This is a genomic window from Flavobacterium hiemivividum (genome assembly GCF_004349145.1).
Classification (GTDB): domain Bacteria; phylum Bacteroidota; class Bacteroidia; order Flavobacteriales; family Flavobacteriaceae; genus Flavobacterium; species Flavobacterium hiemivividum.
The window spans coordinates 346,030-461,372 of the sequence record NZ_SMFO01000001.1 but is presented as its reverse complement, the minus strand read 5'-3'; the positions used below and the strand labels follow the sequence as shown (position 1 = coordinate 461,372).

The following is a 115,343-nucleotide window of genomic DNA, read 5'->3' as shown; positions in this document are numbered from 1 at the left end:
CAGCAACGATGTCTTTTGCTTGTTTTTTGGTAGCAACAAATAATATTTTTCTACCTGATGCTGCAATTTTTTTCAAAGCTTCATTAGCCTCTTCAATTTTTGCTGCAGTTTTATATAGATTGATAATGTGAATACCATTACGTTCCATATAAATGTAAGGAGCCATATTTGGATCCCATTTTCTAGTCATGTGTCCAAAGTGGACACCTGCTTCTAGTAATTCTTTTACTTCTACTTTGTTTGACATTTTTTGTACTAGTTTACGTTCTGTTGATTAGCAATGTATGAATGGCGATTTCTCGGCTAAATACATTTAGATGCTAAACTAATTCCTACCTCGGTAGGCAACAACAACATTGTTTTAAATTCAATAATAAACTCAATAAGTCTTGAATAAAGGTACTCAAGACAGGCAATATTAACGTTTCGAGAATTGAAATTTCTTACGAGCTTTCTTTTGACCGAATTTCTTACGTTCAACCATTCTTGGATCTCTTGTCAATAAACCTTCTGGTTTCAAAACTAATCTGTTTTCAGCGTTAACTTCGCACATTGCGCGCGCTAATGCCATTCTTACAGCTTCTGCTTGTCCAGTTGAACCACCTCCATAAACGTTTACTTTTACATCAAAGTTAGTTGCATTTTCTGTCATAGACATTGGTTGCATTACTTTGTACTGTAAAGTAGCTGTTGGGAAGTAAGTTGCGAATTCTTTTTTGTTTACAGTGATTACTCCTGTTCCTTCCGAAACATAAACACGTGCAACAGCGGTTTTTCTTCTACCGATTTTGTGAATAACTCCCATTACTTAAGATCGTTAAGGTTAACTGTTCTCGGTTTTTGTGCACCTTGTTTGTGCTCTGAACCTACAACAACATTTAAATTTCTAAAAAGTTCAGCACCAATTTTGTTTTTTGGTAACATTCCTTTTACAGCTTTCTCTACTAGTAATGCAGGGTTTTTAGATTGCAATACTTTAGCAGTTAGAGTTCTTTGACCTCCTGGGTAACCTGTGTGACGCATGTAAATTTTCTCGTCCATTTTGTTACCTGTAAGGTTGATTTTTTCTGAGTTGATAACAATTACGTTATCTCCACAGTCAACGTGCGGTGTGTAACTTGGTTTGTACTTACCTCTCAAAATCATAGCGACTTTTGAAGCAAGACGACCTAAGTTGTGCCCATCTGCATCTACAACAATCCACTCCTTAGTAACGGTGGCTTTGCTTGCTGATTGAGTCTTGTAGCTTAATGCGTCCATAATATTTTTTTAATTAAACATTCCATCCCCATTAAAGGGGATGCAAAAGTACAATTATTTATTTTAAAAGCAAATACCTTAAAAGAATAATTTTTACACGTTTTATACCTGATTATCAATTGTATATTTAATGTGCCGTGGTTTGCTTCTCTTTTGTAAATTTACATTATGGCGTGTTTCTATTTTTATATTACTTTTGTTGTCGAAATAAATTTTTATATTGCGAGGTGATAATTAAAAAGCAGGGGCTTAGAAATAGCAATTCGCAAGAAAAAGTAGCTATTATTTATTTAATTAGTAGATTAAATAGGTTTCTCTTATATTATTGATAATGTCAATACATACTTAAATTATGAAAGTCAAAGCAACTCTTAAACAAATAGCAAAAGAACTTAACGTTTCTGTTTCCACAGTGTCGAAGGCACTTAACGATAGTCCTGAAATTAGTGATCAAACAAAAATAAAAATTAAGGAATATGCGAAGCTTAAAAATTATAAGCCCAACGTAATTGGTTTAAATCTTAAGAATCGTAAAACAAAGACCATTGGTGTTATTATACCTAATATTCTTAATTCTTTTTTTGCCAAAGTATTCAGCGGTATCGAAAAAGTAGCTGATGAAAAAGGATATAACGTTATTATGTGCATTTCTAATGAATCGATGGACAAGGAAGCACATACTTTAGAAATGTTGAGTAATGGAACCATCGATGGATTTATTTTGTCTGTTTCTGAAGAGGCGCAAAAACTTCAAGATTATTCTCACTTTAAGGAAATAATTAATGATGGAACTCCTATAGTAATGTTTGATAGAATTGCTGATGGTGTTGAATGTGACAAAGTAATTGTAGACGACTTTGATTCGGCATTAAATTCTACTCAGCGATTAATTGATTTGGGATGTAATAATATTGCCTTATTGTCTTCTGTAGATAACTTGAGTGTTGGAAAATTAAGAGCTGACGGGTACTTGAAAGCTTTAGAAGATAATAATATTCCAATAAATGAAAATATAATTCTTCGCACTGATTCAGAAGAAGATTTAAAAAACAGAATTGAAGCTATATTCAACAATAATGCAATCGATGGTGTTTTAGCTTTAGATGAGAATGATTCTGTTGCAGCTTTAAAAATTGGATTAAAAAAAGGATTTAAAATTCCGGAAGAACTTTCGATAATTGGTTTTGCTGATGGGATTTTAGCTTCGCGCCGATTGACACCAAGTTTAACTACCATAAGTCAACACGGAGTTGAAATAGGTGAAGTAGCTGCTAAATTACTTATTGACCGGTTGGAATCTAAAGAGGTAAATATTCCTTATGAAACAGTTGTCATTAAAACAAAACTGAAAGAAAGAGAGTCTAGTAGAGTAAGATAATTATAAAAAGACGGAATAAAACTAAAAAATCCATCGCCTCGGCAGATGGATTTTTTAGTTTTATACATTGTCAAAGTTTAGAACTTTGACAATGTTATTTATATAACTTACTAATGCGCTTCAAGCCAATCTTTACCCATACCTAAATCAACGTCTAAAGGAACTTCAAGTTTGAATGCATTTTCCATTTCGTGTTTGATCATCGGTTGGATTTTTTCTAGTTCACTATTGTGTACATCAAACACAAGTTCATCATGAACCTGTAGCAACATCTTGCTTTTCCAGTTTTGTGAGGTTAGTTTTTTATGGATGTTGATCATGGCGATTTTAATAATATCAGCTGCGCTTCCTTGTATTGGTGCGTTTACGGCATTCCGTTCTGCGCCGCCACGTACCATTGCGTTTTGGGAATTAATATCTTTTAAATAGCGACGACGTCCAAGTATAGTTTGGACATAACCATTATCGCGTGCAAATTCAATTTGCTCTTGGATGTACGACTTCAATCTTGGATATGTTTTGTAATACGCTTCTATTAACGCTGCACTTTCGCTTCTTGATAATGAAGTTTGATTGCTCAACCCAAAAGCCGAAACCCCGTATATAATTCCGAAGTTTACTGTTTTTGCGTGACTTCTTTGTTCGCGGGTCACTTCTTCTAAAGGAACATCAAATACTTTTGAAGCAGTAGATTTGTGAATGTCTTCGTGATTTAGAAACGCTTTTATCATGTTTTCCTCGCCACTCAAAGCTGCAATAATACGCAGTTCAATTTGAGAGTAATCGGCAGATATTAAAGTGTAATTTTCATCTCTGGCAACAAATGCTTTTCTAATTTGGCGTCCTCTTTCTGTACGAATCGGGATGTTCTGCAAGTTTGGATTATTCGAACTCAAACGCCCCGTTGCGGCTACCGTTTGCATGTAATCAGTGTGGATGCGACCGGTGATTTTATCCACTTGGTTGGGTAATGCATCAACATAAGTATTTTGTAATTTTATCAATTGGCGCCAGTTCAAGATGTCTTGCACGATTGGATTGTCATTAGCTAAATAGCTCAGTACTTCTTCGCCCGTGGCGTATTGACCGGTTTTTGTTTTCTTTTGTTTGGCGCCGCCAATCTTTAATTCGTCAAATAAAACTTCACCTAGTTGTTTTGGCGAAGCCAAATTAAAGGAATGACCTACAGTTTCGTAAATATTTTTTTCTAATAATTTAATATCATTATCTAATTCTTTCGAAAGTGATTGTAGAAAATCGACATCCACGCGGATGCCTTCTTTTTCCATATCAGCTAATACTTTGACTAATGGAATTTCGATTTCGTCAAAAAGCTTTTTGGTTTCTGTTTTGTCTAACTCAGTAGTAAAAATTTCTTTTAATTGAAGTGTTATGTCAGCATCTTCGGCAGCGTATTCTTTGATTTGTTCTAATTCTACCTCGCGCATCGACTTTTGGTTTTTTCCTTTTTTCCCAATTAAGTCTTCAATCGGTTTTGGGGAATATTTCAAATAAGTCTCTGCTAAGATATCCATGTTGTGACGCATGTCTGGATTTATTAGATAATGGGCAATCATGGTGTCAAATAACTTTCCTTCTACAGTGATACTATAGTTAGAAAGTATTTTTAAATCGTATTTTAAATTTTGTCCAATTTTCTCAATAGTTGTATTTTCGAAAAAAGGAATAAATTTTTCAATCAGCGCTTTTGCTTCATCTTGGTTTTCTGGAAATGGCACGTAAAATCCTTTTCCTTTTTCATAAGAGAAAGAAATTCCCACTAGTTCAGCATGCAAGGCATCTAGTCCGGTAGTTTCAGTGTCGAAGCAAACAGAAGTTTGTTTTAGTAAATTTTGTAATAATAATTTAAGACCTAAATCTCCTTGAATAATTTGATAGGAATGTTCAGTGTCTTCTAATGTACTGTAATATTTAAGGTGTGCGTCTTCAGAAGATTCATCTGCAATTGCACTTCCGAAAAGATCAAACTGATCATCGTTTTTTTGTTGTGCTTTTTTAGGGGAGTTATTATCTTCAGCTGGAGTACTAGAAGTTGCGGTTCCGCCTTTTTTAAATATGGCATCAAACTGCTCTGCCATTCGTCTAAATTCTAACTCATTAAATAGCGCATCTGTTTTTTCGACATCTGGAGTTGATAACTCATAATCTTTTTCGTCAAAAACAACTGGGCAATCCAGAAGAATAGTCGCTAAAGTTTTCGATAAAATACCTTTCTCTTTATTAGCTTCAATATTCTCCTTCATTTTTCCTTTTAGCTTGTCAGTGTTTGCTAAAAGATTTTCCATGGACCCGTATTCTTTCAAGAATTTCTTAGCGGTAACTTCGCCTACGCCAGGTAATCCCGGAATATTGTCAGCGGCGTCGCCCATCATTCCTAGGAAATCAATCACTTGTTCCGGTCTTTCAATTTGGAATTTTTCCAATACCTCTGGAACACCCCATATTTCGATTCCATTACCCATTCTGGCGGGTTTGTACATAAATATATTTTCAGAAACCAATTGTGCAAAATCCTTGTCTGGAGTGACCATATAGACTTTATAGTTTTCTTTTTCGGCTTGTTTTGCAATAGTCCCTATCAAATCATCAGCTTCATAGCCTTTAACTTCGATAATAGGAATATGCATGGCTTTCAACAAAGATTGAATGTATGGCACAGCGATTTTTATGGCTTCGGGAGTGGCGTCACGATTTGCTTTGTATTCAGGGAATATCTCATTTCTTAACTGGCTTCCGCCATTATCAAAAGCGACCGCTAAATGGTCTGGTTTCTCTCTTTTGATAACATCCATTAAGGAATTCATAAATCCCATAATCGCCGAAGTATCCATTCCTTTAGAATTGATTCTTGGGTTTTTTATAAAGGCATAGTATCCTCGAAAAATTAAAGCGTAAGCATCGAGTAAAAAGAGACGTTTTTGTTCTGACATGATTGTGATTTTGTAAAGATTTCAAAAGTACAAAACTTAAAAGATAAAGAATACTCAGATTGTATAATTTCTTGATGTTCTAATTTTCGGTGACCATCATTTTAATGGAATAAGGCTTTGGGAATTTTTTTTCGAAAAGGACTATAATTCATTTGATTTATTGGTAGAAGTAGTTTGATTTTTTTAAGGTTGTTTTAGTTAAATTTTGATTAATTACTATACATAGTGTTTCGTTAATTTGTTATTTTGTGACAAAAAAAATTATAATGATTTTTCGTATACTGTTTTTATGTCTTTTCCTTCTAATAATAGAACTTTATGTATTTCAGGCATTAAGAACGTTAATTAAGGAAAAATGGATTTTAATTTCTTATCAGTCTGTTAGTATAATAGTTCTACTATATATTGTTTATTCTTTTACGCAATTTGACCGTTCTGTGGGGCAAACTAGTCAGACGCTCTTTACGATGGGTTTAGTACTGGTCATTTATGTGCCTAAATTAATATTGACTCTAGTATTACTCGGAGAAGATTTATTTAGATTAGGTGCTGGGGTGGTAACTTATTTTATAGATAGCGATCAAAACACGAGTTTTTTGGCATCTCGTAGAAAGTTTGTAAGTCAGCTGGGTTTAGGTTTAGCGGCTATTCCGTTTATGTCTTTGATTTACGGAATAACCGTTGGTAGATACAACTACAAAGTTATAAAACAGCGCATCTTTTTTTCAGATTTGCCAGATGCTTTTGATGGTTTTACCATTACGCAAATATCGGATGTTCATAGCGGTAGTTTTGATAATCCAGAGAAGATTAATTATGCAATTGATTTGATCAACGAACAAAATTCTGACATGATTTTGTTTACTGGTGATATTGTTAATACAGATGCTAAAGAGATGCATCCTTGGATAGAGACCTTTAATAGGATTAAGAAGCACGAGTATGGGAAGTATGCTGTTCTAGGAAATCATGATTATGGAGAATATGTGACATGGCCAACTGCAGCTGCTAAAGAAAATAATTTTCAAGCGATAAAGAATTTGTATGGAGATATTGACTTCAAACTATTGTTAAATGAGCATACTTATATAGAAAACGGTGCGGATAAAATTGCTTTAATAGGAGTAGAAAATTGGGGGCATAATTTTAAGAAGGCTGGGGATATTAACAAAGCTTCGGAAGGAGTGCAGCAGGAGGATTTTAAAATCTTGATGAGTCATGATCCTAGTCATTGGGATTATGAAATTAAAAATCACGAAAAGAACATTCACTTAACATTCTCAGGACATACCCACGGAATGCAATTTGGTATTGAAATCCCTGGTTATTTTAAGTGGAGTTTGGCTCAATATGTTTATGCGCAATGGGCCGGTTTATACGAAAACCTAGGGCGATATGTTTATGTAAATAGAGGTTTTGGGTTTCACGCATACCCTGGCAGGGTTGGAATCATGCCAGAAATTACTGTTATTGAGTTAAAAAAAGGCAAGAATGTAGTGTAATTAGTTAAAAATGCTACATTTGTAGATTAACATCTGTTTTTTTAAGTAGATTTAAAAATTAAATTCATTGGTTTTATGTCAAAATTTGGAGAACTTATAAGTGCACAAGTACCTGTGTTAATCGATTTCTACACAGATTGGAATGAGTCATCTGTTTCTATGCATCCTGTAATTAGAGATGTGGCGGCAGCGCTTGGTGACAAGGCAAAGGTCATTAAGATTGATGTTGATAAAAATCAGGAATTGGCTGCTGCTTTAAGAATTAAAGGACTTCCTACCTTGATGATCTATAAAGACGGACAAATGATTTGGAGGCAATCAGGTGAGCTAGATGCTAATACTCTTATTGGTATAGTTCAAGAGCAGTTGTAATTTTTTATATAACGTCTGTTGTTAAATAGCTTCACATTTGAAGTCGTTTTTATTCAAATAATCCAATACTTTTGGCAGTGTGTATTCTAGATTCTTGAATGCCTTTACACTGTCATGAAATACAATGATACTTCCCGGTTTTATATTTGAAATCACATTTTTCAAACACTTTTCTTTTGTAATTGTTTGGTCAAAATCAGCGCTTAGAATATCCCACATAATAATTTCGTAGCCTTCTTTCTTTAATTTTCTAGCTTGCGTGGATTTAATTTTTCCATAGGGAGGTCGGAAGGTTTTACAAACGGAACTTTTAGATGTAGTTGTGTTGTTTCTAATTGCATTTTCGCACAGTGATATATTAGAAAGATAGTCATCTGTGGTGGTTTTCCAGCCGTTCAAATGATTGAAAGTGTGATTTCCGATGGTATGCTTTTTTTGTAGTATTTTTTCGAAAATGAAGGGGTATTCTTGAATGTTTTTTCCAATACAAAAAAAAGTAGCTTTTGCATTGTGAATGTCTAGTTGTTCCAATACCCATTCTGTGATTTCGGGAGTAGGGCCGTCATCAAATGTCAGGTAAACTTTTTTTGCAGTAGTAGGATAGTCCCATATATATTGGGAGAATAGCTTCTTTATAAAGGAGTGCGTTTTTATCCAATAAAAGCTCATCTTGGTATCTGTTTATCTCAAATTTAAAGAAAAATGCAGCAAAAAATCTAATTTTTGCTGCATTTTTTTGAGGATATTTCTAATATTTAATTTATTCTTTTTCTCTTCCGAAACCTTCAAACATTTCGATATAAGTATTAAATACAGTTTTGTTTTTGTTGTAGAAATTAATATCTCCATTTTCTTTCATTACCTGTAGTAAGCTTCTGTAGCGCTCCAGGTCTGTGATGATATCTATGGCTAAACTTGATTGCTCCGAAGACTTAATCTTACTATAGTAATTTAGATTGTCTTTGTACTTAGCCATCAATTTCTCTAGAAGCCGTTGTGCTTTGGCTTTTTCGCCCACTTGGTAATATCCTTTTGTGAAAGGTTCTACTAAGGAGTAATATTCAAATTTATCTAACGGCATTTTGGTTAAAGCTAGATCGATAATCTTTTTAGCTTTGTCAAACTTTTTCTCAAGAATCAATTGATCCATCAATCGGGCTAGATTTGTTCTATAGGTGATGCTTTCTCTTCTGGTTTCCGGATCGTGGTAGATTTTGTCGCTATCACTATTTCCCCATTCCCATTTCATGACATTGGTATACATTTTTTCTGAATCAATTTGTCCCATATCTAACGGGCTACCATCTTTTTGGATCGCCGTTCGCACAGGAACTAATTTATAAACCATTCCGTCAAGTTGAAGGAAGTCCTTCATCCATAGGTAATCTTCATCGTCAAAAGCGCCGGGGCTAAAGAAAATAGGTCTTTTCCAGTCGTTGTTTGCAACAATATCTAACATCATTAGACGGTTTTTATACAAGGCGTTTCCTTTAATATCGATGTCGATGTAAGGAACAATAGAATCATAGTACTGAGGTGCTACAACTTTGTTTTTTATGATTGCCGCCTTATCAACAGGAACTCTAATCTTATTTGTTGGATAGAAGTGAATCGTCTGCCCGTTCTGCATTTGAACTGTAGATTTTGGATTTTTAATGAAGTCCATGAAATCTTTAATATCCCATCTGCTTTCGGTTTTTGGAATATGAACCACATAATCCAGTTTGTCACCCACGTATTGATCATGAGTAAAAGAAATTGGTAACGGATCAGATTCGTATGTCTTCGTTTTCATCTGGTCGATGTACCAATCTGTCATAAAAAGACTAGTGTTCACGATTTTAACATCGGTCCTTACGTGTTCTATTTCTTGAGCATACCATAATGGGAAGGTGTCGTTATCACCTATTGTGAACAAAATTCCATCAGGGTCACAAGAGTCAAGGTAGGCTTTTGCCATTGCTGTTGCTGTGTACTTTCCAGAACGGTCATGATCATCCCAGTTTTGGGACGCCATAAGTACTGGAGCGGCTAATAAACTTGCTGCAATAAGTATGGGGCCTGCTATTTTTGGAGCTAGATGTTTTTTAAGGCTGTCGTAAAGCGCATATACTCCAAAACCGATCCAAATCGCAAAGACATAAAAAGATCCTACTAAAGCATAATCTCTTTCTCGAGGTTCAAAAGGTCGTTCATTTAGATATATTTTTAAGGCAAAACCGGTGAATAGGAATAGCGTCAATAACACATAAAAACTTTTACGATCTTTAGTTGCGTGAAACATTAGACCGATAAGGCCTAAAATAAAAGGTAGGAAATAGTAAGTGTTACGGCCTTTGTTGTTAAGTGCGTCTTCTGGCAGGTTGTCTTGAGAGCCCACATGCAATTCGTCTAAGATTTTTATTCCACTAATCCAGTTTCCGTTTTGATTGTCGTAGCGTCCTTGTATGTCGTTCTGACGACCTACAAAGTTCCACATCAAATACCTCCAGTACATATAGCCAAACTGGTATTCGAACATATAGCTTAAATTGTCTATAGCTGTAGGTTTGTCTATAATAAGATATTCGCCGTAACTTTTTAGGAATTTTACATAGCCATCATTATCAATCTGTTTTTGAGCGTATGCATTTCTAAATTCTGATACTGTTTTTTGAATCTCATTTTTTAACTGAGCAATAGCTTTGTGATAATCTTCTTCGGACAGAGTGTTTACATCGATTCCGTATTTTGCTAAGTCATCCTCGTAAGGATAATTTGGATTTAGCTCAAAATGAGGTGCATTGGTAAAGTTCATATAATTAGCGATATGATCCGTGCTCCACATTCTCGGTAAAATAGTTTTATGATTATCATCACTATTTTGTAAGGCATTTTTGAAATTATTTACAATTTCGTATTTCCCAGTTATGTAGTTTCTTTCATAGTTGGGAGCTTTGTCAAGGTAAGGTTTGTCTTTGTCTAAACCAGCAAAAACTTCAGTGTATTGAGCGCCATAAAACAAAGCATTAGAGCCATATTGCTCTCTATTGTAGTAGGCTAGAACCTCGCGTGCATCTGAAGGCTTGTTTTCATTTATGATCACATTAGCATTGGCGCGAATAGGAAGCATTGTCCAGGTTGAAAACCCAATTAAAACAAATAAAATACATAAAATTAAGGTGTTGTAGGTTATAAGTCCTTTATTGTTAGTGTATTTTAAACCAAAGTAAAAAGCAGCTGCTAGTAATATTGCAACTAGGATGGTTCCCGAGTTAAAAGGCATTCCAAGGCTATTAACTGTAAAAACCTCTGTTCCTGCAAAGAAAGTCATGGTTAATGGCAGTAATAATTTGAAAATAAACAATAAAATGGAAATTACTACAACATTTGCAATGATGAAGTTCTTTACCGTAACCGTTTTGTAATGTTTGAAAAAGTATAATAATCCAATTGAAGGAATCGTTAAAAGAGCCATAAAGTGAACTCCAAATGACAATCCGATAACTAAGGAAATTAGCAATAACCATCGATTTCCTCGAGGTGTATCCATGTCTTGTTCCCAGCGTAATCCTAACCAGAAAAGTAAGGCAATAAATAAAGAGGCCATTGCATATACTTCGGCTTCTACAGCATTGTACCAAAAACTATCAGAATAAGTATAAGCTAAGGCGCCAACAAAAGAACTTCCTAGAATTACAATAGCATTGCTTTTGTTTATTTGATTAGCGTCGTCCTCTTTTAAATTTGGTTCTGCAATTCTTGAAATTAATTTTTTCAAAATCATCGAAGAGGACCAAAACATCAATAAAATAGTAAAGGAGCTTGAAACGACAGAGGTCATATTTACCATTAAGGCGATATTTTCGTCATTGGAAGCAAACATGGCAAAAAAGGCACCAATCATTTGAAACAATGGCGCTCCTGGCGGGTGGCCTACTTGAAGTTTTGCAGCAGTAGCGATATATTCTCCACAATCCCAAAAACTCATTGTGGGTTCAACTGTAAGTGTATAAGTTATTAATGCGATTAGAAATGTAAACCAACCTATAATCGTATTCCATTTATTGAAATTAAATGCCGCCTTATTCATGTATTGAATTTTAGTTATACTTTAATCTACAAAGAAAATGTTTTTTTAGTTAAGGGAAGAAAGAATATCGAAAATTTCTGTCAAAGTATTCATTTTGGTAATCTATTGATTATAAGTATTTTTCAACGCCTGCTTGAAAAGATTTAATTTAAATCGAAAAATTTTTGAAAAAAAGTTCTAAAAAAGTTTGCGCAAACTGAATTTAATTATAAATTTGCACTCGCTAAGCAACACTGATGGTCTATGGTGTAATGGTAACACAACTGTTTTTGGTGCAGTCGTTCAAGGTTCGAGTCCTTGTAGACCAACAAAAGCCTCTCAATTTGAGAGGCTTTTTTTTTTTTGGAATATATTTAAAAAAAAATGAAATCGTAAAATCCGATTTTTAGACAAGCGTAATTTGAAAATTTCAGAATTGTATAATTATAATTTTATATTTTGAAAGTGATTACCGGTCTTACTGCGTGATTCACTAAATCCTCACTAATACTTCCAGTGAAGAAATGGGCTAAACCGGTTCTTCCGTGGGTGCATAGTCCTATTAAATTAGCATTGACTGAATTAGAGAAATTAATAATTCCTTGTTCGATATTAACATCGTTATAAATATGTGTGGAATAATTGGTGATATTGTATTCAGTTATGAAATCATTCATTATTTTTTCAGAAAGAGCGGTTGGTTTAAAGCTATTGGGAGAGCAAATCATTACTAAGTTTAATTTTGCGTCAAATATTTTGCTGAACTCAATCATTTTTTTAAATGGTTTTTTTATTTCTTTCGAAAAATCAGATGCGAAAACAAAATTTGTACCTTTTAACTCCTTGGTGCCTTTTTTAATTACTAAAACGGGAGCGTCTGATAATCGAACTACTTTTTCGGTATTAGATCCGATTAACACTTCTTCTATTCCAGAGATACCGTGTGATCCCATAACGATTAAATCAATTTCGTTTTCATTACTGCAAGATAAGATACCGTCAAACGCTCTTTCAAACCGCAGTTTTTCAGTTACTTGAATGTCTTTTAGATAGTCTTTTTCTTTTAATTTTCGGAGTGCTTCTTTTGCTTTTTTCATGAATAACATGACTTCAGGAATGCTTGCGGCTCCAGTTATGGCATCGTTCAATTGGGTAGGGATTTCTAATAAATGGAGCAGGAATATTTCGGAATTGTTTTTTATTGCAATTTGTGCGGCGACCTTCAATGCGTTTTCGGCATGCTCTGAAAAATCCGTTGGAACTAAAATTCGTTTCATAATTAGATAGATTAAATTATGGGAAAATTCGTTATTTTCTGCCATGCATAAAGATAAGAATTATTTTTACGGCACGCAATCAATTTAAATTATAAAAAAAACACTATATTTGCACCGTTATTTATTAAAATCTAGATAATGAGGGGACTAAATGTCCCCTCTTTTTATAAAAAATATGACATTTAAAGAAAAAGTAAATTTATTGTTGACTGAAGCTCTTGCAGAAAAGCCGTCGCTTTTCTTGATAGACCTTACCATTACTGATGCTTTTAAAGTTATTATAACTTTAGACGATGATAATGGTGTGGTATTGCAGGACTGTATTGATATCAGTCGTTCAATAGACGCAAGTTTAGATAGGGAAGAGCAAGATTATTCAATGGAAGTGGCCTCAGCAGGGGTTTCTTCGCCGTTGAAGAAAATCAGACAATACAAGAAAAATATAGGTAGAACCTTGATTGTGAAAACTAATACAGAAAATATTGAAGCGGAGTTAGTGGAAGCTAATGATGATTTTGTAATTTTGTCGTGGAAAGCAAGAGAGCCTAAAAAGATAGGTAAGGGGAAAGAGACTGTTGAAAAGACGCTACAGATTCCTTACGCAGATATAAAAGAAGCAATTGTTACAGTAACATTTTAATTAAAGAATTCGCATGGAAAACTTAGCATTAATCGATTCATTCTCAGAGTTTAAAGATGATAAACTTATTGATCGTGTAACGCTTATGGCCATTTTAGAAGATGTATTTAGAAATGCATTGAAGAAAAAATATGGTTCAGACGATAATTTCGATATTATTATAAATCCTGATAAAGGAGATATGGAAATTTGGAGACGAAGAGTTATTGTTGCAGATGAAGATTTAGATTTTGAAAACGAAGAAATTACGTTAACAGAAGCTAGAAGAATCGAAGCTGACTTTGAAATTGGTGAAGAGGTTTCTGAAGAAGTGAAATTGATAGATTTAGGAAGAAGAGCAATTTTGGCTTTACGTCAGAATCTAATTTCGAAAATCCACGAACATGACAATACAAATCTTTACAAGCAATTTAAAGATTTAACGGGAGAGATTTATACTGCCGAAGTGCATCATGTAAGACCTAGAGTTGTTATTTTAGTAGATGACGAAGGGAACGAAATTGTTTTGCCAAAAGAGAAACAAATTCCATCTGATTTTTTCCGTAAAGGAGATAATGTGCGTGGAATCATTGAAAGCGTTGAATTAAAAGGGAATAAGCCTCAAATTATTATGTCTAGAACTTCAGAGAAGTTTTTAGAGAAATTGTTTGAACAAGAAATTCCTGAAGTTTTTGACGGCTTAATTATGGTTAAAAATGTGGTAAGGATTCCAGGCGAAAAAGCAAAAGTAGCTGTAGAAACTTACGACGATAGAATTGATCCAGTTGGTGCCTGTGTAGGTATGAAAGGATCCCGTATTCATGGAATTGTTCGTGAATTAGGAAATGAAAATATAGATGTTATTAATTATACAAGTAACATTCAATTATATATTACAAGAGCTTTAAGCCCTGCAAAAGTATCATCTATTAAGATAAATGAAGAGACTAAAAGAGCAGAGGTTTTCTTGAAACTAGAAGAAGTTTCAAAAGCGATTGGTAGAGGTGGACACAACATTAGATTAGCGGGTCTTTTGACTGGTTATGAGTTAGATGTTATACGTGAAGGCGATGTTGCTGGTGCAACTGCTGATGAAGATGATGTTGAATTAACAGAATTTTCAGATGAAATCGAAAGCTGGGTTATTGAAGAATTTGCAAAAATTGGTTTGGATACAGCAAAAAGTATCTTAAAGCAAGAAGTGGAGGATTTAGTAAGACGAACAGATCTAGAAGAGGAAACAATTCTAGATGTAATGAGAATATTGAAAGAAGAATTTGACAGTTAGTCAATAGATCTTCAACGATAAACATGCCGCTTTACAATTAATTTTTACTCGATAGATAGCGAGTTGAAAGTAAAGCGAGGAATAACAAAAAAGGTAATAATAAAAAGGTTTTATGTCTGAAGAGAGAATTATTAGAATAAACAAAGTTTTAAGGGAATTGAATATTTCTTTGGAAAGAGCTGTGGATTATCTAAAAGATAAAGGAATTGCTATTGAAGCAAATCCAAACACAAAAATTTCTGATGATGTATACAATGTCTTGTGCGGTCAATTTGCGGGTGACAGAGGTAAAAAAGAGGCTTCAAAAGAAGTAGGAGAAGAGAAAAGGAAAGAGAAAGAGGCTTTACGTGTTGAGAGAGAGAAAGAAATCGAAGAGAAACGCAAACACGACGAAGCAATTCTTAAACAACAACAAGAAGTTGTAAAAGCGAGAGCTGTTATAGCGGGACCTGTTCAAGTAGGGAAAATCGATCTAAATCCTAAAAAAGCTGCTGCAGCTGTTCCAGCGCCAGTTACGCCAACTCCTCCGGCTCCTCCTGTTGTTGCCGAAAAATCGGAAGCACCTAAAGCTAAGACTTCGACAGAAAAACCAGTTGAAAAAGAAGTGGTTCAAGAAAAAGTTGTTGCAGACAAAAAAGAGGTAAAACCTGTTGTCGAAACTAAAGAACCAGCAAAAGAAGTGGTGAAGGAACCAGTAAAAGAAGATAAAAAAGTTGTTGTTGCTGAACAAAAAGCGGCTCCTAAAACGGACGAAGCTCCGGTTGAGGAAGCTATTACAACTCAATATCAGAAATTATCAGGGACAAAATTAACAGGACAAACTATCGATTTGTCTCAGTTTAATAAACCGAAAAAGAAGAAAGAAGAGCCAAAAATCACTCCAAATAAGCCTGGCGCTGTTGGAGCTGCTGGAGCGGCTAATAAAAATAAACGCAAAAGAATTGCTCCTAAACCGGGCACGCCTAGACCTCCTGGAGTTCCTGGTGCACCAAATCCTAATAAGATTACGCCAAATGTTGGTGGTGCTGGTTTTAATGCGAACAGAAGTTCAAGACCTGGATTTGTAAGAGGAAACAGGCCTGCGATTGTTGCAAAAGTGGAGCCTACTGAAGAGGAAGTAAAAAACCAAATTCGGGAGACTTTAGAAAAACTTCAAGGTAAAAAAGGAGGGAAATCTAAAGCGGCTAAATACAGAAGAGATAAAAGAGATACGCACCGTCAGAAATCTGATGAAGAGCAAAGAGCAATAGACGAAGGAAGTAAGACTATTAAGGTTACTGAATTTGTTACTGTTGGTGAAATTGCAATCATGATGGATGTGCCTATTACTAAAGTAATTGGTACTTGTATGTCACTTGGAATCATGGTTACCATGAATCAACGTCTTGACGCAGAAACTTTAACAATTGTAGCTGATGAGTTTGGTTATGAAGTTGAATTTATAACTGTTGATATCGAAGACGCGATTACGGTCGTTGAAGATAGAGAAGAAGATTTAGTTTTTAGAGCTCCTATTGTTACCGTAATGGGTCACGTCGATCACGGTAAAACATCTTTACTGGATTACATACGTAAAGAAAATGTTATCGCTGGTGAGTCTGGAGGAATTACACAACATATTGGTGCATACGGAGTAACTTTAGATAATGGTCAAAAAATTGCTTTCTTAGATACACCGGGTCACGAGGCGTTTACCGCGATGCGTGCACGTGGTGCTCAAGTAACAGACATTGCTATTATTGTAATTGCTGCGGATGATGATATCATGCCACAAACAAAAGAAGCAATAAGCCATGCTCAAGCAGCAGGTGTGCCAATTATATTTGCTATCAATAAGGTAGATAAGCCAAATTCAAACCCTGAAAAAATTAAAGAGAAATTAGCAGGTATGAATTTACTTGTGGAAGACTGGGGTGGTAAATTTCAATCTCATGATATCTCTGCAAAAGTAGGTACAGGTGTAAAGGAATTATTGGAAAAAGTTTTACTTGAAGCTGAAGTTTTAGATTTAAAATCTAATCCTAATAAAGAAGCGCAAGGAACAGTAGTTGAAGCCTTCCTTGATAAAGGGAAAGGATATGTTTCTACGATATTAGTACAACATGGTACTCTTAAAGTAGGAGATTATATGTTAGCTGGTAAGCATCATGGTAAAATTAAAGCCATGCATGATGAGAGAGGTAATATTGTTACTTCAGCAGGTCCTTCTACTCCAGTATCAGTTTTAGGTCTTGATGGTGCAGCGACAGCTGGTGATAAGTTTAATATTTTCGAAGAAGAAAAAGAAGCAAAACAAATTGCATCTAAACGTTCTCAGTTGATGCGTGAGCAATCAGTTCGTACACAACGTCATATTACATTAGATGAGATTGGACGTAGAATTGCATTAGGTCAGTTTAAAGAATTGAACGTGATCCTTAAGGGTGATGTTGATGGTTCTGTTGAAGCGCTATCTGATTCGTTCTCTAAATTATCTACTGAAGAAATTCAAATTAACATTATACATAAAGGTGTTGGAGCGATTACTGAAACTGACGTTATGTTGGCTTCTGCTTCTGACGCGATCATTATCGGATTTAACGTTCGTCCTGCAGGAAATGCAAGACAGCTTGCTGATAAAGAAGAAATCGATATCCGTTACTATTCTATTATCTATGCAGCAATCGATGACTTGAAAGATGCAATGGAAGGAATGCTTGCTCCTGAGATGAAAGAGGAAGTACTAGGTACTGCCGAAATTAGAGAGATATTCAAAATTTCTAAAGTAGGATCTATTGCAGGTTGTATGGTTATGGATGGTAAAATAGCTAGAAATGCTAAGATCAGAATTATTCGTGACGGTGTTGTAGTTCACGCTGGTGAGCTTAGTGCTTTGAAACGATTTAAGGATGATGTTAAAGAAGTGGCTAAGGGTTATGATTGTGGTATTCAAATTAAAGGATTCAATGACATTGAAGAAAGAGATGTTATTGAAGCGTACCACGAAGTTGCAATCAAAAAGAAATTGAAATAAAATTTAATTTTCTACATATTAAAAAAATCCCGATTCGTCGGGATTTTTTTTTGTTATATATTTAAAAATATTAAGTATAATGGAAAAGTGATCCAAGAACAGTTGGGACTGAACTGGTATAGCTTTAAGTATAGAAATTATGATTTTGCAATTGGACAATTTATTTCTATTGACCCATTTACAGAAAAATATGCTTATCAATCAGCTTATAATTTTTGAGGAAACAGGGTCGTAGATACAAGAGAATTGGAAGACTTAGAGCTGAGTTCTTATTTAATAAATCGACCGATGGTGTTGTAGAACATGGCTCTCGAGAGATCGCAACAGCAACGTATTCCAAATAAAGCGTATGATATTATCGATAATAATGCTGATAAAAATATAATGGTTGGTTTAGACTTGTTAAGCAAGATTTTGAACCTTATAATAATAAAGCTGACGTTAGCGATAAAGGCGGATTTAGATTTCATTTAGGGACAGAAACTTTACTAGAGAATAGAGGTAGTTAAGTATAGGATCCATTTTATTGGCTAGTAAACTTCGGCATATTAACTATTATAGGTGAAGCTATAGTTAAAGAAAAATAAAAGGATGAATAGTTTAAAATGGTTTTAAGTATCTGGATTATCTGCCTTTGCAGTGTTTAATGCGAAAACAAATGTAACATTAATGGAGTGGAAATAGTTTCATTATTAATGTCTAACGTAGAATAACAAGGAGTTAATTACTGCAAAGTAGGAGACAAAAGTTGTAACAATGACGATATATCTATCAAAAAATTATGTTTACTGCACTTCGAGAACTCGGTTGGTTATGTACATGGAGAGCTATTGGTAAGTTTACTAGTCAAAATTGGGGAACAGCAGTTTGTTAATTCATTTAAAAATATAAATAAAACGACAAGAATAAAGATTGGTCGTATCTGGATGTTGGTTTAGAATGCGGTGCATCACATTTAGTTAAAGATGATTTTCCAAAAGTGTATTGTTTTTTAAAGGAGTAGATGTTGTTTGTACATAATGCTACTGACAGAAATGTTTTATGAACATGTAGCGAATTAGATTTTTTGGTGTCTAGTTATTTTTTATAATATCTACGTATAATCAACTATTTGTAGTATCGTCATAGCGACAATTAGATACAACGAAAAAGCCACTTCAAAACGGAGTGGCTTTTGGATTTTATTACCATACCCAGATGGCTCCAATTTGTTGAAAACGATAGCGCAGATTTGCAATCTGTACCCACAAACAAAGGAATTGCAAACGAATTAAAACAAGAAACCATTCGTCGCGGCGAATGGTTTCTTGTAATTCAGTGCAGTTGAATACTTATTAAAGAAGATAGTCGACTTCAATATTTATTTTTGAGGTTTTATCAGATAAGCATTTTCGTACTTTCTACGAATTTCTATTAAATTGCGTTCCGCTTCAATTCGAGTTCTGAAATTACCAACCCAAACTTTGTAATTTGGAGTATTGAAAACAATAGTGCCATCTAAATCTGAAAAATTCTGTTTGCAATCATTTAAGGTCTTTTTTGCTTTGTCACTATCGCCACTAAAAACTTGAATTTTATAGCGCTCATTTACAGTTAGTGAGGGGTTTATTTTTCTTTTTTCATTTAATAATTGTTCGAATTTTGAATCTTGGGTAACCGTCAGGTTTCGATCCTGCGCTTTCGCATTAGTAGATAAAATGCTGAGTAAAATGGAGTAAAAAAAGATGTTTTTTATTATTGAAATTCTCATAACGTAGTGGTTTTTAAGCAAAAATAGTATTTAATGAATGAATGTAAAACATAATTATTATTTAGAACAGTTATAAATTATGATTAAGACTATTTTAAGGTTTTGAGAATAGTTCATAAGTCGTATTTTTGTCGAAGTTTAAAATAAAGGGACTGTTTTTTTATATAAGTGTTTATAGAGAAAACTGTGCCAATTTTTATTAGATAATCATTATATTTTATGAAAAAGGTGGGTAACCATAATTCGAACTCAAGGAAACTATTTGTAAGCTTAGCTTTAATGCTTACGTTTTCCTTAACTTCATTTGCGCAAGATGCTGCTCCAGCTGACGCAACTGAAGCTCCAGTAGCTACTTTAGGTGGTGACCCGGTAAAGGGTAAAGAACTTTTTAATTCTAATTGTGCTGCGTGTCATAAGCTTGATGCTAAATCAACAGGCCCTGCTCTTAGAGGTATTGCTGAAAAACACGATATGCCTTGGATGTATAAGTGGGTTCAGAATAGTGCTGCACTTATAAAATCTGGAGATAAAGCTGCTGTGAAAGTTTTTGAAGAGAACAATAAAGTTCCTATGACTGCTTTTCCTGCGTTATCTGAATCTAACATAGATGATATCATAGCTTATACTTCTGAAAAGAAAGTAGAGGCTCCAGCTGCCGTTGCAGGTGCTGTTGTTGCAGGCGAATCTAATCAAAGTGGGATATCTGATACTGTGATATTAGGAGCTCTTGCTCTTGTTATGGCAATGTTGGTTGTTATGTTGGTGTTGGTAAATAATGTTTTACGAAAAGTTGCTAAAGCAAATGGTATCGTAATTGAGCCTAAGGCTAAAACTACTCCAATTTGGAAAGCATTTGCTCAGAGTCAATTTTTAGTATTGGTTTCATCTATTCTTTTATTGCTGGTTAGTGCTTATTTTGTTTATGGCTTCTTAATGCAAGTGGGGGTAGATCAAAATTATGAGCCTATTCAGCCAATACATTTTTCTCATAAAATTCACGCTGGTGACAACGAAATCAACTGTAAATACTGTCACTCTGCTGCTAGAGTAAGTAAAAATGCTGGAATTCCTTCTTTGAATGTTTGTATGAACTGTCATAAGAGTATAGCTGAAGTTGCTGAAACTACTGCTACGCCAGAATACAGCAAAGCATTCTATGATGAGGAAATAAATAAGTTGTATGCGGCTGTGGGTTGGGATAAATCATCTCAATCATACACAGGAAAATCACAACCTGTAAAATGGGTTCGTATTCATAATTTACCTGATTTTGTTTATTTTAACCACTCTCAGCACGTTAGTGTTGCTGGAATTGAGTGTCAAACATGTCACGGTCCAGTTGAAACTTATGAGCTTCAAAAACAATTTGCTCCATTAACAATGGGCTGGTGTATCGACTGTCATAGAAAAACGGATGTAAAGATGGAAGGGAATGAATATTATACTAAAATTCATGAAGAACTTTCTAAAAAATACGGTGTTGAAAAATTGACTGCAGCGCAAATGGGTGGATTAGAGTGTGGTAAATGTCACTATTAATCAAATTATTAAGATTTTAATATTTATATACAATGTCATCAAACAAAAAATACTGGAAAAGTGTTGAAGAACTAGAAAACGGTTCTATTGTTGAGGCGCTTAGAAATAACGAATTTGTTGAACCAATTCCTACTGATGAATTTTTAGGAAGTAAAGAGGCAATGTCTTCTTCAACATCACGTCGTGACTTTTTAAAGTACGTTGGATTTAGTACTGCAGCGGCTACGCTTGCTGCATGTGAAGGTCCGGTTAACAAGTCGATTCCTTATGTATTGCAGCCAGAGCAAATCATTCCTGGGGTAGCAGATTATTATGCTACTTCTGTCTTTGATGGTTTTGATTTTGCAAACCTACTTGTTAAAACTCGCGAAGGGCGTCCTATTAAAATAGATAACAATACTATTTCAGGAGCGAAATTTACTGCTAATGCAAGAATTCACGCATCGATTTTGTCGTTGTATGATAATATGCGTTTGAAAGAGCCGAAAATTGGAGGTAAAGATTCAACTTGGTCTGCTGTAGATTCAAAAATCAAATCAAGTATCGTTGAGGCTAATGCTAAAGGTGGACAAGTAGTATTGTTAACTAATACATTAGCAAGTCCATCAACTGAAAAATTAATCGGTCAATTTATAGCTTCAAATCCAGGTGCGAAACATGTTATTTATGATGCGGTTTCTTCTTCTGAGGCTTTAGATGCTTTCGAAACTGTTTACGGTGAAAGAGCGTTAGTTGATTATGATTTTTCAAAAGCTTCACTTATAGTTTCTGTAGGTGCAGATTTTCTCGGTGATTGGCAAGGTGGTGGGTATGACTCAGGTTATGCGCAAGGCAGAGTTCCTAAAAACGGAAAAATGTCGCGTCATTTTCAATTAGAAGCAAATATGACTTTGTCTGGTGCTGCTGCTGATAGACGTTTACCGATGTCAACTGCAAATCAAAAACAAGCATTAGTTCACATATATAATATTGTAACTGGTTCTGCGGTTGCTGTAAGTTTAGACGCGGCTTTCAAAGCTGAAGTTACAAAGGCGGCACAACAATTAAAAGCAGCTGGTTCAAAAGGAGTTTTGGTTTCTGGTATTGAGGATAAAAATGCTCAATTATTAGTTTTGGCTATTAATCAAGTTTTAGCTAGTGAAGCTTTTACTACTACTGGTGCAAGACAAATAAGAAAAGGATCTAACGAAAAAGTTGCTCAGTTAGTTAAGGATATGAAAGCGGGAAGCGTTCATACTTTAATAATGAGTGGTGTTAATCCTGTTTATACATTAGCTGATTCGGCGTCTTTTGTTGAAGGGCTTAAAAAAGTGACTACTTCTGTTTCTTTATCGTTAAAAGAAGATGAAACGGCTTTAGTTAGTACTATTGCTGCTCCGGTTCCTCATTATCTTGAGGCTTGGGGAGATTTAAGTCTTACTAATGGTACTTATAGTTTAACTCAACCTACAATTCGTCCATTGTTTGATACAAAACAATTTCAAGATGTTTTAATGTCTTTAAATGGTTTGTCAGGGACTTATTATGATTATATCAAAGCAAATTCATCTTCGATAGTTTCAGGTTCTTCTTGGAATAAAATATTGCATGATGGAGTTTATGTTGGTGCTCCTCAGTCTATCGCTGGTGGTACTGCTGATTATAGCGGAGCTGCAAGTGTATTAGCTAGTTCAAAAGCTGTTCCAGGTTTTGAATTAGTATTGTATACTAAAACAGGAATGGGTGATGGACAGCAAGCAAATAATCCTTGGTTGCAAGAGTTTCCAGATCCTATCACAAGAGTTTCTTGGGATAATTATGTTACTGTTTCAAGTGCAGATGCTCGAGAGTTAACAATGTCTAATGAAATTGTTGCTAATGGAGGTCTTAACGGAAGTTATGCTACGATCACTACGGTTGATGGTCTAAAATTAGAAAACGTGCCTGTAATTGTTCAGCCAGGTCAAGCTGTAGGGACAATTGGATTGGCTTTAGGATATGGTCGCAAAGCGGCTTTGAAAGAAGAAATGCAAGTAGGTATTAATGCTTACTCTTTATATAAAGGTTTTAATAATGTACAATCTGTTACATTAGAAAAAGCTGGCGGAGATCACGAGTTTGCTTGTGTTCAAGGTCAAAAAACATTAATGGGTAGAGGAGATATTATCAAAGAAACATCTTTGGAAATCTTTAATACTAAAGATGCTAAGTTGTGGAACCCAGTTCCTATGGTATCCTTAGATCATAAAGAAGTAGAAGCTACTACAGTAGATTTATGGGATTCTTTTGATCGTTCGGTTGGACATCACTTTAATCTTTCTATTGATTTGAATGCTTGTACTGGATGTGGTGCTTGTGTTATTGCCTGTCATGCTGAGAACAATGTTCCTGTAGTAGGAAAATCTGAGATAAGAAGAAGTCGTGATATGCACTGGTTGCGTATTGATAGATATTATTCTTCTGAAAGTACATTTGAAGGTGACAACCAAAGAAAAAATAATATTTCTGGTTTGTCAAGTTCATTGTCTACATTCAATGAAATGGAAAAAGCAGGAGATAATCCTCAAGTTTCATTCCAGCCGGTAATGTGTCAGCATTGTAATCATGCGCCATGTGAAACTGTTTGTCCTGTAGCGGCAACATCACATAGCCGTCAAGGTCAAAACCATATGGCATATAACAGATGTGTTGGTACGCGTTATTGTGCTAACAACTGTCCTTATAAAGTACGTCGTTTTAACTGGTTCTTGTATAACAAAAACAGTGAGTTTGATTATCATATGAATGATGATCTAGGACGTATGGTTTTAAATCCTGATGTGAATGTTCGTTCTCGTGGAGTTATGGAAAAATGTTCAATGTGTATTCAAATGACACAAGCGACTATTTTAAATGCTAAAAAAGAAGGAAGAGAAATCGTTGATGGTGAATTCCAAACTGCATGTTCAAATGCTTGTTCTAACGGAGCAATGACTTTTGGAGATGTTAATGATAAAGCAAGTCAAATTACTAAATTAGTAGAAGATGACAGAATGTATCATTTATTAGAGCATGTAGGAACAAAACCAAATGTGATTTATCACGTGAAAGTTAGAAATACTTAGTACAAAAAATTATTAATTAAGAAACAAGATAAAGGATTATGTCGTCTCACTACGAAGCAACCATTAGAAAACCTTTAGTTATAGGTGATAGATCTTATCACGACGTAACAGTTGATGTAGCTGCACCTGTTGAAGGGAAAGCAAACAAACATTGGTGGATTGTATTTTCAATCGCATTAGCAGCTTTCCTTTGGGGAATAGGCTGTATAATTTACACCGTATCTACAGGTATTGGAACATGGGGATTAAATAAAACAGTTGGTTGGGCATGGGATATCACAAACTTCGTTTGGTGGGTTGGTATCGGACATGCAGGAACATTAATTTCCGCGGTATTATTATTATTCCGTCAACGATGGAGAATGGCGATTAACCGCTCTGCAGAAGCAATGACAATTTTCTCCGTTATCCAAGCGGGTTTATTTCCAATTATTCACATGGGTCGTCCATGGTTAGCGTACTGGGTTTTACCAATACCAAATCAGTTTGGATCTCTATGGGTGAACTTCAATTCACCATTACTTTGGGATGTATTTGCAATTTCTACTTACTTGTCAGTGTCATTAGTTTTCTGGTGGACTGGATTGTTACCTGATTTTGCTATGCTAAGAGATAGAGCGATTACTCCTTTTAATAAAAGAGTTTATTCTATTTTAAGTTTTGGATGGAGCGGTAGAGCAAAAGACTGGCAACGTTTTGAAGAAGTATCTTTAGTTCTTGCAGGATTAGCTACTCCACTTGTTCTTTCTGTACACACCATTGTATCGATGGACTTTGCTACCTCTGTAATTCCAGGATGGCATACTACAATTTTCCCTCCTTACTTTGTCGCTGGAGCGGTTTTCTCTGGATTTGCAATGGTAAATACCTTGCTTATTATTATGAGAAAGGTGTCGAATTTAGAAGCGTACATTACTATTCAGCATATTGAATTAATGAACATTGTAATTATGATTACAGGTTCTATTGTAGGGGTTGCTTACATTACTGAGCTTTTCATTGCATGGTATTCAGGAGTTGAATACGAGCAATATGCTTTCTTAAATAGAGCTACCGGACCTTACTGGTGGGCATATTGGTCGATGATGACTTGTAATGTTTTCTCTCCACAATTTATGTGGTTCAAGAAATTAAGAACAAGTATTATGTTTTCATTTATCATTTCGATTGTTGTAAATATTGGAATGTGGTTTGAAAGATTTGTAATTATTGTTACTTCTTTACATAGAGATTATTTACCTTCATCATGGACAATGTTTTCACCAACGTTTGTAGATATAGGGATTTTCATAGGAACAATTGGTTTTTTCTTTGTATTGTTTTTATTGTACTCTAGAACATTCCCTGTAATTGCACAGGCAGAGGTTAAAACGATATTGAAAGGAACTGGAGATAATTACAAAAGAGAAAGAGAAGCAAATAAAGATTCACACCATGAGTAACAAAGTAATATACGCCATTTATAATGACGATGATATATTGATGGATGCGGTTAAACAAACCAGAGCAGCTCATCACCATATTGAAGAAGTTTTTACTCCATTTCCGGTTCACGGTTTGGATAAAGCAATGGGACTTGCGCCAACTAGATTAGCTATATGTTCATTCATATACGGTTGTATTGGTATTTCATTTGCTACTTGGATGATGAATTTGATTATGATTCAAGATTGGCCACAAGATATTGGTGGAAAACCAAGTTTTAGCTACATTCAAAATATGCCGGCATTTGTGCCAATTATGTTTGAAATGACCGTATTTTTTGCAGCGCATTTAATGGTAATTACTTTTTATATGAGAAGTAGATTGTGGCCATTCAAAGAAGCTGAAAATCCTGATGTTAGAACTACAGATGACCACTTCTTAATGGAAGTAGCGATTAACAATAACGAAGAAGAATTAGTTTCTTTTTTCCAAAGTACAGGAGCTGTAGAAGTTAAAGTAATTGAAAAGAATTAATCTAGATATGAAAAGGGTATATAAAATAACACTATTATTTGGTATTACTATTTTAGTAGCATCTTGCCATAATAATAAAGCACCGAACTATCAGTACTTTCCAAACATGTACGAATCAGTAGGATATGAAACATATGCTGAATCTGATGCGTTCAAAAACGGTAAAGTAGCGCAATTGCCTGCTGAAGGAACTATCAATAGAGGTTTTGAGCCTTATGATTATGAAAATTCAACTGCTGGTTATGAGTTAGCGAAAGCGAATCTTAAATCACCATTGGATTCTTTAGACAGAAACTCTGAAAAAGGAAAAATACTATATGAAATTTATTGCACCTCTTGTCACGGTAATGCTGGAGATGGTAAAGGGAAATTAGTCGAAAGAGAAAAATTCCTTGGGGTTCCTAGTTATAAAGACAGAGTAATCACTGAAGGAAGTATTTTTCATGTAGAAACTTTTGGATTAAATTCAATGGGAGCTCATGCTAATCAATTAAGTACACACGAACGTTGGTTAGTTGCTGACTACGTGCTTAAACTTAAAAGCCAATTATAATTGTTGAACAAACTGATCGTAATAGATATGTATACATTTTCAAATAAATTAAAAACTTTTTCTTTCATCTTGATGGCCGTAGGTCTATTAGGAATAGGGTATGGTTTTTTGAATGCACCGAAAGATATTCAAGAAGTTGAACATCTTCTTGCCGCAGAAAGTCATGGAGGTCACGGAGAGGCAACTCATGTGGAAGCAACTCATGGTGAGTCTAAATCTTCTGAAGACGCTCATGTAGGAGCTGCTGAGCATGCGACTGCTCATGATGTTAAAGAGGCTGCCGAACACCAAGAACATTTAAATCATGTTTTGCATCAGTTGCAAAACAAGCCTTGGGCAGCACTTTATGTTGCTTGTATTTTCTTTCTACTACTTTCTATGGGAGTTTTAGCTTTCTATGCAATTCAGCAAGTAGCACAGGCAGGCTGGTCTCCTGTTTTATTTAGAGTGATGCAAGGTCTTACTGCTTATTTACCTGTAGGATCAGTTATATTTTTTGTGATATTAATTATGTGTGGACTACACTTTAATCATTTATTCATTTGGTTAGATCCTGAAGTTGTTGCGCATGATAAATTAATAGCAAATAAGGCTGGTTATTTAAACTTTCCATTTTGGATTGTTAGAGCAGCTATATTTTTAATTGGTTGGAATTTATACAGATATTATTCAGCTAAAAATTGTTTAGCTCAAGATGAATCTAATGATGATAGTTACTACAAAAAGAACTTTAATATCTCAGCGGGATTTTTAGTATTCTTTATTGTTACTGAATCTATTATGTCTTGGGACTGGATTATGTCAATAGACCCACACTGGTTTAGTACTTTGTTTGGTTGGTATGTTTTCGCTAGTTTCTTTGTAAGTGGTATCACTGCAATAGCATTAGTTACTGTATATTTAAAATCTAGAGGTTTCTTAGAGCATGTAAACACTAGTCATATTCACGATTTAGCAAAATTCATGTTCGGAATTAGTATTTTCTGGACGTACTTATGGTTTTCTCAATTCATGTTAATTTGGTATGCTAATATTCCTGAAGAGGTAACTTACTTTATAACTAGAATACAATTGTATAATCTTCCATTTTTTGGAGCTGTAGTTATGAATTTCTTATTCCCATTACTAATTCTAATGCATAGTGATTTTAAAAGACTCACATGGGTAATTAGTATGGTAGGTGTAGTGATTTTAGTAGGACATTATCTTGACTTCTTTAATATGATTATGCCTGGAACAGTAGGTGATAGATGGTTTATTGGTATTCCTGAAATTGCATCAGTTCTTTTCTTTCTTGGATTGTTTATTTATTCTGTATTTACAGCCTTAACTAAAGCTCCTTTATTGCCAAAAAGAAATCCATTTATAGAAGAAAGTAAACATTTTCATTATTAATATTTAAAGAGATAAACAGATGACAAGTTTGTTGGTAATTATAGTTTTAGTTTTATTAGCTGTTGCTTTATGGCAGTTGACAAAGATATTTGATCTTACTCAGGTAGGCTCAAATGTGGATAGTTCAGAAGTGGCTACAGATAAGGATAACGATATTCAAGGTTATTTAATGTTTGGTTTTTTAGCCTTCATTTATATCTTTACAATATATGGTTTGTTTACTTGGGGGCCTCTTGTACTTCATACGCCAGCATCTGCTCATGGTGGGGAAATTGATTTCCTAATGAATATTACTTGGGTTTTAATTTTTATTGTTCAAGCAATAACACAGGTATTATTGCATTATTTTGCTTTTAAATATAGAGGAAAGCAAGGTCAAAAAGCTTTGTTTTTTGCTGATAATAATAAGTTAGAAGCGATTTGGAGTGTTATTCCTGCGGTTGTTTTGGCTGGATTGATTCTTTACGGTCTTTATGCGTGGACAAACATTATGTTTATTGACGAAGATGAAGATACTGTTGTAGTTGAATTATATGCTCAGCAATTTAAATGGACTGCGAGAGTAGCTGGAGAAGATAATGTTTTAGGAAAGGCGAATGTAAGATATATTGAAGGTGTTAATACCTTGGGTGTAGATTTAGCTGATCCTTATGCGCAAGATGATATTGTAGTTTCTGAATTACATATACCAAAGGGAAAGAAAATTCATTTTAAGATTAGATCTCAAGATGTTCTTCACTCAGCTTACATGCCTCACTTTAGAGCGCAAATGAACTGTGTTCCCGGAATGGTTACTGAATTTGCTTTCGAACCAATTTATACAACTTCTGAATATAGAGAGTTGCCTTATATGATTGAGAAAGTAGCGAATATTAATGCTATTCGTACTAAGAAAAGTGCTGCTTTAGTTGCCAAAGGAGAAACTGCATTAGACCCTTATACTTTTGATTATTTACTTCTTTGTAATAAAATATGTGGTTCATCACATTATAATATGCAAATGAAAATTGTTGTAGATACACCGGAAGATTATAAAGCTTGGTTAAAAGAGCAAACTGTTTTAGCTGAACAAGTTAAAGCTGCTGCGACACCAGCTCCTGTTGAAGGTGCGATGGAAGCTGATAGCTTGAAAGTTAAAGAAACAGCGGCTACTTCTAAAGTAGTAATGAAATAATTATTAAGAATATTTAAAGTACACATATATGTCAGCAGAAGTTCACGATCACGAACACCACCATAAAGATACTTTCATTACTAAATATATCTTTAGTATTGATCACAAAATGATTGCCAAACAATACCTTATAACGGGTATTATAATGGGAGTTATTGGTGTAGGAATGTCATTACTTTTCAGAATGCAATTAGCATGGCCAGAGGAGTCTTTTAGAATTTTTAATATACTACTTGGTGATAAATGGGCTCCAAATGGAGTTATGACAAATGATATTTATTTATCCTTAGTTACTATACATGGTACCATCATGGTATTCTTTGTTTTAACTGCAGGATTAAGTGGAACCTTTAGTAATTTATTGATTCCACTTCAAATTGGAGCGCGAGATATGGCCTCCGGATTTATGAATATGGTTTCGTATTGGTTATTCTTTTTATCAAGTGTAATCATGATTGGATCTTTATTTGTTGAATCAGGACCTGCAAATGCCGGATGGACGATTTATCCTCCTTTAAGTGCATTACCACAGTCTATTTCTGGTTCAGGATTAGGTATGACACTTTGGTTGGTTTCTATGGCTATATTTATTGCATCTTCATTAATGGGATCTTTAAATTATATAGTTACAGTTATTAACTTAAGAACAAAAGGAATGTCAATGACAAGATTGCCACTTACAATATGGGCTTTCTTTGTAACTGCAATTATTGGAGTTGTTTCATTTCCAGTTTTATTATCTGCTGCTTTGTTATTGATTTTTGATAGAAGTTTTGGTACTTCTTTCTTCCTTTCTGATATTTATATTGCTGGTGAAGTTTTACATTATCAAGGTGGTTCTCCAGTTCTTTTTGAGCACTTGTTTTGGTTCTTAGGACATCCAGAAGTATATATTGTAATTTTGCCTGCATTAGGTATTACTTCTGAAATTATAGCAACTAATTCTCGTAAACCAATTTTTGGTTACAGAGCGATGATTATGTCGATTATTGCAATTGCATTTTTATCTACGATTGTTTGGGGTCACCATATGTTCATCTCAGGAATGAATCCATTCCTAGGATCCGTATTTACCTTTACAACTTTATTAATTGCGATTCCTTCAGCGGTAAAAGCATTTAATTACATAACGACGTTATGGAAAGGAAATCTACAGTTGAATCCTGCAATGTTGTTTTCAATTGGATTAGTTTCTACTTTTATTACAGGTGGTTTAACAGGAATTATTCTTGGAGATAGTACACTTGATATTAACGTACATGATACTTATTTTGTAGTGGCTCACTTTCACTTGGTGATGGGTATATCTGCGCTTTATGGTATGTTTGCAGGGGTTTACCACTGGTTCCCTAGAATGTTTGGAAGAATGCTTAACAAAAACTTAGGTTATGTTCACTTTTGGGTGACTGCAATATGTGCTTATGGTGTGTTTTTCCCGATGCACTTTATCGGATTAGCAGGTCTGCCTAGACGTTATTACACAAACACAGCATTTCCTTTATTTGACGATTTACAAAACGTAAACGTTCTTATAACTGTTTTTGCATTAGTTGGTGGAGCGTTTCAATTAGTGTTTTTATACAATTTCTTTAGTAGTATTTTCTACGGAAAGAAAGCTGTTATGAATCCTTGGAAATCAAATACACTTGAATGGACTGCACCTGTGGAGCATATTCACGGTAACTGGCCGGGAGAGATTCCAGAAGTTCACCGTTGGCCTTACGATTATAGTAATCCAAATCATGACGTAGATTTTGTACCGCAAAATGTACCAATGAAACCAGGTGAAGAAGTTTTACATCACTAAAAATATTAAAAAGCCTCTGCGTAAGTAGAGGCTTTTTTTGTGCGGTGATTCGTGAATTAATTATTTAGATTGCTGTTTTTAATCTTTTTGCATTTATAATATATAATTTATAATTAGAATTTGCTTTGCTATCTTTGTTACATGAATGAAAATTTAGATCCAACAACTAACGGGTACAATTCTGAAGAATTTGATCTCGAAAAAAAACTTAGACCTTTGTCCTTTAATGATTTTGCAGGTCAAGATCAAATATTGGAAAACCTTAAAGTTTTTGTGGAAGCAGCAAATCAGAGAAATGAAGCTTTAGATCATACTCTTTTTCACGGACCTCCGGGATTAGGTAAAACGACTTTGGCTAATATCTTAGCTAATGAATTACAAGTGGGAATAAAAATTACCTCAGGGCCTGTTTTAGATAAGCCAGGTGATTTAGCCGGACTTTTGACAAATTTAGAAGAACGTGATGTTTTGTTTATTGATGAAATTCATCGCTTAAGTCCTATTGTTGAAGAGTATTTATATTCTGCAATGGAGGACTTCAAGATTGACATTATGATTGAGTCAGGTCCAAATGCTAGGACTGTTCAAATCAATCTTAACCCATTTACTTTAATTGGAGCAACAACTCGTTCGGGACTTTTGACAGCACCAATGCGTGCTCGTTTTGGAATATCATCTCGATTACAATATTACACTGCAGAACTGCTAACGACAATTGTGGAAAGAAGTGCTTCAATATTAAAAATGCCAATTTCAATGGAAGCGGCAATAGAAATTGCAGGAAGAAGTAGGGGAACACCTCGTATTGCGAATGCTTTATTGCGTCGTGTGCGTGATTTTGCCCAAATTAAAGGAAATGGAACAATTGATATAGAGATTGCTCGATACGCTTTAAAAGCTTTGAATGTCGATGCTCATGGCCTCGATGAAATGGACAATAAAATTTTGAATACCATTATTGATAAATTCAAAGGCGGACCTGTTGGGCTTTCTACTTTGGCGACAGCCGTATCAGAAAGCAGTGAGACTATTGAAGAAGTTTATGAACCTTTCCTTATTCAAGAAGGTTTTATCATGCGTACACCACGTGGGCGTGAAGTAACGGACAAAGCCTACAAACATTTAGGAAAAGTTAATACAAATATTCAAGGAAATCTTTTTTGATTTTTAGATTCTTAAAATATGGTTAGTACAAATCTTTAAATAATTATTATTACTTCAAAGTCAAAATACACGCAATTCATTAAATCCGAAGCCAAACGCCTCGGATTTTTATCTTGTGGTGTTTCTAAAGCGGGGTTTCTTGAACAAGAGGCGCCTAGGCTTGAAAAATGGTTGAATAATAATCATAATGGACAAATGTCCTATATGGAAAATAATTTTGACAAGCGATTAGATCCTACATTGCTGGTTGATGGTGCTAAAAGTGTAATTTCGTTAGTATTGAATTACTATCCTGAAAGCTTGCAAGTTGAAAACTCCTATAAGATTTCGAAATATGCCTATGGTACAGATTATCACTATGTAATTAAAGATAAACTTAAAGAATTGCTGTTTTCTATTCAGGAGAATATCGGCGAGGTTGCTGGTCGTGCTTTTGTTGATTCAGCTCCTGTTCTGGATAAAGCTTGGGCTGCCAAAAGTGGATTGGGCTGGATAGGGAAAAACAGCAATCTATTAACTCAAAAAGTAGGTTCGTTTTATTTTATAGCAGAACTTATTGTTGATTTAGATTTAGACTATGATTTTGCCACAACGGATCATTGCGGTACTTGCACTGCTTGTATCGATGCCTGTCCTACTCAGGCAATTGTAGCACCTTATGTTGTCGATGGAAGCAAATGTATTTCTTATTTTACTATCGAATTAAAAGAAAATATTCCGCAGGAGATGAAAGGTCAGTTTGATGATTGGGCTTTTGGCTGTGATGTTTGCCAAGATGTTTGTCCATGGAATAAGTTTTCAAAACCACATAACGAACCTTTATTTAATCCGAATACCGAGATTCTTTCGATGTCTAAAAAAGATTGGGATGAAGTAACCGAAGAGACTTTTAAAGCAGTATTTAAGGATTCTCCTTTAAAGAGGTCGAAATATACGGGGTTGAAACGAAATATAGATTTCTTAAAGTAAGGGTATTTTTAGACGTTAATTTAGTTTTTTTTAGTGAAAATGTTACAGTATTTATTGATGCTGTACATGTTTTTATTTTAGAATTAGTATTTAAGTTATTTGTTAAAACTGATTTAATTATACTTTTTTTAAGAAAAACAGCGTTTATATTCTATTTTTTTTAACTTTATGGTCAAGTTAAACCTTTCGATATGACTGTAAATCAAATATTAAGCATTAAAGGACATGATGTCCATTCTATAGTTTCGACCATCACGGTGTATGAGGCTTTAAAAGTAATGGGCGAGAAGAATGTTGGTGCTGTTTTAGTAATTGAAGATAATCGACTTCAAGGAATACTTTCTGAAAGGGATTATGCTCGAAAAATTGTATTGAAGAATAAAGCCTCGAAGGACACTTTGGTACACGAAATCATGGAGCGTAATATGATTACTGTGAAACCATCGGACAACCTCGATTTTTGTATGGAATTGATGAGTACAAAGCGAATCAGACATTTACCGGTTGTGGACGACAAATCCGTTTTAGGAGTTATTTCTATTGGAGATGTTGTAAAGTCGATTATAGAAGTGCAAAAAGAAACAATTCAGCACTTAGATTCTTATATTAGTGGAACAAAAGTGTAGACTCAAGCAGATACAAAATATTATTATAGCCGCAATCGTTGTGGCTATTTAATTTTTAGCACAATTTGATTGGTTTTCTATAAAAGATAAAGATAAATACCTGCTTTTTAAATCAAGTCTTCTATCTTTGTCTACTACAATAAAATGTAAAATAATGAATAAAAACAGTAAAAGAAGAGAGGCATTGCTTTATCACGCAAAGCCAACTCCAGGGAAAATTCAAGTAGTACCTACTAAGAAATATGCAACACAAAGAGATTTATCTCTTGCTTACTCTCCAGGTGTGGCTGAGCCTTGTTTAGAAATTGCAAAAGATGTTGATAATGTCTATAAATATACGGCCAAAGGAAATTTAGTTGCCGTTATTACAAATGGTACCGCAGTTTTAGGTCTTGGAGATATAGGACCTGAGGCATCTAAACCAGTTATGGAAGGAAAAGGTTTGTTGTTTAAAATATTTGCTGATATTGATGTTTTTGACATCGAAATTGGTACAAAGGATATTGAAGAATTTATTCAAACTGTTAAGAATATAGCGCCAACTTTTGGAGGGATTAATTTAGAAGATATAAAAGCTCCTGAATCTTTCGAAATTGAACGTCGATTAGTAGAAGAATTGAATATTCCTGTCATGCATGATGATCAGCATGGAACAGCTATTATTTCATCGGCAGCCTTGATAAATGCTTTGGAATTAGCAGGTAAGAAAGCTGAAGATGTAAAAATGGTTGTCTCAGGAGCAGGATCAGCTGCATTAGCTTGTGCTGATTTATATATTCTATTAGGTGTTAAGATGGAAAACATTTTAATGTTTAATAGTAAAGGATTGCTGACTAAAGACAATCCTGCATTGTCAGAAATGCAATTAAAATACGCTAAGGATATTGCACCATTAACTCTCGAGGAAGCATTAGTAGGCTGTGATATTTTCTTAGGCCTGTCGTCAGGAAATATTATGACGCCACAAATGTTGCTTGGAATGGCCGATAACCCAATCGTTTTTGCAATGGCTAATCCAGATCCAGAGATCGACTATAACTTGGCTATGGATACACGTAAAGATATTATCATGGCAACAGGAAGGTCTGACCATCCTAATCAAGTGAATAATGTTCTTGGATTTCCATATATTTTTAGAGGCGCGTTAGACGTTCGTGCAACAAAAATTAATGAAGCGATGAAAATGGCTGCAGTAAAAGCCCTGGCGTCACTTGCAAAAGAATCAGTACCAGAACAAGTTAACATTGCTTACGGTGAAACTAAATTAGTTTTTGGTAGAGAATATATTATTCCAAAACCTTTTGACCCAAGATTAATTACTATCGTTGCTCCTGCTGTTGCAAAAGCAGCAATGGACTCTGGAGTGGCTTTAAATCCAATAACGGATTGGGATAAATATGAAGAAGGTTTACTAGACCGATTGGGTAACGATAATAAAATGGTTCGCTTGATAACTAATAGAGCGAAGATGGAGCCGAAGCGAATTGTATTTGCTGAAGCTGATCATCTGGATGTCTTAAAAGCGGCTCAAATTGTTTTAGAAGAAGGAATCGGACATCCTATTTTACTTGGAAACAAAGAAATTATATTAGAGTTAAAAGAAGAATTAGGTTTTGATGCCGATATAGAGATTATTGATCCTAAAATAAAAGAAGAAGATGCGAGGCGCAATAGATTTGCAACTACGTATTGGGAATCTAGAAAAAGAAAAGGAATCTCTTTCTATGATGCTCAAAAATTAATGCGGGAACGCAATTACTTCGCCGCTATGATGGTGAACGAAGGAGAGGCCGACGGATTAGTTACTGGACATTCTAGAAGCTATTCTTCGGTAGTTAGACCAATGTTGCAATTAGTTGATAAAGCGGTAGGAGCTTCGATAGTTGCTACTACAAATATTATGATGACTGCTCGTGGTCCAATGTTTTTATCAGATACAGCAATAAACATTAACCCAACGGCAGATGAATTAGCTAAAATTGCGATTATGACAGCAAAAACGGCGAAAATGTTTGGAGTAGAGCCAGTTATAGCAATGGTTTCTTACTCTAATTTTGGTTCGTCTAGTAGTGCTGGCGCTGCCAAAGTAAGAGAAGCGGTAGCTTATCTACATGAACATCATCCTGAATTAGTAATTGATGGCGAGTTACAAGCAGATTTTGCTTTGAACCCAGAGATGTTAAAAGAGAAATTTCCGTTTTCTAAATTAGCAGGAAAAAAAGTTAATACTTTAATTTTCCCTAACCTTGAATCAGCAAATATTACCTATAAATTATTGAAAGAGTTGAATAAAGTCGATTCTATAGGGCCTATTATGATGGGAATGAGTAAGCCTGTTCATATTTTCCAACTTGGTGCAAGTGTAGAGGAAATGGTCAATATGGCGGCAATCGCAGTTATTGATGCACAAGAGAAACAAAAGAAAAAAAATAATTAAATTAAATGCTATATTGCTTACCATGATTTTTGATTGTGGTAAGCTTTTTTTTTGGAATAAATTTAAGATTCAATGATAGCACATTTACAAGGTAAACTAGTTGAAAAAACACCTACGCAAGTAGTAATTGATTGTGCTGGTGTGGGGTATGAAGTGAATATTTCCTTACATACTTATTCATTAATTCCAGCAACTGATTTTATTAAACTCTATACTTATCTTCAAATTAAAGAGGATGCGCATACTTTATTTGGATTTGTTGAAAAATCAGAAAGAGAGATTTTTAAATTGTTGCTTTCCGTTTCAGGTATTGGAGCTAGTATTGCCAGAACGATGCTATCTTCCTTAGATCCAAAACAAATTACAAATGCAATAGGATCAGGTGATGTAGTTACGATTCAATCGATTAAAGGAATTGGGAGTAAAACCGCTCAAAGGGTAATTCTCGATTTAAAAGATAAAATACTGAAATTGTATGATTTAGATGAAGTTTCAATGTCGCAAAGCAATACAAACAGAGATGAAGCGTTATCAGCTTTGGAGGTTTTAGGTTTTGTTAGAAAAACATCAGAAAAAATTATTGAAAAAATTGTAAAAGAAGATCCAGAAGCTTCTGTGGAGTCGATCATAAAAAAGGCTTTAAAAAACTTATAAATCAAACATAGTAACACGAATTGTATGCATAAAATTTGTACTTTTTTGATTGTTTTATTTTGCAGTTTCGTGTCTGTAGCTCAGGTAAATGAGCAAAGTCAAGATACCACAAAAACTGGTTTTTCTTTAGGGAAGGTTCAGATAAAAGATCCACAAAGTATCTTGTCAGCGTATACATATGACCCTGTTACGGACAGGTATATTTATACTAATTCAGTTGATGGATTTTCTATTAATTACCCCATTATATTAACGCCAAAAGAGTATGAAAAGTTAGTGCTTAAAGAGTCCATGAGAGACTATTTTAAACAAAAGACAGATGCTATTGATGGTAAAAAAGAGGGTAGTGAAGTCGCTAAAAAAGATTTATTACCAAAATACTACGTGAATTCTAATCTTTTTGAATCCATTTTTGGTAGTAATACAATCGATGTTAAACCTACTGGTTCCGTTGAAATGGACTTAGGTATGCGTTACACAAAGCAAGATAATCCCTCGTTTTCTCCAAGAAATAGGTCTAATTTATCTTTTGATTTTAATCAAAGGATAAGCATGAGTTTAATGGGAAAAGTAGGCACAAGGCTTAATGTTAATGCGAATTATGATACGCAATCCACTTTTGCATTTCAGAATTTAATGAAATTGGAATACACTCCTTCTGAGGATGATATTATTCAAAAAATTGAAGTTGGAAACGTAAGCATGCCTTTAAATAGTTCTTTAATTAGAGGTGCGCAAAGTTTATTTGGAGTAAAAACCCAACTACAGTTTGGAAAAACAACAGTGACGGGCGTGTTTTCTGAACAAAAATCACAGACAAAAAGTGTGGTAGCACAAGGCGGAGGTACAATAGAGGATTTTGATATTTATGCCCTTGATTATGATAATGATCGACATTTTTTTCTTTCTCAATATTTTAGAAATAAATACGATGCTTCCTTAAAAAACTATCCGGTTATTGATAGCAGAGTTCAAATATCAAGATTAGAGATTTGGGTTACTAATAAACAAACCCGCGTAAATACTACTTCTAATAATTTAAGAAATATTATTGCACTTCAAGATTTAGGGGAAGGACAATTGTCAGGGATTCCAGATAATGAAGTGGTGGTTTTAGATCCTTCCACAGGAATGTTTAATAATCCTTTTGACACTCCATCTGATAACTCAAACAATGATTATGATCCTGCGCAAATTCTAACAGGAACAGGTTTATTGAATAAAAATATTCGCGAAATCGTAACTTCAAGATCAGGATTTAATGTTACTGTAAGTGAAGGGCAAGATTATTCAAAATTAGAAAATGCAAGAAAATTAAATTCTAATGAGTATACCTATAATGCACAATTGGGCTATATTTCCTTGCAACAAAGACTGGCTAATGACGAAGTTTTAGCGGTAGCTTATCAATATACTATTGGTGATAAGGCATACCAAGTAGGAGAATTTGGGAGTGATGGAATAGACGCAACGGTTGTAACGGGTGACAGTCCTTCAAATCAGGCTATTATCACGCAAAGTTTAATTTTGAAAATGCTGAAAAGCAATTTGACCAATGTTAAAAACCCAGTGTGGAATTTGATGATGAAAAATATTTATCAGATTCCTGGTGCTTATCAGGTAAAACAAGAAGATTTTAGGTTTAATATACTTTATACTGATCCATCTCCGTTAAATTATATCACTGAAGTACCAGGGAGTCCATTTCCTCCAAACCCAGCTCCAAATAATCGAGTTGCAGAAACGCCATTATTAAAAGTCTTCAACCTCGATAAGTTAAATTATAATAACGATCCACAAACGGGTGGTGATGGTTTTTTTGATTTTATGCAAGGCATTACTATCGATTCTCAAAATGGGCGATTAATATTTACAACCAAAGAACCTTTTGGGGAATTGTTGTTTTCTAAATTATCGAATACTGGTTCAACTGAAAATTATAACGATGCCAGTACATACAATCCAAATCAAAAGAAATATGTTTTTAGAAACATGTATCGAAATACACAATCTGGTGCTTTACAGGACAGTGATAAAAACAAATTTCTATTAAGAGGAAAGTATAAATCCTCGGGTGGCGAAGGAATTCCCATTGGAGCTTTCAATGTGCCTCAGGGATCTGTTGTTGTAACAGCCGGCGGAAGAATTCTAGTAGAAGGAATTGATTATAGTGTGAATTATCAATTAGGGAGAGTTCAAATATTAGATCCTTCACTTCAGGCTTCAAATACGCCAATTAATGTTTCTTTAGAAAACAACTCTATTTTCGGGCAGCAAACCAGGCGATTTATGGGAGTAAATGTGGAGCATAAAATTTCAGATAATTTTTTGGTGGGCGGTACTTTCTTAAAAATGACTGAAAAACCATTTACTCAGAAATCGAGTTTTGGTCAGGAATCAGTCAATAATACTATTTTTGGATTCAATACTAACTTTTCTACTGAAGTTCCTTTTCTAACCAGATTAGTGAATATGTTGCCTAACGTCGATACTGATGTACCGTCCAACCTTTCTGTAAGAGGAGAAATAGCATTTCTAAAACCAGATTCGCCAAAAGCGGATCAGTTTGAAGGTGAATCCACTATTTATGTCGATGATTTCGAAGGTTCTCAAACCACCATAGACATGCGTTCTGCCTACGCCTGGAGCTTATCGTCAACTCCGGAAAGAAATACGCGAAGTAGCTATGATTTTAATGGCAATGCCAATGATTTAAGTTATGGTTTTAAAAGATCTCGACTATCGTGGTATTCGATTGATCCAGTATTTTACACGCAAAAACCTTCAGGAATTTCTACCGACGACTTGTCATTTAATACAACAAGAAGGGTTTTTAGTGAAGAGCTTTATCCTTTGACCGACATTGCGCAAGGGCAATCGCAAGTCATCAATACTATGGATTTAAGTTACTATCCGTCCGAACGTGGTGCTTATAATAACAATATAAATTTTGCTGCAGATCCCAAAAGTAATTTTGGAGGGATTATGAGGTCTTTAAATGCTACTAATTTCGAACAAGGAAATGTAGAATACATTCAATTTTGGGTGATGGATCCTTATGTAGGTAAAGGAGCGATTCCTCAAAATAATGCAGGAAAGTTATATTTCAATTTAGGTGAAATATCGGAAGATATTTTGAAAGATGGAAGAAAACAATATGAAAATGGACTTGGACCTGATCAAATAGTGGTTAATCCAAGACCGCTTTGGGGAGATGTTCCTGCTTCACAATCTTTAATCTATGCCTTTGATGCCAATGCTAATAATCGAGCGAATCAAGATATAGGTTTAGACGGATTGTCCGATGCTAATGAAGGTGGAGTGTACACAAATTTTGCTTCTGAATTAGATCCAGCGGCTGATAATTATACCTATTATTTGAATACTACCGGTAGTATTTTAAATCGTTATAAAAAATATAATGGAGTAGAAGGAAACTCTGATGTAGATATCAATAGTGCTAACAGAGGTTCGTCTACAGTTCCAGATGTAGAGGATATTAATAGAGATAACACCATGAATACCATCAATGCTTATTATGAATACAGCATCGATGTAAAGCCAAATCCAATTATTGGACAAAATTATATTACCGATATTAGAGATACGCAGGTTACTTTAGCTAATGGCGAAATAACAGATGCAAGGTGGATTCAGTTTAAAATTCCTGTTACGCAACCACAGAATACAATAGGAAATATTTCCGATTTCCGCTCGATTCGTTTTATGAGGATGTTTATGACCGGCTTTGATCAGGAAGTGACGGTTCGTTTCGGGTCACTAGATTTAGTAAGAGGAGAATGGAGAAGGTATACAAATACGCTTGACTTCAACGATACAAATGTAATTGATGATGGAACTGAATTTGACGTCTCAGCTGTTAATGTGCAAGAAAATAATGAAAGATGTCCTATTAATTACATCGCCCCTCCGGGTGTGCAGCGAGAGCAATTGTACAATAATAATACGCTTATTAATCAAAACGAACAATCCTTGTCGTTAAGAGTTTCAGGTGATGGACTAGAAACTGAAGATTCGAGGGCAGTTTTTAAAAATGTTAGTATTGACATGCGACAATTTAAAAAACTAAAAATGTTTTTACATGCGGAATCATTACCAAATGAAACGGTGCTTAGAGACAATCAAATGGTAGGATTTATTCGTTTTGGAAATGATTTTACGCAGAATTTTTACCAAATCGAAATTCCTTTAAAGGTGACTGTTCCTTCTGCCTCTGGAACATCAAATTGTGGTCCACTGACTGCTGAGGAAGTGTGGCCAGAAGAAAACGAAATCGATTTGGCATTGTCTTTATTGACGCAATTGAAGATTCAAGCCATGAGCGTGAATCCAAATGATTTGCCTCTTAGTGGGATTTATTACTCAGATGATGATGTTAGTCGACCTGGTGGTGACGGTGATGGTAAATTGAGATTAGGGATTAAAGGAAATCCGAATTTTGGATTAGTTAGAACTTTGATGGTAGGGGTGAAAAGCAATGAAACGCATCAGGATTTAAAAGGGGAAGTCTGGTTCAATGAACTTCGCTTAGCAGATATGGATAATCAAGGAGGGATGGCAGCTGTGTTAAACATAGACTCTAATCTTGCTGATTTTGCTACAGTATCTGCGACAGGAAAGAAAAGCACTATTGGTTTTGGAGCCTTAGAACAAGGACCAAACGAAAGAAATCGTGAAGATATCCAACTATATAATATTGTGACAAATGTTAATTTGGGTAAACTATTACCTTCAAAATGGGGTGTTAATTTACCGTTTAATTACGCCATTGGGGAAGAAATTATTTCTCCAGAATACGATCCTTTTAATCAAGATATCAAACTAAAACAGTTATTGGATAATACAACTGATGCTGCTGAGAAAGATAATATTGAGAGCAGAGCAATCGATTATACAAAACGAATGAGCATTAATTTTATCGGGGTTAGAAAGCAAAGAGGAGCTGAGCAAAAGCAACATGTCTATGATGTAGAAAATTTTACTTTTTCTCAATCGTATAACAAAGTCGAAAGACATGATTATGAGATTGAAGATTATATCGATCAGCAAGCCAACTCATCAGTAGATTATGCTTATAGCTTTCAACCGAAGCCAGTTGAACCATTTAAAAAGACAGAATTCTTGAAAAAAAGCAACTATTGGAAGTTGCTAAGTGATTTTAATTTTAATTATTTGCCTTCTAATATATCTTTTAATACTAATATTAACAGGCAATACAACCGTCAACAATTTAGACAAGTCGATGTTCAGGGAATTGGTCTTGATCCTTTGTATCGAAGAAATTTTGGATTCAATTATCAATATGGATTTAATTACGACCTGACAAAATCTTTGAAATTAAGCTACACCGCTTCATCAAGTAATATTGTAAAAAACTATTTGAATGAGGACAACGAACCTATTGATAGTTTTACGATTTGGGATAGTTATTGGGATATTGGAGATCCAAATCAACACATGCAGCAGTTGGTTTTAAATTATGAGATACCAATTAACAAGATTCCATTGTTTAGCTTTGTGAAGGCTAATTATTCTTATACTGGAGATTACAACTGGCAAAAATCATCAAATGCTTTTTCTCAATTAGAGGACATTGGAATTCCGGATTTAGGGAATACCGTTCAAAACGCACGTTCTAATAATTTGAACACTAGTTTAAATATGGACATGCTTTATAAATATTTAGGATTAACAAGAAACGCTGCTAAATCAACAAATAGACAGCCGGCTCCAGCTCCAAAACCAGGACAGAAAGTAGTGAATACAAATGCAAAACCACAAGCTCAGAACAATGAATTTGTCGACGGTTTAATGGGAGTTTTAACTAGTGTAAAAAATATTCAGATTAATTATACCGAGAATAGTGGTACGGTTTTACCAGGTTATACCCCGAGTATTGGGTTCTTGGGTTCATCAAGACCATCGCTAGGTTTTATATTTGGAAGTCAAGATGATGTTAGATATGAAGCGGCAAAAAATGGTTGGCTGACTAATTATCAGGAGTTCAACCAAAACTACACTCAGGTAACTAATAAGATGTTTAAGGCGACAGCAAATGTAGATTTGTTTCCAGATTTAAAAATTGATTTAGCCGCTGATAGGTCGTATTCTAATAATTATTCAGAACAGTACAATGTTTTAGATGGACAATATTACTCGCTTTCACCTTACACCTACGGCCTGTTTTCGATATCAACGGTGCTAATAAAGACATCGTTTTCTACAAGTGATGAAAATTCTTCTGCAGCTTTTGATGACTTCAGGACAAATAGACTTGTAATTGCAAATCGATTAGCTACGGATCGAGGTATTGATATTACTAACCCAAGCAACCTTGATTCGGATGGGTATCCGTTAGGATATGGTAAAAATAATCAAGCAGTATTATTGCCTGCTTTTATGGCCGCTTACTCTGGAAGTGATGCTTCAGGAGTTTCTCTTGGGATTTTTAGAAGTGTACCTATTCCTAACTGGGCAGTAAAATATAGTGGGCTGATGCGTTATGATTTATTTAAAAGGAATTTTAAACGATTCTCTTTGCAACACAATTACAGGGCTTCTTATACTATTAATCAATACCGTTCTAATTTCGATTATGATAAAAGTCCTGGTGGAGTTGATGCCAGCGGTAACTTTTTTAATAAAACGATCATGTCTAATATCAACTTAGTAGAGCAGTTTAGTCCGCTAATTCGAATGGATTTTGAACTGCAAAGTTCTCTTAAGATACTTACTGAAATTAAAAAAGACAGAGCGTTATCCATGAGTTTTGATAATAATTTATTGACGGAAGTAAAAGGGATAGAATATGTGGTTGGTCTGGGTTATCGTTTTAAAGATGTAATTTTTTCTTCTAGATTAGCAGATAATCCGACGGGTATAATTAAAGGGGATATCAACATGAAAGCTGATTTCTCCTATCGTAATAACCAAACTATCGTGAGATATATCGATTATGATAATAATCAATTAGCGGGTGGGCAAAATATCTGGTCATTAAAATTAACGGCTGATTATTCTTTCAGTAAAAACTTAACTGCTATTTTCTATTATGATCACTCCTTTTCAAAAGCAGTAATCTCGACTTCGTTCCCGCTTACAAACATTCGATCTGGATTTACGCTTCGATATAATTTTGGGAATTAATTTGTAAAATCTAATCTGTATTTGAACAGAAGATTGTTACATTTGCGGAACAATAATTCAATAATCAATTATCAATACGTTTTTATTATGAATATACCGGCAGATTTAAAGTATACTAAGGATCACGAGTGGGTTAGTTTAGAAGGTGATGTTGCAACTGTGGGAATCACGCATTTTGCTCAAAAAGAATTAGGAGATATCGTTTATGTTGAAGTGGAAACTTTAGACCAAACTTTAGAAAAAGATGAAGTTTTTGGTACTGTAGAAGCTGTAAAAACAGTTTCTGATTTGTTTTTGCCATTAGCTGGAGAAATTGTGGAATTTAACGATGCTTTAGAAAGTACTCCAGAAGCAGTAAACGCTGATCCTTATGGAGCAGGTTGGATGATAAAAATAAAAGTTTCAAATGTTGCTGATTACGACTCATTACTTTCAAGTGACCAATACAAGGAACTTATAGGTGCTTAAACAAATTTTTTTTTGGATTTCTTTATTGTGGACTGGGATTGTTCTTTTTCTATGTTTAGTTCAATCTGACAAAATACCAGCGGTGAGTATTGAGAATCTGGATAAAGTAGTTCATGCTTTTTTTCATTTTGTATTCACGTTTCTTTGGATTTTGTTTTTTAGAACAGAGATAAAGGATCCAACTAGTTATACGCCTTATATTATTTCTTTCTTGTTTTCCGTTCTTTTTGGGGTTACAATAGAAATTATGCAGGGACAATATACTACAACTAGAAAAGAGGATATGATGGATGTTCTAGCAAATATGGTAGGAGCATTTTTAGCAGTCTTTGTAGTTATTTTATATTTTAAAAATAAGCGCTTAAATAAAATTTGATTTACATACTAATCCCACTTCGGTGGGATTTTTTTGTTTTAAAGCGGTATTGCTTTTTATTTTATAATTTAGTTTTCGTCAGTTTTGATCGAATTTAGTTTGTTGTAATTTTTAAAAAATTAAAATTCAGATAGACAATGGTAACCTTTGCTATTAAAAGTATCTCGTTGTGTTAAAGTAATGCCAATTTAATATGTATTTTTACATTCTATAACAGTACTATTATTATATAGTTAAAGCAATAGATCAATGAATATCAAAAAATATTTAGATTCAACTTGTTTGAAAACTGCGGAACAGGCAGGTCTCGATTATGATGAAAATCTTAAGCTGGTCAAAGGGTTTGTTCAAGAAGCTATTGATGAACATTTTAAACTGATAATGATTCGGCCTGATATGGTTGCTATAGCCAGGAAAATGGTGGTTGATGCTGGGTCTAATTTACAAATTGGAACTGTAATTGGTTTTCCAGGGGGGAATTCGACTATAGCCGATAAATTATTCGAAGCAGAAAAAGCAATTCAGGACGGAGCAGATGATTTAGACTTTGTTTGTAATTATGAGGCTTTTAAAAATGGCGATGTTGATTTAGTTAAAGGCGAGGTTTTGAAAGGAACACAACTTGGTATCGAAAACAATAAAGTTGTAAAATGGATAATCGAAGTTGCTGCTTTAAATGATATGCAAATTGTTCAATTGACAGCTTTGATAAAAAATGTTGTTATTTCAAATTTCAAGGAAGATAATTTCTCTTTCGTATTTGTAAAATCGTCAACTGGATTCTATACAACTGAAAATAATTTGCCTAATGGTGCAACTATTCATGCTATTAAGTTGATGTTAGAAAATGCAACACCTTTGTCTGTTAAGGCTGCAGGTGGTGTTCGAACATATGACGAGGCGGTCGAAATGATAAAGTTAGGGGTGAAGCGAATAGGGACTTCTGGAGCAAAAGCAATTGCGAACGCAGAAAATACAAATAATGGATATTAATTTTACAATTAAAAAATATATGAAAAAGGTTTTCCTCGCTTTTGTTGCATCATTTCTGTCTTTTTTTACCTATTCTCAAAGCCAAAACTTATTAGATTCAAATCATTCACCTGAACGTTTTCCGGTTTTTCCGGTTTGTGAAAAGTTAGAGAAGCAGGAATTGGAAAACTGTTTTTATAATGAAGTTCAAGATTTTGTTTTCCAAAACTTTGTTGTTCCAGAAAATCTTGTTGAAAATAATTTTCAAGGAAATGTAAAAGTCCTTTTTGAGGTAGATGCCACTGGTGTTTTTAAAGTCATCTACGTTAATGCTATTGACGAGGAGTTGGTCAAGGAAGCAAAGCGAGTTTTTGCTAAATTTCCTAAAATCACTCCGTCAACTTATAATGGAAAGGCGGTCTATTCAAAATACAATATCACAATTTCGATTCCGTTAAAAAGTGCTGAAACAAGAGCTTTGGAATCATTGGCTAAAGCTGAAATAATTGAAAAAAAGACAAAGCCGCTCACCGAATTAGATAGTATTGTATATAAGAAATACAATAATCCAGAGTATGATAGTCATTTAAATATTCCGTTTTCGCATAGTTATTATGCGCAATTTGATGGGGCCTTAAATCGGGTAGGGAGTAATAATCATACTGCTTCAAAACCGTATAGCTATGCTGAAGTGTCAAAATATTATAATATTAGAGAAGCGAACGAAAAACTTAAAAAAGATGTTTCCGGCTGGTGGGCTAGAAAGTTGTGGAATGAAAATACAGTTGAAATCCAAGGAGACGGTTACTGGTTGTCGTTAAATCCAATATTAGATTTGCAAGTAGGTAAAGATTCTAAGAGTGATGCTTATACCTATGTCAATACGCGAGCGATTAATTTTAGAGGAGGTCTTGGCGATAAGCTTAACTTTTCTACAACTGTGTTTGAAAGTCAAGGACGATTTGCTGATTATTTTAATCGATATGCGGAGTCAATAAGACCTGCAGGTGGTAATCCAGCTATTATTCCAGGGATGGGAATTTCTAAGAGGTTTAAAACTGATTCTTATGATTTTCCTTTAGCGGAGGCTAATTTGACATTCTCGGCAAGCAAGCATATTGATTTGCAGTTAGGATACGGAAGAAATTTTATAGGAGATGGATACCGTTCGTTGTTAGAAAGTGATGGTGCTAGTCCGTATCCTTATTTTAAAATAAACACTAATTTTTGGAAAATAAAGTATACGAATACTTATATGTGGCTGAAAGACGTGCGTCCCGAAGTTACTCTGGAGAGAACTTATGCGACTAAATTTATGGCAAACCATTATTTGAGTTGGAATATTTCTAATAGATTAAATCTTGGTTTTTTTGAATCAGTTATTTGGACCAATACAAATGATAGAGGCTTTGATGCTAGTTTTGTTAATCCTATTATATTTTATAGATCAGTGGAGTTTGCGTCTTCAGCTAGAACAGGAAATGCGCTTCTAGGACTGACGGCTAAGTATAAATGGAGTGATAAAATTAATTTGTATGGTCAATTTCTATTAGACGAATTTTCATTGGAGGATATTAAAGCTGGTGATAATAGTTGGAAAAATAAATATGGTTATCAATTGGGTGTCAAATACTATGATGCTTTCCAAATGGATAATTTATTATTGCAATTAGAATACAATCATGTGCGTCCTTATATGTACTCTCATAGTGAGCCAATTACAAATTACGGGCACAATAATCAAAGCATAGGCCACCAGTGGGGCGGAAATTTTAAAGAGTTTATCGCAATAGCTCGCTATCATAAAGGCAGGTATTTTGCTGATGCAAAAATAACTGCTGGTACTCGTGGATTAGACTTTGATACTACCGAAGATGGTTTTAATTATGGAGGGAATATTTATAAAGATTATGATGAAAAACGACCTTTTGACAGTGGTGTGAAAGTAGGGCAAGGAAATAAAACATCTCTTTTTATAGCGGATCTTCAAGGAGGATATCTAGTAAATCCTACGACTAATTTAAAAATCTACGGAAGTTATATCTATAGAAGTTTTGATCCTACTAAGAATACCGTTGCTACTTTTACCCAAAGTACTAATTGGTTCACATTAGGATTGCGTGCTGATGTTTTTAATTGGTATTTTGATTACTAGGGAGATTGTGGAACTAGTTGTGAAATTTAAAAAAAGATATTCATTTAAAGGATAAAAAGTCTGGAATTTTGCACTTTTGGCGCTTGAAAAAAAATATAAATTCTTCATTCTTATTTCTATCTGTAAGTTGTACCTTTGCAGCAGTTTTAGAGAACTTAATAATAACCGTCTTGAATAGTATGTCAAATACAGTTTCCCTTAGAACAGTTTTTTTGGATTTTAAAGAAATTACAAAAGCGGGATTAGCTATCAGCGTTTTATTTTCCGCTATTGCTGGATATTTTTTGGGTTTTGATAGTGAACATCCTTTTCAATGGTCGGTATTGATTATGCTAGCCATCGGTGGATATTGTATGGTGGGTGCTTCAAATGCATTTAATCAGGTAATCGAAAAGGATTTAGATTCGTTGATGGATAGAACTAAAAATCGTCCTGTTCCTGCGGGAAGAATGTCTCCCACATCAGCTTTAGTGGTTGCTGGTTTACTTACCATAATAGGTATTACATTGTTGTATATGATCAATCCAAAAACAGCAATGTTTGGAGCGATTTCTATATTCTTATATACAAGTGTCTATACGCCGTTAAAAACGATGACATCATTGTCCGTTTTTGTAGGTGCGTTTCCTGGAGCAATTCCTTTTATGTTAGGATGGGTTGCTGCAACAGGGGACTTTGGGATAGAAGCTGGGACCTTATTCTTAATTCAGTTTTTCTGGCAATTCCCTCATTTTTGGGCAATTGGTTGGTTTTTATATGAAGATTATGAAAAAGCAGGTTTTTTTATGTTGCCAACAGGAAAAAAAGATAAGGGTACCGCATTGCAGATTATTCTCTATACAGTATGGCTTATTATAGCTTCGTTATTGCCTTCTTTAGGTTATACTGGTAAGTTGTTTATAACTCCTATTGCTGCCGGAGCAATATTTTTATTAGGTATTTGGATGTTGTTTTATGCAGTGAAACTTTATAAGTTAAGAACCGCAAAAGCAGCGAAAACCTTGATGTTGGTTAGTGTTGGGTATATTACTTTGTTACAATTTGTATATATAATTGATAAATTTTTAAGATAGTTATGGAAGTTACAATGACAGCTGAAGAGCATAAAATGAGAACGGGGAGATCATATAAATTGATCTTATTGTTTGCTATGGTTAGTATGACTATGATGTTTGCAGGTCTTACTAGTGCGTTTGTGGTGAGTAAATCGAGAGTAGACTGGTTGAAAGATTTTCAATTACCGAGTGCTTTTTATTTTAGTACTCTTGTTATAATAGGGTGTAGTGTTACATTCCATTTAGCTAAAAAATCCATTCAAAAAGACAATAAAAGTGCTACTACTACATTTCTTTTTGCTACTTTAGCATTAGGGATATTGTTTGTGATTTTGCAATTTGTAGGCTTCGATCAGATCGTGAAAGCGGGGCATTATTTCACTGGAAGTGAAAGCTCAATTACATCTACATTTCTTTATGTTGTAGCGATTGTGCACTTAGCTCACCTTGCTGGTGGGTTGATTTCATTGATTATTATAATTTATAATCATTTTAAACAAAAATACAATTCGAGTCAAACTCTTGGAATAGAACTAGGTGCAATGTATTGGCACTTTCTTGATTTCTTGTGGTTGTATTTATTTGTATTTTTATATTTCTTTAAATAAGAAAAAAACGTAAATTTGGGAACTTTTTAACGAATAACTTTTATGGAATCGACAGTTACAACTGGGAATAGCGAAGAAAAAACTTGGGGAGGTGGCAATGAGCCAATGGGAGCAAGTTATGGTAAATTAATGATGTGGTTTTTTATCGTGTCAGATGCCTTAACGTTCTCTGGATTTTTAGCGGCTTACGGGTTTTCTAGATTTAAATTTATTGAAACATGGCCTATAGCCGATGAAGTGTTTAATCACTTTCCATTTTTGCATGGTGTAGATGCACCGATGTATTATGTTGCTTTAATGACTTTTATTTTGATTTTTTCATCTGTAACAATGGTTTTGGCTGTTGATGCGGGTCATCAAATGAAAAAAGATAAAGTGGCGCTTTATATGTTTTTAACCATTATAGGTGGAGGGATCTTCGTTGGTTCACAAGCTTGGGAGTGGAAAAATTTTATAAAAGGGGAATATGGTGCAGTTGAAACAAAAGGAGGTAGTTTACTTCAGTTTGTTAACAAAGAAGGAAAGCGAGTGGCACTTGCTGACTTTGCTGCAACATTGCCAGAAGAAAGAGGGCAATTGACAAGGGATAAAGGAACTTGGTTTATGAGTGAAGCAACTTTGCCATCTTATTCAGTAGCTGAAGTTCAGGCTGGCTTTAAAGCCAATCCGGATATATTAATTAGAACTGAGGTTTTGAATGATAAGAAACAAAAAACAATTCTTTCTAGAGAAGAGTCTATGTTGAGATTGAGCCAAGCGCATTATGTGGTAGAAGGTGCTAATCTTGTTAGAAATGAATATGGTAGCAAATTATTTGCTGATTTCTTTTTCTTTATCACAGGATTTCACGGATTTCACGTATTTTCAGGTGTAATTATAAATATCATTATTTTCTTTAATGTCCTTATTGGAACATACGAGAAAAGAGGTAGCTATGAAATGGTCGAAAAAGTCGGATTATACTGGCACTTTGTCGATTTAGTTTGGGTATTTGTATTTACAGTTTTCTATCTAGTTTAATTTTCAAAAAATTATTGTTATGTCACACGAACACGAATATGTATCAAATACCAGTAGAATCTGGAAAGTTTTCGGAATATTATCTTTAGTTACGATAGTAGAGGTTATTCTGGGGATATATAAGCCAGACTCATTACACTTTACTAATTTTCTTGGGATGAGTCTGCTGAACTGGATTTTTTATGCGCTTACAGTTTATAAAGCATATTATATCGTTTATGCATTCATGCACATGGAGGGAGAAAGAAGTTCTCTTAGATCTGCAGTTGTGTATCCTCTAATATTTTTAATTTTATATTTACTTTTCATTCTTTTGACTGAAGGTGATTATATTTATGGAGTTTTTAAAGATTCAACTATAAAATGGAATTTTTAACAATATATTAATCAAAAAAAAGGGTACGCATTGCGTACCTTTTTTTATTTTTGCACTTTAATAGAATTGTCATTATAATGAAAAAAAATATCGTTCTTTTTGTTCTTTTTGTCTTACCGATAGTGGCTTATCTTTTTTTCGCTTCGGGAGTCAATGGTTATACTAAACTACCTGTTATAACGCCTAAGGTTAAAGATTTTGGAGATTGGAAGTCTTTAGATGGTAACAAAGTTACATTAGACAATAAGATAACAATCTTAGGATTTGGTGGTGCTAATATTTTAGAAAATAGAGGTAATCTTTTTAACCTTAATCAAAAAATTTACCAGCGTTACCATACTTTTAAAGACCTGCAATTTGTGATGCTTTGTCCGTTAGGAACTGAAAAAGATGTTCAGAATATTTTAAATTCCTTAGACGAGATTACAGATCTTTCTCAGTGGCATTTTTTATTTGCTACACCTCAAGAGATAAATTCCTTTTATGACCAATTAAAATTAGTTGATAAACTAGATGTACATTCAGGAACTCCAAATGTGTATATCGTTGACAAGGAGAGAAATCTTCGAGGAAGAAAGAAAGTTCAAGAATATAAAGAGGGTTATAATACCATTCACCCTGCTGAATTAAGCAATGAGATGTTAGATGATTTTAAAGTTATTCTTTACGAGTATCGAGCAGCACTTAAAAAAAATCGCAATGCTACAAAACAACTTTAAAATTGAATTATATGTTTAAGAATAAAGCTTATATCGGAATTTCGTTTGTAATTCTGGTTTTTGGAATATATGCAATTCCTAAAATAATATCTCGAATTCAAAATGGGGATGTTGTAAAAGGAGGTCGTTTAGATAAGGTTGAAACTGCCGCTTCTATTGATGGTAAATTAGTTAAAATAGGGCCAGCACCTAAATTTGAATTAGTGAATCAAGACAATGTGAAGATTACAAATGAAACGTATAAAGGTAAAGTATATGTTTTAGAGTTTTTCTTTAGTACTTGTCCTTCGATTTGTCCAAAAATGAATCAAAGTATGTTGTTGATCGAAAAGAAATTTTTTGGTAATCCTAATTTCGGTATTGCAGCTATTACTATTGATCCCGCAAACGATACTCCTGCGGTTTTGAAGGAACATGCAAAACTAATAGGAGTAACATCTTCAAACTGGCATTTCTTGACGGGAGATAAAGATTATATATATGATTTAGCTAATAAAGGTTTTAATCTTTATGCAGGTGAGAACAATAAGGCAAGTGGAGGTTTTGAACACTCTGGTTTTTTTGCTCTAATTGATAAAGATGGAAATATCCGTTGCAGACGTGATGATTTTGGGAATCCAATATTATACTACGATGGTTTAGATAAAAAAGGAGTTAGAGATATTCAACAAGATATTAGTATATTATTAAAAGAATAAATGAAATGAAGGATCAAAATTTAGAACAGCGTTATAAAAAATGGATCGTTATTTTATCGATTGCCATTCCACTGGTTGTAGCGCTTCTTTTTGGTGTTAATTTAAAAAGAATGGGTTTTGCAGTAGAGCCTCTTAGTTTTTTACCACCTATCTATGCTACAATTAACGGTTTTACAGCCGTGTTATTAGTCTTAGCTGTAATTGCAATTAAGAAGGGAAATAGAAAGTTGCATGAGAATCTAATGAAAGGAGCTATTGGTTGTTCGATCCTTTTTTTAGGAATGTATGTTTCGTATCATATGACTTCAGACTCTACTAAGTTTGGTGGAGAAGGAATGGTGAAATATATTTATTATTTTATATTAATCACACACATTATCTTGTCGATAGTTATCATTCCTTTGGTTTTAATAACTTATGTACGAGCCTTAGCTCAAGTATTCGATAAACATAAGAAGATTGCTAGAATCACTTTCCCAATTTGGCTATATGTTGCAATAACTGGTGTTGTCGTCTATTTGATGATTTCTCCTTACTACGTTTATTAAATAGTTGAATTAAAAAACTTATAAAAGAATTATGAAAAAGAGCAGTACAATACTATTTTTTATCCTTGCTTTCTTTTTTTCTCTAAATGTAGAAGCACAATGTGCTATGTGTAGAGCAGTATTAGGAGGTGAAGGGAACGCTGAGCAGGCGCAGGCAGTAAACGACGGTATCGTTTACCTGATGGCAATTCCTTACTTACTTGTGGTCGTAATTGGGTACGGTGTGTATCGAATTAGAAAAAATAAAAAGACAGAATAACTCCAATTGTTTCTACTTTAAACCGTCAATCGAAATGTTGATTTCTCCCTTGACTTTAATGAAAGCGATAATGGCGTTGTTTGTTAACTGTACTTTTTGAAATTGTATGTCTTCCATTTTTCCATTTACAAAAACACCTGGTAGGGGGGAATAATTTTTTAGATAGTTCGTCATTGTTTTTTTACCTTCTTCTAAGTTGGCTTGTATTGAATAGCGGCAATTCTCTTTAATTTTTCGAAGAACCAATCCTTGAGCAAGCCAGTTTGCAGTGCGCATTAATTTGTTTTTTGTGTCTAGAACATAATCCAATTCATTAAAATAGATCTCTTTTGACTTGTCGTCGTATTGCGGGAAACCAGATAAATAGATCCTACCATTTAAAGATCCCAATAAATCTAAAGCGATAACCATCTTGCCGTTTTTATGCCAAATAGCGACATCTTGTACTTTTACTTTTTTTCCGCCTGATTCGAATTCTTGCCCGGCAAAGTTTTTCTTCATGATCTTAGAAGCGTCATTATAAGTGGAAACGGCAACGACATTCGCTGAAATCTGATTTGGGATTTTAGTAGCAGCTTTCAATGTGATTTTATTCACGTCAAATTTAGATTGTGGCTGCTGGCCAATTAATGTTTCCATATTGCACTTCATTCCCATTTGTAACGACAATTGATCTTTTTTTAATTTAGTCGTTGTAGTATAAATTTCTAAAGGAACAATTCGCAACCAGCTATCATAGTCGGCATTCATTTGAAAAGGCAAGCATATTTTTTCTAAAGCAGCAAGTAAATTGGGTTTAAAATCCATTGATTTACCAACAGCTTCATCTATTTTTCTTTCTATTTTAGACTTGAATAGTTTGATAGCGGGATTTATTAGGTAAGTAACCGGAACATTTTTTCCTAGAATAGTCGTTGTAGGGCTTTCGTTCCAATCTAAAGAATGAAATTCTGTTTTTGTGTTTAGTTTCCAGTTAGTCAAATTAACATCACTCAACAATGTTACCACTCCGTTAAGGTTAAATTGCTGGGTTTTATAAAATTCAGTTCCTAGTGTTTTTGTGCCAATTCTGTATTTTACAGATACTTTTAAGGGTAGAATAGTTTTTATTCTTTCTCCTGTTTTTTCGCTAAAGGATACAATACTGATAGGAGCCAGTTTCCATACTTGCATTTCGATATCATCATCTTCAATTATATTGTCTTCGTAGATTAAACCGTTTAGGAGTGCGTTGGTCTGGTTTTCAATGTCCTTAAGTTTTATACTAATGGGTAAATTAATAAAAGAAGGTGTATTGTCGTAGACTAAAGGAGTGGCGTCGTCTGGTTCTGGTTTTAGTGAGGTGATTTTTTGAGAAGAAGAGCAGCTAGTTATAAGCATAAAGGCGAACGCAAAAAGTAAGAAAGAAGTTGATTTTGGCATTTGTTCTGATTTGAGATAGTAAAATTAACGAAACAATTATATTTTTTTTTTTTTTTGTAACAAAAGGATATTTTTAAAGTCTAATCTATTTTAAAAGATAAGCTAAATCCTATACTGTTTTGTATTTTTATTCAATAGTTAAGGAAAATAAAAGCTACATTTATTTAGGCTTTGCATTACAATTTATTCAAAAATATATGTCAAATAAAATTTATTACAGTTTAATCCTATTGCTACTTTACGGCTTGTCGTCGAGCGCTCAAACTAAAAAGTGGACATTAGAAGAGTGTGTTAATTATGCGTTGCAGAATAATATTTCGATAAAACAAACTGAATTAGATATTAAAACTGCAGCTATTGATAAACGAGGAGCGATCGGGAATTTTCTTCCTTCATTAAATGGTAATGCTTCTCATTCTTGGAATATTGGTTTAAACCAAGATATAACAACGGGACTTTTACAAAATCAAACTACGCAGTTTACTTCAGCTGGAGCCAATGTAGGGATTGATATCTACAAAGGTTTGCAGAATCAAAATACACTTAGAAGGGCTAATCTTTCTATAGTTGCCTCTAAGTATCAGCTTGTGAAAATGCAAGAAGATATTGCGCTTAATGTTGCCAATGCTTTTTTACAAGTACTTTTTAATAAGGAAAATTTAAAGGTACAAGAAGTACAAATGAGTATTAATGAAAAGCAGTTAATACGTACTCAGGAATTGGTAAATGCGGGGACAATACCAAAAGGCGACTTGCTAGATGTAAAAGCTACTTTGGCATCTGACAATCAGAAAGTGATTACAGCTGAAAATTCTTTGTTGATTTCGAAATTGAGTTTAGCGCAATTATTACAATTGGATGATTTTCAAGATTTTGACGTTGTAGATGATACGGAAGCAAAAGATGAAAATAATATTTTGTTGCAAACTCCAATAGCGATTTATGATAAAGCGAAAGAAGAAAGAACAGAATTGAAAATAGCCCAGACTAATCTAGAAATAGCTGAGAAAAATGTAGCCATTGCAAAAGGAGGTTTTCAGCCCACTTTACAAGGATTCTACAATTTTAGCACTCGAATTTCTTATGCTGATATTGCATTGCGTGACAACAGCGGAAACGTAATAGGAACGCAGGCGCCACCTCCATTTTTCAGTCAGTTTGGAGATAATAAAGGGCAGTCGTTTGGAGTGCAATTGTCGATTCCTGTCTTTAATGGATTTGCGGCTAGAAATAATGTAGAGCGTTCACAGGTTAACTTAGAGAAATCTAAAATTGCTGTAGAACAACAAGATTTAGATTTGCAAAGAAATGTTTATACTGCGTTTACTGACGCTAAAGGCGCCTTGAATGCACACGAATCTGCGATTGTAGCATTAGAGTCCAGGCAAGAAGCCTATAATTATGCTAAAGAAAAATTTGATGTTGGTTTAATGAATTCGTTCGACTTAAATCAATCGCAGACTTTACTTTCTAATGCACAATCTGACGTGCTTCGAACTAAATACGATTACATTTTCAAAATCAAAATATTAGAATTCTATTTTGGAATTCCTATCATTAAAAATTAATACATTATGTCAAAGAAAACAATTTATCTCATAATAGGCGGTGCCGTTGTCGTTATTGCTTTATTATTAATACTTTCAAAAACAGGCGTTATTGGAAATAAGGATAAAGGAAAAGAGGTTGAAATAGCGATAGTCAATGCGACTACTATTATTGAAACGGTTTCGGCTACCGGTAAAATTCAGCCTGAAATTGAGGTGAAGATTTCATCGGAAGTTTCTGGAGAAATTATTTTATTGCCTGTTAAAGAAGGGCAAGTAGTTAAAAAAGGAGATTTATTAGTTAAAATAAATCCTGATTTATATACCTCAAGCCTAAACAGAACAATCGCAGGATTATCTGGATCCAAAGCGGGATTGACTCAAACGGAAGCTCAGTTTAAAGAAGCTAAATCTAGTTATGAGAGAAATAAAACCTTATTTGATAAGGGGATTATTTCTAAATCAGATTGGGATAAATCTATTGCGTCTTTTGAAGTTGCTAAAGCCAATAAAGAATCGGCTTATTTTAATGTAAAAAGTGCTTCGGCTTCTGTAAATGAAGCGCGCGATAATCTAGGGAGAACTGTAATTTATGCTCCAGCAGATGGAACTATTTCGATGCTTAATGTAGAATTAGGAGAAAGAGTATTAGGAACGCAGCAAATGACAGGAACTGAGATTTTGAGAGTGGCAAACTTGAACAACATGGAAGTGGAAGTTGATGTCAATGAAAATGATATTGTAAAAATTAAGGTAGGTGATGCTGCTAATGTAGAAGTCGATGCTTATTTGAAAAAGCAATTTAAAGGGATGGTGACTAGTATTTCTAATTCGGCTAGCTCCGCTTTAACAGCAGATCAAGTGACCAATTTTAAAGTAAAAATAAGAATTCTTAAAGAGTCTTATCTTGATTTATTAGAAGGGAAACCTGCGGCTTATTCTCCGTTTAGACCGGGAATGACGGCAACTGTAGATATTATTACCAAAACTAAAAAGAACGTATTAGCGGTGCCAATAAGCTCTGTAGTGGTAAAATCAGATACGGCAGCAGTTAGTGAAGTAAAAGTACTAGAGCCTGTAGATGATCAAAAAGCATTGCCAAAAAGTGATAAGAAATACGAATGCGTTTTTGTAAAAGCAGGTGATAAAGCTACGATTCGTGTGATTAAAACCGGAATTCAAGACGATACTAACATCCAGGTGTTAAGCGGTCTTAAAAAAGGAGATGTAGTCATAACGGGACCCTATTCTACTGTTTCTAAAGAATTAAATTCGGGGGATATGGTATTTGTGAAATCAGAAAACGATAAATAAAAAAGCAAGTAGTTTTATTTTAGATTTGTACTTTTGCGATAATTAATTTTATCTAAAATAGAAAAGTATTGGCCTATATTCTTAACATCGAAACATCGACAAAAAATTGTTCGGTAAGTATTGCTAAAGACGGAGAAACCATTGTCTGTAATGAAATTGCAGAAGAGGGATATTCTCATGCAGAACGATTGCATGTGTTTATTGAAGCAAGTCTAAAAGAAGTAGGAATTGCATTTAGTGATATAACTGCTATAGCTGTGAGTCAGGGTCCGGGATCTTACACTGGACTTCGCATCGGGGTTTCTTCTGCTAAAGGACTTTGTTACGCTTCAGGAATTCCACTAATAGCTGTAGATACTTTGCAAATATTGGCAGCTCAGGCACGCATTTCTAATGGATTAATCATTCCTATGATTGATGCCAGAAGGATGGAAGTATATAGTGCCATATTTACGCCTGAATTAATAAATACAAGAGGAACTCGAGCTGAAATTTTAGCTGAGAATTCATTTGAAGATATAGAAGGTCCTATTTATTTTGTAGGTGATTGTGCAGAGAAAGCGCAAACTGTATTGACAAAAGAAAACTTTATTTTCTTAGAAGAAATAATATTTCCGTCTGCAAACGAAATGAGTGCTCTTAGTTTTGAAAAGTTCAAAAATAGCGATACTGTTGACGTCGCTTATTTCGAACCTTTTTACCTTAAAGATTTTATGGTAACCACTTCAAAAAAGTAAATCTAGTAGTTAATTTGTAGCGCTAGACATTTCTTTTACGTACGGTTGAATCACTATTCCGGCTGTATCAAAAGCTGTTTTGCAATTTTCTAAAGTGTCAGTAAAAACGTCGCCAAAATCTTCGCTATTTGCCCAAGGTCGTACTGCTAATTGAATAGCACTATCGGTTAGGTTTTTTACAAAAACTTCAGGTGGAGGTGATTGAAGTACTTTTGGATTCTCATTTAAAACGCTTGTAATTAGATCTTTCGCTTTTTTAATGTCGGAGTCATAAGAAATTGCAAAAGTTAAGTCAGCTCTTCTAATTTTTTCCAAAGAGTAATTAATGATGTTGCCATTCGATAAAATACCATTAGGAATAAATACGGTTTGATTGTTTGCTGTAATTACTTTAGTTACAAAAATCTGGATTTCACTAACTGTACCGAAAACGCCTTGGGCATCTATTGTATGTCCTACTTTAAATGGTTTAAAAACTATAATTAACATTCCGCCTGCAAAATTAGAAAGTGAGCCTTGAAGCGATAATCCTATAGCTAGTCCCATGGCACCAAGAATAGCTACAAAAGAGGAAGTCTCTATACCTAATTTTGATATGAATGTCACAAACAATAATACTCTTAAAACCCAAAGGAGAATATCGGCTAGAAACTTTGTCAGCGTAGGGTCTAATTCTCGCTTGACCATTATTCTTCTGATAAGTCGATTTATTATTCGAATGGTGTAAAGACCTACAAATAATATAAGAAATGCAGAAATCAATTTTGGTGAATAATCGATAAATACTTTTATGATAGTCGCGGCGTAATCAGCGACATTTTTTGTATCTAAATACATTTTTTACTAATAAAAAACCTTCTCAAAGAGGGAAGGCTTGTGTTAATGGGGCAAAAATACAATTTATTATGAGATGACTAAAGAGTAACGTGTTCAATTTTATTATTGAATTTCTGCGAAGAATCGTTATTGCTAATATAGCTTATATAAAAAAAGCGTTTCCGAAGAAACGCTTTTTTTGCATTATCAATTTGAACTATTCAAGTTCAAATGTTACTTTAAGGGTAGCTCTGTATTCTGAGATTTTACCGTCAGAAATAGCAGCGCTTTGATCTTTAATGTAGACCGACCTAATATTTTTAACTGACTTAGAAGCTTTAGCAATTGCTTTTTGTGCAGCGTCTTCCCAACTAACCTTTGAACTAGCAAGTAATTCAATAACTTTTAATACTGACATAATTTCTGTTTTTTAAGATGAACTTAAATTTAGTAATTATTTTCGAAAAAAACACATTAAACAAAGTAATAATTTTATTTAATGCATATAAAGTCAGATAGTTAGGTTTTGTTTGGGCTGAAAGATTGCTTATGCATTAACCGCTTCTACTTGGATTTTCTCGTCATTCAGCATGCTTTTTAACATGTTTTCGATACCAGATTTTAAAGTAAAAGTTGAAGAAGGACAACCGCTACAAGCACCTTGAAGGATTACTTTCACAATTTTATCCTCTTCATTATAAGAATCAAAAACGATGTTTCCTCCATCAGCAGCAACCGCTGGTTTTACATATTCTTCCAGTATATTGATGATTTGTTGTGAAGTAACATCTAAATTGTCAAATTTCTGTGTTTTTGATTTTTCTTGTTTTTCTGCAGCAACAATAACGGATTCATCAAGTACTACACCTCCATTTTCAATGAATTGTTTAATGAAACTTCTAAGTTCTAATGTAATTTCGTCCCAGTTGTTAATTTCGTATTTCGTTACAGAAATATAATTTTCGTCAATGAATATTTCTTTTACATAAGAAAATTTGAATAATTCTTTTGCTAGCGGAGAGGCGGCAGTATCGTCAATGTTTTTAAATTCGATTGCGTTTTTCGTCAACATTCGACTTACAACAAACTTTAATACAGCCGGGTTAGGAGTTGTTTCCCCATAAACGGTGATTGGCTGTTTTTTAGTTTTATTTTCTTCGATAGTAATGATTGTTCCGCCATTGTCAACAAAACTGTTGATCTGTTCTGCTACGGCATCTTTAACATCTTCCCATTCCACAATATTGTATTTTTCTATCGCAATAAAATTTCCCGATAGATATACTGTTTTTACAAACGGCAAATAAAATAATTGTTGAGCAAGAGGAGATGATTTTGCATCGTCTATATTTTTGAATTCAAAACTTTCATTTTGAGTGATAAAATCTTCAAATTCAAATTTAAGTATAGTTGGGTTTTGCGTTTCTTTTATGGTAACTTTTGTCATGATAAATATAAATTTTTACAAATTTACTAAAGTTATTTTCCACGATTAACTATATTTGATATAATAATGAAAAAATTAACTTAACTTTAATTATTCAATCGGCTTTCTTTTAAAATTTTATTCAATAGTATTTCAATGTATGTAAAAATAAAATTATTAATCTGTTTTTTCTTTATTTCATCTTATGCTTTTTCACAAGAAGGAATAGCGGTGTATTCGGACTATTTATCAGATAATTATTATTTGATTCATCCTTCAATGGCAGGTGCTGCTAATTGTTCTAAAATTAGACTAACAGCTCGCAAACAGTGGTTTGGTCAAGAAGATGCGCCTGAACTGCAAACCTTAAGTTTTAATGGAAGAGTTAGCGAAAAAGCGGGAGCTGGAATTATTCTTTTCAATGATAAAAATGGATATCATTCCCAAAAAGGAATTAAACTTACCTATGCCTATCATCTTATGTTTTCAAGGGACGAGATCGATTTGAATCAATTGTCATTTGGTATTAGTGGAGGTTTGATTCAGAGCCAGTTAGACGAGACTAGTTTTTTAGAATCTGGAGACTTTGATCCTATTATTGATGGAACGGTTGTTCAAAAGGATTCTTATTTCAATGTAGATATTGGAGCCTCATATAATTATTTAGATTTTTATGCACACGGTACTGTAAAGAACGCGATTGAGACTAGAAGAGATATTTATACGGAGTATGAAAGTGATAATTTAAGGAAATATTTATTGAGTGCCGGTTATGTTTTTGGAGATAGTAATAGAATTTTGTGGGAGCCTTCTGTTTTATTTCAGCTGGTCGAAAAAACACAGGAGAAGTCAATCGATATAAACATGAAGGCTTATAAAAGCTTTGATTTTGGAACACTTTGGGGAGGGCTGTCTTATCGCAGAAGTTTTGATGGTGCACAATATACTGATGGGAATGGTGTTTCCAGTCAAAAACTACAATACATTACCCCAATAGTGGGAGTAAACTTCAATAATTTTATGTTTGCATATACGTATTCACATCTTTCTGGTGCAGTTAAATTTGATAATGGTGGCTATCACCAGATTACCTTAGGAATCAATTTATTCTGTAAGCCTGTAAAATACGAATGTAAATGTCCTGCCATTAATTAAATCTAATTTATATATTAAATGTTAATAAAATCTGTGAACGGAAAGTCGCCTCGTATACCTGAGGATTGTTATGTGGCTGAAAACGCAACTATTGTTGGTGATGTAAGTTTTGGAGAATCTTGTAGTGTTTGGTTTAATGCCGTTATTAGAGGAGATGTGAATTTTATTAAGATTGGGAATAAGGTAAATATTCAGGACGGTGCGGTGATTCATTGTACTTATAAAAAACACCCTACGGTTATTGGTAACAATGTGTCTATTGGTCACAACGCTATCGTACACGGTTGCGTAATTAACGATAATGTGTTGATTGGAATGGGAGCAATAGTTATGGATAATTGTACTATTGAGAGTAATTCCATTGTGGCAGCAGGTGCTGTTGTAACTCAAAATACAACAGTCGAATCAGGTTCAATCTGGGCTGGAGTTCCTGCAAAGAAAGTGAAAGATATCGATCAATCTGATTTTGCAGGTGAAATAGAGCGCATTTCTAATAACTACGTAATGTATTCTGGTTGGTTCAAAGAGGAGTAAGACTTTGGATTAAAAATCTCTTTCTATAACATCATATTTATTTTCTAAGATCTCCCTTAATACTGTTGGATCTGCATTTGTATAGAAAATAGGTTTGCCATTGTTTTCTGTTCTAAAACCCACCTTTTCTTTTAATAGATTTTGCGTTTGTTTTGCAACGGCTTGGCCTGAATCTATAATCTGAATATGGTGTGGAAGGATTGCTTTTATTTGTGGAATCAGATACGGATAATGACTACATCCCAATACCAGGTAATCGATATCGGCTTCAATCATAGGATTCAAGTACGAGTGAAGTAATTGTGTCATTTCAGTAGAATGCATTTTCCCACTTTCGATAAGTGGTACTAATCCATGACCTACTTGATCAATAATTTTAGTGTTTTGAAACTGTTGTGCCGTTTTAGTAAAAAGCTCGCTGATAAGCGTTCCTTGTGTCGCTAGGATGCCTATTTTTTGTGTTTTTGAGTTTGTTGCAGCGGGTTTTATGGCCGGTTCTATGCCAATAAAAGGAATGTCATATTTAGCCCGTAATTCTCGAATCGCATTTGTGGTAGCTGTATTGCAGGCAACAACAATGAGCTTACAATTCATTTTAATGAGTAAGTCAGTATTTTTCATGCTCAAAGCAATAATCTCTTCTTTTGATTTTTGTCCATAAGGAGCGTTCTTGCTGTCTGCAAGGTATATGGTTTTTTCATTGGGAAGCAACTGATGGATCTCTTTCCAAATTGAAGTGCCGCCTATGCCTGAATCGAAAATGCCTATTGGTTGGTTGTTGTCCATCAAAACAAAGTTAAGTGGTATCGATTAATAATCCTAAGGAATTTATAGGGCAAAAAAATACCGCTCGATCCTGTGAAGGATGAGCGGTCTTTTTTATGTTGTCTTTTTTATTTCCTAGAAACCTAGGTCTTTTTTTACATCAGCAGTCAAGTTAGGACCGTCAGCAAGTAAAAGAGAAGAACCATCTAAAACGTATTGGAAACCTTTAGCTTTTCCAATTTTTTGGATTGAAGTTCTTACTTTTTCCATTAATGGTTTTACAATATCAGATTCTTTTTGTTGCAATTCTTTTTGAGCATTGTCTCTAAAGTCAACAATTCTTTTTTGCATGTCCTGAACTTCTTTAGAACGATCTGCATTTATCGCTTCAGTAACTGTAGCAGACTCTGCTTCGTATTTTTTTAATTTTCCTTGGTATTCTTCAACCATTTTTTTGTAATCTCCATCATATGTTGCGCTTAATTTCTCTAATTGCTTTTGAGCATCTAGCATAGCAGGCATTTTAGCCATGATTTCACTTACATCAACATGTGCAGTTTTTGCTTGTGCGTTAATAGTTTGATTTGCTCCGAAAATGAATAGTGCAGCAATTAATAAAGTTTTAATCTGTTTCATCGTTTTTAAAATATTAAGTAATTAGTTATTGTTTAGTTTTTAATTGTTCTTCTCTTGCCTTCTTGATTGAATCTCTTACTTGAAGCATTTTTAGTCTTCGTTCTTCTACAGCTTTCTTGCGGTCTTCAATTACTTTCTTACGATCTTCCAGTATTTTGTTTCTCGCATCAAGTTGTTCTTGTTTTGCAATTTCAGCGGCTGTTTTTGCAGCTTCTTTGTTATCCCTTGCTATAGTGCTTTCTTTTAAGTCTGCTATTTTAGATGTTTCAGAAACCGTGCCACTTTTTTTTGCTTCTCTATCTGAAAGCATTTTTTGTCGTCTTTCCTCAAAGTCTGCTTTCTTTTTTTCTTGAGCTAACTTTCGCCCTTCAAGGATCGAATCTCTTAGCGCTTTTTTATCGTCCAGTATTTTTTGTCTTTCAGATAACAAAGGATTGTCTGCAATTGCGTCTTCCTTACTTTGTTTCTCTTCTTGAGCTTCAAGTTGTTTTTTTGTCAACTGTTCTCTTTTGTCTGATCTGGTTAGTACTCGTAATACTTGGTCGCTTATGTCAAATCTTTTTGCAGAAAACAGCATCGTTAAATCGGAAGACTTGTCGAAAACAAAATCGTATTTTTGTGTTTCTGCAATGTCTTGAACGGCGGTGAATATCTGGTCTTGTATTGGTTTTACTAAAACAGCTTTTTGCATCATCAAATCACCATTCGCACCAAATCTTTTTTGCTGAAAGTCCAACATTTCATTTTCAAGGAACTTGATTTCTAACTCCCGTTCCTCTATCAACGCTTTTGTTAATAATGGTTTTTCAGCGGAAAGTGCTTCTTTTATTTTATTGATTTCGATTTTCTTCGTCTCAATTTCTTGTTTCCATTTCTGTGCTTTTTGCTCCAGTTGGACTGTTGCTTGGGCATAATTAGGAACATTTTCTAGAATATACTCCATGTCAATGTAGCCTATTTTTGTTCCTCTGGTTTGCGAGTGAGCTGTATTGAATACAACCACGGCTAAGAATAGTATTAGAAATTGTTTTCTCATAACTTAATGGTATTAGAAAATCGTTAATCAATTCTTTTTAAAATTGCTGCCCAATAATGAAATGGGTTTCCCATCCATTTGCTGTGTTTTGCCCAGGTAGAGCATCAAACCCATGTCCAAAATCGATACCTAATAATCCAAATGCTGGCATAAATACGCGTAATCCAACTCCTGCTGAACGGTTTAATTCAAATGGGTTATAACTTTTAAAATCTGGAAATGACGAACCTGCTTCTAAAAATCCTAATGCATATATAGATGCAGATGATTTCAAGGTTATAGGATAACGTAATTCCATAGAGAATTTATTGTATACTGTTGCTCCAATTTGTTCTCCAACACTATTTATAGGCGTCAAGGAATTATTTGGGTAACCTCTCAATTGTATCGTTTCTCTACCGTCCATTGAGTAATTTGCTAATCCGTCTCCTCCTACATAAAATCTTTCAAATGGAACAGCTCCTCTTTCTTGATTGTATGCGCCTAAGAATCCAAATTCAGTTAACGTTCGTAGTACTAATTTACCATAAACTTTCGTATACCAATCTGCTTTGAACTTTATTTTGTAATATTCTAACCAATTAAATTTCTTTTGATCCACTAATGCTGGATCTGCAGCGGCATCTGCGAAGTTAAAAACTTTGTTCCCAGCAGCGTCAATATAGTCACCAATTGCTACTGTATTTCCATTTGCGTCAACTTGATTTGATCTATCAACAGTATTTTTTAATTTGTACTCTTCTTTATCACCTAAGGTAGCATAGTCAATTCCGTTTAAAAGGGAATAAGGAGGCGTTAATTTTGCTGAAATACTAAACTCCGAACCATAAGTTGGGAAGATAGGATTCACACCTTTATTACTTCTAGATAATCCAATAGTGTAAGCTAAGTTTCTTGAAGCTCCATTACCAAAGGTAAACAATCCAGTATTATAATTTTGCAAATCGTAATGTTGGTAACTTATAGATTGTGATAAAACAAAGAAATCATCTGGTACAGTTAATCTTTTAGCTAATCCAACCGACAGTGTCAAGATATTGAAACTTTTATCTTTGTCTACTCTTTGCGTTATATAATTGTTTAAAAATTGTTTACTGTAGGATATAGAAGAACTAAATGAAACTGGTTTCTTTTGTCCAAACCATGGTTCAGAAAACGAAACGCTATAGGTTTGGAAATAAGTACTTGCTTGAAGCCTTAAAGATACTTTTTGTCCATCACCCATAGGTAAAGGTTTGTACGCCTCTTTATTAAATATATTTCTTGCCGAGAAATTGTTGAAGGACAAGCCTAATGTACCAATGAAACCACCACCACCATAACCTCCTTGAAGCTCTATTTGGCTAGATCCTTTTTCAATAAGATTGTACTCAATATCTACAGTTCCTGCTGCTGCGTCTACATTTTTAAATTTAGGGTCGATTGCTTCAGGGTCGAAAAATCCTAATTGACCAATTTCACGAATGGTTCTAACTAGTAATTCTTTATTGTATTTTTCTCCAGGTTTAGTTCTAAGTTCTCTGTAGATAACGCGGTCGTTAGTTTTGTCATTTCCTACAACAGTAATTTTATTGAAATACGCTAGAGGTCCTTCGGTAATTCTTATTTCGAAATCAATCGTATCATTAACTGTTCGTACTTCAACTGCATTTATGTTTGAAAATAAATAGCCGCTATTTTGATAAAGATTAGTAATGTCTTCTCCGTCTGGTTTTGAAGCATCAGCTATTCTTTTTTGTAGTAAAACACCGTTATAAGTCTCTCCTGTTTTAACGCCAATTATTTGATTTAATAATTGATCTGAGTAAACTGTATTCCCTAGGAATTTAATATTACCAAAATAGTATTTATTTCCTTCCTCTACATTGATCTTGATCGATAATGCATTTTTATCTTTAAGGTAAGTAATAGAATCAGAAATTATTCTTGCATCTCTATATCCTTTCTCTTTATAAGAAGCGATTACTTTTTCTAAGTCTGTTTTGTATTTTGCTTTTATAAATTTAGACGCTTTTAGTACGCGAAATACATTTTTTTCCTTGGTGTCTTTCATCGCTTTGCGCAATGTTTTGTCAGATATCTCTTTGTTACCTATAAAATCAATTTCAGTAATTTTCACCTTGTCTCCCTTGTCAATGTTCACAACCATGTTTACTTGGTTCACTGCAGAAGTATCTGGTACAACGTTGATATTTACTTTGGTGTTATAATATCCGTCTTTTTTGTATTTGTTTTCTATGTAGTTTTTTGTCGTAGTGATTAAGTTTTCATTTACGACTTTGCTCTTCGTTAGACCGTTGTCTTTAATTAAAGCTTCGGTTTTGCTTTTCTTAACTCCAACAAACTTTACATTGTTTAATTTTGGTAGTTCCTTGATTTCCAGATCAAGATAGATACTGTCATTTTCGATTCTATTAATGTAAAATGAAATTTCATCAAAAAGTCCTAGTTTACCTAATTTTTTGATTGCGCTACTGATTTCTTCACCAGGAACTGTTATTTGCTGACCTTTTTCAAGACCTGCAAAGGTTATAACTGTTTGGTCGTTGAAACTAATTTTATTAGTAAGGACTACATCGGCTAATATGTATTTCTGACCTTGGTCGAAAGGAACTCTTTCTTGAGCTTTGACTTGTGAAAAACTTCCCAATATTAAAAGGGTAAGGACTGCTTTTATACTTTTATTCAACACTAAAAAATTATTTAATTTGTTCACTTGTTTTTCCAAATCTACGTTCTCTTTTTTGATAACTAATGATAGCCTCATATAAATTTTGTTCTTTAAAGTCTGGCCACAATACATCAGTAAAATATAATTCGGCATAGGCTATTTGCCATAGCAAGAAATTACTTATTCTATGCTCTCCACTTGTTCTTATTAATAAATCGACATCTGGTAAATTTTGCGTGTAAAGATGCTCATTTATAATTGAATCGTCAATACTGTCTATTGAAATTATATTATTTTTAACTTTATTACTGATGTTTTTTACAGCATTTACTAATTCTTCTCTAGAACCATAACTCAATGCTAATGTTAGAGTCATATGAGTATTGTCCTTAGTTTTATGAATAACGTCAAGAAGCTCTTTTTGAGCTGATTGTGGTAATTGTTCAAGATTACCTATCGTGTTTAATTTGATATTGTTTTCTAGAAGTGTTGGAAGTTCTTTTTTTAAAGATTTTATCAGGATCTTCATTAAAGTATCTACTTCTAGTTTCGGTCGGTTCCAGTTTTCTGTAGAAAAGGCGTAAAGCGTTAAGTTTTCTATGCCTAATTTAGCACAGGTTTTTATAATAATCTTTACAGACTTTGTTCCGCTCTCATGACCGAACGCTCTAAGGAAACCTTGTTGTTTTGCCCATCGTCCATTTCCATCCATTATAATGGCTAAATGTGAGGGTAAGTTATTTTTATTAATGTGTTCTAATAAATCCATTTTTTTATTCTGCGCAATAGCATGGTTTTTCTCCAAAGGTATAGGTTAAGGTTAACCCAGAAAAAACGTACCAGTCATTATTATTTATATTTCCAAATTGTAATGGTTTCAAACCTTCCCTCTTGGGATTACTTCCCTCCAGATTGTCGGTTAGGGTGTAACGTGCACCTGCCTCTAATGCTAGAATTAAGCTAGGCGTAATGTTTGACTTTATTCCTAAAATCATGGGTATGGCAAATGAATTATTGCCTTCATCTTTTTTTGTTTGACCTAATTCAACATACAGCTCATCATATCTAAAAAAACTAATCCCAGAGTACACATAAGGTGTAATTTTACGGCCTAATTGATGAAGATTAAAGTCGAAAAAATTGAATTCAAGGCCTAAAGATACTTCTTTTATGCTATTTTCAAAATGATAGTCTCTTTGATTCCTGCTGGGTTCTCTTGAATCAAGATCATTTGAAGTGATTTTAGATTGGGTATAAGAAAAGCGATAAGAGTGTCTCGGACTTTTATTCCATTTATATAATATTCCAAAAGCAGGCTCATTTGGAGCTATATAAGTTGTTGGTCCTATATCGCCTATATAGTTACTTCCTCCTAGGAAAACTCCAACTTCATGTATTTGTGAATACAGAGTCGTCGTTAAGAGTAAACATATAAATAAGCCAAAGGTTTTGTTCATTTAATTAAAAATTGCGTGCAAATATAATAATTATCGTTTCGAATCAATACCGATTGCCATAAATGTGTCCATTATTTAGATAATAGCCGTTATAATCGATAACGGAGAGGGATTCGTTACTAGTGAAACGAATAAATGAGATAGTATAGTATGCTTTGCGAGTAATAATAAATTAATTTCTTCTGTCCTCGCCCCACAATAATTTTGTGCGAAGTGTTTTTAGAAATGTTTCGTTTGGAATCTCTACCATGTTTATTTCAAAGGGAGTTTTAGTGATAGTCAGTATGGATTCGTTTCTTACAGAGATGACTCTGGAATCTAGTGAAACTAAATAGTACTCTTCTCGTCCTGAAACTTTTAATTTAACTTCAGTTTCGTCAGGGATAACTAGTGGTCTCGCATTTAGATTGTGAGGTGCAATGGGTGTGATAACTAGACCTTTTACATCTGGGGTAAATATAGGGCCTCCACAACTTAGAGAATATCCCGTAGATCCTGTAGGTGTGGATACTATTAAGCCATCGGCCCAATAGGAATTTAAATATTCGCCATTAAGAAAGGTCTCAATGGTGATCATCGAAGTAGTGTCTTTCCGGCTAACGGTAATTTCGTTCATAGCAAAATTGATGTCTTGAAGAGAGTCATTGACCGGGTCACAAGATAGACTCAACAAAGTTCTTTTAGAAAGCGTGTATTTTTTATCAATTACAATTTGTAGAAACTCATCAATTTTTTCTTTTTGAACTGTTGCTAGGAAACCTAAACGGCCAGCATTTATACCTAAAATAGGAATTCCAGAATTCCGTATTAAAGTGGCTGCTCTTAGCATGGTTCCGTCGCCACCAATGCTTATTAACATATCAAAACTTTGATCTAATTCTGTGTGGGAAGAAAAAGTGCTGTATTGTTCTTTTATGATTTTCTTTTCATATAACATCTCTAGAAAAGAAGCTTCAATAACTAACTCTACTTTGTTTTTAGTAAAAAAAATGAATATGTCTCTTATAATAGGTTCGGTACTATTTTGATAATATTGACCGTATATGGCTATTTTCATTATTTTATTTAATGGTTTGTTTGTAAAATCGTTTGTTCGTATAGCGGTTTATATTGGAAACTAAATAGACACTTACATATTAAGGTATTTGTCTAAGTAGTCTGAGCGCTCTTTCAAAGTATTGATATAATCGTCTTCTTGGTGTTCTGATATTATTTCGTAATTATACCTTCTGAAGGTTTGGATTATTTCGTTAATAGCGCCTAAGCTAATTTTCATAGTTACTTCGATGCTATTCCCATCAGATTCAGAAATAAATAAGCCCAAAAGTTTTCCGTTATTGCTTTCTACAATTTGGGTAATCTGCCCCATAGAATAATCTACTATTCCTTTTTTTACCTTTAATATTAGTCCGTGCTCTTTCAGAAATGGAGTTTGGTGGAAAAAACTCATTATATCGTCTAATTCATAATAGCCAACATAGCTGTTGTTTTCATCTAAAACGGGAATCAAGTTGGTATGGTTTTTTGCAAAAACCTCTAATACTTCAAGCCAGATAGAATCTTTCCTAGTAAAAAAGGTTGCAAGAGTATATTTGTAGTCGATTACTTTTTTGTCACTGTCAAAAGTTTCAATATCTTCAGATGAGATACTGCCAATGTAGATTCCCTCTTCAACAACTGGAAAGTGTGAAAAAGTGATGTCATCAAAAAAGTCTTTAACAGAAGCAATAGTCTCCTGGCTGTCAATGGCTTTAAAATCAGTAGTTATGTAGTTTGTAATTTCCATCTTAACTAGATCCTTAATTTTTATGCAAAATAATCAAAAAAAGGCAAAAACTCCTACCTTTTACTTTGTATTTTTGTAGCAATTATATAGTTTTATCACTATCAAAAAATATTCCAATGACAAAGTTAAGTGTAAATATCAATAAAATAGCTACTTTACGTAATGCACGCGGAGGAAATGTTCCTGATTTATTAAAAGTGGCCACTGATATTCAAAAATTTGGTGCACAAGGAATCACAATACATCCACGACCAGATGAGCGTCACATCCGTTATCAAGATGCACGCGATCTAAAATCTATTGTTTATACCGAATTCAATATCGAAGGAAACCCACAGCATAATTTTATTGATTTGGTTTTAGAATGCAAGCCAGAACAAGTGACTTTGGTTCCAGATGCAATTGGTGCTATAACCTCGTCCGCTGGCTGGGATACCGTAAAAAATCAAGCGTATTTGACTGAGATGATTCAAGAATTTCAACGCAATGGAATTCGTACCTCGATTTTTGTTGATCCGCGACTTGATATGATAGAAGGAGCAAAGCAAACAGGTACTGATCGCATCGAACTTTATACCGAAGCTTTTGCCCACCAATTTAGTTTAGGAAACAAAAGCGGAATAGATCCTTACGTAAAAGCGGCAGTCCTAGCTAATGAATTCGGATTAGGAATCAATGCAGGACACGATTTAAGTCTGGAGAATATTCAGTTTTTCAGTCAAAATATTCCAGGTTTATTGGAGGTTTCAATTGGCCATGCCTTAATCGCAGAATCGCTATACTTAGGTTTAGAGAATGTGGTTAATATGTATTTGCAAAAATTAAAATAAAATAATTAGGGCGTGCCCTAGTTGAAAAAAAAAAGAAAGTTTTTTTTCAACGAGGTCGGGCTATGCGCTGCAATCTTTTTTTTATTTCGCTATCGCTGCATAATAAAAAAGGATTTTCGCTGCTATCCCTCACGCGCTCGTTAAAACGTACATTATGTTATATTCAAAAATAGAAGGTTCAGGAAAATCCCTTTTAATTCTTCACGGATTTCTGGGAATGTCAGACAATTGGAAAACACTAGGAGTGCAATTTGCAACCGAAGGTTTTGAAGTACATTTGTTAGATCTCCGCAATCACGGACGTAGTTTTCATTCTGAGGAATTCAGCTATGAATTGATGTCCCAGGATATTCTGGAATATTGCAATGCTCATAAACTAACAAATGTCGATATGATAGGCCATTCTATGGGCGGGAAAACGGCGATGCTTTTTGCAACGCAATATCCTGAAATGGTAGATAAGCTTATAGTAGCTGATATAGGACCGAAGTTTTATCCGCAGCACCACCAAACTATTTTGGAAGGACTGAATGCTGTTGATTTTACTACAAAACCAAGTCGTAGTGAAGTCGAAGCAATTTTAGAAGAATACATTACTGATTTTGGAACCAGACAGTTCTTAATGAAAAGCTTGTATTGGCAAGAGCCAGGACAATTGGCCTTTCGTTTTAACCTGGCTGTTTTTAATGAAAAAATGGAAGAAATAGGAGTAGCGCTGCCAGCCACCGCAGCATTTGAAAAACCAACTCTTTTTATCCGTGGCGGAAACTCGAACTATATCTTAGATAGTGATTTTGAAAATATTCAAACACACTTTCCAGTTGCTACGGTAGAAACTATCCCAAATGCAGGACATTGGCTTCATGCCGAAAACCCAGCTCTATTTCATGAGTTGGCCATTTCTTTTTTTAGGGAAATTAATTAATTAAAAAAAGTAGTACTTTTAGTAAAAAATATAAAATATAAATCATGAAATTAATCATCAAAATTCTTATTACATCAGCTTTAGTATTGCTTATCGCAAACTTTATGTCGGGAGTTCATGTGGCAGGTTTTACCACCGCTTTAATTGTAGCAATTGTTCTTGGGTTACTTAATATATTTATCAAACCTATTTTAGTTATTTTGACCTTTCCAATAACGATAGTAACTTTAGGCCTGTTTTTATTAGCGATAAATGCGATTATCATTTTATTATGTGACGGTATCGTAGGAGGATTTAGTGTAGATTCATTCTGGACGGCACTGTTTTTCAGTATTATATTATCGATATTACAGTCCATTATGTACAAAATATTAGGAGAGGACAAGTAAGAATATTCATAAAAAATTAGTAGCGCTGCGCTTATTTTAACAAATCTTTAGCGAGGCGCTATTATGATTTTTAGTACTTTTGAACCCTATTAAAAAAGAAAATGAAAAAATTCCACATCTTATTAATCGTTTTGTTTGGCTTCCTTTTGATGCCAAATACAACTTTTGCATGTGGAAATTCAGATACAAGTTCCTGTGGTATGGAAATGTCTTCTAAGACTAGGAAGAAAGATTGCTGCGAGAAGGATTCTCATTCTAAAAGTAGCAAACACAATAGTTGTAACGGGAAATGCGGACATGCTTTATGCAGCAGTTCATCAGTAAATACAGCTATCGACTCGTTTTTTCAATTTGAAATTCAGAGTTCTAATTTTAATTTTTCGACTGAAAAGCAAAGATTCAATCATTTGATATCCTTCACTTCTGCTGGATATTCTTCCATTTGGCTTATTCCTAAAATAGGCTAAATTCTATTTTTGACAGCCACTACTCTGTCAAATTCAAAGCAAAACTTGCTTTAAAATCATTTATTTATCGGCTATTACTTGATGTTAATCAGAGCTTATATGCTTTCGTTTATCTATTGATTTAGCGCACTCACATTTAAATTATTATACTATGTACTCAATAAAAAAAATATTGATGGCAATAACTCTATTGTTATCAGCTGCAGCGGTTACTGCGCAAATGAAGAATTCTAAAACAAATTCTGTAAAAATATACGGAAACTGCGGTATGTGTGAAACCAAGATCGAAAAGGCAGGAAATATAAAGAATGTCGCTTCGGTGGATTGGAATAAAGACACCAAAATGGCTACACTTACTTACGATTCATCAAAAACTTCAGAGGATGAAATCTTAAAACGTATTGCTTTAGCAGGTTATGACAGTGAGAAGTTCCTTGCTCCAGACTCTGTTTATGATCAATTACACGGTTGTTGTCAATATGATAGAGAAGCAAAAACTACTACAGTGGCAGATGCGAAAGTGGCAGCCTCCACAATGGATCATCACGCAAATCATTCAGCAAGCTCAAAAGAGGTTGCTGTAGAAAATGATCAATTGAAAGTGGTTTTTGATAACTACTTTTCACTAAAAGATGCATTGGTGAAAACCGAAGGTCCAACAGCCTCAGCAAAGTCAAAAGAATTGCTTGTGTCTCTTAATACCGTAGAAATGGACAAACTCGCTATGGACGTTCACATGGTTTGGATGAAAGTAATGAAAGATTTAAAAGCTGACGCTAAGTCGATTGCTGACACTCAAGACATCAAGAAACAAAGAGTGCTTTTTGTGTCTTTGTCAAAAAACATCTATGATTTAATAAAAGTGGCTAAATATGAAACTGCTGTTTTTTATCAATTTTGTCCTATGGCAAACGGTGGTAAAGGGGCCAACTGGTTGAGCAAGGAAAATGCAGTTAAAAATCCATATTATGGTTCTCAAATGATGACTTGTGGTAAAACGGTTGAAACAATAGGGAAATAATCCATTGAACCCTTTTAAAATAAAAGAGTAATGATAAACTTTAAAGATATAATTCTGGCTTGCAGTCTCGTGTTTGTGATGTCAACTGCCAGTGCACAAGTAAAGTTAGGAGATGCTTTTCCTAATATCGCACTTGAAAACAATAATAATGTAACAGTGAGCCTTGAGTCGTTCAAGGGGAAAACGGTTTTAGTAGATTTCTGGGCTTCTTGGTGTGGACCTTGTAGATTAGCTAATAGGAAATTGGTAAAAGTCTATGAAACTTATAAAGACAAGAACTTTGAAATCGTTGGGATATCGCTTGATACAGATAAAACAAAATGGATAAATGCCATTGCCAAAGATAAAATGAAACACCAGCAATTAATTGATGCCAAAGGTTTTGATGCTGCTTCGGCAGTAACTTTTGGAGTCGAAGAATTGCCTGCAGCTTATCTTTTTAATAACGAAGGAATACTAATCGCGATTAATCCGACCGAGGAAGAAATTATCGCTCAAATAAATAAATAAACAGATGAAAATACTAAATATAAAATTCATAGCAATAGCACTTTTAACATTGATTACAAGTGGAAATGCCTTTTCTCAAATCTCTAAAGCCGAAATAATTGCAACAGGACTTACCTGTTCGATGTGTTCGAATGCGATAAACAAACAGTTAAAAGCAATGGAAGTTGTAGAAAGTGTAAGTACTGATTTGAATACGAATACTTTTACGGTTCAGTTCAAGAATAATAATTCAGTACAGCCTATGGTGTTAAAAAATGCAGTTGAAAAAGCTGGATTTTTCGTAGGGTCTATGGTGTTGACAATGCCATTTGATAATGTGAAAGCACAAGATAATGCCGTTGTTAAACAGGATGAAGCTACATTTGTTTTCATTGATACTAAAGCTCAAGTTTTATCTGGAGAAACTAAGGTTAAGATCTTAGACGAAGGTTTTGTTACCCAAAAAGAGTATAAAAAATTAGTAAAATCGTATTCGAAATATCCAACTTATGTAGATGGATCTGATAATAACTATCATATTAAAACATTATAAGATGAGGTATTTAGGCATTGTTTTCTTGGCGCTGATTTCGTTTCAAATTAGTGCTCAAGAACTTTTTGTAGTTACGGAACCCGCGAGTAATGTTCCAGCGGGTTCTATTGGAGTTCGTGTTGGACAATCTCTATTGAAAAAAGAAATTGGTAGCGGTTCTCTTTTTAATTTGTCGCCTGAGGTGACTTGGGGTGTAAACAAAAATTTAATGCTGCGTGCGTCTGCTTTTTTAAATAATAGCAGCAATACATTAAAAGAAGAAGGTGCGGGAGTTTACGCTAAATACCGTTTTTTTTCTCTAGATGATTTACAAAGCCATTTTCGTCTGGCAGCCTTTGGGCGATACAGCTGGACTAATTCGCCGATGCAGCAAGAAGCAATTGATCTTTCTGGAGGAAATTCGGGTTATGAAGTGGGTGTGGTTGCGACGCAGCTAATCAAAAAAGTAGCTCTTAGTACTTCACTTAGTTATAACGGCGTAACTGATGATAAAGAAGATTATGAATTTCCAGAATTACAAAGTAATGCTGCATTCAATTACACCTTTTCCATCGGTAAATTAATGTATCCCAAACGATACACTAGCTTTAAGCAAACCAATATTAATACGATGTTGGAATTTGTAGGGCAAACATTGACTGAAGGCGGAAAATCTTATCTCGATGTTGTGCCTTCAGTGCAATTTATCATCAACAGCCAGGCTAGAATTGACTTAGCATACAAAAAAGAATTGTATAGCTCGATGCTTCGTACTGCCTCTGATGGTTTTTATTTGAAACTAGAATATACTTTTTTTAATGTAGCTAATTAGAAATACCGAGTAAATTGAATTAAATTTATAAAATAAGTGAAATAATTACCCTATTTGAATAATTAAAAATTTATAAAAAATGAAAAATATAATACTTTCGTCCATCGCATTTGTGTTTCTATTTACTGCTTGTAATCAAAAAACTAAAGAAACAGAGAACCTCAATTCTGAAATTGTAGAGAAGGCTGTGCCAACTTCAAATGTAGATTTAGATGTCGCTCAGCCAGAAATAGAAATAAAAAAAGCGACTTCCTCCTCGATAAATATAAATGAAATAGTAAACGATTATTTGAGTTTGAAAAATACGCTTGTAAACGATGATTCGAAAGCGGCTGCCCTAGCGGCTGAAAAATTTATTGTAACTTTAAGCGGCTTGAATTCTAGCTCTTTAGATGTAGACAATAAAAAGAAATATGATGTCATTGGAGCAAAAATGAGCAAAGACTTAAAGCACATTAGTGGCAACGCTGGCAAAATGGATCATCAAAGAGAATACTTTGCATTGGTTAGTAAAGAAGTGACAGATTTGATAAAAACTTTTGGAACTGATCGAAAATTATATAAAGATTACTGTCCAATGTATGATGGCGGGAAAAGTGGTTATTGGATTAGTGAAACCAAAGAAATTAAAAATCCATATTATGGTTCTGAAATGCTAAGTTGCGGCGGGATAGTGGAAACTTTAAAATAGTATTTTGAAATTACACATAAAAAATATGGTTTGTAACCGATGTATAATGGTCGTGAAGTCTGAACTGGAAAAGTTTGGACTTCATACTATATCGGTAGAACTGGGAAAAATAGAAATAGCCGAAGATTTAAGCAAAGAAAAAATAGTAGATCTCAATAGAAAATTATTGAATCTCGGTTTCTTAATTATCGACGACAAGAAGAGCCAGATTGTAGAGAAAGTAAAAAACCTGATTGTTGAATTGGTTCATTTTAAGGATAATCGTTTCACGACGAATTTGTCAGATTATATAGTAGCAGCCATTGGTCATGATTACAGCTATATAAGTAATTTATTTTCGACTCAGGAAAGCAACACGATTGAACATTATTATATTCTTCAAAAGATTGAAAGGGTTAAAGAATTGCTTGTGTATGATGAATTAAGTTTGAATGAAATTGCATTTCAGCTCAATTATAGTAGTGCTTCTCATTTGAGCAAGCAATTTAAAAAAGTCACAGCTATGACTCCTACTTTTTTTAAAAACAGCGAAGAACAGAAACGTCTGTCTCTTGAAAATCTATAAATGATACATAACACAACCATAATTGTATAAGAGTCTTAGTCGTTTATAATGGTAAGTTTGGATTAATAATTTAAGATACTAAATAATGAAACATAACTATACTATTACTGGAATGTCTTGCAATGGTTGTAGAACTAAAGTTGAAAAAAACTTGAATGCTTTGGAAGGTGTTGAGGCTGTCGTCACATTAGATCCGCCTATCGCTACTATTACTATGCAAAAGCCTATCCAAACAACTCATTTTCAAGAGGCGCTTTCGGCTGCGGGGAATTATTCGATAAAGGTTTTTAATCCCAATGATGTACTGCTGCCAACAGAAAAAGTCGTTGTAACTCCGCCTAAAAATGCAGCGGGAAAATATTATTGTCCTATGTTTTGCGAAGGCGATAAAGTATATGACAAAGCTGGTGATTGCCCTGTTTGCGGAATGGACCTCGTAAAAGCACCTGATTTAATTGCGACGAAGACCCTGTTTACTTGCCCGATGCATCCTGAAATCATCGAGGAAGCTCCGGGTTCTTGTTCTATATGCGGAATGGATTTAGTGCCAATGGAACCTAGCGAAAGTGAAGAAGACCAGTCGTATCTTGCTCTGGTAAGCAAAATGAAAATTGCAGTACTTTTTACGGTACCTATTTTTATCATTGCAATGTCAGATATGATTCCGAATAATCCACTTCTAAAAATAATGGATACTTCGAGTTGGAATTGGATGCAATTTGCCTTGTCACTTCCAGTAGTTTTTTATGCTACTTGGATGTTTTTTGTGCGTGCCTGGAAGTCTATTATTTCATGGAACTTAAATATGTTTACCTTAATAGGTATTGGTGCTGGAGTTGCTTTTCTATTTAGCCTGTTTGGTTTATTTTTCCCAGAGCTTTTTCCATATGAATTTAAAACACATACCGGAGCAGTTCATCTCTATTTTGAAGCAACCACCGTAATACTAACTTTAGTTTTATTAGGTCAGCTATTAGAAGCGAGGGCGCACAGCAGAACCAGTGGAGCGATAAAAGAATTACTGAAATTAGCGCCTACTGAAGCCACCTTAGTTAGCGACGGAGTGGATAAGGTGATTTCTGTTCATGATATTAAACAAGACGATTTATTGCGTGTGAAACCAGGTGAAAAAATTCCTGTGGATGGAAAAATTACTGATGGGGAAACGACTATAGACGAATCAATGATTTCTGGCGAGCCAATTCCTGTTGATAAAAAGATTGATGATTCCGTTATTGCAGGAACCATAAACGGAAACAAATCTTTTGTGATGATTGCAGAGAAAGTGGGTTCAGATACCTTGCTTTCTCAAATTGTTCAAATGGTAAATTCTGCCAGCCGTTCGAGAGCACCTATTCAAAAACTAGCCGACAGAATAGCGAAGTATTTTGTACCAATAGTTGTAATTACTTCGATAATAACATTTTTTGTCTGGGCAAATTTTGGTCCAGAGCCCGCAATGGTTTATGGATTTATCAATGCCATCGCGGTACTTATTATTGCTTGTCCGTGTGCATTAGGTTTGGCCACGCCTATGTCTGTCATGGTAGGTGTTGGGAAAGGAGCGCAATCCGGAGTTTTGATAAAAAATGCTGAAGCATTGGAGAATATGGACAAGGTGAATGTTCTCATTACCGATAAAACTGGAACTATAACCGAAGGAAAACCTTCTGTTGAAAAAGTATATTCTAGTCAAAACAACGAGGATGCGCTGCTGCAAAAAATCGCATCTTTAAATCAATATAGTGAACACCCATTGGCGGAAGCCGTAGTCCATTTTGCAAGAGCAAAAGAAACAGCACTTTCTGAGGTAAAAGACTTTGAGGCTATTACAGGAAAAGGGGTCGTGGGAACGGTAGATAATACAAAAGTAGCTTTAGGAAATAAGAGTCTGATGGAACAAGTTGGGGCTGTGATTGACGCAGAAATTGATTCTAAAGTAGTAACCGAGCAGAAACTTGGGAAAACGGTTTCTTATATTTCGGTGGACAATACTGTTTTAGGATATGTTACGATTACCGATGCAATAAAACCAACGAGTGTTGCCGCCATTGCTGATTTAATGAGTCAGGGTGTCGAAGTGATTATGCTTACGGGAGATAATGAAAATACGGCAAGAGCAGTTGCTCAAGAGTTGAACTTGACTTCATTTATTGCAGGTTGTTTGCCGGAAGATAAACTAAAAGAAATTAAGAAATTACAAGACCAAGGCAAAATTGTAGCCATGGCAGGGGACGGAATTAACGATGCTCCGGCTCTGGCGCAAGCCGATATTGGTATCGCGATGGGAACTGGAACTGACGTAGCGATTGAAAGCGCCAAAATCACATTAGTAAAAGGAGATTTACAAGGGATTGTAAAAGCTAAAAAACTAAGTCATGCGGTGATGAAAAACATCAACCAAAATTTATTTTTTGCTTTCTTTTATAATGTACTTGGGATTCCAATTGCAGCTGGGGTTTTATATCCTTTTTTCGGTCTTTTACTCTCGCCAATGATCGCTGCCTTAGCAATGAGTTTTAGCTCAGTTTCTGTTATAGCAAATGCATTACGACTGCGAAATTTAAAACTGTAACTAAATACGTTTGCGGGGCTGCTTATTGTATTTATTAACCTTTAAAAATTAATAGTATGGATAATTCCGGACAAGAAGGAATGCACATGGATGCGTACTCATTTATGGGAATGCATTGGTTTTGGTGGGGCTCAATATTGATTTTTGCACTTTTAATTTTAGTAGCAGCTCATTTATATAGGAGAAGAAAAAAATAAAATATAGAAAATAATGAATATAAGAGTGTTAATTATCGCGGTGTTGTTTGGTTTCTCGACATATGCACAAAAAGTGGTTCGCTATGATTTGTATGTAAAGGATACGATTGTCAATTTTGCAGGAAAAGATAAAAGAGCAATTGCTGTAAACGGACAGATTCCTATGCCTACATTAACTTTTACCGAAGGTGACATTGCCGAAATCTATGTGCATAACAAGTTGGAGGAAGGAACTTCTTTGCATTGGCATGGCTTGTATTTGCCTAATAAGGAAGATGGGGTTCCTTTTCTAACCCAGATGCCCATAGCGCCTAATACAACTCATAAATATAGTTTTCCTATTATACAAAACGGTACACATTGGTACCACAGTCACTCGGGAATGCAGGAACAAATAGGGATGTATGGTGCTATGATTTTAAAGAAAAAAGTGGATGATCCTACCTTTAGAAAAGGAATCGATGATTTACCAGCAGTTCCTGTGGTTTTAAGCGAATGGACAGATTATAATCCTGACAATGTACACCGCATGCTGCATAATGCTTCGGACTGGTTTGCGATAAAAAAAGGAACAACCCAGAGTTATGCTGAAGCAATAAAAAGCGGACATTTTAAAACCAAGTTCAATAATGAGTGGAAGCGCATGCTGGCGATGGATGTTAGTGATGTGTATTACGATAAGTTTTTGATAAATGGAAAAAATGAAAGTCAGCTTTCACAATTCAAGGGAGGCGACAAGGTGCGTTTACGTATTTCTAATGCGGGAGCTTCGTCTTATTTTTGGTTGACTTATGCCGGCGGAAAAATTACAGTTGTCGCTAATGACGGGAATGATGTGGAACCAGTTGAGGTAGATCGATTGATTATTGGAGTTTCTGAAACTTATGATGTGGTGGTGACCATTCCAGAAGCAAATACTTCATATGAATTTTTAGCTACACCTGAAGACCGAACTAAATCTACTTCGTTATACATAGGAAGCGGAATTAAACAGCTAATCGCTCCATTGCCAAAATTAAATTATTTCGCTGGCATGAAAATGATGAACGAAATGATGAACATGGACGGCAGCATGAATGATATGGGTATGAAAATGAGTCTTCAAAAAATGGATATGAACACGGTTATGTATCCTGAAATTACTGGAGAAAGTAAGAAATCGAAAGGCAAAACTCAAAAAGAGGATAATGCTAAGATGGATGCTAAAATGGATCATTCAATGCATAGTATGGATTCTGGGTCTAAGGATATCGTGACTTTAAATTATGGAATGCTAAAATCGCCAACAGTTACTACACTACCCAAAGATGCCCCAGTGCGAGAATTGCGTTTTGAATTAACTGGAAATATGAATAGGTATTTATGGAGTATGGATAATAGAGTACTTTCAGAATCAGATAAAATACTAATTAAAAAAGGAGAAAATGTACGAATTGTATTGACCAATAATTCCATGATGCGTCACCCAATGCACTTGCATGGACATGATTTTAGAGTATTGAATGGACAAGGGAAATTTGCTCCTTTGAAAAACGTTCTAGATATCATGCCAATGGAAACAGATACCATTGAATTTAATGCTAATGCGGATGGCGATTGGTTTTTTCACTGTCATATTTTGTATCATATGATGGCTGGGATGAACAGAGTGTTTAGTGTTGAAAATTCTGAGCTAAATCCATTATTACCTAATAAAGAATGGGCCTATAAAAAGTTACAACGCGAGAGTAACGGACTACATGTTATGGCCGAGAATGATTTTGCTACCAATGGAAATGATGGGCAAGCGATGGTGCAAAATGCTAGATGGAGTTTTGGTACTGAATGGAGCTTAGGTTATCATGATGATCATGGATATGAAGTCGAAACACATATAGGGAGATACATTGGTAGAAACCAATGGCTGATGCCGTTTATAGGATTTGACTGGCGTTATCGAAAGTTTGGAATGAATGAAATAGAGAAAAACGTCTTTGGACAATCAAATACTAAGGACAATAGAGCGGTTGTGAGTTTAGGGGTTAATTATACCTTGCCACTTTTAGTAATTGCTCAGGCAGAAGTTTTTCATGATGGTAACTTTCGTTTTCAGTTGATGCGAGAAGATATCCCAGTTTCTAAACGACTGCGTGCGGCACTTATGGTTAATACTGACAAAGAATACATGGCAGGATTAAAATATATAGTTGGTAAAAATCTTGGAATCACTACACATTACGATAGTGATATGGGAGTTGGTTTTGGGTTGAATGTCAATTATTAGATTGTTTTTATGCAGTAAATTAAGTTTAATTTTAAAAAAGGACGCTATAGATTAAAATTTCTTTAGCGTCCTTTTTAATGGTAAGTGCTTATTATGAATTAATTAGAATTTTCATTTAAAAAAAAGATTAATTATACCATCTAGTTTTAGAATTTAGCTTTGCGTATCTCAAAAATAGTTCTATTTTTGCACCCGAATAGAAAATTAAGGCCCGTTCGTCTATCGGTTAGGACGCATGGTTTTCATCCATGTAAGAGCGGTTCGATTCCGCTACGGGCTACAAAATTCTTAAGTTTTCAGATTATATTTTTTTGAAAATTAATATTGGTACTGAAAAAATAGAATACTTATTACAAACAAAAAGCCTCGAAAATTAAATTTTTTGAGGCTTTTTTGTTCTTACGGAATTATTGCGGGCACGGGTTTCAAATCTGCGTTATCAGGATATGCAATACACGTAACCTAGGGGGTAGACAACATATTATTTATTTCTATATTAGATCTTCGATAGGAGTCCACCCTTTAATTTTTGTTCCTTGGTGTAGCTTGTCTTTTATTGATCTGATATTTTTTGATTGAATAATATAGTTTGCAACTCTATAGTCTATAACTGTATCGTAATAAAAATATTGCTTGTTTTCTGTATCTTGGTTTATTTCGTATATAAACGAAAGATATCCTTCATCGTCAGCCTTTTCAGGTTTTTTATAAGTGTAATATTTGTTATTTTTAATAGAAAGTCTGTTTTCTTTTCTCTTTTCAAAAGCTATATTCTTTTCGGCTTTGGCAGCTTCGATCAATAAATCAATCATGTAATTACCTGCTTTTTTTATGCTTTCAGTGTCATCGGGGTTAATTTCTATTTTTCTTTCCCAGTCTGAATAGTTGAAGTTTATACGTTCTGATGTTGTATTTGTAGACATATAGTTTTGTTTAACTGTAAATATACTTTTTTTTTTGGGAGTTTTTTTGCTATTTAGAACTTAACTATTAATCTTAAATAAGCTCCTGTATTGGTTGCTAGGTAATTTCTTTATCATGTACAAGAATTAAAAACAAAATATCGTGCAGCGACCGCGTGAAGGATTGTAGTGGAAATCCTTTTTTATCATGAAGCGATAGCGGAATGATTAAAAAGATTACTTCATCTTGATCATATTTTAATTTTGGTATTCAGTGAATTTCATTTGCAACGGAAAGCCTGACGCGCCGTAGTGGAACGGAGGCGGGGCACGCCCAAAACAAACAAAATATCCTTGATTTTAAACCCTAGAATATCGTGAATTTCGGTACTAAAGGTTCGGTGGTAAAAAAGTTGGATGGCTTCGAAAAATTTTATAATTTTGCACTCTGAATTTATAATGTAAAGTAAAGAACAAGATGGATATCAAAAGAGTAGCAACAGACGCTGTAAACGAGACGATTGTAATAACAGTTGTACACATGGATTACAAAGGTCAAGTAGCAAAAAGAATAAATGAAAAAATGCCTTTGGCAACTGTAAAAGGTTTTAGAAAAGGGGCTGTGCCTAAAGATCTTGTTGAAAAACAATACGGTAAAGCGATAAAAGTAGAAGAAGTTACTAAAGTGGTTGATTTAGCCTTAGAGCGTTTTTTACAAACTGAAAGACTAAACCTTCTTGGAACTCCGCTTCCTAAAGTAAACGAAGATTTTTCTTGGGATGGGGAAGAATTGGTTTTTGAGTACGAAATAGGATTAGTTCCTGACTTTACATTAGACTTAGAGGCTAAAAACGACATCGTGAAATATGTAGTTACTGCTGATGAGAAATTAATCGACGGTCAAGTAGAGCGTATCCAAAAACAATTTGGTACTGCAGTTCCTCAAGAAGAAGTTGTAGCAGGTTCTGATTTAACTGGAACTTTCTCAAACGAAGAAAAAGGAATCAATAGTGGAACGACTATTTCTTTGACTATGTTCAAAGATAAAGCGACTGCTGATAAATTCATTGGTAAAAAAGTGGGTGACGTTGTTACTGTAAACACTCAAGATTTATTTGAAGATGCGCATCAATTGATGGACGTGATGAAAATAGCTCATGATGAGGTTCACACTATTGCTGTTGATGTAGATTTCACAATCGAAGCAATCAACACAACTGAATTGGCTGAATTAAACCAAGAGTTGTTTGATAAACTTTTCGGAGAAGGAGCAGTAGCTTCTCTTGACGAATTGAAAGCGAAGATCAAAGAAGATGCTGAAACTCAATTTGCAACTCAAGCTGATCAAAAATTATTAGGTGATGTTACTGAATTCTTAATCGAAAGCACAAAATTCGATTTGCCTTCAGAATTTCTTAAAAAATGGTTGCAAACTGTAGGTGAGAAAAAATTATCTCCTGAAGAAGCTGAAGCTGAATATGCACGTTCTGAAAAAGGATTGCGTTTTCAATTGATCGAAGGTAGAGCAATGGCTCAATCTGACATCAAAATCACTTTTGAAGACTTGAAAACGTTCACTACAAAAAATATCCGTCAACAAATGGCACAATACGGACAAACAAATCCTACGGACGAAGAAGTTCAAGGAATTGTTGCGAGAGTATTGTCTAACCAAGACGAAGTAAAAAGACTTTCTGATCAAGTTGTAGCGGAAAAATTGTTAGAATTGTTTAAAGAAAAAGCAAATCCAACAACTAAAGAAGTTACTTACGACGAATTTATTGCTGCGTCTTACGGAGAATAATTTCTAAAAAAATAAGTATATTTGAGCGTCAAAGGAAAATTCTTTTTGGCGCTCTTTTGTTTAAATTAATTTTAGGAGCTAATCCAGTTATGCGTTACAAGTTTTTTCTTCCGCTTTAATTTTTTAAAATTCTTGAAAGAGCTTACTTTGGTCGCTTTACAAGAATAAAAAAACTAAAAACCGGAATTCAAAAAGCTTTTCACTGCTACCTGGGCTAAAAAAGAAGACAGTTTGACATCATTTATAAAGAGGTATGACCTTTGCAATAAATAGAAATACTAGATATAACGTAAAACTTAGAACAAATAAAATATGAACTACGGTAAAGAATTTAAAAAGTTTGCTACAAAGGACCACGGGGTAAATGCCATGTATTACGATAAAATCGTTGCGGCAATGAATCCTACTAATATGACTCCATATATCATCGAAGAACGTCAATTGAATATTTCGCAATTAGATGTTTTCTCGAGATTGATGATGGACAGAATTATTTTCCTAGGAACAGGAATTGATGACCAAATCGCAAATATCGTTCAAGCACAATTATTATTCTTAGAAAGCGCCGATGCTTCTAAGGACATTCAAATTTACTTAAACTCTCCAGGAGGAAGCGTTTATGCAGGTTTAGGGATTTATGACACGATGCAATACATCAAGCCAGACGTTGCTACAATTTGTACAGGAATGGCAGCTTCTATGGGAGCGGTATTATTGTGCGCAGGTGCTGAAGGGAAACGTTCCGCATTGCCACACTCAAGAGTAATGATTCACCAACCATCAGGAGGAGCACAAGGTGTTGCGACTGATATGGAAATCAACTTACGCGAAATGTTGAAACTGAAAGATGAGTTGTATAAAATTATCTCTCAGCACTCCGGACAAACATTTGATAAAGTACATAAAGACAGTGAGCGTGACTATTGGATGATTGCTGACGAGGCAAAAGAATACGGAATGATTGATGAAGTTTTAAGAAGAGGATAATAAAATAGTTACAAGTTTAAAGCTTAAAGTTTAAGGTTGCCAAGGTAACTTTAAACTTTAAATGCTTAAACTTTAAACAATAAAAGATGGCGAAAGAAAAATTAGAATGCTCATTTTGCGGAAGGAAAAAACCAGACACCAATTTATTGATTGCTGGAATTGATGCGCATATATGCGATAAATGTATTGAGCAGGCGCATGGAATTGTTTTAGAAGAATTGAAAACTAGTGGGAGTTCGAAATTAGCTGGAGATCTTATATTAAAGAAACCAAAAGAAATTAGAGCTTTTCTAGATCAATATGTGATAGGACAAGACCAAACCAAAAAAGTAATGTCGGTTGCGGTTTACAATCACTACAAGCGTTTAATGCAACAGCAACTAGACGACGAAGTAGAGATTGAAAAAAGTAACATCATCATGGTGGGACAAACTGGAACAGGTAAAACATTAGTGGCTAAAACAATTGCTAAAATGCTTGACGTTCCTTTGGCTATTGTAGATGCAACTGTATTGACTGAAGCTGGTTATGTAGGAGAAGATGTTGAAAGTATTTTGACACGTTTACTTCAAGCTGCTGATTATGATGTGGCTAAAGCAGAGCGCGGAATCGTATTTATTGATGAAATAGACAAAATCGCCCGTAAGAGTGACAACCCCTCTATTACACGTGACGTTTCTGGTGAAGGAGTGCAACAAGCATTATTAAAACTATTAGAAGGAACAGTTGTAAACGTGCCACCAAAAGGAGGACGTAAGCATCCAGACCAAAAATTTGTTGAGGTAAATACTCAAAATATCTTGTTTATTGCTGGTGGTGCTTTTGACGGAATCGAAAGAATTATTTCGAAAAGATTAAATCGCCAAGCCGTTGGATATTCTACTTCAAAAAATGTGGATAATATCGACAAAGAGAATTTACTGCAATACATCATTCCTAAAGACATCAAAGACTTCGGATTGATTCCAGAGATCATTGGTCGTTTGCCAGTATTGACACATATGGATCCTTTAGACAGAGAAACCCTTCGTGCAATTTTGACTCAGCCTAAAAATGCCTTAATTAAACAATATCAAAAATTGTTTTTAATGGATGAGGTTGCGTTTTCAATCACTGACGAGGCATTAGATTTTATTGTTGATAAAGCATTAGAATACAAATTAGGAGCTCGTGGATTACGTTCATTATGTGAGGCGGTATTGACAGATGCGATGTATGAATTACCAAGTTCAGATACTAAAGTATTAGAAATTGATAAGGACTATGCAAAAGAAACTTTGAATAAGAACTTATTGAAGCGATTAGAGATTGCTTCATAGAAATTACGATTTTCTCAAAAACAGTAGCCCGTTCATTTGATTGAACGGGTTTTTTTGTGGCTATTTTGTGGTATTTGTTATTGTTTGAAAAAAGGAAGGCGATTCTTTTTAATAAACAAATAGATTCCCGATTTTTGTTGCTTCTAAATCAATAAGAACCAAATGGCAAAGGAAGATAAAGAGATTGTTTTATTAAAAGTTTCTGGACAAGATAAACCAGGTGTTACTGCAGGTTTAACCGCAGTTTTGGCTAATTACAATGCGATTGTTTTAGACATTGGTCAGGCTGATATTCACGAAACACTGTCTTTAGGGATTTTGTTTGAAATTGAGGCAGGTTCTTCTTCGGGTCCTGTTTTAAAAGACTTGTTGTTTAAAGGGTATGAACTTGGAATTAAAGTAAAGTTCGTTCCTATTTCTATTGACGATTATGAAAGTTGGGTAAAAACACAATCTAAGCAACGGTATATCATTAATATTCTGGGAGAAACATTGGCTGCTAAACAAATAGCTGCTGTGACCAAAGTAATGTCAGATCAAAACCTGAATATTGATACGATAAAAAGATTAACCAGTAGAGCTTCTGTTGTTATTCAAGAAGAAAACCCTCGTTCATGTGTACAGTTGTCCGTGTCGGGTATAATGCAAAACAAGGCTTTAATGACGGCTAGTTTTATGGAAATATCAAGGTCTATGGACGTAGATATTTCTTTTCAAGAAGATAATATCTATAGAAGAAATAGACGTTTGGTTTGTTTTGATATGGACTCTACGCTTATACAAACTGAAGTAATCGATGAATTAGCTGATTTGGCTGGCGTAGGAGAGCAGGTAAGAGAAATTACCGAAGCAGCGATGAATGGCGAAATTGATTTTAAAGAAAGCTTTAAACAACGCATGGCCTTGTTAGAAGGATTAAGTGAAGAGGTGCTGCAAACAGTTGCTGAAAATTTACCCTTAACAAAGGGAGCACACCGCTTGATGAAAGCATTGAAATATTACGGCTATAAAACGGCAATTTTATCAGGAGGTTTCACCTTCTTTGGAAAGTACTTACAAAAAGAATTAGGTATTGATTATGTTCATGCCAATGAACTAGAGATTATAGATGGTAAGCTTACAGGTAAGTATCTCGGCGAAATTGTAGATGGTAAGAAGAAAGCAGAATATTTAAGAGAAATTGCAGAACGAGAAGGAATACATATCAATCAAACCATTGCTGTTGGTGATGGTGCTAACGATTTACCAATGTTAAATTTAGCTGGATTAGGAATTGCTTTTCACGCTAAGTTAACGGTAAAAGAAAGCGCTGAAAGTTCTATTTCGAGCTTAGGCCTTGATGGTGTTTTATATTTATTAGGATATCACGATAGACACATTGATATGAATATGGAGAATAATATATAGAAAGAAATAGAAATCTTTTGATTGATTCGAATTTCCCTCTTTCAAATATTTATATAAAGAGAAAACCACTCAATATTGAGTGGTTTTCTCTTATAGATAGGATTCGTATTGCTGTGCTAAGTACTTATTTAAAAAGACATTTTTATCGAAAGTAAATATGCTTTTGTTCTAAAAATAGACATCGCATTCGAATAATTATGCTTCGTCGTTCATTAGACCAAACTTATCTAGCAGCCAGAAAATTAACGATAATAAAACTCCAACGATGGCGGCAAATGCCATTCCTTTTAGTTGAACCGTTCCTACAGTTATACTAGCGCCGCTTACACCAACAATAAAAGTAATCGCACCAAGAACCATATTTCGGTTTTTGCTAAAATCTACTTTTTGCTCCACAAACATCCTGAAACCCTGTACCGCAATTACGCCATACAATAACATTGTAATTCCGCCCATCACCGGAATGGGAATTGTAGAAATAGCTGCAGAAATTTTCCCGATAACTGAAAAAATGATTGCCAAAACTGCCGCGCCACGGATTACCCAAACAGAATAAACACCAGTTATTGCCATAACGCCTATATTTTCACCATAAGTTGTATTAGGCGGAGAACCTACCATACCTGATAATACATTACTGATTCCGTCACCAAGTAGAGAACGGTGAAGTCCTGGTTTCTCCATTAAGTCAGAATTTGTTATTTTTCCAGTAACTATTAAATGGCTGATATGTTCAGCTAGTACTACAATACAGGCGGGAGCAATTATAATGATGGCATTCAAATCGTAAACCGGAGCTTGAAATTTAGGCAAAGAAAACCAAGCTGCCTCGCTAATTTTGGCAGTATCAACTATTCCCATGAAGAGTGCCAGAAAATAACCAGCGACGACGGCAAATAGAATTGGAATCACCTGCATAAATCCTCTGAACAATACAGTCCCAATAATCCCGATTACTAAAGTAAACATTGAAACTAGAATCACAGTACTGTCTGCTACAAAAGGAGCAACAACACTACCGATATCTGTTGGCCACGGAGCAAGTCCAGCTTGTTGTGCAGCAACTGGAGCAAGTTCCAGTCCGATGATCGCAACGACTGCACCCATTACTGCCGGAGGCATCACAACATCAATCCATTTTATTCCCCATTTTTTCACAACGAAAGAGATAGCAATAAAGAACAATCCGAAAAATATAAATCCTGACTGCGCATGTCCTAAACCACCATAACTGCTAATGATAAGTGAAGCTGGAGCAATAAATGCAAAACTCGATCCCAAATATGCAGGAATCCCGCCTTTAGTAATCCAAGTATAGATTAAAGTTCCAATTCCGTTCATTAATAAAGCGATTGCTGGATCAACACCCAATAAAATAGGAACTAATATTGTGGCGCCAAACATAGCGGTAAGATGCTGAAAACTCAGAGGTATACTTTCGAGTATTGAAGGTTTTTGGTGAATGCCAATTATTTTTTTCGCCATTGCAATAGTGTTTATATATAAGAATTGGATGCTAGTCCGCTTAAAGAAATCTGTCTAACCGATTATTAAAGTTGCAAACTTACTCTATTTTTTACTTTTTTACGATTCCCTAGAAATGCATTAAAGCAACCCAACGTACTTCATCCGTTTTTTAGATACACTTTTTGTGATTTAAGAATGTTTTTCTTGTAAAAACGAAAACTCCCTTGTCGTTATAATATGACAAGGGAGTTATTCAAAATATTGTTTTTTAATACAAAATTACTAACCGATACATATATTAGATGCTGTCTTTTCAAGTTGTATTGATTCTAGTTGTTGGGGATTTTTGCAAAGTGCTCGTGGTCCACAACCCATGCGCTTTGGTCCGCAGGAACTGATAAGAAATAGTGAAATGGAGATGTATATCAGTTGCTTCATAATTTACTTAGCATAATATTTTAACCTGCATATTCTTTAATTGTTCGAGATAATCTCTTTGGTTTGATAACCTCGGAATTTTATGTTGGCCGCCTAGTTTGTCTTTTTCCTTTAGCCAATCGTAAAACAAATTTTTCCGAGCTACATTAATAATTAGCGGATTTAACGTCATGTTATTGCGACGTTTTGCTTCGTAATCAGAATTTAAGTTTTGTAAGGTTTCGTCTAATATGTTTCGGAAGGTATCGATGCATTTTGGGGTCTCTTTGAATTCAATCATCCATTCATGCGCTCCTTTTTCTTTGTCAATCATAAAAACTGGAGCAACGGTGTAATCTACCACTTCGTTCTGGGTCATTTTACAGGCTTTGGCAATAGCCAAATCCGTATTTTCGACCATTAATTCTTCTCCAAATACGTTGATGTGGTGTTTTGTTCTTCCTGTTACTCGAATTCGGTACGGACTTAAAGAAGTGAAACGAACCGTGTCACCAATGAGATAACGCCATAGGCCAGAATTAGTCGTGATGACGATCGCATAATTTTTGAATATTTCTACATCGGCTAAATGAACCACCTTTTGATTTGGAGTTCCAAAAGTATCCATTGGGATAAACTCATAGAAGATTCCGTAATCGAGCATTAACAATAAATCACTAGAATTGTTGAGATCCTGAATAGCAAAGAAACCTTCGGAAGCATTGTAGATTTCGTAATATTTAAAATCCTTTTTAGGGAGTATTTTTCGGTATTGTTCGCGGTATGGCTCAAAATTCACACCGCCATGGAAATAAACTTCTAGGTTAGGCCAAATTTCAAGTAAATTTCCTTTTCCTGTTTCCTCGAGCATTTTATTCATTAAAACTAACATCCAGGAAGGAACGCCTGCAAAACTAGTTACATTTTCTTTTCTGGTTTCATTAATAATAGCAGCAATTTTTGCTTCCCATTCACTCATAAGTGAAATCTTATTACTCGGTGTGCTGCTGAATTCAGCCCAAATAGGCATATTCTCAATAAGAATTGCCGATAAATCACCAAAAAAGGAGTTGTTGTCCTCGTATATCTGAGAACTACCTCCTAAACGAAGGCTTTTCCCAGTAAAAAGCTCGGAGTTTTCATTGTTGTTCAAATACATGCACAACAAATCCTTACTTCCTTTATAGTGGCAATCTTCTAGCGCCTCAGGACTAACCGGGATAAATTTACTTTTGGCATTAGTTGTTCCGCTTGATTTTGCAAACCATTTTATAGGGGTTTCCCAAAATAGATTTTGTTCACCGCTACGGGTGCGCTCAATCAAGGGGTGAAACTCTTCGTACGTACTTATCGGAACTCTTTCTGCAAAAGTAGCATAAGAGTTGATGGATGCATAGTCGTATTCTTTGCCTAAATGTGTGTGTTTTGCGGATTGAATTAAATTCATAAGTAGCTCTTCTTGAACCTCATTAGGGTATTTCAAGAATAGTTCTATTTGATGGATTCGCTGTTTTAGAACCCAAGAAGCAAATGAATTTATTAGTTGAATAGCCATTTTTAAAAAAGAGGTTTTAGGTTTAGCATTTAAGATTTGGCATTTGAATATCAAATAACAAATAGTAACTTTACAACGTGATCAAAAATAGTCAAAAATTCTAGTATTCCTAATGATTGCACATCATTTCGAAGCATGAATCACTCATTTCTCAGAATTTCATCTACTAAAGATAAAAAATATAATCTACAATCAAACCTATGCAATACGAAGGAGTGCTTACTAAAATGCAAACTGAATTTGGAAACCCAATTCAATATTATTTAGTTTTCGAAGATAGTTTTCTAAATGTCAACCAATTATTGGATAAAAATATTGAATTTAATTTTTTAGGTTACCAATGTTTGAATTGCGGAAAAAAGAAGAAAATATTCCGTCAGGGATTTTGTTACGAGTGCTTTTATTCAAGTGCTGCAGTAGGAGATTGGATTATGAAACCGGAGTTGAGTACAGCTCATTTAGGGATTCAGGATAGAGATTTGGCTTATGAGGAAAAAGTACAGCTGCAGCCTCATATTGTGTATTTAGCATTGTCTAGTGAGGTAAAAGTAGGGGTTACCCGAAAAACACAAGTACCAACCCGCTGGATCGATCAGGGCGCAAACGAAGCGATCTCGATTGTAGAAGTTCCAAACAGATACTTAGCTGGAATTACTGAAGTCGCCTTGAAAAATCATTATGCTGATAAGACAAATTGGCGAAAAATGCTGACTAATTCTATTGAACATGTTGACCTAATTGCCGAAAGATTAAAGCTGGAAAACTTAATTCCCGAAGAAGTAAAAGAATATTTTTATTTGAATAAAAGTGATTTGTACGAAATGCGTTATCCAGTGCTGCATTATCCAACAAAGGTGAAAAGCTTAAGCCTAGAAAAAACTCCAAATTTTAGCGGTAAATTAACTGGAATAAAAGGGCAGTATCTTTTATTCGAAGACGGAACTGTTTTTAATATTAGAAGTTCTGAAGGTTATGTGGTAAGTATTGCCGTCTAATTCGAAAATCAATTCTATATAAAAAAAGAGGAATCTCAAATTGTTGAGATTCCTCTTTTTTTATTGCTATTTAGAAATAGCTATTAATTAACTTTGGTAGTATCTACTACTTTTTTCTTTTTGGTAAACAGGCCTTTAATTAAGTCTTCTGCTTTTGCTTTGACCTCTTCTTTTGCTTTTGTTTGCACTTCTTGTTTGGTAACAGGGACCACTGTTTTAGTCGTGTCTCCAGGCTTTTTGTTTTTATTGATCAAATCAGTCAAGGCAGATGTTCCTTGTTTCACTAATCGCTCTTTCTGTTGTGCTATCAATTGATTAGTCAAATTTGTCACTGCAGTTTTAATATCAGTACTTATTTTAGGGCTCGAAAAATTGCCTGTTAATGTGGCATTAACGGGAATACTTTCCATTTTTGCAGCATCACTCGCTGATAATTTAGCTATAAGTGCATTCGCTTCTGTTCCTAGGTATTTAGCAGGCACATCAAATTTGATGTTGTAATTCATGGTTTGATCGAAACCATGTGTTCCGCCGACATTCGCTTTAATATCTTTATAATTAATGTTAAAAGGTTTTACGCTTACCATTCCTTCCTTAAAAGTGATAGCTGCTTTTAAATCATTTAAATTAATTTTACTGAAGTCGATGAATTTTAAATTAGAACCAAGCGCAGTCAATAAAGTCGAGTTGGTTGTATTGACAGTTGTCGAAAGTAACTGTCCTAATAAATCTCCTGTAAGTGTTTTTAAATCTGGGCGCATTGCAGTTGCATCAAGATTTCCGTTTAGTTTGATGGTAGAATTCAGTTTTCCATTAATAATTCCTGCTATTGGAGCTAGTTTTTTCAGCATGTCTAATTGGGTAAATGACTGTGCGATATCTACCTGTTTTAGCGAAAGATCCATGTTAAAAGTTGGTACTTTACCTTTTGTAGAAACCGCTCCGTTCAAGCCAATGATTCCATCAAAAATTGATGATTTTATGTCCTGCATTGTCAATTTCTCATCCTTTACAATCAGTTTTCCCGATACATTTTTTAATGTTAGATTATCATACAACACCGTATTAGCTTTCGCGGTAAGCGAGCAATTTAAAAAGGCTGGGATTTTCATCGCTTCTGTTTTTGCCGCTGCTTTTGCATCCGTTTTGCCAGCTTCTTCGGTAGTCATAAAATCACTTACCGCCAGTTGATTTGAATTCAAATAAAAATTTCCTTTCAACTCCTGGTTCTTAAAAATGAAACCGTAAAAATTCTCCAAAATTCCGGTGACGCTTAGATCACTCTTGCCTGTTGTAGCGTCAAATTGTTTTAAATTTACCTGACTTGGATTAAACTGAATCAGAGCGGTAGTGATGTTCATCGTTTTTCCATTTTCATCAGCATATTTAAAACCAGACAAACTCATAGTCCCGGCATTATTGATTTTCTCATATTGGCTTTTTTCTACAGACTGCATGTCGAATTTAGTCGTTACATCTGCTTTTAAAATTCCACTTAAAGGTTTCTCTAATTTTATAGGATAGGCTTGAGATACATTGGCTAAATTGATTGTTCCTTTTAAGGCAGCGTCAACTAATGCGTTTTTAGTAATATTTCTAATATTTGCTTTGGCATTAAAAACATCTTGATCTATTCTAAAAGAGAGCTTATCAAGATTGATATAGGTATCATTTAAAATCCCGGTTTCATTTATAATTTTACTGTCAATGATTATATTTTGAATGGACTTTGGTAAATTAGGATATTGAACGGAAGCATTGTTGGATGCAATATCAATACTGAATTTTGGTACTGTAGTATCAGAATACAATCCTTTGGCAAAACCAACAACCGTGAAGTCTCCCGTTGTCTTTACATTATCTAAACTAGCCGCGTACGCTGCCGGGAAAACTCCTAAGAAATTTTTAAATGAAGAGGTAGGTGTTTTAAACTTTAAATCATATTCTTGACCGGCATCAACGAGTTGGATAAATCCATCAAATTCTAAAGGCAACTGATTGATTAATGCTTTGTTTTCTTTGAAAGTATATTTGCTTTGGTCCAAATCTATTCCTAAAACTGCATCTAAAGTTAGTGCAACATTTTTCATGTAGTTGACCTTATCCATGTCAAGGGTAACTTTGGCAGTTGATTTTGTAACTAAATCTAATTTTGAGGAAGCAAAATCGCCAGTTCCCTGATGATTGAGACTATCGATAACCATTTTTATTTTAGAACTCTCGTCAAAGTATTTGAACTTGAAATTTTCAATTTCGTACTTTTTAATATTTAAGGTTAAGGGTTTACTTGCGGGACTGGTTTCTTCCTTTTTTATGGCTATGTCATAATTCCCAATTCCGTCTTTATTGAATAGAATGTTTATCATACCATTTTTTGTTGCTATTCCTTGAATTTCCATAGCTTCATCTTCTCCTTTAAAAAGTTCTTTAATAGACATTTTTAAATTTATTTCTTCGATAGAGACAAGTGTGTCGCCTTCAAATGGAGCTTTGTTGATAATGTCTAACTGATATAAAGTGACATTCGCATTTGGGAAATTTTTAAACAAACTTAAGTCGGCATCTTTAAAACTAACTTTGGCATCTACTTTCTTGTTTATAGCCTCTGTAATTTTAGCTTTTATTTGATCTTTGAAAAAATAAGGTACTGCAAATAATGTTACAGTAAGTAGCACAAGTATACTCCCGATTATTTTTAATATTTTACTTAACATATGTGTATATGGATTTTGTTTTCTGATTATATAGCAAAAATGCGGCCGAATTTATTTACAAAAATAGCATTTTAAAGAGTAGGCGGACTTTAAAGTTTTCATAAATAACAGTTTGCTTCTTTTTTGTCTTCCAAAAGATAATAAATTTTGTGGCAAGAAGAATTGAATTGCTCAAAAAAAAAATCCGTTTGACAGAATGTTCAAACGGATTTAAATTGCAAACAGATTTCTTTTACTGAATGTTTATTTCAAACGGCATCGCCATTTGGATGCCTTTTTGAGATTTTACTTTCTTTATTTCTTGTAAAATCCTGTAATTTTCTTCACCTATTTCTTCCTTGATGAAGCTGGCTTTCGATTCTGAAAAAGGGAAGCCGGCAAAAAGATCGTCTAGATTTTTTTTATACTCAGGATAATTTTGTGTTTTGTAGGTTTTTATTTTTGCTATAGCTGCCGCTTCCTTTATTGCGTCTTTAAGACCTCCAATTTTATCGACAAGACCTAGCTTAATTGCTTCTGAACCTGTCCAAACTCTACCTTGAGCGATGGAATCAACTTGTGCAAAAGTCATGTTTCGACCTTCGGCGACATGAGTTACAAAGGTTTTGTAAATGTGTTCTACGCCTTCTAGCGTTACTGCCTTAAATTTATCATCTAGCGGTACAAATGGACTGTAATCAGCAGAATTCTCATGTGTTTTTACTTGCTGTGTGTGGATGCCAAGTTTAGTTGTTAATTGGGTAAAATTAGGTAATATTCCAAAAACACCTATAGAACCGGTTATGGTATTGTTCTCTGCAAAAATAGTGTTTGCATTACAAGCAATATAATAGCCTCCAGAAGCTGCATAATTACCCATAGAAACAACTACAGGTTTGACTTTTTTAGTTAATTCGACTTCTCTCCAGATTAAATCTGAAGTAAGCGCACTTCCTCCTGGGCTGTCAATACGAAGTACAATGGCTTTGACATCTTTGTTTTTCCTTGCTTCTTGCAATGAGCGACGCATGGAGCCTTCCCCGATAGTGTTAACGTCACCTTCTCCACTTTGAATTTCTCCTTGTGCATAAATAATGGCAATTTGATTTTTGGAATCTACAATTGTAGAAGTAGTCGTCATCTTTTTAGTGTAATCAAAGATGTTAACTTTGTTGTAGTCTTCGTCTTTTTCTACTTTCAACGCTTTTCTAATGGCATCGTGATAAACATCTTCATAAGCTATAATATCCACTAATTTTTGCTGTTTTGCCATTTCTGGAGTTCGAGCAAGAAGACCATTTGCGATTTCATTTAGTTTATCAACGGGGATATTTCTACTTTTCGAAATGTCGACTGTAATGGAATTCCAAACGGAGTTTAATAAGGCTGTAACTTGTTCTCTGTTTGCATCGCTCATTTCGTTTTCAAGGAAAGGTTCTACAGCACTTTTATATTTTCCGTGGCGTATTACTTCCATTTTTACCCCAGTTTTTTCTTGGAAATCTTTAAAAAACATAAGTTCAGCAGATAGTCCTTTAAAATCCATATCTCCCACAGGATTTATGTAGATAGGATTGGCAACGGAGTTCAGATAATATTCTTTTTGCGAATAGGAATTGGCGTAAGCCATTACAAATTTTCCTGATTTTTTAAAACTTTCTAATTCATCTCTCAAGGCTTTGCTTTGTGCCATTCCTAAAGTAGACTGGTTATTTAAAATGGAAATTCCTTTAATGTTATCATCTGTTTTAGCTTCTTCTATCGCTTTGATGACGTCGCTTAATCCCACGCTTTTTTTATCGGAAAAAATAGTAATCCAAGGATCTTCATATTTGCCGGCGTAATCGTGTTTTATGTGTTCGAGATTCAATTCGATAACAGAATTATTTTTGACAGTTATAGTTTCAGTATCTCCGCCAAATACTGCAGCGATAATGACTACTCCAAAAAAGAACAGCATAAAAAAAATAAATAGACCAATAATAGTCGCTAATACATTTCCTAAAAACTTCATAATTAGATTTTTATTTATTAGTAGTGAAAAATGGAGAAACGTTACAGCTTTGTATTTGCAAAAACTGAAAATTAGTTACTAACACTTTGCACAAATATATCGCTAATTATAAAATTGTTTTAGTTAATTTGTGGTTAATATGAGATCACAACATCAGGTTATTTTATCTATAGGCAGCAATCAAGGGAATCGACTCGAAAACGTGAAGAATTGCGTCGCCCTGATTCATAATAAAATTGGAACAGTCATAAAAGTTTCTAAGATATATGAAACTCCATCATGGGGTTTTGATAGTGACGCGTTCTATAATTGCGCATTGGTGTTGCATACTTTTAGCTCGCCACATAAGATTCTAAAGGAAGCCTTGAAGATTGAAAAGGAAATTGGGCGCATTCGCAACGAAGAGAGAGGCTATCAATCTCGCATTATCGATATTGACCTGATCGCATTTAACGAAGAAGTAATAGACTCCGAGAAGCTTCAAGTTCCACATCCGTTGATGCAGAATCGAAAATTTGTATTATTACCCGTTCAAGATTTGCATTTGGACTGGAAGCATCCTATTTTAAAGAAGACTATTTCTGAATTAATTGAGGTTTGTACTGATGATAGTAAATGCGTAGTTGCTCATAGTTTAGAAAATCCTTTACGAGATATTAAATTAGAGCAATTCAATTATGTTGCTTTGGAAGGGAATATTGGAGCAGGGAAAACAACACTTGCGACAAAAATAGCGGAGGATTTTAATGCTAAAACGGTGCTGGAGCGCTTTGCAGATAATCCTTTTCTGCCAAAGTTCTATCAAGATCAAAATAGATATGCGTTTCCTCTCGAAATGTCTTTTCTGGCCGACAGATATCAACAATTGTCCGATGATTTAGCGCAATTCGATTTGTTTAAAGATTTTATAGTTGCCGATTACCATATTTTTAAATCCTTGATTTTTGCTAAAATTACTTTGGCAGATGATGAGTATAGACTTTATCGCAATCTGTTCGATATTGTTTACAGAGAAATGCCCAAGCCCGACTTGTATATTTATTTGTATCAAAATTCAGAACGCCTTTTGCAAAATATAAAGAAAAGGGGTAGAAGCTATGAACAAAAAATTCCAGCGGATTATTTAGATAAAATCAACAGCGGATACCTAGACTATATAAAATCACAAACAGACTTGAATGTTTTAATCATTGATGTCTCTGACAAAGATTTCGTGAAAAATCAAGAAGACTATCTGTTTGTTTTAGAAGAAATAAGAAAAAAAATCGCTGGCTGATTTATCTTTTCAATGTAAAGTGACTTCTAATTTCGGGTTTGTTATTGTTTAGTTTTAAAACACAGCGATAATCAAAAGCATACAAAAGCACTGCTTTGTATTTCGAATAAATCATTTAGGCCATTTCATCTTTTGAAATAAATCCCAAACAACGATCCCTGCACTCACTGAAATATTTAAAGAATGTTTAGTGCCTAACTGCGGAATTTCGATGCATCCATTGCATAATGCAACTGCTTCTTGAGAAACTCCGTGAACTTCATTTCCAAAAACTAAAGCATATTTTTTGTTGTCTTCGACCTCAAAATCCTGCAGAAAAATGGCGCTTTCCACTTGCTCAATTGCTAGTGTAGTAATATTCTCTTTCTTTAGTTTTTCAATTACTTCCAGAACGCTTGTATGATGCTCCCAAGTCACTGTTTCGGTGGCGCCAAGTGCTGTTTTTTGAATCTCTTTATTGGGAGGTGTTGCAGTGATGCCACACAAATATATTTTTTCGATTAAAAAGGCATCGGCAGTTCTAAAGACAGATCCAATATTGTGTAGGCTTCGTATGTCATCTAATACAATAATAATTGGAGTTTTTTGTGAATTTTTGAAATCTTCGATTGATTTTCGTTCTAACTCACTGTTTTCTAGTTTTCTCATTCTAGTTTTTGGCTTTTTAAAATAAAAAAAAGCTTCCAGAATTAGGGAAGCTTTTTTTATTATATTGTAATTAAAATTTAGCTTTTTGTACCTTCAGCAGCTAAAACATTTCCTTTTATCGTTAAAACTTTTGTAGAAGGAGTAGCGTTAGTTGTCAAAGTCACTGTTTTGTTAAAGGCTTGACCACCTCTAGAAGTATCATATTTTACACTGATAACTCCTTTTGCGCCTGGAGCAATTGGCTCTCTTGGGTAAGTCGGTACAGTACATCCACATGAACCTTGAGCATTTGTTATAATTAAAGGTTTGTTACCGTTGTTAGTGAATACAAAATCACGTTTTCCATCAGAGTTGTATGCAACAGTTCCGTAATCAATCGTTTCAGAAGCAAAAGCCATTCCCGCTCCGTTCACTTTAGCAGCAGCTACCTTTGTCATTTTTGTAGTTTTTTGTGCGTGAGAAGTAGTTACTCCTAGAACGGTAAGCATCGCAAGTAAAAGTATTTTTTTCATTTCTTTTCGTTTTTATGATTAGTACAACAAAGCTAAAGAAAAAATCATGCCAATAGCTTAAAATTTCCTTAAAAATGGATTTAATTTTTGAAGTGATAGTTATTCGTTATAAAATATTTAAATTCGCTGTCACATTTTAAATTAATTAAATACAAAATATAAGTTGGCATCTAAAGATAAAGAGGTTAAGGAAACACCGTTAATGAAGCAGTATAATGAGATCAAAAGGAAGTATCCCGATGCTTGTTTACTGTTCAGAGTAGGTGATTTTTATGAAACATTTGGAGAAGACGCGGTTAGAGCTTCAAAAATATTGGGGATCACCCTGACCAAGCGCGGTGCGGGATCTGCTACAGAGACTGCGTTAGCGGGTTTCCCACATCACTCTATAAATACTTATTTGCCAAAATTAGTAAAAGCTGGACTTCGTGTCGCAATTTGCGACCAACTCGAAGATCCTAAAATGACGAAGACAATTGTAAAACGTGGTGTAACTGAGCTTGTGACTCCGGGAGTTTCCATGAACGATGAGGTTTTACAGTCAAAAACTAATAATTTTTTAGCCTCGGTGTTTTTTGCTAATAAATCAATAGGTATTTCTTTTTTAGATGTCTCCACTGGGGAGTTTCTTACGGCTCAGGGAAATGCAGAATATATAGACAAGTTATTGCAAAACTTCAATCCTAGTGAGGTTTTGATTCAAAAAAACAATAAAATGGATTTCAAGGAAAACTTTGGTGATGACTACCACTGTTTTTATTTGGAAGATTGGATTTATAAAGAGGATTACGCATTCGAAATCCTGACTAAACATTTTCAAACTGTTTCTCTTAAGGGATTTGGTATTGAGGATTTAAAAGAAGGAATTATAGCATCGGGAGCTATTTTATATTATTTGTCCGAAACCCAGCACAATAGAGTGCAGCATATCACTGCGATTCAACGTATTGCTGAAGACGCTTATGTGTGGATGGATCGCTTTACGATTAGAAATCTGGAATTATATCACAGTTACAACCCAAATGCGGTTACGCTGCTAGATGTGATTGATAAAACGCTTTCGCCAATGGGTGGTCGTTTACTAAAACGTTGGCTGGCGCTACCTTTAAAAGACGCTAATAAAATACGAAACCGCCACCAGGTCGTTTCTTATTTAAAAGAAAATCAGGAAGTGCTGCATAAAATGCAGCACCAAATTAAGCAAATTTCCGACTTAGAGCGTCTTATTTCGAAAATTGCAGCAGGGAAAGTGTCGCCTCGTGAGGTGGTTTATTTGAAAGAATCATTAGATGCTATTATTCCGATAAAGACTTTGGCTTTAGAAAGTCCGCAGGAAGCGGTAAAGATTATTGGGGATAGTTTGCATAGTTGTGATTTATTGCGAGAGAAAATAAAAACTACTCTAAATCAGGATGCACCTGTCGCTATTGCAAAAGGAAATGCTATTGCAAAGGGAGTTCATGCTGAGTTAGATGAGTTACGCGCGATTTCAACTTCTGGAAAGGAATTTTTAGACGGAATTGAAAAACGCGAGTCTCAGTTAACAGGGATTTCTTCGCTGAAAATTTCCTTTAATAACGTTTTTGGATATTACATAGAAGTTAGAAATTTACATAAAGATAAAGTTCCTGCAGAGTGGATTCGAAAGCAAACCTTAGTGAATGCAGAACGTTATATTACCGAAGAACTGAAGGAATATGAAACCAAGATTCTAGGTGCTGAAGAGAAAATACAAAAAATAGAAGCTGAGCTTTTTGAGCAATTGGTAGCTTGGATTGCAACTTACATTAAACCGGTGCAGCTGAATGCTAATTTAGTTGCTCAGTTGGATTGTTTATGTTCGTTTACGCAATTGGCGATCGAAAATCGATATGTCTGCCCAGAACTAGATGAAACATTCGAACTAGAAATTAAGAATGGGAGGCATCCAGTTATCGAAAAACAATTGGCAGTAGGTATGCCGTATATTGCTAATGACGTTTTTCTAGACAGAGAAACACAGCAGCTGATTATGATTACAGGACCCAATATGTCTGGTAAGTCGGCTATTCTACGTCAAACGGCTTTGATCGTGCTATTAGCTCAAATGGGAAGTTTTGTTCCTGCAGATGGTGTTCGAATGGGTGTTGTCGACAAGATCTTTACCAGAGTAGGAGCCAGTGATAATATTTCGATGGGAGAATCTACCTTTATGGTAGAAATGAATGAAACAGCTTCTATTTTGAACAATATTTCAGATAGAAGTCTAGTCTTGTTAGACGAAATAGGAAGAGGAACAAGTACTTATGACGGAATCTCCATTGCTTGGGCAATTGCCGAATTCTTACATGAACATCCATCAAAGCCTAAGACTTTATTTGCGACGCATTATCATGAGCTAAATGAGATGAGTGAATCATTGACTAGGATTCAGAATTATAATGTGGCCGTGAAGGAGCTAAAAGACACTGTTCTTTTTATTCGAAAATTAGTAAAAGGAGGAAGCGCTCATAGTTTTGGAATTCATGTTGCAAAAATGGCAGGAATGCCGCAAATCGTAATATTGAAAGCGCAAAAGCTTTTGAAGAAACTAGAAAAGAATCATGGCAGCGATGCGCTGAATGGAATTAAATCTGAAAAAGACGAAATGCAGATGAGTTTCTTTAATTTAGACGATCCTTTATTGGAAGAAATCAAGGAGGAAATTTTAAATTTAGATATCAATACGGTAACTCCTGTAGAGGCGCTGATGAAACTCAATGAAATAAAGAGAATGCTTACCAGGAAATAAATTTATTTGTTTTTTAAAGTTTAGGTTATCAAAAGGTTAGCTATTTTATTTGTTTTTTTCGTAAAAAAGGCTTGTGTAATTCAATAAATGTCCTAAATTTGCATCCGCAATACAGAACAAGTATTGTGGTTCTTTTTAAGAATTGAAAATGCGAAAATAGCTCAGTTGGTAGAGCGCGACCTTGCCAAGGTCGAGGTCGCGGGTTCGAATCCCGTTTTTCGCTCCACACCACATAATGCTCGGATGGTGAAATTGGTAGACACGCTGGACTTAAAATCCAGTGAACAGCAATGTTCGTGCGGGTTCAAGTCCCGCTCTGAGTACTAGAAAAGCTTCAAACTATGTTTGGAGCTTTTTTTATTAAACATTTTTTTTAATGTATTTTATTTATATAATTTATTCTAAAAAATAGACAGATACTACGTAGGAACTACGGATGATGTCGAAAAAAGATTAGACGAGCATGATTCGGGATTTTATAACGAAGCTTATACTGCAAAAGGAGTTCCTTGGGAGTTGAGATTAAGTTTTGAATGCGAATCGAGTCAAAAAGCATATGGATTAGAGAGGTTTTGGAAAAAAAATGAAATCTAGAGTTTTTTTGGAGAAAGTAATAGTTGATCCAGCTATCTTATTAGATATTCAAAATAAATTATAATTTTTGCGGGTTCAACTCCGAAGCTTCGGAGCCGCTCTGAGTACTAGAAAAGCTTCAAACTATGTTTGGAGTTTTTTTTTATCTATAATCCAATTGTTTTTTAGAATGGCTTTTTATTTAAGAATGTGCTTTAGAGGTTCTGGTTTTTCTGTGATTGGTTTGTTGTTGAGTAGGGAAGTCTCCTCGCTGTTCTTATTGAAACAATTTATTCAAATAATATTTTATGGCAACTTTTGTAATTAGTAAAAGATTTAGCGGCGATTACAAGTTTGAATTTACTTCCCGAAAAGGAAAGACAATTTTTACAAGTAATGCATATGAGTTGCGCATGGATTGCGAGGCGGCAGCGGAATACGTTAGATCGGTTCTAGAGACTTGTTCGTATGTGAAGTTTAAAACTACTAAGGGAAAGTTTTTCTTTAGAGTAGTGGTAGATAATGAGGTCGTGGCTACAAGTAGAAAGTACAGTACAGAGTTGATGGTTCAAAAAGGGATTGTCGAAATAACAAAATACGGATCAAAGGCAGAGATATTAGATTTTTCGAATAATAGCTTTGTATTTGAAGATTAATCTAAGTAGTAGGTCTAAAAAAAGGGCATCTGAAATAATTATTTCAGATGCCCTTTTTTTGGAATTACTGTAAATAAAAAAAGCCATCTCGCTTGCGCGGATGGCTTTAATTTTTTGATCGTAATTAAAAATTACTCAGCAGGAGTTTCTGTAACAACAGCAGCTGAATCAACAGCTAATGCAGTAGTATCAACAGCAACAGAATCAACTACTTCAACAGTAGTAGAATCAACAGCTACAGTTTCTTCAGCAGCAGCGTCAGATTTTTTACAAGATACAACAGTTAATACAGCAACAGCAGCTAAACTTAAAAATACTTTTTTCATCTTAATTTAATATAAAGGTTAATTATTAATTCGGGGCAAAGATATAAAATATTTGATATGTAAATTATTTTTTCGTTTTTTTTTTGAAAAAATAGCGTTTTTTTTTGCCCTGAAATTGGGAAGCTATTATTTACCCTTTAAAACTAAGGCTTTTTTGAAAAAGCCTTCTTGTTTTTAAGGGTAATTTTTTTTCTTATTTTTTGTTTTTCAGTGCTTTAGTCTTTTTCGGGTGCACTAATTTTAATTCGTCAATTAAGTTTTGTGCACCAGCATATTTGTCCATGATAAATAGAATATATCGCACATCAACCATGATGTTTCTACAGATGCTAGGGTCGTAATAGATGTCACTCATTGTTCCTTCCCAAACTCTATCAAAATTAAGTCCTACCAGGTTTCCTTTTGCGTCAATTGCAGGGCTTCCAGAGTTTCCTCCTGTAGTATGATTCGTTCCAATAAAATTGACTGGTATTTTTCCGTTTTCTGCATAAACTCCATAATCTTTCGCATTGTACAAATCTATTAATTTTGAAGGCATGTCAAATTCATAGTCTCCGGGCACGTATTTCTCCATAACGCCGTCTAAATAAGTGATAGGTGTGTAAACGGTTGCGTCTTTTGGTTCGTAGCCTTTTACTTTACCATAAGTAACTCTTAATGTACTGTTGGCATCCGGGAAAATTCTACTGTCTTTATTTAATTCGAGCTGCGCTTTCATGTAAGTTCGTTGAAGTGCAGAGATTCTTAAATTGATTTCGTCATATTTTGGAGCGATTTCTTTCGAATAGATGTCGGCCAGCTCTTTTACAAGTTGAAAGGCTTTATCGTTATTTAAATTAGCCAAAACTGTTTTTGTATCTCCAGTTAAGAGCGTTTTTAAATCGGTATAACTTTTTAGTTTAGATGTACTGTAGATTTCGGATGCTAATTTAGTAGCATCAACGTTCACTATACTTGGAGGCAAAAATTCCTTCGGTGATTTTTTAGCATACAGGTCAATCAATTGCTCAAAGACATTCTGATCTAGATTTGAATTAAAATTTTTGTAGAAGCCAGAAAGACTGCTTATTAGATTGTTTTTTCGATCTGTAAAAGATTGCTCTCCGTTAGCTTTGTATACTTGTTCTAATTGGTATAGTTTAAAAGCGACGCTTAACAACTCCGTATTGCGCAGTACTACTTCTTGAAAATAGTCTCTCGCTACCGCGTAAGGTGCAATTTCAGTATAGTTTTTTTCGAAATCAGACAATAAGCTGCCGTATTCTTTTTGTTTACCCGCTTTTACAACTTTAGTCTGGAAGACTTTTTCAGATTCTTTTTTTATTGCAATAGCATTTGATTTTTTTAAACCTTGAGTTTCACCAATCCATTTTTTCCAATAGTTCGCAATTCCCGCATATTTTGAAGCATATTGTATTTTTATAGCATTGTCTTTTCTCATAAATCCATCAGCTACTTTTAATGCTTTGTCTCTAATTTCTATTTTTGCTGGATTTAACTCGTTTACGATTTGCTCAATTGCAATAGAAGGCAAGTATTCGTTTGTTTTTCCTGGGTAACCGAAAACTAAAGTAAAATCATCTTCGGCTACACCGTCAAGTGAAATTGGCAAGAAATGTTTAGGCGTGTAAGGAACGTTGTCTTTAGAGTAATTTGCTGGACGGTTATTTTTATCAGCATAGATTCTAAATAGAGAAAAATCTCCGGTATGACGTGGCCAAACCCAGTTGTCTGTGTCAGATCCAAATTTCCCTATCGATGTAGGTGGAGCTCCCACTAAACGAACGTCAGTAAACGTTTCGGTAATGAAAAGCATGTATTGATTTCCTTCGTAAAAAGTACGTATTTTGTTTTCTTGCCAGCTTTCTTTTGGTAAAGTGCGAGAAAGAGTCGAAATGTTCTCTTGAATTTTGGCTTGCTTTTCTGCTTCATTAGTAAGTGTGGCAGTTCCTTCTAATACAGCAGCAGTTACGTCTTCAATTTTCACAATAAAAGTCACGTATAAATTTTCATTTACTAACTCATCCTCCATTTTATAAGCCCAAAAACCATCTGTTAAATAGTCTTTTTCTACAGTAGAATGAGACTGGATTTGGGAATATCCACAGTGATGATTCGTTAAAATCAATCCTTTTGGCGAAATAACTTCCGAGGTACAACCACCGTTAAAATGCGGGACAGCATCTTTTAAACTGGAGTTGTTGACATCGTAAATTTCTTTGATTGACATTTTCATGCCTAAATCTTTCATTTCTGTTTCATTCATTCCTTTTAGTAGAGAAGGAACCCACATTCCGCCTTGTTGGGCTTGCGTTTGAATGACGAATAATAATACGAATAATTTTAAAAATCTCATGATTATAAGTTTAGTTATCAATTTTATCTAGTTTTGTATGCCATTAATTTTCGATTATGCAATTCAAAACCGCTGGCAAGATACAATTTTTGTGCGTTTTGATTGTGATTTTCTATTTCGAGATAGATTAATTTCAATTCCTTTTTTTTGCTTTCCTCTAATACAAAGGCAATCGATTTACTGCCAACACCTTTTCCTCTTGCTTTTTCGGTCAGATATAGTTCGTCCAGGAAAGCAATTTTTCCTTGGTATTCAAAGCTGAAGATATAGGTTAAAATGACATAGCCAATAATTTCGTTTTCAGATAGAATAAGCCATGCATTTCCTAATTTCTCATTAGCGAGGAACTCTATAAACAAGGATTTAGATATTTTAATATCAATGGGATAATTGTCGATTGCATAGAACTGCTGCATCAAATCCACGATAGTGTCAATGTCAGAATGCGCTAAAGGTTTAAATTGTATCATTCAGAATATTTTTTAAAATCATTGTCGTTGCTCCTTTGTTCATTGATACGAAAGTGCTGCAGATATGACCTTTTTCAATTCGAAAACTAGCGTCTGTAATTAAATCTTTAAACGCGGCGTTAAGTTCAGTTGTATTGGATACGGAGATGCATCCGCCCATATTAACCAAGGCGATTGCTTCGGCAAAGTGAGAATAATTAGGTCCTATTATTATTGGGACTCCAAAAGTAGCGGGCTCCAATAAATTATGAACGCCAGGATTTCCAAAACCACCGCCTACAAAAGCAATGTCTGCGTAACTATAAATTTTAGTTAGAATTCCAACCGTGTCAATGATAAACACATCATAATCGCCTAGATTCTTATCTTGTTTCTCTGAGAATAAGACTGTTTTTTTTGTGATACTGTCTTTTAGCTGTTCAATTTGGTCGCTCTTGATATTGTGAGGGGCAATAATGAATTTGATATTTAATGTATTGGAGTTTATAAAATCTAGCAATAAAGCTTCGTCTTTTGGCCAAGAGCTTCCTACAACGACAGTTAGAGTGTTGTTTTTAAATTTTGAAATATAATCTAAGGTGTTGTCTTTCTCTAAAATGGCGGCAACGCGGTCAAAGCGAGTATCACCAGATACGGCAACATTAGTTTTCCCTAACTGCTGCAATAATTTTTTGGAGCCTTCATTTTGTACAAAGAAATAGCTGAAACTGTCTAATGCTTTTCTATAAAAACCGCCGTACCATTTAAAGAACATTTGCTTTTCTCTAAAAATCCCCGAAATTAAGTAAGTAGGTGTTTTTCGTTTGTGCAGTTCGTTTAGATAATTCAACCAGTATTCATACTTAATGAAAAACACCATGTCAGGATGAACGAGCTCAAGAAATTGCTGTGCATTTTTTTTAGTGTCCAGAGGTAAATACACAGTCGCTTCAGCAACGGCGTTGTTTTTACGAACCTCATAGCCCGATGGAGAGAAGAAAGTAACTACTATTTTGTGCGACGGATATTCCTCTTTGATTCTTTCTATTACGGGTAAACCTTGCTCGTATTCCCCTAAGGAGGCAGCATGAAACCAAATTGTTTTGTCGGAAGGCTTTATTTTTTGTTCTAGAATGTCGAAAACATTTTTTCGACCAGAGACAAAAAGCTTGATTTTTGAATTGAAAAGAGCAATGAAGTTTAGTGTTAAACCAGTAATTTGGATTACTATGTTATAAAGAAAAAGCATACCGGAAAATTTATTTGGCTAAAATACAGTTTCTTTTGTTTATCATTTAAATCTTAGCCCTTAAATTCTTATTTTTGCAGTTAAGAGTTTTAACAAAGTATAAAAAAACCTTTGATCTAAAAAAGGGTTGCAAACGAACCTCGTGCTTGCAGACTGCTTTTCTTGCAGCTTTTTGTCTTTTTAAAACATAATGGTATTGGTTTAAATAAAATATAAATGAAAAAAATCCAAATGGTTGACCTAAAAAGTCAATACGAAAAAATAAAAGAAACGGTTAATATTTCGATTCAAGAAGTTTTAGATTCTAATACCTATATCAATGGACCACAGGTTCATCAATTTCAAAAATCTTTAGAAGAATACTTAGATGTTAAGCATGTAATTCCTTGTGCAAACGGGACTGACGCGCTACAGATTGCTATGATGGGCTTAGATTTAAAACCGGGTGATGAAGTAATTACTGCCGATTTTACTTTTGCGGCAACTGTCGAAGTGATCGCTTTATTGCAACTGACTCCTGTTTTAGTGGATGTAGATTTGCACAATATGAATATTTCTATCGAAGGAATTAAACGCGCCATCACTCCAAAAACAAAAGCCATTGTACCAGTACATTTGTTTGGCCGTGCTGCAAATATGGAGGCGATTATGGCTTTGGCCAAAGAGCATAATTTATATGTAATCGAAGACAATGCACAAGCGATTGGTGCTAATTGTAAGTTTTCTGATGGGTCAAAAAAGAAAGCGGGAACAATTGGACACGTAGGTTCTACCTCATTCTTCCCTTCTAAAAATTTAGGATGTTATGGAGATGGAGGGGCGATTTTTACAAATGATGACGATTTAGCTCATAAACTTCGCGGAATTGTAAATCACGGAATGTATGAGCGTTACCATCATGATGTGGTGGGAGTAAACTCTCGTTTAGATAGTGTTCAAGCAGCAGTTTTAAATGCTAAGTTGCCTTTATTAAGCGAGTACAGCGAAGCTAGACAAGATGCAGCACGTAAATATTCGGCGGTATTTGAAGGGCATAAAAACATCATAGCGCCAACTATTTGCGATAACTGTGATTGTCACGTTTTTCATCAATATACCTTGCGTATTATCGATGCTGACAGAGATGGTTTAATGAAACATTTATTAAGCAAAGAGATTCCATGTGCGATTTACTATCCAATTCCATTGCATTCGCAAAAAGCATATTTAGATACAAGATATAAAGAAGAAGATTTTCCGGTGACGAATCAATTAGTGAAAGAAGTGATTTCTCTTCCGATGCATACCGAATTAGATGATGAGCAAATAAAGTTCATAACGGATAGCGTTTTAGAATTTCTTAATAAATCAATATAATTTCAAATTTATAAAAAATGAAAATATTAGTAACGGGAGGTTTGGGATTCATAGGATCTCACACAGTTGTTGAATTGCAAAACGAAGGCTTTGAAGTGATAATTGTAGATAATCTTTCTAATACATCATTAAATGTATTAGACGGTATCGATGCGATTACAGGAAAAATCCCGGCTTTCGAAAAATTAGATTTAAGAGATAAACATAAAGTGCAAGATTTTTTCAAAAGAAACAACGATATTTCAGGCGTAATACATTTTGCAGCTTCTAAAGCGGTGGGTGAAAGCGTTGAAGATCCTTTGTTGTACTATGAAAATAATATCAGCGCATTAGTTTACGTATTGCAAGAATTACAGAAAAAACCGGAAGCTAATTTTATTTTTAGCTCTTCTTGTACCGTTTATGGTCAAGCAGAAAAAATGCCAATTACGGAGGACGCTGCACTGCAACAAGCTGTTTCGCCTTATGGAAATACAAAAGCAGTAGGAGAGGAAATCATAACTGATGTCGCAAAAGTATCAGGTATTAATGCTATTTTATTGCGTTATTTTAACCCAATAGGAGCACATCCTACAGCCGAAATTGGGGAATTACCTATTGGAGTGCCTCAAAATTTGGTGCCGTTTATTACACAAACTGGTTTCGGATTAAGAAACGAACTTTCTGTTTATGGGGACGATTATCCTACGCCTGATGGAACAGCAGTGAGAGATTATATACACGTAGTTGATTTGGCGAAAGCCCATGTAATCGCATTACAACGTTTATTGAATAAAAAGAATGTCGCTAAAGTAGAAACGTTCAATTTAGGAACAGGAACAGGAAGCTCGGTGTTAGAAGTTATAAAAGCTTTTGAGAAAGTAAGTGGTAAAAATTTGCCTTATAAAATTGTAGCCCGTAGAGAAGGAGATATTACTTCGGCTTATGCCAATACGGATAAAGCGAATAATGTTCTAGGATGGAAAGCACAATCTACACTTGAAGAAGCGATGGCAAGTGCCTGGAAATGGGAACAGAAAATAAGAAGTTAAGTATTATTAAAAGGGCTGCCAATTGGCAGCCTCTTTTTTTTATTTTTTAGCGTCTTCTTTCATTTTTTCGCTGGCTGCATTCATTTTTGCTGCTCCTTTTTCTAGAGCTGCCCCTGTTTTCGATTTAGTAGAATCAATAGCAGTGTCAAGTCTTGCAGCTGCTGTGTCTATCGCTTGATCCATTTCTGCACCTACTGCGTCAGCAGCTTCTCCTACTTCTACTTTTGTTTCTTGCTTACAAGAAACCATCGTTAGAGTTGCAACTAAAGTTAAGCCTAAAAGTATTTTTTTCATAATTATGGGTTTTCTAAATTAAAAACGGAAGTGAATTAATTCCATCTAAAGATAAATAAATAATCCCCTACAAAATTTTATTGTGGGGATTATTTTTATTTTCGAAACTAACTACTAATTAAGCATTCGCTGTAGCTGCTTCTTTATCTATTTTTCCAATTAATCCAGCCAATACTTTTCCAGGACCTACTTCAGTAAATAAAGTAGCGCCATCCGCAATCATTTGCTGTACAGACTGTGTCCATTTTACTGGAGCGGTCAATTGTATAATTAAATTTTTCTTGATCTCTTCTGGAGAGGATACTGCATTTGCAGTTACATTTTGATACACGGGGCAACTTGGAGTAGAGAACGTAGTTGTTTCAATTGCTGCTGCTAGTTCTTCTCTTGCTGGCTCCATCATTGGTGAGTGGAAAGCACCACCTACAGGCAATAACAAAGCGCGTTTTGCTCCAGCTTCTTTCATGGCAACACAAGCAGCCTCAACAGCTGTTGTTTCTCCCGAAATTACTAATTGTCCCGGGCAGTTGTAATTTGCTGCTACTACAACACCATCGATTGAAGCACAAACTTCTTCAACAATATTATCCGCTAATCCTAAAACAGCCGCCATAGTAGAAGGTGTTATTTCGCATGCTTTTTGCATTGCTAAAGCACGTTGAGAAACTAATTTTAAACCGTCTTCAAATGATAAAGCTCCGTTGGCAACTAATGCCGAAAATTCTCCTAAAGAATGCCCCGCTACCATTTCTGGTTTGAAATCTTCCAAAGTTTTTGCCAAAATCACCGAGTGTAAGAATACCGCTGGCTGTGTTACTTTGGTTTCTTTCAACTCTTCGGAAGTACCTTCGAACATGATGTCTGTGATGCGGAAACCCAATATTTCGTTTGCTTTCTCGAATAATTCCTTTGCTAATGGGGAGTTTTCATATAAGTCTTTGCCCATTCCTGTGAACTGTGCACCTTGACCTGGAAATACGTATGCTTTCATAAAAAGTTGTTTAAAGTTTAAGGTTTTGTTTTTTTAAAAACAAAACCGACTGCAAAAATAGTATTTTTTTTAGGAGCACCAACTTTTGTGCTTTTAATGAATAATTCTCCTGCTGTATGTTTCAATCTTTACAGCCGAACCCCGGCTGCAAAGGATTTTTACTTCCATCAGGGCTAAATCAGAACTTTTTGTTTTTATAACTGTATAAAAAAACAACCCTATACTTCAATCTGAAATATAGGGTTGTTGTGGTGTTTGTAACCTAATTTGTTTTTGAATTATACTTTTGCCAATTGCAATTCAATTTGCAAGCGTACCTCGTCGCTTACTAAAAGACCACCTGTCTCCAAGGCAGCATTCCAGTTTAGTCCCCAGTCTTTGCGGTTAATTTTCCCTGAAATGTTCAAGCCGGCTTTAGTGTTTCCCCAAGGATCTTTCATCAATCCGCTAAATTCAACCGGAAATTGTACAGGTTTTGTCACACCTCTTAGACTTAAATCTCCTGCCAAAGTGTAATTATGATCGTCTATCTTAGAAAAAGAAGATGCTTTAAAACTAAGTTTAGGATGATTGTCAGCGTCAAAAAAGTCGGCACTTTTTAAGTGGGTGTCTCTGTCTGCATTATGAGTGTTAACAGAGTTAATGTCTGCCGAAAAATCAATTTTTGCATTTTCGAAGTTTTCATCTTCGGTAGTAATCGTAGCGTCATAAGTTCCAAATTTACCTGAAACGTTAGTAAACATCATGTGTTTTACTTTAAAACCAATTTCTGAATGTGTTGGGTCAATTGCCCATTTTGTTGTTGCCATAAGTTTTTTTATTTGTTGTTTTTGTAATAAATTAAAGCTGCCGATGGGCATTTTTGTACCGCATCAATAATTCTTTCAGTAGATGAACTTTTAGTTTTTATCCTTGTTTTTTTTGATCAAAAAAACATTAGGGTTTTTAATAACTCAGCTGCCTGAGTGAATCTATAATTATAAAACGTCTCTAAATTCTGGTGTTTTGTCAAACACACTTTTAGCAAAAGGGCATAAAGGAAGAATTGAGATTCCTTTTTCTCGGGCAAATTCAACTGCTTTTACTAGCATTTTCTTTCCGAAACCTTTGCCGTTATTCTCGGGGCTTACTTCTGTATGGTCGATTATAATTTTGTGTTCACCAGCAAAGACAAAGGTCATTTTAGCTTCGATTTTATCGTCAACCATTATACAGAAATGCCCTTTTTTGTCATTGTATTCTAATTCTAGGATTTCGTTCATGTCCAAGATTTTGATTAATAATGCATCGGTATTTCCATCAATAAGAACTCAGCATCTGAAGTCGCTTCAATAGTTAGTGAATTAACTTCCCAAATTCCGAGGCCGTCTCTGGTTTCTAATTCTTGCCCATTAATTGTCACATTTCCAGAAAGGACAAAAGCATAAACTCCATTACCTTCTTTTTTTAAATTGTAAGTTGCTGACACTCCTGTGTCAAATTTACCCAAATGAAACCAAGCATCCTGATGGATCCAAACGCCTTCATCGTCTGCATTTGGTGATAGAATTTGTTGTAGTTTGTTTTTTCTTTCTTCTGGATTCAAAGAAATTTGTTGGTATCTCGGTTCGACATCTTGTTTGTTTGGGAAAACCCATATCTGCAATAACTTCGTTCTTTGATCGTCATTTGGATTGAATTCGCTGTGCTTTACTCCAGTTCCAGCACTCATAACTTGTACATCACCATTTTTAATGACTTCTGTATTTCCCATGCTGTCTTTGTGCGCTAGATCTCCTTCAAGGGGAATCGTAATGATTTCCATATTATCATGCGGATGCGTTCCAAAACCCATTCCTCCAGCAATAGTGTCGTCATTTAAAACTCGTAGCGCTCCAAACTGTACTCTTTCTGGATTATACCAGCTCGCGAAACTAAAACTATGATAAGCATTTAGCCAGCCGTGATCTGCGTGTCCTCGTGTGTCTGCTTTATGTAATACTGTATTTTCCATAATGAAATAAATTTAATGATTAGTATAATACAAATTTACGCAGGTAGTCAGTGAATTGCACTTAATCTAGATTAAGAAACAACGATCAGCTATTTTATTTATGTTTTTATTCGGGAGAAAGAGCAACCAATTAGAGTCTATAATGAGTTCGAACACTTGGTTCTGATCTGGTTCAAAGCATGATAATTATATAAATTAAAAGAAGATTTATGCAACAAAGTCCGCTGAGTTGTGACGTAGCTTTGCTTCTTCTAAATAATCTAGCATGCTGCAATTATATAAAGTGATACTATTTATGCTTTTGGTTTCTACTTCTGCTTTTTCGCAAGTCGATTTTACGAAAGTAATTATTAAAAAAAGCTTGTCTCAAAAATGGGAATTAGATAGTATCGATAAAAAAGGAACTTTTAGACTGGTTTCTTATCGCCCTATTTATTTAGCTGCTGCGCGTTGGTCTAGTAAACGTAATGCAGAACCTTTTAATGAAAGTGGCGAGTTCTCTAGTAGGGATAAAAATATTTTTAATAATATCGAAGCCAAGTTTCAAATAAGTTTTAAAACTAAATTACTTCAAAATATTCTCTTTGGTAGAGGAGATTTGTGGATAGGGTATTCTCAAAAAGCGCATTGGCAAGTCTATAATAAAAAACTTTCTAGAGCTTTTAGAGAGCTGAATTATGAGCCTGAGATAATTTTAAATTTCCCCATGGATATTGATGTCTTTAAGGGGAAAATCAGAACCTTTGGTGTTATTCTAAACCATCAATCAAACGGAAAAGACATTCCGCTTTCTAGAAGCTGGAATAGAATTATCCTGAATATTGGTTATGAATACAAAAATTGGAATGTCAATTTTAGACCTTGGTATCGCATGCCAGACAGCGAAGATGAAAACCCTGGTATTACAACCTACGTTGGAGATGCGGAATTAGAAGTGGGTGCAAATTTTGGTAAGCACGAATTTTATACCATAATAAATCATT

At 34.6% G+C, this 115,343-nt stretch carries 100 protein-coding genes and 4 tRNA genes (2 of these 104 only partly in view); 68 read left to right on the top strand and 36 right to left on the bottom strand.

The genetic code is table 11. The annotated features are described in order from the left end of the window. The 3 genes from rpsB to rplM form a co-directional block, all read right to left on the bottom strand. A protein-coding gene (gene rpsB / locus E0F98_RS02060; RefSeq protein ID WP_132108704.1) for a 30S ribosomal protein S2 crosses the window boundary here: on the bottom strand, positions 1–247 show its 5' portion. It extends 554 nt beyond the left edge of the window; only the first 247 of its 801 coding nucleotides appear in the window; it begins with the start codon at positions 245–247; its stop codon lies off the left edge, out of view. A 171-nt stretch (positions 248–418) separates the two neighbouring features. Continuing rightward, positions 419–805, bottom strand: a complete 387-nt coding sequence (rpsI, locus tag E0F98_RS02055; RefSeq protein ID WP_132108702.1) for a 30S ribosomal protein S9 — start codon at positions 803–805, stop codon at positions 419–421. Next, positions 805–1,260, bottom strand: a complete 456-nt coding sequence (rplM, locus tag E0F98_RS02050; protein ID WP_007137451.1) for a 50S ribosomal protein L13 — start codon at positions 1,258–1,260, stop codon at positions 805–807. Before rplM ends, rpsI begins: the two co-directional genes overlap by 1 nt. A 352-nt stretch (positions 1,261–1,612) precedes the next feature. Between rplM and E0F98_RS02045 the strand changes: the two genes are divergently transcribed. Continuing rightward, the gene (locus tag E0F98_RS02045; RefSeq protein ID WP_132108700.1) at positions 1,613–2,638 is read left to right on the top strand and encodes a LacI family DNA-binding transcriptional regulator; all 1,026 of its coding nucleotides are present in this window, start codon (positions 1,613–1,615) and stop codon (positions 2,636–2,638) included. A 110-nt stretch (positions 2,639–2,748) separates the two neighbouring features. On the opposite strand, the gene polA is transcribed toward E0F98_RS02045, so the two are convergent. Next, positions 2,749–5,589, bottom strand: coding sequence for a DNA polymerase I (gene polA / locus E0F98_RS02040; RefSeq protein ID WP_132108698.1), 2,841 nt, complete (start codon positions 5,587–5,589; stop codon positions 2,749–2,751). Between the two features lie 266 nt (positions 5,590–5,855). Between polA and E0F98_RS02035 the strand changes: the two genes are divergently transcribed. Next, entirely contained in the window at positions 5,856–7,091 is a 1,236-nt protein-coding gene (locus E0F98_RS02035; protein ID WP_132108696.1) for a metallophosphoesterase, read from the top strand. Between the two features lie 75 nt (positions 7,092–7,166). Beyond that, positions 7,167–7,463, top strand: coding sequence for a thioredoxin family protein (locus E0F98_RS02030; protein WP_132108694.1), 297 nt, complete (start codon positions 7,167–7,169; stop codon positions 7,461–7,463). Positions 7,464–7,484: 21 nt separating this feature from the next. On the opposite strand, the gene E0F98_RS02025 is transcribed toward E0F98_RS02030, so the two are convergent. Then, positions 7,485–8,132 (bottom strand): polysaccharide deacetylase family protein, encoded by a 648-nt coding sequence (locus E0F98_RS02025; RefSeq protein ID WP_132108692.1) that lies wholly within the window; start codon positions 8,130–8,132, stop codon positions 7,485–7,487. Between the two features lie 91 nt (positions 8,133–8,223). After that, positions 8,224–11,535 (bottom strand): glycosyltransferase family 117 protein, encoded by a 3,312-nt coding sequence (locus E0F98_RS02020; protein ID WP_132108690.1) that lies wholly within the window; start codon positions 11,533–11,535, stop codon positions 8,224–8,226. Positions 11,536–11,772: 237 nt separating this feature from the next. Here E0F98_RS02020 and E0F98_RS02015 point away from each other — a divergent pair. After that, positions 11,773–11,843: transfer RNA gene (locus E0F98_RS02015), tRNA-Gln, on the top strand. A 123-nt stretch (positions 11,844–11,966) separates the two neighbouring features. Here the strand turns inward: E0F98_RS02015 and E0F98_RS02010 are convergent. Continuing rightward, positions 11,967–12,791 carry a universal stress protein gene (locus E0F98_RS02010; protein ID WP_132108688.1) on the bottom strand — a complete coding sequence of 275 codons (825 nt, stop codon included), beginning with the start codon at positions 12,789–12,791 and terminating at the stop codon, positions 11,967–11,969. Positions 12,792–12,966: 175 nt separating this feature from the next. On the opposite strand from E0F98_RS02010, the gene rimP reads away from it, so the two are divergent. From rimP to E0F98_RS15995, 5 genes are all read left to right on the top strand, one after another. Further along, positions 12,967–13,431, top strand: coding sequence for a ribosome assembly cofactor RimP (gene rimP / locus E0F98_RS02005; RefSeq protein WP_132109331.1), 465 nt, complete (start codon positions 12,967–12,969; stop codon positions 13,429–13,431). Positions 13,432–13,444: 13 nt separating this feature from the next. Beyond that, positions 13,445–14,698 carry a transcription termination factor NusA gene (gene nusA / locus E0F98_RS02000; RefSeq protein ID WP_132108686.1) on the top strand — a complete coding sequence of 418 codons (1,254 nt, stop codon included), beginning with the start codon at positions 13,445–13,447 and terminating at the stop codon, positions 14,696–14,698. A 112-nt stretch (positions 14,699–14,810) separates the two neighbouring features. Beyond that, positions 14,811–17,711 carry a translation initiation factor IF-2 gene (gene infB, locus E0F98_RS01995; RefSeq protein ID WP_132108684.1) on the top strand — a complete coding sequence of 967 codons (2,901 nt, stop codon included), beginning with the start codon at positions 14,811–14,813 and terminating at the stop codon, positions 17,709–17,711. A gap of 6 nt (positions 17,712–17,717) precedes the next feature. Further along, entirely contained in the window at positions 17,718–17,930 is a 213-nt protein-coding gene (locus tag E0F98_RS16150) for an RHS repeat-associated core domain-containing protein (RefSeq protein WP_207917083.1), read from the top strand. A gap of 84 nt (positions 17,931–18,014) precedes the next feature. After that, positions 18,015–18,185, top strand: a complete 171-nt coding sequence (locus E0F98_RS15995; RefSeq protein WP_165929267.1) for a hypothetical protein — start codon at positions 18,015–18,017, stop codon at positions 18,183–18,185. Positions 18,186–19,071: 886 nt separating this feature from the next. On the opposite strand, the gene E0F98_RS01985 is transcribed toward E0F98_RS15995, so the two are convergent. Then, positions 19,072–19,461 carry an SPOR domain-containing protein gene (locus tag E0F98_RS01985; RefSeq protein ID WP_132108682.1) on the bottom strand — a complete coding sequence of 130 codons (390 nt, stop codon included), beginning with the start codon at positions 19,459–19,461 and terminating at the stop codon, positions 19,072–19,074. A 219-nt stretch (positions 19,462–19,680) separates the two neighbouring features. Here E0F98_RS01985 and E0F98_RS01980 point away from each other — a divergent pair, with 219 nt between their 5' ends. The 26 genes from E0F98_RS01980 to E0F98_RS01855 all read left to right on the top strand — a co-directional run bounded on the left by E0F98_RS01980 (position 19,681) and on the right by E0F98_RS01855 (position 53,242). Beyond that, positions 19,681–21,000, top strand: a complete 1,320-nt coding sequence (locus E0F98_RS01980) for a cytochrome c3 family protein (RefSeq protein ID WP_132108680.1) — start codon at positions 19,681–19,683, stop codon at positions 20,998–21,000. Between the two features lie 32 nt (positions 21,001–21,032). Next, positions 21,033–24,083 (top strand): TAT-variant-translocated molybdopterin oxidoreductase, encoded by a 3,051-nt coding sequence (locus E0F98_RS01975; protein WP_132108678.1) that lies wholly within the window; start codon positions 21,033–21,035, stop codon positions 24,081–24,083. Positions 24,084–24,121: 38 nt separating this feature from the next. After that, entirely contained in the window at positions 24,122–25,525 is a 1,404-nt protein-coding gene (gene nrfD, locus E0F98_RS01970) for an NrfD/PsrC family molybdoenzyme membrane anchor subunit (RefSeq protein ID WP_132108676.1), read from the top strand. Next, a complete protein-coding gene (locus E0F98_RS01965; protein ID WP_132108674.1) occupies positions 25,518–26,042 on the top strand; it encodes a DUF3341 domain-containing protein in 525 nt (174 codons plus the stop codon). Before nrfD ends, E0F98_RS01965 begins: the two co-directional genes overlap by 8 nt. A 7-nt stretch (positions 26,043–26,049) precedes the next feature. Continuing rightward, positions 26,050–26,595, top strand: coding sequence for a c-type cytochrome (locus E0F98_RS01960; protein ID WP_132108672.1), 546 nt, complete (start codon positions 26,050–26,052; stop codon positions 26,593–26,595). Positions 26,596–26,622: 27 nt separating this feature from the next. After that, positions 26,623–27,990 carry a cation-translocating P-type ATPase gene (locus E0F98_RS01955; RefSeq protein ID WP_132108670.1) on the top strand — a complete coding sequence of 456 codons (1,368 nt, stop codon included), beginning with the start codon at positions 26,623–26,625 and terminating at the stop codon, positions 27,988–27,990. 19 nt (positions 27,991–28,009) lie between these two features. Beyond that, the gene (locus E0F98_RS01950; protein WP_132108668.1) at positions 28,010–29,164 is read left to right on the top strand and encodes a cytochrome c oxidase subunit II; all 1,155 of its coding nucleotides are present in this window, start codon (positions 28,010–28,012) and stop codon (positions 29,162–29,164) included. 28 nt (positions 29,165–29,192) lie between these two features. Further along, positions 29,193–30,971 carry a cytochrome c oxidase subunit I gene (locus E0F98_RS01945; RefSeq protein ID WP_132108666.1) on the top strand — a complete coding sequence of 593 codons (1,779 nt, stop codon included), beginning with the start codon at positions 29,193–29,195 and terminating at the stop codon, positions 30,969–30,971. A 141-nt stretch (positions 30,972–31,112) separates the two neighbouring features. Further along, positions 31,113–32,135 (top strand): Holliday junction branch migration DNA helicase RuvB, encoded by a 1,023-nt coding sequence (gene ruvB, locus E0F98_RS01940; protein WP_132108664.1) that lies wholly within the window; start codon positions 31,113–31,115, stop codon positions 32,133–32,135. A gap of 45 nt (positions 32,136–32,180) precedes the next feature. Continuing rightward, positions 32,181–33,104 (top strand): tRNA epoxyqueuosine(34) reductase QueG, encoded by a 924-nt coding sequence (gene queG / locus E0F98_RS01935; RefSeq protein WP_132108662.1) that lies wholly within the window; start codon positions 32,181–32,183, stop codon positions 33,102–33,104. A 191-nt stretch (positions 33,105–33,295) separates the two neighbouring features. After that, complete coding sequence (locus tag E0F98_RS01930; RefSeq protein ID WP_132108660.1) at positions 33,296–33,730, top strand: CBS domain-containing protein; 435 nt, start codon at positions 33,296–33,298, stop codon at positions 33,728–33,730. Positions 33,731–33,884: 154 nt separating this feature from the next. Beyond that, positions 33,885–36,167 (top strand): NADP-dependent malic enzyme, encoded by a 2,283-nt coding sequence (locus E0F98_RS01925; protein WP_132108658.1) that lies wholly within the window; start codon positions 33,885–33,887, stop codon positions 36,165–36,167. Positions 36,168–36,239: 72 nt separating this feature from the next. Continuing rightward, positions 36,240–36,821, top strand: a complete 582-nt coding sequence (ruvA, locus tag E0F98_RS01920) for a Holliday junction branch migration protein RuvA (protein ID WP_132108656.1) — start codon at positions 36,240–36,242, stop codon at positions 36,819–36,821. Positions 36,822–36,845: 24 nt separating this feature from the next. Further along, positions 36,846–43,988: a T9SS outer membrane translocon Sov/SprA gene (gene sov, locus E0F98_RS01915; protein ID WP_132108654.1), complete on the top strand. Its 7,143-nt coding sequence runs from the start codon at positions 36,846–36,848 to the stop codon at positions 43,986–43,988. Positions 43,989–44,075: 87 nt separating this feature from the next. Beyond that, positions 44,076–44,456, top strand: a complete 381-nt coding sequence (gene gcvH, locus E0F98_RS01910) for a glycine cleavage system protein GcvH (RefSeq protein WP_132108652.1) — start codon at positions 44,076–44,078, stop codon at positions 44,454–44,456. A gap of 82 nt (positions 44,457–44,538) precedes the next feature. Next, positions 44,539–44,832 (top strand): VanZ family protein, encoded by a 294-nt coding sequence (locus E0F98_RS01905; RefSeq protein WP_243699183.1) that lies wholly within the window; start codon positions 44,539–44,541, stop codon positions 44,830–44,832. A 249-nt stretch (positions 44,833–45,081) separates the two neighbouring features. After that, positions 45,082–45,825: a deoxyribose-phosphate aldolase gene (deoC, locus tag E0F98_RS01900; protein WP_132108648.1), complete on the top strand. Its 744-nt coding sequence runs from the start codon at positions 45,082–45,084 to the stop codon at positions 45,823–45,825. 19 nt (positions 45,826–45,844) lie between these two features. Beyond that, a complete protein-coding gene (locus E0F98_RS01895; RefSeq protein ID WP_132108646.1) occupies positions 45,845–47,959 on the top strand; it encodes an energy transducer TonB in 2,115 nt (704 codons plus the stop codon). A 170-nt stretch (positions 47,960–48,129) separates the two neighbouring features. Continuing rightward, the gene (gene cyoE, locus E0F98_RS01890; protein ID WP_207917082.1) at positions 48,130–49,032 is read left to right on the top strand and encodes a heme o synthase; all 903 of its coding nucleotides are present in this window, start codon (positions 48,130–48,132) and stop codon (positions 49,030–49,032) included. A 2-nt stretch (positions 49,033–49,034) separates the two neighbouring features. Then, complete coding sequence (locus tag E0F98_RS01885; RefSeq protein WP_132108644.1) at positions 49,035–49,622, top strand: cytochrome c oxidase subunit 3; 588 nt, start codon at positions 49,035–49,037, stop codon at positions 49,620–49,622. Positions 49,623–49,664: 42 nt separating this feature from the next. Next, complete coding sequence (locus E0F98_RS01880; RefSeq protein WP_132108642.1) at positions 49,665–50,642, top strand: cytochrome c oxidase subunit 3; 978 nt, start codon at positions 49,665–49,667, stop codon at positions 50,640–50,642. Positions 50,643–50,661: 19 nt separating this feature from the next. Then, positions 50,662–51,018: a cytochrome C oxidase subunit IV family protein gene (locus tag E0F98_RS01875; RefSeq protein ID WP_132108640.1), complete on the top strand. Its 357-nt coding sequence runs from the start codon at positions 50,662–50,664 to the stop codon at positions 51,016–51,018. Between the two features lie 77 nt (positions 51,019–51,095). After that, positions 51,096–51,737: a hypothetical protein gene (locus E0F98_RS01870; RefSeq protein WP_132108638.1), complete on the top strand. Its 642-nt coding sequence runs from the start codon at positions 51,096–51,098 to the stop codon at positions 51,735–51,737. 11 nt (positions 51,738–51,748) lie between these two features. Then, complete coding sequence (locus tag E0F98_RS01865; RefSeq protein WP_132108636.1) at positions 51,749–52,435, top strand: SCO family protein; 687 nt, start codon at positions 51,749–51,751, stop codon at positions 52,433–52,435. Positions 52,436–52,440: 5 nt separating this feature from the next. Further along, entirely contained in the window at positions 52,441–52,983 is a 543-nt protein-coding gene (locus E0F98_RS01860; RefSeq protein WP_132108635.1) for a DUF420 domain-containing protein, read from the top strand. Between the two features lie 31 nt (positions 52,984–53,014). After that, on the top strand, positions 53,015–53,242 hold the full coding sequence (locus E0F98_RS01855) for a hypothetical protein (RefSeq protein WP_132108634.1): 228 nt from the start codon (positions 53,015–53,017) through the stop codon (positions 53,240–53,242). Between the two features lie 12 nt (positions 53,243–53,254). On the opposite strand, the gene E0F98_RS01850 is transcribed toward E0F98_RS01855, so the two are convergent. Continuing rightward, positions 53,255–54,664 carry a DUF4403 family protein gene (locus E0F98_RS01850; RefSeq protein WP_132108633.1) on the bottom strand — a complete coding sequence of 470 codons (1,410 nt, stop codon included), beginning with the start codon at positions 54,662–54,664 and terminating at the stop codon, positions 53,255–53,257. Positions 54,665–54,861: 197 nt separating this feature from the next. On the opposite strand from E0F98_RS01850, the gene E0F98_RS01845 reads away from it, so the two are divergent. The 3 genes from E0F98_RS01845 (at position 54,862) to tsaB (ending at position 58,262) form a co-directional block, all read left to right on the top strand. Continuing rightward, positions 54,862–56,232 (top strand): TolC family protein, encoded by a 1,371-nt coding sequence (locus E0F98_RS01845; protein WP_132108632.1) that lies wholly within the window; start codon positions 54,862–54,864, stop codon positions 56,230–56,232. A gap of 6 nt (positions 56,233–56,238) precedes the next feature. Beyond that, on the top strand, positions 56,239–57,525 hold the full coding sequence (locus E0F98_RS01840) for an efflux RND transporter periplasmic adaptor subunit (protein ID WP_132108631.1): 1,287 nt from the start codon (positions 56,239–56,241) through the stop codon (positions 57,523–57,525). A 68-nt stretch (positions 57,526–57,593) separates the two neighbouring features. Then, a complete protein-coding gene (tsaB, locus tag E0F98_RS01835; RefSeq protein WP_132108630.1) occupies positions 57,594–58,262 on the top strand; it encodes a tRNA (adenosine(37)-N6)-threonylcarbamoyltransferase complex dimerization subunit type 1 TsaB in 669 nt (222 codons plus the stop codon). Positions 58,263–58,271: 9 nt separating this feature from the next. Here the strand turns inward: tsaB and E0F98_RS01830 are convergent, their stop codons facing one another. From E0F98_RS01830 to E0F98_RS01820, 3 genes are all read right to left on the bottom strand, one after another. Next, complete coding sequence (locus E0F98_RS01830) at positions 58,272–59,099, bottom strand: mechanosensitive ion channel family protein (protein WP_132108629.1); 828 nt, start codon at positions 59,097–59,099, stop codon at positions 58,272–58,274. Between the two features lie 196 nt (positions 59,100–59,295). Beyond that, the gene (locus E0F98_RS01825) at positions 59,296–59,496 is read right to left on the bottom strand and encodes a dodecin family protein (RefSeq protein ID WP_132108627.1); all 201 of its coding nucleotides are present in this window, start codon (positions 59,494–59,496) and stop codon (positions 59,296–59,298) included. Between the two features lie 129 nt (positions 59,497–59,625). Beyond that, positions 59,626–60,525, bottom strand: a complete 900-nt coding sequence (locus E0F98_RS01820; RefSeq protein ID WP_132108625.1) for a NifU family protein — start codon at positions 60,523–60,525, stop codon at positions 59,626–59,628. Between the two features lie 135 nt (positions 60,526–60,660). Between E0F98_RS01820 and E0F98_RS01815 the strand changes: the two genes are divergently transcribed. Beyond that, complete coding sequence (locus E0F98_RS01815; RefSeq protein WP_132108623.1) at positions 60,661–61,659, top strand: PorP/SprF family type IX secretion system membrane protein; 999 nt, start codon at positions 60,661–60,663, stop codon at positions 61,657–61,659. A gap of 18 nt (positions 61,660–61,677) precedes the next feature. Beyond that, positions 61,678–62,193, top strand: coding sequence for a gamma carbonic anhydrase family protein (locus E0F98_RS01810; protein ID WP_132108621.1), 516 nt, complete (start codon positions 61,678–61,680; stop codon positions 62,191–62,193). Positions 62,194–62,202: 9 nt separating this feature from the next. Here the strand turns inward: E0F98_RS01810 and murI are convergent, their stop codons facing one another. From murI to E0F98_RS01770, 8 genes are all read right to left on the bottom strand, one after another. Further along, entirely contained in the window at positions 62,203–62,979 is a 777-nt protein-coding gene (gene murI, locus E0F98_RS01805) for a glutamate racemase (RefSeq protein ID WP_132108619.1), read from the bottom strand. A 114-nt stretch (positions 62,980–63,093) separates the two neighbouring features. Further along, entirely contained in the window at positions 63,094–63,594 is a 501-nt protein-coding gene (locus tag E0F98_RS01800) for an OmpH family outer membrane protein (protein ID WP_132108617.1), read from the bottom strand. 25 nt (positions 63,595–63,619) lie between these two features. Further along, positions 63,620–64,630: an OmpH family outer membrane protein gene (locus tag E0F98_RS01795; RefSeq protein WP_132108615.1), complete on the bottom strand. Its 1,011-nt coding sequence runs from the start codon at positions 64,628–64,630 to the stop codon at positions 63,620–63,622. Positions 64,631–64,667: 37 nt separating this feature from the next. Continuing rightward, complete coding sequence (locus tag E0F98_RS01790; protein WP_132108613.1) at positions 64,668–67,397, bottom strand: BamA/OMP85 family outer membrane protein; 2,730 nt, start codon at positions 67,395–67,397, stop codon at positions 64,668–64,670. After that, on the bottom strand, positions 67,330–68,070 hold the full coding sequence (locus tag E0F98_RS01785) for an isoprenyl transferase (protein ID WP_132108611.1): 741 nt from the start codon (positions 68,068–68,070) through the stop codon (positions 67,330–67,332). Before E0F98_RS01785 ends, E0F98_RS01790 begins: the two co-directional genes overlap by 68 nt. Positions 68,071–68,074: 4 nt before the next feature. Continuing rightward, entirely contained in the window at positions 68,075–68,758 is a 684-nt protein-coding gene (gene porG / locus E0F98_RS01780) for a type IX secretion system protein PorG (protein WP_132108609.1), read from the bottom strand. Between the two features lie 172 nt (positions 68,759–68,930). Continuing rightward, positions 68,931–69,815 carry an NAD kinase gene (locus tag E0F98_RS01775; protein WP_132108607.1) on the bottom strand — a complete coding sequence of 295 codons (885 nt, stop codon included), beginning with the start codon at positions 69,813–69,815 and terminating at the stop codon, positions 68,931–68,933. A 72-nt stretch (positions 69,816–69,887) separates the two neighbouring features. Next, positions 69,888–70,544, bottom strand: coding sequence for a CBS domain-containing protein (locus tag E0F98_RS01770; protein ID WP_132108605.1), 657 nt, complete (start codon positions 70,542–70,544; stop codon positions 69,888–69,890). A gap of 116 nt (positions 70,545–70,660) precedes the next feature. On the opposite strand from E0F98_RS01770, the gene E0F98_RS01765 reads away from it, so the two are divergent. From E0F98_RS01765 to E0F98_RS01705, 14 genes are all read left to right on the top strand, one after another. After that, complete coding sequence (locus E0F98_RS01765) at positions 70,661–71,374, top strand: pyridoxine 5'-phosphate synthase (protein WP_132108603.1); 714 nt, start codon at positions 70,661–70,663, stop codon at positions 71,372–71,374. Between the two features lie 154 nt (positions 71,375–71,528). Next, positions 71,529–72,299 (top strand): alpha/beta fold hydrolase, encoded by a 771-nt coding sequence (locus E0F98_RS01760; RefSeq protein WP_132108601.1) that lies wholly within the window; start codon positions 71,529–71,531, stop codon positions 72,297–72,299. A gap of 44 nt (positions 72,300–72,343) precedes the next feature. After that, on the top strand, positions 72,344–72,688 hold the full coding sequence (locus tag E0F98_RS01755) for a phage holin family protein (protein WP_132108599.1): 345 nt from the start codon (positions 72,344–72,346) through the stop codon (positions 72,686–72,688). 101 nt (positions 72,689–72,789) lie between these two features. Continuing rightward, positions 72,790–73,155, top strand: coding sequence for a hypothetical protein (locus E0F98_RS01750; protein ID WP_132108597.1), 366 nt, complete (start codon positions 72,790–72,792; stop codon positions 73,153–73,155). A gap of 175 nt (positions 73,156–73,330) precedes the next feature. After that, on the top strand, positions 73,331–74,176 hold the full coding sequence (locus E0F98_RS01745; protein WP_394345839.1) for a DUF3347 domain-containing protein: 846 nt from the start codon (positions 73,331–73,333) through the stop codon (positions 74,174–74,176). A 30-nt stretch (positions 74,177–74,206) separates the two neighbouring features. Then, positions 74,207–74,686 (top strand): TlpA family protein disulfide reductase, encoded by a 480-nt coding sequence (locus tag E0F98_RS01740; protein WP_132108595.1) that lies wholly within the window; start codon positions 74,207–74,209, stop codon positions 74,684–74,686. Between the two features lie 4 nt (positions 74,687–74,690). Continuing rightward, complete coding sequence (locus E0F98_RS01735) at positions 74,691–75,218, top strand: heavy-metal-associated domain-containing protein (RefSeq protein WP_132108594.1); 528 nt, start codon at positions 74,691–74,693, stop codon at positions 75,216–75,218. Position 75,219: 1 nt separating this feature from the next. Beyond that, a complete protein-coding gene (locus tag E0F98_RS01730) occupies positions 75,220–76,029 on the top strand; it encodes a hypothetical protein (protein ID WP_132108593.1) in 810 nt (269 codons plus the stop codon). A 79-nt stretch (positions 76,030–76,108) separates the two neighbouring features. Next, a complete protein-coding gene (locus E0F98_RS01725; RefSeq protein WP_132108592.1) occupies positions 76,109–76,720 on the top strand; it encodes a DUF3347 domain-containing protein in 612 nt (203 codons plus the stop codon). Position 76,721: 1 nt separating this feature from the next. Further along, complete coding sequence (locus E0F98_RS01720) at positions 76,722–77,285, top strand: helix-turn-helix domain-containing protein (RefSeq protein WP_132108591.1); 564 nt, start codon at positions 76,722–76,724, stop codon at positions 77,283–77,285. A gap of 85 nt (positions 77,286–77,370) precedes the next feature. Beyond that, a complete protein-coding gene (locus E0F98_RS01715) occupies positions 77,371–79,860 on the top strand; it encodes a heavy metal translocating P-type ATPase (RefSeq protein WP_132108589.1) in 2,490 nt (829 codons plus the stop codon). A 56-nt stretch (positions 79,861–79,916) separates the two neighbouring features. Next, positions 79,917–80,057: a hypothetical protein gene (locus E0F98_RS15990; protein ID WP_165929266.1), complete on the top strand. Its 141-nt coding sequence runs from the start codon at positions 79,917–79,919 to the stop codon at positions 80,055–80,057. A 13-nt stretch (positions 80,058–80,070) separates the two neighbouring features. After that, positions 80,071–82,320: a multicopper oxidase domain-containing protein gene (locus E0F98_RS01710; protein WP_132108587.1), complete on the top strand. Its 2,250-nt coding sequence runs from the start codon at positions 80,071–80,073 to the stop codon at positions 82,318–82,320. A 208-nt stretch (positions 82,321–82,528) separates the two neighbouring features. Beyond that, positions 82,529–82,600, top strand: a tRNA-Glu gene (locus tag E0F98_RS01705). 211 nt (positions 82,601–82,811) lie between these two features. Here the strand turns inward: E0F98_RS01705 and E0F98_RS01700 are convergent. Beyond that, positions 82,812–83,243, bottom strand: a complete 432-nt coding sequence (locus E0F98_RS01700; RefSeq protein WP_132108585.1) for a hypothetical protein — start codon at positions 83,241–83,243, stop codon at positions 82,812–82,814. A gap of 457 nt (positions 83,244–83,700) precedes the next feature. Here E0F98_RS01700 and E0F98_RS01695 point away from each other — a divergent pair, with 457 nt between their 5' ends. The 4 genes from E0F98_RS01695 (at position 83,701) to serB (ending at position 88,739) form a co-directional block, all read left to right on the top strand. Beyond that, positions 83,701–85,026, top strand: a complete 1,326-nt coding sequence (locus E0F98_RS01695) for a trigger factor (RefSeq protein ID WP_132108583.1) — start codon at positions 83,701–83,703, stop codon at positions 85,024–85,026. A 312-nt stretch (positions 85,027–85,338) separates the two neighbouring features. Further along, on the top strand, positions 85,339–86,013 hold the full coding sequence (gene clpP, locus E0F98_RS01690) for an ATP-dependent Clp endopeptidase proteolytic subunit ClpP (RefSeq protein ID WP_132108581.1): 675 nt from the start codon (positions 85,339–85,341) through the stop codon (positions 86,011–86,013). A gap of 86 nt (positions 86,014–86,099) precedes the next feature. Then, positions 86,100–87,332 carry an ATP-dependent Clp protease ATP-binding subunit ClpX gene (gene clpX, locus E0F98_RS01685; protein WP_132108579.1) on the top strand — a complete coding sequence of 411 codons (1,233 nt, stop codon included), beginning with the start codon at positions 86,100–86,102 and terminating at the stop codon, positions 87,330–87,332. Positions 87,333–87,494: 162 nt separating this feature from the next. After that, a complete protein-coding gene (serB, locus tag E0F98_RS01680; RefSeq protein WP_132108577.1) occupies positions 87,495–88,739 on the top strand; it encodes a phosphoserine phosphatase SerB in 1,245 nt (414 codons plus the stop codon). Between the two features lie 195 nt (positions 88,740–88,934). Here serB and uraA read toward each other — a convergent pair whose 3' ends face one another. Beyond that, a complete protein-coding gene (gene uraA / locus E0F98_RS01675; RefSeq protein ID WP_132108575.1) occupies positions 88,935–90,224 on the bottom strand; it encodes a uracil permease in 1,290 nt (429 codons plus the stop codon). Between the two features lie 427 nt (positions 90,225–90,651). Beyond that, positions 90,652–92,178: a GH3 auxin-responsive promoter family protein gene (locus E0F98_RS01670; protein ID WP_132108573.1), complete on the bottom strand. Its 1,527-nt coding sequence runs from the start codon at positions 92,176–92,178 to the stop codon at positions 90,652–90,654. A gap of 200 nt (positions 92,179–92,378) precedes the next feature. On the opposite strand from E0F98_RS01670, the gene E0F98_RS01665 reads away from it, so the two are divergent. Then, positions 92,379–93,173: a DUF2797 domain-containing protein gene (locus tag E0F98_RS01665; protein WP_132108571.1), complete on the top strand. Its 795-nt coding sequence runs from the start codon at positions 92,379–92,381 to the stop codon at positions 93,171–93,173. Positions 93,174–93,256: 83 nt separating this feature from the next. On the opposite strand, the gene E0F98_RS01660 is transcribed toward E0F98_RS01665, so the two are convergent. Together E0F98_RS01660 and sppA are read right to left on the bottom strand one after the other, a co-directional pair. Further along, positions 93,257–95,887 carry an AsmA-like C-terminal region-containing protein gene (locus tag E0F98_RS01660; RefSeq protein ID WP_132108569.1) on the bottom strand — a complete coding sequence of 877 codons (2,631 nt, stop codon included), beginning with the start codon at positions 95,885–95,887 and terminating at the stop codon, positions 93,257–93,259. Positions 95,888–96,119: 232 nt separating this feature from the next. After that, the gene (gene sppA / locus E0F98_RS01655) at positions 96,120–97,880 is read right to left on the bottom strand and encodes a signal peptide peptidase SppA (protein ID WP_132108567.1); all 1,761 of its coding nucleotides are present in this window, start codon (positions 97,878–97,880) and stop codon (positions 96,120–96,122) included. A gap of 139 nt (positions 97,881–98,019) precedes the next feature. Between sppA and folK the strand changes: the two genes are divergently transcribed. After that, entirely contained in the window at positions 98,020–99,156 is a 1,137-nt protein-coding gene (folK, locus tag E0F98_RS01650; protein WP_132108565.1) for a 2-amino-4-hydroxy-6-hydroxymethyldihydropteridine diphosphokinase, read from the top strand. Between the two features lie 111 nt (positions 99,157–99,267). Here folK and E0F98_RS01645 read toward each other — a convergent pair whose 3' ends face one another. Both E0F98_RS01645 and E0F98_RS01640 read right to left on the bottom strand, forming a co-directional pair. Continuing rightward, positions 99,268–99,804, bottom strand: a complete 537-nt coding sequence (locus E0F98_RS01645; RefSeq protein ID WP_132108563.1) for an RNA methyltransferase — start codon at positions 99,802–99,804, stop codon at positions 99,268–99,270. Positions 99,805–99,881: 77 nt separating this feature from the next. Further along, positions 99,882–100,316 carry a DUF1573 domain-containing protein gene (locus E0F98_RS01640; RefSeq protein WP_132108561.1) on the bottom strand — a complete coding sequence of 145 codons (435 nt, stop codon included), beginning with the start codon at positions 100,314–100,316 and terminating at the stop codon, positions 99,882–99,884. Positions 100,317–100,479: 163 nt separating this feature from the next. On the opposite strand from E0F98_RS01640, the gene mutS reads away from it, so the two are divergent. From mutS to E0F98_RS01615, 5 genes are all read left to right on the top strand, one after another. After that, positions 100,480–103,086, top strand: coding sequence for a DNA mismatch repair protein MutS (gene mutS, locus E0F98_RS01635; protein ID WP_165929265.1), 2,607 nt, complete (start codon positions 100,480–100,482; stop codon positions 103,084–103,086). A 150-nt stretch (positions 103,087–103,236) separates the two neighbouring features. Further along, positions 103,237–103,312 (top strand) — tRNA-Gly (locus tag E0F98_RS01630). Positions 103,313–103,323: 11 nt separating this feature from the next. Then, positions 103,324–103,409 (top strand) — tRNA-Leu (locus tag E0F98_RS01625). Between the two features lie 85 nt (positions 103,410–103,494). Further along, positions 103,495–103,680, top strand: a complete 186-nt coding sequence (locus E0F98_RS16295; RefSeq protein ID WP_132109327.1) for a GIY-YIG nuclease family protein — start codon at positions 103,495–103,497, stop codon at positions 103,678–103,680. A gap of 287 nt (positions 103,681–103,967) precedes the next feature. After that, positions 103,968–104,315, top strand: a complete 348-nt coding sequence (locus tag E0F98_RS01615) for a DUF1508 domain-containing protein (RefSeq protein ID WP_132108559.1) — start codon at positions 103,968–103,970, stop codon at positions 104,313–104,315. Between the two features lie 131 nt (positions 104,316–104,446). On the opposite strand, the gene E0F98_RS01610 is transcribed toward E0F98_RS01615, so the two are convergent. From E0F98_RS01610 to E0F98_RS01595, 4 genes are all read right to left on the bottom strand, one after another. After that, a complete protein-coding gene (locus E0F98_RS01610) occupies positions 104,447–104,641 on the bottom strand; it encodes a hypothetical protein (protein ID WP_132108557.1) in 195 nt (64 codons plus the stop codon). Positions 104,642–104,834: 193 nt separating this feature from the next. Next, the gene (locus E0F98_RS01605) at positions 104,835–106,997 is read right to left on the bottom strand and encodes a S46 family peptidase (protein ID WP_132108555.1); all 2,163 of its coding nucleotides are present in this window, start codon (positions 106,995–106,997) and stop codon (positions 104,835–104,837) included. A gap of 23 nt (positions 106,998–107,020) precedes the next feature. Next, on the bottom strand, positions 107,021–107,467 hold the full coding sequence (locus E0F98_RS01600; RefSeq protein ID WP_132108553.1) for a GNAT family N-acetyltransferase: 447 nt from the start codon (positions 107,465–107,467) through the stop codon (positions 107,021–107,023). Next, positions 107,454–108,695 (bottom strand): 3-deoxy-D-manno-octulosonic acid transferase, encoded by a 1,242-nt coding sequence (locus E0F98_RS01595; RefSeq protein WP_132108551.1) that lies wholly within the window; start codon positions 108,693–108,695, stop codon positions 107,454–107,456. The genes E0F98_RS01600 and E0F98_RS01595 overlap by 14 nt, the downstream gene beginning before the upstream one ends. A 216-nt stretch (positions 108,696–108,911) precedes the next feature. On the opposite strand from E0F98_RS01595, the gene E0F98_RS01590 reads away from it, so the two are divergent. Both E0F98_RS01590 and galE read left to right on the top strand, forming a co-directional pair. Further along, positions 108,912–110,051: a DegT/DnrJ/EryC1/StrS family aminotransferase gene (locus E0F98_RS01590; RefSeq protein WP_132108549.1), complete on the top strand. Its 1,140-nt coding sequence runs from the start codon at positions 108,912–108,914 to the stop codon at positions 110,049–110,051. Between the two features lie 17 nt (positions 110,052–110,068). Beyond that, entirely contained in the window at positions 110,069–111,082 is a 1,014-nt protein-coding gene (gene galE, locus E0F98_RS01585) for a UDP-glucose 4-epimerase GalE (RefSeq protein ID WP_132108547.1), read from the top strand. A 39-nt stretch (positions 111,083–111,121) separates the two neighbouring features. Here the strand turns inward: galE and E0F98_RS01580 are convergent, their stop codons facing one another. From E0F98_RS01580 to E0F98_RS01555, 5 genes are all read right to left on the bottom strand, one after another. Beyond that, complete coding sequence (locus E0F98_RS01580; RefSeq protein ID WP_132108545.1) at positions 111,122–111,376, bottom strand: hypothetical protein; 255 nt, start codon at positions 111,374–111,376, stop codon at positions 111,122–111,124. 118 nt (positions 111,377–111,494) lie between these two features. Next, entirely contained in the window at positions 111,495–112,367 is an 873-nt protein-coding gene (gene fabD, locus E0F98_RS01575) for an ACP S-malonyltransferase (RefSeq protein WP_132108543.1), read from the bottom strand. A gap of 278 nt (positions 112,368–112,645) precedes the next feature. Beyond that, positions 112,646–113,176 (bottom strand): YceI family protein, encoded by a 531-nt coding sequence (locus tag E0F98_RS01570; protein ID WP_132108541.1) that lies wholly within the window; start codon positions 113,174–113,176, stop codon positions 112,646–112,648. Between the two features lie 168 nt (positions 113,177–113,344). Then, on the bottom strand, positions 113,345–113,629 hold the full coding sequence (locus E0F98_RS01560; RefSeq protein WP_132108539.1) for a GNAT family N-acetyltransferase: 285 nt from the start codon (positions 113,627–113,629) through the stop codon (positions 113,345–113,347). Positions 113,630–113,643: 14 nt separating this feature from the next. Continuing rightward, the gene (locus E0F98_RS01555) at positions 113,644–114,360 is read right to left on the bottom strand and encodes a pirin family protein (RefSeq protein ID WP_132108537.1); all 717 of its coding nucleotides are present in this window, start codon (positions 114,358–114,360) and stop codon (positions 113,644–113,646) included. A gap of 265 nt (positions 114,361–114,625) precedes the next feature. On the opposite strand from E0F98_RS01555, the gene E0F98_RS01550 reads away from it, so the two are divergent. Beyond that, positions 114,626–115,343: the 5' portion of a phospholipase A gene (locus E0F98_RS01550; protein WP_207917079.1), read on the top strand. Its footprint extends 167 nt past the window's final position; 718 of the gene's 885 nt are visible here — the first part of the coding sequence; its start codon is at positions 114,626–114,628; its stop codon lies off the right edge, out of view.

What these genes read in the sequence shown, in the direction of transcription:
- rpsI (WP_132108702.1), bottom strand. Translation starts at nt 805, where the DNA reads ATGGGAGTTATTCACAAAATCGGTAGAAGAAAAACCGCTGTTGCACGT.
- rplM (WP_007137451.1), bottom strand. Translation starts at nt 1,260, where the DNA reads ATGGACGCATTAAGCTACAAGACTCAATCAGCAAGCAAAGCCACCGTT.
- E0F98_RS02045 (WP_132108700.1), top strand. Translation starts at nt 1,613, where the DNA reads ATGAAAGTCAAAGCAACTCTTAAACAAATAGCAAAAGAACTTAACGTT.
- polA (WP_132108698.1), bottom strand. Translation starts at nt 5,589, where the DNA reads ATGTCAGAACAAAAACGTCTCTTTTTACTCGATGCTTACGCTTTAATT.
- E0F98_RS02035 (WP_132108696.1), top strand. Translation starts at nt 5,856, where the DNA reads ATGATTTTTCGTATACTGTTTTTATGTCTTTTCCTTCTAATAATAGAA.
- E0F98_RS02030 (WP_132108694.1), top strand. Translation starts at nt 7,167, where the DNA reads ATGTCAAAATTTGGAGAACTTATAAGTGCACAAGTACCTGTGTTAATC.
- E0F98_RS02025 (WP_132108692.1), bottom strand. Translation starts at nt 8,132, where the DNA reads ATGAGCTTTTATTGGATAAAAACGCACTCCTTTATAAAGAAGCTATTC.
- E0F98_RS02020 (WP_132108690.1), bottom strand. Translation starts at nt 11,535, where the DNA reads ATGAATAAGGCGGCATTTAATTTCAATAAATGGAATACGATTATAGGT.
- E0F98_RS02010 (WP_132108688.1), bottom strand. Translation starts at nt 12,791, where the DNA reads ATGAAACGAATTTTAGTTCCAACGGATTTTTCAGAGCATGCCGAAAAC.
- rimP (WP_132109331.1), top strand. Translation starts at nt 12,967, where the DNA reads ATGACATTTAAAGAAAAAGTAAATTTATTGTTGACTGAAGCTCTTGCA.
- nusA (WP_132108686.1), top strand. Translation starts at nt 13,445, where the DNA reads ATGGAAAACTTAGCATTAATCGATTCATTCTCAGAGTTTAAAGATGAT.
- infB (WP_132108684.1), top strand. Translation starts at nt 14,811, where the DNA reads ATGTCTGAAGAGAGAATTATTAGAATAAACAAAGTTTTAAGGGAATTG.
- E0F98_RS15995 (WP_165929267.1), top strand. Translation starts at nt 18,015, where the DNA reads ATGGCTCTCGAGAGATCGCAACAGCAACGTATTCCAAATAAAGCGTAT.
- E0F98_RS01985 (WP_132108682.1), bottom strand. Translation starts at nt 19,461, where the DNA reads ATGAGAATTTCAATAATAAAAAACATCTTTTTTTACTCCATTTTACTC.
- E0F98_RS01980 (WP_132108680.1), top strand. Translation starts at nt 19,681, where the DNA reads ATGAAAAAGGTGGGTAACCATAATTCGAACTCAAGGAAACTATTTGTA.
- E0F98_RS01975 (WP_132108678.1), top strand. Translation starts at nt 21,033, where the DNA reads ATGTCATCAAACAAAAAATACTGGAAAAGTGTTGAAGAACTAGAAAAC.
- nrfD (WP_132108676.1), top strand. Translation starts at nt 24,122, where the DNA reads ATGTCGTCTCACTACGAAGCAACCATTAGAAAACCTTTAGTTATAGGT.
- E0F98_RS01965 (WP_132108674.1), top strand. Translation starts at nt 25,518, where the DNA reads ATGAGTAACAAAGTAATATACGCCATTTATAATGACGATGATATATTG.
- E0F98_RS01960 (WP_132108672.1), top strand. Translation starts at nt 26,050, where the DNA reads ATGAAAAGGGTATATAAAATAACACTATTATTTGGTATTACTATTTTA.
- E0F98_RS01955 (WP_132108670.1), top strand. Translation starts at nt 26,623, where the DNA reads ATGTATACATTTTCAAATAAATTAAAAACTTTTTCTTTCATCTTGATG.
- E0F98_RS01950 (WP_132108668.1), top strand. Translation starts at nt 28,010, where the DNA reads ATGACAAGTTTGTTGGTAATTATAGTTTTAGTTTTATTAGCTGTTGCT.
- E0F98_RS01945 (WP_132108666.1), top strand. Translation starts at nt 29,193, where the DNA reads ATGTCAGCAGAAGTTCACGATCACGAACACCACCATAAAGATACTTTC.
- ruvB (WP_132108664.1), top strand. Translation starts at nt 31,113, where the DNA reads ATGAATGAAAATTTAGATCCAACAACTAACGGGTACAATTCTGAAGAA.
- E0F98_RS01930 (WP_132108660.1), top strand. Translation starts at nt 33,296, where the DNA reads ATGACTGTAAATCAAATATTAAGCATTAAAGGACATGATGTCCATTCT.
- E0F98_RS01925 (WP_132108658.1), top strand. Translation starts at nt 33,885, where the DNA reads ATGAATAAAAACAGTAAAAGAAGAGAGGCATTGCTTTATCACGCAAAG.
- ruvA (WP_132108656.1), top strand. Translation starts at nt 36,240, where the DNA reads ATGATAGCACATTTACAAGGTAAACTAGTTGAAAAAACACCTACGCAA.
- sov (WP_132108654.1), top strand. Translation starts at nt 36,846, where the DNA reads ATGCATAAAATTTGTACTTTTTTGATTGTTTTATTTTGCAGTTTCGTG.
- gcvH (WP_132108652.1), top strand. Translation starts at nt 44,076, where the DNA reads ATGAATATACCGGCAGATTTAAAGTATACTAAGGATCACGAGTGGGTT.
- deoC (WP_132108648.1), top strand. Translation starts at nt 45,082, where the DNA reads ATGAATATCAAAAAATATTTAGATTCAACTTGTTTGAAAACTGCGGAA.
- E0F98_RS01895 (WP_132108646.1), top strand. Translation starts at nt 45,845, where the DNA reads ATGAAAAAGGTTTTCCTCGCTTTTGTTGCATCATTTCTGTCTTTTTTT.
- E0F98_RS01885 (WP_132108644.1), top strand. Translation starts at nt 49,035, where the DNA reads ATGGAAGTTACAATGACAGCTGAAGAGCATAAAATGAGAACGGGGAGA.
- E0F98_RS01880 (WP_132108642.1), top strand. Translation starts at nt 49,665, where the DNA reads ATGGAATCGACAGTTACAACTGGGAATAGCGAAGAAAAAACTTGGGGA.
- E0F98_RS01875 (WP_132108640.1), top strand. Translation starts at nt 50,662, where the DNA reads ATGTCACACGAACACGAATATGTATCAAATACCAGTAGAATCTGGAAA.
- E0F98_RS01870 (WP_132108638.1), top strand. Translation starts at nt 51,096, where the DNA reads ATGAAAAAAAATATCGTTCTTTTTGTTCTTTTTGTCTTACCGATAGTG.
- E0F98_RS01865 (WP_132108636.1), top strand. Translation starts at nt 51,749, where the DNA reads ATGTTTAAGAATAAAGCTTATATCGGAATTTCGTTTGTAATTCTGGTT.
- E0F98_RS01860 (WP_132108635.1), top strand. Translation starts at nt 52,441, where the DNA reads ATGAAGGATCAAAATTTAGAACAGCGTTATAAAAAATGGATCGTTATT.
- E0F98_RS01855 (WP_132108634.1), top strand. Translation starts at nt 53,015, where the DNA reads ATGAAAAAGAGCAGTACAATACTATTTTTTATCCTTGCTTTCTTTTTT.
- E0F98_RS01850 (WP_132108633.1), bottom strand. Translation starts at nt 54,664, where the DNA reads ATGCCAAAATCAACTTCTTTCTTACTTTTTGCGTTCGCCTTTATGCTT.
- E0F98_RS01845 (WP_132108632.1), top strand. Translation starts at nt 54,862, where the DNA reads ATGTCAAATAAAATTTATTACAGTTTAATCCTATTGCTACTTTACGGC.
- E0F98_RS01840 (WP_132108631.1), top strand. Translation starts at nt 56,239, where the DNA reads ATGTCAAAGAAAACAATTTATCTCATAATAGGCGGTGCCGTTGTCGTT.
- E0F98_RS01830 (WP_132108629.1), bottom strand. Translation starts at nt 59,099, where the DNA reads ATGTATTTAGATACAAAAAATGTCGCTGATTACGCCGCGACTATCATA.
- E0F98_RS01825 (WP_132108627.1), bottom strand. Translation starts at nt 59,496, where the DNA reads ATGTCAGTATTAAAAGTTATTGAATTACTTGCTAGTTCAAAGGTTAGT.
- E0F98_RS01820 (WP_132108625.1), bottom strand. Translation starts at nt 60,525, where the DNA reads ATGACAAAAGTTACCATAAAAGAAACGCAAAACCCAACTATACTTAAA.
- E0F98_RS01815 (WP_132108623.1), top strand. Translation starts at nt 60,661, where the DNA reads ATGTATGTAAAAATAAAATTATTAATCTGTTTTTTCTTTATTTCATCT.
- E0F98_RS01810 (WP_132108621.1), top strand. Translation starts at nt 61,678, where the DNA reads ATGTTAATAAAATCTGTGAACGGAAAGTCGCCTCGTATACCTGAGGAT.
- murI (WP_132108619.1), bottom strand. Translation starts at nt 62,979, where the DNA reads ATGGACAACAACCAACCAATAGGCATTTTCGATTCAGGCATAGGCGGC.
- E0F98_RS01800 (WP_132108617.1), bottom strand. Translation starts at nt 63,594, where the DNA reads ATGAAACAGATTAAAACTTTATTAATTGCTGCACTATTCATTTTCGGA.
- E0F98_RS01795 (WP_132108615.1), bottom strand. Translation starts at nt 64,630, where the DNA reads ATGAGAAAACAATTTCTAATACTATTCTTAGCCGTGGTTGTATTCAAT.
- E0F98_RS01790 (WP_132108613.1), bottom strand. Translation starts at nt 67,397, where the DNA reads ATGAGGCTATCATTAGTTATCAAAAAAGAGAACGTAGATTTGGAAAAA.
- E0F98_RS01785 (WP_132108611.1), bottom strand. Translation starts at nt 68,070, where the DNA reads ATGGATTTATTAGAACACATTAATAAAAATAACTTACCCTCACATTTA.
- porG (WP_132108609.1), bottom strand. Translation starts at nt 68,758, where the DNA reads ATGAACAAAACCTTTGGCTTATTTATATGTTTACTCTTAACGACGACT.
- E0F98_RS01775 (WP_132108607.1), bottom strand. Translation starts at nt 69,815, where the DNA reads ATGAAAATAGCCATATACGGTCAATATTATCAAAATAGTACCGAACCT.
- E0F98_RS01770 (WP_132108605.1), bottom strand. Translation starts at nt 70,544, where the DNA reads ATGGAAATTACAAACTACATAACTACTGATTTTAAAGCCATTGACAGC.
- E0F98_RS01765 (WP_132108603.1), top strand. Translation starts at nt 70,661, where the DNA reads ATGACAAAGTTAAGTGTAAATATCAATAAAATAGCTACTTTACGTAAT.
- E0F98_RS01760 (WP_132108601.1), top strand. Translation starts at nt 71,529, where the DNA reads ATGTTATATTCAAAAATAGAAGGTTCAGGAAAATCCCTTTTAATTCTT.
- E0F98_RS01755 (WP_132108599.1), top strand. Translation starts at nt 72,344, where the DNA reads ATGAAATTAATCATCAAAATTCTTATTACATCAGCTTTAGTATTGCTT.
- E0F98_RS01750 (WP_132108597.1), top strand. Translation starts at nt 72,790, where the DNA reads ATGAAAAAATTCCACATCTTATTAATCGTTTTGTTTGGCTTCCTTTTG.
- E0F98_RS01745 (WP_394345839.1), top strand. Translation starts at nt 73,331, where the DNA reads ATGGCAATAACTCTATTGTTATCAGCTGCAGCGGTTACTGCGCAAATG.
- E0F98_RS01740 (WP_132108595.1), top strand. Translation starts at nt 74,207, where the DNA reads ATGATAAACTTTAAAGATATAATTCTGGCTTGCAGTCTCGTGTTTGTG.
- E0F98_RS01735 (WP_132108594.1), top strand. Translation starts at nt 74,691, where the DNA reads ATGAAAATACTAAATATAAAATTCATAGCAATAGCACTTTTAACATTG.
- E0F98_RS01730 (WP_132108593.1), top strand. Translation starts at nt 75,220, where the DNA reads ATGAGGTATTTAGGCATTGTTTTCTTGGCGCTGATTTCGTTTCAAATT.
- E0F98_RS01725 (WP_132108592.1), top strand. Translation starts at nt 76,109, where the DNA reads ATGAAAAATATAATACTTTCGTCCATCGCATTTGTGTTTCTATTTACT.
- E0F98_RS01715 (WP_132108589.1), top strand. Translation starts at nt 77,371, where the DNA reads ATGAAACATAACTATACTATTACTGGAATGTCTTGCAATGGTTGTAGA.
- E0F98_RS15990 (WP_165929266.1), top strand. Translation starts at nt 79,917, where the DNA reads ATGGATAATTCCGGACAAGAAGGAATGCACATGGATGCGTACTCATTT.
- E0F98_RS01710 (WP_132108587.1), top strand. Translation starts at nt 80,071, where the DNA reads ATGAATATAAGAGTGTTAATTATCGCGGTGTTGTTTGGTTTCTCGACA.
- E0F98_RS01700 (WP_132108585.1), bottom strand. Translation starts at nt 83,243, where the DNA reads ATGTCTACAAATACAACATCAGAACGTATAAACTTCAACTATTCAGAC.
- E0F98_RS01695 (WP_132108583.1), top strand. Translation starts at nt 83,701, where the DNA reads ATGGATATCAAAAGAGTAGCAACAGACGCTGTAAACGAGACGATTGTA.
- clpP (WP_132108581.1), top strand. Translation starts at nt 85,339, where the DNA reads ATGAACTACGGTAAAGAATTTAAAAAGTTTGCTACAAAGGACCACGGG.
- clpX (WP_132108579.1), top strand. Translation starts at nt 86,100, where the DNA reads ATGGCGAAAGAAAAATTAGAATGCTCATTTTGCGGAAGGAAAAAACCA.
- serB (WP_132108577.1), top strand. Translation starts at nt 87,495, where the DNA reads ATGGCAAAGGAAGATAAAGAGATTGTTTTATTAAAAGTTTCTGGACAA.
- uraA (WP_132108575.1), bottom strand. Translation starts at nt 90,224, where the DNA reads ATGGCGAAAAAAATAATTGGCATTCACCAAAAACCTTCAATACTCGAA.
- E0F98_RS01670 (WP_132108573.1), bottom strand. Translation starts at nt 92,178, where the DNA reads ATGGCTATTCAACTAATAAATTCATTTGCTTCTTGGGTTCTAAAACAG.
- E0F98_RS01665 (WP_132108571.1), top strand. Translation starts at nt 92,379, where the DNA reads ATGCAATACGAAGGAGTGCTTACTAAAATGCAAACTGAATTTGGAAAC.
- E0F98_RS01660 (WP_132108569.1), bottom strand. Translation starts at nt 95,887, where the DNA reads ATGTTAAGTAAAATATTAAAAATAATCGGGAGTATACTTGTGCTACTT.
- sppA (WP_132108567.1), bottom strand. Translation starts at nt 97,880, where the DNA reads ATGAAGTTTTTAGGAAATGTATTAGCGACTATTATTGGTCTATTTATT.
- folK (WP_132108565.1), top strand. Translation starts at nt 98,020, where the DNA reads ATGAGATCACAACATCAGGTTATTTTATCTATAGGCAGCAATCAAGGG.
- E0F98_RS01645 (WP_132108563.1), bottom strand. Translation starts at nt 99,804, where the DNA reads ATGAGAAAACTAGAAAACAGTGAGTTAGAACGAAAATCAATCGAAGAT.
- E0F98_RS01640 (WP_132108561.1), bottom strand. Translation starts at nt 100,316, where the DNA reads ATGAAAAAAATACTTTTACTTGCGATGCTTACCGTTCTAGGAGTAACT.
- E0F98_RS01615 (WP_132108559.1), top strand. Translation starts at nt 103,968, where the DNA reads ATGGCAACTTTTGTAATTAGTAAAAGATTTAGCGGCGATTACAAGTTT.
- E0F98_RS01610 (WP_132108557.1), bottom strand. Translation starts at nt 104,641, where the DNA reads ATGAAAAAAGTATTTTTAAGTTTAGCTGCTGTTGCTGTATTAACTGTT.
- E0F98_RS01605 (WP_132108555.1), bottom strand. Translation starts at nt 106,997, where the DNA reads ATGAGATTTTTAAAATTATTCGTATTATTATTCGTCATTCAAACGCAA.
- E0F98_RS01600 (WP_132108553.1), bottom strand. Translation starts at nt 107,467, where the DNA reads ATGATACAATTTAAACCTTTAGCGCATTCTGACATTGACACTATCGTG.
- E0F98_RS01595 (WP_132108551.1), bottom strand. Translation starts at nt 108,695, where the DNA reads ATGCTTTTTCTTTATAACATAGTAATCCAAATTACTGGTTTAACACTA.
- E0F98_RS01590 (WP_132108549.1), top strand. Translation starts at nt 108,912, where the DNA reads ATGAAAAAAATCCAAATGGTTGACCTAAAAAGTCAATACGAAAAAATA.
- galE (WP_132108547.1), top strand. Translation starts at nt 110,069, where the DNA reads ATGAAAATATTAGTAACGGGAGGTTTGGGATTCATAGGATCTCACACA.
- E0F98_RS01580 (WP_132108545.1), bottom strand. Translation starts at nt 111,376, where the DNA reads ATGAAAAAAATACTTTTAGGCTTAACTTTAGTTGCAACTCTAACGATG.
- fabD (WP_132108543.1), bottom strand. Translation starts at nt 112,367, where the DNA reads ATGAAAGCATACGTATTTCCAGGTCAAGGTGCACAGTTCACAGGAATG.
- E0F98_RS01570 (WP_132108541.1), bottom strand. Translation starts at nt 113,176, where the DNA reads ATGGCAACAACAAAATGGGCAATTGACCCAACACATTCAGAAATTGGT.
- E0F98_RS01560 (WP_132108539.1), bottom strand. Translation starts at nt 113,629, where the DNA reads ATGAACGAAATCCTAGAATTAGAATACAATGACAAAAAAGGGCATTTC.
- E0F98_RS01555 (WP_132108537.1), bottom strand. Translation starts at nt 114,360, where the DNA reads ATGGAAAATACAGTATTACATAAAGCAGACACACGAGGACACGCAGAT.